The sequence below is a fragment of the Citrobacter sp. wls710 genome, assembly GCF_005281115.1.
Classification (GTDB): domain Bacteria; phylum Pseudomonadota; class Gammaproteobacteria; order Enterobacterales; family Enterobacteriaceae; genus Citrobacter; species Citrobacter werkmanii.
This window is the reverse complement of the sequence record NZ_SZXD01000007.1, coordinates 1-115,343: the sequence shown is the minus strand read 5'-3', so window position 1 is coordinate 115,343 and position 115,343 is coordinate 1. Positions and strand designations below refer to the sequence as shown.

Genomic DNA, 115,343 nt, shown 5'->3' with positions numbered 1-115,343 from the left:
GCCATCCAGTGGTTGTCATCTTTGAGATCTTTGCGGTGCAGGTCGGCAAAGAAAGTACGGCCTTTATGGTTAGCGGCTTTGGCTTCCGGGGTAGCGAAACGCCCATCGCACTCTTCTTGATCGACAACGCGCTCCAGCCACGCATCGTCCATCGACGTTTTGGCGCAGAACACCACAACGTGGGATGCATCCAGCATTTTACGCTCGTTGAATACAAAGCCACCGGCTGCGGATTTCGCCACGCGCGCTTTACCTTCGTCAGTGCTGGCAACGATAAAGTGCCACGGCTGAGAGTTGGTGCTGGACGGACTAAACTGCAGCAGCGTTTTTAATTTTTCGGCCTGCTCAGCGGTCAGTTTTTTATTCGGATCGAATGCCTTAGTGGAGTAACGTTTTAAGGCGACAGAAACAATATCCATAACTACTCCTGGTGATTTTCCTACCCTGCGGGTGCGTTTTGTTCCAGCAGGGTACAGGGTTAGCAGAAAAAAGATAAGACAGAAAAATGCAAAAACACTTATCGACGTTAACGATAAATCAGACAGGGCGCAGGTGCTTTTGCTCTCGTTTGGGTAGGCCATCCACTACCTGGTGCCATGAGTCATTCACCAGGTCCGTCAGCAATGACTCGGTAATGTCGTCGCCTGGATAGACTGAGATCCAGTGCTTTTTATTCATGTGATAACCGGGTTCAATGCTGGGGTAGATCTGTTGATTTAACAATGATTTTTGCGGATCGGATTTCAGGTTAACCAGCGGGCGTCCGTGATGTTCAAACACCAGCATGAAAATCTTACCACCGACCTTGAACACGTCGTATTCCGGGCCAAAAGGCCAGCAGTGCTCGGTGAAAGGCAGTTCTAGCGCAAGGCGCTTTGCGCAGTCATGCAGTGTCTTTCCGTCCATTATTTTTCCTCGCGAGTCAGGGCGCGCCACATGGCTTCAAACCCCAGCGAAATGTATTCAGCTGCGCGGGCAGGATTGCGGGCAGCGAATTCCATGGTTGTTTCTGCAAGTGTTAAAAAAAGCCCGTCGCCAAAGGCGCGATACTCGTCCGACATAAATTCAGGTCGCACGGAGCGATGGCAAAGATCGCGCAGTTCCGGGAACATATCGTCAGCCTTCTGTTCTGTTTCTTTACTGATTTTCTCGCTGACGGCCAACTGGCGAATGGTGCGATGTCCGCAGGTATGATTCAGACCCCAGCTAATGTAGCTATTCCAGATGTAGTGAGTCATGGTTTTGGCATCGGTCACTGAGCGATCCAGATTTGCCATCATTGACTGGCAGAGATCGTGTTTTAAAAAGAGGTAAAGTTCGTTGATCAAATCATCTTTGGTCGCGAAATAGCGAAACAACGTTCCCTCCGCAACCCCTGCATTGCGCGCGATTACGGCGGTAGAGGCCGCAATACCTGATTGTGCAAATGCTGTGGTTGCAGCTTCCAGTAATGCCAATTTTTTGTCTTCACTCTTCGGACGAGCCACTACACTTTACCCTTAAGTCTGTAAAAAACATGATTGAATCACGGCCTTTGCAGCACCGCAACGGCGAATGTCAAAGATTGAAAATCATCTTGACGGCGAACTTTCGATTTCTATAATGAGTGCTTACTCACTCATAATCAAGGGTCAGTCGCGCAAACCAGCGGAAAGGAGGCGCGTTTAAGGTCAGGATATGAAGCGTCTCACAGTTTGTGTGGTTGTTATTATGCTTATTGCCGCTGCTACAAGTTTACCGTTTGTACTCAATGCCGGATTTGGCCAGGCGCCGCAAGGGGCACAACTGAGTCAGGTTGAACAGTCGCCACACTATCGTGATGGACAGTTTCATAACCAGCTGCCGACACCGGGCTATACCGGTAACAAAGGTATGCTGGCGGCCTGGTGGGAGTTTCTGGTCGCTAAGCGTGAAAATGCGCGGCCAGCACAGCCGTTACCGTTGGTGGCGAGCGATCTCGCCGGGTTACCGCCGCAGCAGGATACTCTGGTCTGGCTGGGTCACTCTTCATGGTATTTGCAACTGGCGGGTCAACGCATCCTGATTGATCCGGTGTTCAGCAACTATGCCGCGCCGTTTTCATTTCTAAATAAAGCCTTTGCCGGGGATTATCCGTGGACCGCACAGACAATGCCGGAGATCGATCTGCTTATCATCTCGCACGATCACTATGACCATCTGGATCTCGCCACCATCAAGGCGTTAATGCCAAAGATTAAGCGGGTGATTACGCCGCTGGGGGTGGGGTCGCATCTGCGTTATTGGGGAATGCGCAGCGAAATAATCGACGAACGTGACTGGAATCAGTCCGTCAGAGTGACGGACTCACTGATTGTGCATGTTCTGCCAGCCCGCCATTTTTCGGGACGAGGCATTAAGCGTAATCAGACGCTATGGGCCAGCTTTATGTTTGAAACGCCGGAACAGAACATTTATTACAGCGGTGATTCCGGCTATGGACCGCATTTTAAAGCCATTGGCGAGCAGTTTGGCTCGGTTGATTTGGCGATTATGGAGAACGGTCAGTATGACCTGGACTGGAAGTTTATTCACATGATGCCGGAAGAGACGGCTCAGGCCGCGGCGGATCTGCATGCGAAAGCCGTTTTGCCTGGGCACGCAGGTCGTTTTGTTCTGGCGAAACATACCTGGGATGATCCGTACAAACGACTGGCGCTTGCAAGCCGCCAACAAGATTACCGACTGCTGACGCCGATGCTGGGTGAACCGGTCATACTGTCCGAACCGGACCAAACATTTGCGGCCTGGTGGCAGCAGGCGAATCAATGAACACAGGGGAGAGCATGATGACGATTTCTGCTCAGGTAATTGATACGATTGTTGAATGGATTGATGATAATTTGAATCAACCATTGCGCATTGATGATGTTGCCCGCCATGCGGGTTATTCAAAATGGCACCTACAGCGTCTTTTTATGCAGTACAAAGGCGAGAGCTTGGGGCGTTACATCCGCGAGCGTAAACTGCTGCTGGCGGCGCGCGATCTACGCGATACCGATCAGAAAGTGTACGACATCTGTTTGAAGTACGGATTTGATTCGCAGCAGACCTTTACGCGTATTTTTACCCGTACGTTTAGTCAACCGCCTGGCGCTTATCGCAAAGAAAATCATAGCCGAACGCATTAACGGCACCGGGTTCTCGCAGGTTTAATCCGCCAGCGAGAACCAGCGCCGCCAGATGTAGCGCAGCACAAAATACTCAATCACCCCCAGTAGTAAAAACCACAGGCAAAACAGCAACGTGTAAAACTGGTTGAGGTCCATCAGATGAAAAGTGGCAACCAGTTTTTGCGCCAGCACCAGGCCCAGTGAAGGGGCAGGCAAGAGCAGGCAGGACAGAAAAGCCAGCAGCAGGATCCCTGCGGCGGTCATCAGCGATTCAAGCGGGTGTCTCATGGTATTGTTAAACTTGAGTTAAAATACCATTGTCCGGGATCTCAGCGGGCAACGCAAATCCCACGCCTAAAGCCCTGCCCAAATCTCACAGTGTTTTTTCACCAGACCACTCAACGATCCGCCTTCCGCCACGAAATCACGCATATTCTGTGCTTCATCATGACCATTTTTAACCTGTAGGCGTAAGGCTTCAATCGCGCTGGTCGCACCCACTTTGTCCGCAGAGGCGGCGACATTCTCCAGCAGCCGTAGCGTGTCATCCGCCAGGCGATGTCCATCGCCCGTATTCACGTCGGTGACGATTCCCGCCATACCAAAACGGCAGGCCTGAAAACGGTTGAATTTATACAGTAAATAATCCTGCTCCTGGTGTTTGAATGGACGTTTGGTGAGTAACCAGTGGGCGGTGGACTGAATCAGTCCCGCCATATTGACCGCGTGTTTAAGGGTCAACGGAGTGTCCATTACCCGAACCTCAACCGTACCGAAGTGCGGGCTGGGGCGGATATCCCAGTGCAAATCTTTAATGCTATCAATCATGCTGGTGTAAGCCAGGCGACGAAATAGTCCCGTAAATTCCGGCCAGTTATTCACCCATGGCATCGGACCGTTATCGGGAAATCCGGAGAATATATTCAGGCGCGAGCAGGCAAATTGCGTGTCGGATGTTTGCATATAAGGTGAGGCGGCAGAGAGCGCAATAAAATGAGGAACAAATCGCGACAGCCCGTGCAGGAGGTAAATGGCATCATCACCGTTGGCGCAGCCAACATGGACGTGTTGACCGAAAACGGTCGCCTGCTGAATAAGATAACCAAAATTTTCCAGATTACGTCGATAGCGTTCGTCATCGCAGACTTCCTGACGTTGCCATTTTTGAAATGGGTGCGTACCACCGCCGCAGATGGCGAGGTGATGATCTGCCGCAACCCGCATGATTACCTGCTGCATGGCCGACAATTCAGCATCAGCCTGGTCGATATTGCGACAAACTCCGGTTGCCATCTCCAGCATACTTTCGGTGATGTCGTGCTTCACTTCCCCGGCGGTAAGCTGCGGCTTAATGGCGTCAATCAGCCGGGAAGAATCCTGGCTCAGGTCGTAACCTGGGGGATTAACCACCTGCATTTCCAGTTCAATGCCTAACGTAAAAGGGTCGGAAACATGAAAATCGGGTAGTGACATAGGGTTCTCTTCAGCGTTGATTTTGATTAAGTATAGAAGGGCTGCTGGTTTTCTGTTCGGCGTAAGAAATCATCGCATGACGCTTTGAAGGCGAAATGGCAGGTGCTATAACTATTTTTTGCTTCGCAACAGGGGTTGAGTCGTGCCGGAAATAAATCTGTATGGACAGACAGTCGGCGATGTTGTTCCGGACTGGAAAGGTGCCGCCGTGCTGCCACGGGAAGAGCTTGTTGGGCAGTACTGCCGTTTGGTTCCTCTGGATGCTGACAGCCATGCCGCCGACCTGTTTGATGCCTATGCGCAGGCACCCGACGATCGCGACTGGACCTGGCTTGCAAGCTCTCGCCCAACGAGCGTTGAAGCCGCGGCTTGCTGGATCACGGCAAAATCCACTGACGCCTCTCTGGTTCCTTATGCGGTAATTGAACAGTATTCCGGGCGTGCCGTTGGCCTGGTGTGTTTTATGGCGATCGAGCGGGAGCATGGCTCGGTCGAAATTGGTCATGTGACCTGGTCGCCGCGCATGAAAAATACGGTACTCGGCACCGAAAGCGTCTGGCTGCTGCTGCGTCAGGCGTTTGCGTTAGGGTACCGTCGTGTGGAGTGGAAATGCGATTCGTTGAATACGGCGTCGCGACGGGCGGCAGAGCGTCTTGGATTTATCTTTGAAGGGCGTTTTCGCCAGAAGATTGTGCGTAAGGGGCGCAACCGCGACAGCGACTGGTTATCAATAATTGATAGCGAATGGCCGCAGCGCGATGCCGCATTGCAGCGCTGGCTGGCTGCCGACAACTTTGATGAACATGGGCGGCAACGCAGGTCGATGGCAGAGTGCTTTTCCTGTCAGGTCGTCAACGCTGAGACAGTGCAGATGCAACAGCAAGATTATCAACAACGCTGGCAACAGGAACACGGTCCGGTGGCGCAAACACCGCCCGCGCCGCTGGCTGATTTTCTCGCCGCGCAACCCCATAATCCCAATCCCGTCTACGACACGCTCAGCTCTCGAGCAGGATTAGCGGCGCTGACAAAAGCGAATGTATCCGCCCTGGAGCCGATGGCGGCGATTATCAATACTGAAGTGGATACCGGGGAGCGTCGCATTCCGGTACGGATTTATCGCCCGACATTTACCACAGAGCCGAAGGTGGTGGTGTTTATCCATGGCGGCGGACATCTGAGTGGTTCGGTGGAGGTGTACGACCCTATCGCCCGACATCTGGCGATGGCGACAAAAAATACCGTTGTTGCGGTTGATTATCGACGTGCGCCAGAAAATCCTTACCCGGCGGGTCTTTGCGATGCTAAAGCCGCGATAGAACACGTCTGGTCGCTGCTCGAAAGTCAGCATATTCCTTATACTCGCCAACTTACGCTTATTGGTGACAGCGGCGGCGGTGCATTTAGCGCGACGCTGGCCGCTGCTTTATCCCGCGAGCTGCCGGGATTTATTCATCGCCTGGTGCTGATTTATCCGAGCCTGGATTACACCCTGAACTGGCCGTCGGTACAGGAGAATGGTTCAGGAAAGCTGCTGGATGAAAGCAAAATACGCTGGTATTTTCAGCAATATTTCCGCAATGGAGAAGATCGTAAACAGGCGTCTCCGCTTTATCTGCCGCTGAGCCAGAATTTTCCATCTACCCTGGTATTCAGTGGTGGGCTGGATCCGTTACGGGATGAGGGTTTTGCATTTGTCGCCAGATTGCAGGCGGAGGGGATATCCGTTCAGCATGTGCACTTTCCTGGGATGACGCACGCATATTTGATGCTGGAGGATAAAGTTCCGCAGGAGGCGCAGGCTACGTATCAGGCGATTGGTGAGTTTGTTAAAAAATAACGTCGCACAGCGTAATGACCTGGCGATCGCGCTGAAACCAGCGAACGTTAATTTCCTGCCCGGCGAGGCTTTGCGAAAATAAGGGCTGGATTCGCAAGGTTATCTGGGTTGGGGTGAGGGCGGTAACTTTAGCGCTGGCGAACCCCGGTAACGCCGTAGTGTGTTCCGAAAACGTTTTATACAGGCTCTCCTTTGCGCTGAACGCCAGGGTTAAGGCGAGTGGAAAGGGCAGGTTGGCGTGAAGCATAATCTGTCGTTCGTGGTTATCGACAATGCTGTCAGCCAGCTCAACGGCGGTTGGTGGTGGAAAAATAGTTTCGATGTCCACTCCAACGGGACGCGTCGACACCACCGCCAGCGCAGTTGATGCGCTATGGCTGATGCTGCCAAACAGATTTTGCGGCCATAACGGTTGGCGTTGTGCGCCGATGCCGGGTACGGTTTTGAGGCCAAATTCGCGCAGAGCGTATACTGCAGCGATCCGCCCTGCTAAGTGTTCAGCGTTACGCTTACGTCCACTGGACAGGAGCTGAGCGTGGTGGGGGAGCCAGAGCAGCTCCTGCTCATGGAAGCTGGCGGGATCAAACTCGACAATATGCAGCGTGTGGTCTGCGAAAGTGAGCGGTGTGTGCGTGGTGTTCATGCTAGCGATGATTTCCCTCTCCCCACAGGCGAGGAGAGGGATAAACGTTATCAGAAGTGCGTGTTCACGCTCATGAACCACGTCCGGCCCGGTTCGTTATAGGTGTATGCGCCTGCGCCCGCCATATAGTCGCCAGTTTTGATATCACTGGTGGTTTGGGCATTACCTTCACGCCACAGACGTTTGTCGAAGACGTTATCCACGCCGCCGGTCAGGCTGACGTTTTTCGTCACATCCCAGGTCGCGCTCAGACCGACGATGCTGTACGGGCTGACTTCACTCGCCGAACTGCCGGTAACCGGTTTGCCCTGGTAATCATATTTTTTCGGCTGCTGTTTGCCGTACCAGGTAAAGGTTGATTGCAGTGACAAATCTTCGCGTGCCTGCCAGCTCAGCGTTGAGTTCAGCGTGTACTCAGGAATAATCGACAGGCGTTCGCCGGTCTCTTTATTCTTACTTTGCAGCATGTAAGTGATGTTGTTGGTCCAGGTAACGGTTTCGCTAACCGGCACGTTCAACGTCCCTTCCAGACCCTCAACCACCGCTTTAGGCACATTTTCCCACTGATAGATATCGGTGTAGGTTGTTGTTTCTTTGCCCGTAGTCGGGTTTTTCTGGGTAATTGACGTTCTGCTTAGCGGTGCGGTTCCCGCTTCGATCTTGTTGCGGTAATCGTTACGGAACCAGGTAACGCCTGCAAGCCAGCCGTCGCGTTTGAACTCCAGACCAATCTCTTTGTTGATGCTGGTTTCAGCTTTCAGGTCATCGTTACCCATCATATAGCAGCCAATACCGGTGGCAGAACCGGTGGCGTAGCAACCCTGGCCTTTGCTGTACAGAATATAATTCGGGTTAGTCTGGTACAGGCTAGGTGCTTTATAGGCGCGCGCGATGCCCATTTTCAGCGTAAAGTCGTCGCCCAGCCCCTGAGACAGGTTCAGCGACGGGCTCCAGTTATCGCCCACAATGCTGTGGTGATCGAAACGCAGACCCGGCGTCAGCATGGTGCTGTCGGTCAGTTCCATGTTGTTTTCAGCAAACAGAGAGAAAATTTCAGCTTGTGAATACGGGCTACGATCTGTACTGCTGGCACCAGGTATGTTCCCCCCCATAAACGTCTGGGTATTGGAACTCATGTCTTTCATACGCTGCTGATTCCACTCGGTACCCAGCGTCAGGTTCTGATTAACCAACAGGTCGAATGGAATGCTAATTTCGCTGTGTAGAGTGACATCCGCCAGGTCAGTGTCAGTAAAATGATTACTGTTAAATAATCCTTCAAGACCTCCAGCCAGACCTTCACCTAAGCGAGAGTTGCGGGTGTGTTCGTACTGCGCCCAGTTGCTGGTGGTAATGCCGCTGTCCCAACCGCCGTTCCACGTCAGCGCATAGTTCTGGCGGTACATACGGTTAGTTTCTTTACCGTAGTATTTTTTTACCAGCCCATTGGTTTTGTTATCGTTGTTGGTGTTCTGAGTGTCGCCAGCATACAGATTGCCCTGGCGGCTGTAGCCTGCTTCAAACTCCAGCGATTGCATCGGAGCAAAATCCCAACGCAGCTGGCCGTTGATATCTTTGTTTTTTACCCCTTCACGACCGGCTGGCATCGTATCGGCGTATGACCCTGTACGAGCCGACTGGTGACCGTCGTTGATGTCCCATGCGTCGGCCTGAGTTTTATCGAGATTACCGTACAGACGGAAGCTGAAATCCCCGCCCAATGGGCCGTTCAGGCTAAAGTTGGTACGTTTGGTCGAGCCTTCGTCTTTGTGTTCCGGGGCATTGAAATAGGTATCCCACGAACCGTGCCATTCATTGCTGCCTTTTTTGGTGATGATATTCACCACGCCGCCCGCAGCACCATTGCCGTAACGTGCGGCGGCAGGACCACGCAGCACTTCAATACGCTCGATCATCTCCGGTGGCACCCAGGCTGTATCGCCGCGGGTATCACGCTCGCCGCGCCAGCCCTGACGCACGGAGTTACGGCTGGTCACCGGTTTACCGTCGATCAGAATCAGGGTGTTTTCTGGACCCATACCACGAATATCAATCTGACGGTTGTTACCGCGCTGTCCGCTGGTTGAGTTACCAGTCAGGTTAACGCCAGGCATGGTACGGATGATTTCCGCCACATCGCGGGCGGGAGGATTTTTACGGATTTCATCCGCGGTGATGGTTGAAACACCCGGCGCCTGCAGGTTCTGCTGAGCGGCGGTAACGACGATGGTGTCTTCATGAGAGACAGCGGCGTTTTCAGTTTGATCTTCTGCCATTGCTGGCAGTGCTACCCCGTAAATCCCTAAATTGACCAATAAGGCCAGTGAATGAATCTTGTTGTTCATTGTATGTCCTGCTGTTCTTTTAGCCACGAGAACCCATGTGCCGTGGTGCGGCATTTGGTCTGATGTCGCCCGCATCCGCGTAAACCCTCCATTCCAGAAAAAGTACGCAGCGCCAGGTCGGTTTATAAGTGGTGAAAAACTGTGCGCGCTTCCCACAGCGCGACAATACGCTATTGCAAATGCAAATAGTTATCAATAATATTATCAATATATTTCACGCTGAATCATAAAAATTCACAATAAACATGGGGTTATGGCGGTGACGACGTTAAAGACGGGAAGCGAAGCGTGGTGGCAGTCGAAAAAAGGCCCGGAGTGGGAGCGTGAAGAGAACGGAAATTATCGGGTAACCTTCTGGTGGCGTGACCCGCAGGGAACGGAAAAAGAGTCAGCCATTCGTCGTGTGTGGGTCTATATCACCGGCGTCACCGACCACCATCAAAATGTCCCCCCTCAGTCGATGCAACGTATTAGCGGTACGAATGTTTGGTGCTGGAGTGTTTCCCTCAGCGCCCACTGGCGCGGTAGCTACTGTTTCATTCCCACCGCTCGGGACGATATTTTTTCCGCGCTGACGGCGGGTGAAGCGCCTGACCGAACTGTGTTGCGTGAAGGCTGGCGACAATTGTTACCGCAGGCGATTGCCGATCCTCTTAATCCTCAGAGCTGGCGGGGAGGTCGTGGCCATGCGGTGTCTGCGCTGGAAATGCCAGACGCTCCCGTACAGCCTGGATGGGATCAGCCTGAAGATCCCGATTGCCCCGCAGTTTGCCTGCAATGGCACAGCACCAGGCTTGGGAATACGCGTCGCGTATGGGTATTTACCACCGGCGACGCCCGACCAGAAGCGCGTCCGCTGGCTATCCTGCTGGACGGTCAGTTTTGGGCACAAAGTATGCCGGTCTGGCCTGCACTGGCTGCGCTCACGCACCGCGGAGAACTCCCACCCGCCGTATATCTTCTGATTGACGCGATCGACACATCTCATCGTAGTCGCGAACTGCCGTGTAACGCCGATTTTTGGTTGGCGGTACAGCAGGAGCTATTGCCGCTGGTAAAGACGACCACTGCGTTCAGTGACGATCCGCAGCGCACGGTGGTCGCCGGACAAAGTTTTGGCGGGTTGTCTGCGCTGTATGCGGGACTGAACTGGCCCGCGCGCTTCGGCTGTGTGCTTAGCCAGTCCGGTTCTTACTGGTGGCCGCATCGCGGCGGTCATCAGGATGGGGCGATTGTTGAGCAACTGAAGAGCGGCCAGGTCAGCGTGCAGGGACTGCGTATCGTTCTGGAGGCCGGGATCCGCGAGCCGATAATTTTTCGTGTCAATCAGGCGCTATATGCCCAATTACCCTCTGCACCACAATCTATTTTCTGGCGTCAGGTTGATGGCGGACACGATGCGCTTTGCTGGCGCGGCGGCCTGATGCAAGGGCTAATGACGCTCTGGCAGCCGCTTTCCGAGACGATTTAACCGGACGATGTTCCACGACAGGAGTTGAGTATGGAATTCAGTAACCCCTTCGATAATCCGCAGGGCCAGTTTTACATTCTGCAAAACCCACAGCGTCAGTTTAGCCTCTGGCCGCAGCAGTGCTCCCTTCCTGCTGGCTGGCAAGTCGCGTGCGAACCGCAATCGCCGGAAGCCTGCCAGCAATGGCTGGACGCAAACTGGACCACCCTGACGCCAGCAAACTACGTTGATGTGCAGGAGGCTCCATGACTCAGCGTTTACCGTTAGTCGCGGCTCAGCCGGGGATCTGGATGGCGGAAAAACTCTCCACCTTGCCCTCGGCATGGAGCGTTGCGCACTATGTAGAATTAACCGGTGAACTGAACGCGCCGTTGCTGGCAAAGGCAATCGTTGCCGGTCTGGATCAGGCTGATACCCTGCGGATGCGGTTTAGCGAAGATAACGGCGAGGTCTGGCAATGGGTCGATCCTACGCTCACTTTTGCGCAACCTGAAATTCTCGATCTACGTGAAAATGCCAACCCACATGAAGCAGCCCGCGCATTGATGCAGGCTGATCTGCAACAGGACTTACGCGCTGATGGCGGTAAACCGTTGGTTTTCCATCAGCTCATTCAGGTGGGAGATAAACGATGGTACTGGTATCAGCGTTATCATCATCTGCTGGTTGATGGCTTCAGTTTCCCGGCCATTACCCGCCAGATAGCCGCCATTTACCGCGCATGGCAGTGTGGACAATCCACGCCAGACTCGCCTTTTACGCCATTCGCCGAGGTCGTGGAAGAGTACCAACAGTATCGTCAAAGCGATGCCTGGCAACGTGATGGTGCTTACTGGACCGAGCAACGCAAGCAACTACCGCCCCCGGCCTCGTTGTCGGACAAACCGTTGCCGGGTCGTTCGGCCAGTGCCGATATTATTCGTCTGAAGCTCACCGCGCCAGAAGGAGCGTTCCGTCAGCTTGCGGCACGGATGCCTGACGTTCAGCGAGCAGATCTTGCCCTGGCGCTGGTGGCGTTGTGGCTGGGGCGTTTATGCAGCCGAATGGATTATGCCGCCGGGTTTATTTTTATGCGGCGTATGGGATCGGCGGCGCTCACGTCCACCGGACCGGTTTTAAACGTTTTGCCCTTTGGTGTGAGGTTGGATGCGGCAGAAAACTTGCCTGCGCTGGCACAGCGGTTGGCAGGGCAGTTGAAGAAAATGCGGCGACATCAGCGTTATGACGCTGAACAAATTGTGCGCGATAGCGGGCGCGCAGCTGGTGCCGAGCCGCTGTTCGGCCCGGTGCTGAACGTGAAAATATTCGATTATCAGCTGAATATTCCGGGCGTTCAGGCGCAGACCCATACCCTGGCGACAGGCCCGGTCAACGATCTTGAGCTGGCGCTATTCCCGGATGAAAACGGTGGGCTAAGTATTGAAATCCTCGCCAATAAACAGCGTTACGATGCCGCGACGCTGGCGCAACACGCATCGCGTTTAACCGCGCTTATCGAACAGTTTGCCGACAATCCGGCGCTACGCTGTGGTGAGGCCGGGATGCTGTTGCCAGCGGAGTATGAGCGGCTGGCGAAGATTAACGACACGACGGTGGAGATCCCGTCCACTACGCTGAGCGCGCTGGTGGCACAGCAGGCCGATAAAACGCCGGATGCCCTGGCGCTGGCCGATGCTCGCTATCAGTTAAGCTATCGCGAAATGCGCCAGCAGGTTGTGGCGCTGGCGCAGCTACTGCGTGCGCGTGGCGTACAGCCAGGTGACAGCGTTGCGGTAGCATTACCGCGTTCCGTGTTCCTGACGCTGGCGCTGCACGGTATTGTTGAAGCCGGCGCCGCCTGGCTACCATTGGATACCGGATACCCGGACGATCGCCTGCGGATGATGCTCGAAGACGCGAAGCCGAAATTGTTGATCGCAACCGATGAACAACTGGCGCGCTTTGGCGATATCCCAGGACTGGAAAGTCTGTGCTACAACGCGCCGCTGCCTGTGGGTGATACCGCGCCGTTGGCCCTCTCTCAACCTAATCATACGGCCTATATTATTTTTACTTCCGGTTCTACCGGCAGACCAAAAGGGGTGATGGTCGGGCAAACGGCCATCGTTAACCGTTTGCTGTGGATGCAAAATCACTATCCGCTGACGGCAGAGGATGTGGTGGCGCAAAAAACGCCGTGCAGTTTTGATGTCTCGGTGTGGGAATTTTTCTGGCCGTTTATTGCCGGCGCAAAATTGGTGATGGCGGAACCTGAGGCACACCGCGACCCGCTGGCGATGCAGCAATTCTTCGCCCAATACGGGGTGACGACCACTCACTTTGTCCCTTCCATGCTGGCTGCTTTTATTGCGTCATTGACGCCGGAAACTGCGCAGGAAAGTTGTGCCTCGCTGAAGCGGGTATTCTGCAGTGGCGAAGCCTTGCCTGCAGATTTATGTCGTGAGTGGGAACAGTTGACCCATGCGCCATTGCACAATTTATACGGGCCAACCGAAGCGGCGGTCGATGTGAGCTGGTATCCGGCCTGGGGGGAAGCGCTCGCCGCCGTAACCGGCAACAGCGTGCCGATTGGTTATCCGGTATGGAACACCGGTTTGCGGATCCTTGATGCCATGATGCGTCCGGTGCCCTTCGGCGTAGCGGGCGATCTATACCTGACGGGGATCCAACTGGCGCAGGGCTATCTGGGACGAGCGGATCTGACGGCAAGCCGCTTTATCGCCGATCCGTTTAATGCCGGTGAACGCATGTACCGTACCGGGGATGTGGCCCGCTGGCTGGAAAATGGCGCGGTGGAATATCTCGGGCGCAGCGATGACCAGCTTAAAATTCGCGGACAGCGTATTGAACTGGGGGAAATTGATCGGGTGATGCAGCAACTGCCCGATGTCGAGCATGCTGTTGCCCATGCCTGCGTATTTAATCAGGCAGCGGCGACCGGCGGCGATGCGCGTCAACTGGTGGGGTATGTGGTGTCGCAATCGGGTTTACCGCTGGACACATCTGGATTGCGGGAGAGTCTGCGCGAAAAACTGCCAGCGCATATGGTGCCGACGGTATTGTTGCAACTGGCGGAGCTGCCGCTCAGCGCGAACGGTAAATTGGATCGTAAAGCGCTACCGATGCCTCAGCTAACGTCGCGTACAACGGGACGTGCGCCGCGCCCAGGGATCGAAACCACCATTGCGCACTCTTTTGCAGCCTTGCTGGATTGTGAGGTCAATGATGTGGAGGCAGATTTCTTTGCGCTGGGCGGACATTCTCTGCTGGCGATGAAGCTGGCGGCACAATTGAGTTGCCTGTTTGAACGACAGGTGACGCCAGGTCAGATTATGGTGGCTTCTACTGTTGAACAACTCAGCGCATTGCTGGAGAGTCAGGATGATGAACAGTCGCAGCGTCTGGGATTTGAGACGCTGCTGCCGCTGCGTGAAAGTCACGGCCCAACGCTGTTTTGCTTCCATCCGGCGTCGGGTTTTGCCTGGCAGTTTAGCGTGCTGTCGCGTTACCTCAGTCCACAGTGGTCGATTATAGGCATTCAGTCACCGCGACCGGATGGACCCATGCAAACGGCGGAAAACCTCGATGCGGTATGTGACCATCATCTGGCAACGCTGCTTAACCAGCAGCCTCACGGTCCATACTATTTATTAGGTTACTCACTGGGAGGCACTTTGGCGCAGGGGATTGCCGCACGTTTACTCGCTCGGGGTGAGAAAGTTGCCTTTCTGGGGCTGCTGGATACCTGGCCGCCGGAAACGCAAAATTGGCAGGAAAAAGAGGCCAATGGGTTGGATCCTGCCGTACTGGCGGAGATCGAGCGTGAACGTGAAGCGTTTCTGGCCGCACAGCAGGGCAATGCGTCTGACGCGTTATTCAACGCTATCGAAGGTAATTATGCCGATGCGGTTCGCCTGTTAACCACAGCCCACAGCGTACCTTTTGCGGGCCACGCTACGTTGTTTGTTGCTGAACGCACATTGCCGCAGGACGTTAGCCCTGAACGTAGCTGGTCACCATGGATATCCAGTCTGGATGTTTATCGTCAGGACTGCGCGCATGTCGACATCATTTCTCCCACCGCCTTTGAGACGATAGGGCCTGTAATTAATGTGCTGATTAATCAATCTGTGTAACAAAGTCACTTTTGCTATTGCGGCGATCGAACAACTCCATAATGCAGTGTCATGTTGTGGGGTTGTTACTTTACTGTGTGATGGGGTGGTGAGGAGAGTGGATAAATTCCGAATATGATTTTTGGTAGGGGCTGATGCGTAAAGAAAGTTTCGGATAATTCTGACTAGCTGGTAGACTTCTCCCACGGGAGTGTTTTTCTTTTGGGAAAGTTTTCAGGTCACGCAACATGTCATCATTAAATATTAAGCAAGACAACGTTTCGGAATTTACTGCCTATCCTCAGCCTGCGGTAAACGCCAACGAAATAGATTTGGTTAACCTGATCGAAATCTTATGGCGCGCCAGGACGAAAATTGTGGCTACCGTTTTCGCCTTTGCCTGCGTGGGTATCCTGGTCTCTTTCCTGCTGCCGCAAAAATGGACCAGTCAGGCCATCGTGACCCCAGCAGAACCGGTTCAGTGGCAGAACCTCGAGAATACGTTGACCAAATTGCGCGTACTGGATATGGATATTGGCGTTAGCCGTGGGGATGTGTTTAACCTGTTTATCAAAAAATTCCAGTCGCCTTCATTGTTAGAAGATTATCTGCGTTCTTCACCCTATGTGATGGATCAATTGAAAGGCGCTGATATTGACGAAATGGACCTGCACCGCGCAATCGTCAGGCTTAGTGAAAAAATGACCGCGGTTGACAGCAATGCCGGTAAGAAGAATGAGACCTCGCTGTATACCGCGTGGACTCTGAGCTTTACCGCCCCTCAGGCCGAAGAAGCCCAGTCTGTGCTACAGGGATATATCCGCTATATTTCTGATATTGTAGTGAAAGAAACGCTGGAAGATATTCGCAATAAACTGTTCATCAAAACCAGTTATGAGAAAGAAAGACTGGCGATGGATCGCGTCAGGCTCAAAAACCAGATGGAAGCAAATATCCAGCGGCTCAACTACTCCCTGGAAATTGCGAATGCCGCCGGGATTAAAAAGCCGGTCTACAGTAATGGCCAGGCGGTGAAAGATGATCCTGATTTCTCTATTTCACTGGGCGCTGATGGTATCTCGCGTAAATTAGAAATTGAAAAATCAGTAACAGATGTTGCGGAGATTAACGGAGAATTACGTAACCGCCAATATCACGTTGATCAGCTGTTAGCGATGAATGTGAGTGACGTAAAATTTACGCCGTTTAAATATCAGCTTTCACCTTCGCTGCCGGTGAAAAAAGATGGTCCGGCTAAATCGATGATCGTTATTCTGGCGGCGTTACTGGGTGGTATGGTGGCCTGTGGCGGCGTTCTGCTGAACTACGCCATGGTGTCGCGTAAGCAAAAAATGGCGTTTATCGATCAGCAACTGGTGTGATTAATAGCCGTATGGCGGCAGGCAGTCGCCATACGTTAAATCTCGCTATTTGTTGCGCCCTAGTGGCACCACTAACGGCGTGCCGGCAACTGGATCGTCGATAATCATACAGCGTAATCCATAGATTTTTTCGATAAGCTCCGCAGTAACAATTTCCTTCGGCGCACCCTCGGCAATAATTTTTCCGTCACGCAGCGCAATCAGATGCGTGGCGTAGCGACAGGCCTGATTGAGGTCGTGCAGAACGGCGGCCAGCGTATAACCCTTCTCCCGGTTGAGTTCACTGAGCAGCTCCAGCAGATCAATCTGATGGCTGATATCCAGCCAGGTGGTGGGTTCATCGAGCAACATAATCGATGTTTCCTGCGCCAGCACCATTGCAATCCATGCGCGCTGACGTTGTCCGCCGGAAAGAGTATCTACACTTTGCGCCGCCAGATGCGCGATCCCTGTGGCCTGCATCGCTGTGTTTACCGCGATTTCATCTTCTTGCCGCCAGCGGGTAAACAGCGGCTGATGTGGGTAACGCCCGCGAGCAACCAGCTCCTGTACAGTAATATCACCCGGCGTGGTGGCGTTTTGCGCCAGCAAACCTATTCTGCGTGCGACCTCTTTGCTGGCATAGTGCTGAATATGCTCACCGTCGAGCCAAACCTTGCCGTGTGCGGGTGTCATCAGACGACTCAGTGTACGTAGTAGCGTTGATTTCCCGCAGCCGTTTGGCCCAATGATCGCGGTAAAGTGACCGTCGGGAATCGACACATTGAGGTTTTCCGCTACGGTAAACTTGCCATAACCCAGCGTTAACTGGTCGCCGCGCAAACGGGCAACTGATTCGATCATTTTTTGCGGGACTCCTGAATTAACAAGACGATAAGATAAATACCGCCGAGGCTTACGGTGACAACGCCCACCGGAAGCTGATAAGGCATAAACAGCTGTTGGGCGCATAAATCCGCCATCAGCAGCAGCAATGCGCCGCACAGCGCTGACAGGGTTAATCCCCAGCGGGATGTGCCGCTAAGTCGACGCGCAATATGCGGGGCGACGAGAGCAATAAAGGAAATTGGACCTGCCAGCGCGGTGGCGGCGGCGGTCAGTACCACGGCGACCAGCATCATCATCAGACGCGAACGCTCAACGCTGACGCCAAGCGCACAGGCGCTGTCATCACCCATTTCCAGTAAACGCATCCGGCGCACCAGCAGTGTGGCGCACACCAGCATCACAATAATCAGCGGGGCAGAAGGCCAGGTCTTGGCCCAGGTCAGGCCATTGAGCGATCCGGCGTTCCACAGTCCGGCTGTTAACGCGGTTTCTAATGATGCTTTCAGCAGCAGCCAGGTGTTGAACGCCACCAGCATAGCGCGTATGCCAATACCAATAATAATTAGCCGGAAGGTGTCGATACCATTACGCCAGGCGAGCGCCCAGACTACCAGTGAAGTCAGGATCCCACCCAGCATAGCCGCCAGTGCGATAGCGGTGAGATGCTGGCCGAACAGCACCATTGCCACCAGTACACCGCTCCAGGCACCGGTATTGAAACCCATCACATCCGGGCTGCCCAGCGGGTTGCGCATCAGCGACTGAAATATTGCGCCGCTCACGCCCAGTGCCGCGCCAATCAATAGCGCCATGAGCACGCGTGGCAAACGCCATTCGGTGACCACCAGCGTAATACTGCGCGGCGCATCGCCGAACAGAGCGGCAATAATTTGCTGAGTTTCCAGCGTAACGACGCCGCTACGCAGGCTCCACAATCCAACGACGAGACACCCTACAACCAGCAGCAGGCTGCTGATGATCAGACGGCGGGAGAGGTGCATCATGCGCCACCCCCGCGCGATTTACGGCGTACTAAAAAGATAAGCACCGGCGCGCCGATAAATGCGCTGACCACCGAGACACGCAGCTCGCCGGGGACAATCACACGACCGATAATATCGGCAATTAACAGCAGAGAGGGGGTTGCCAGCAGAGTGACGGGCAATGACCAGCGGTGATCGGCGCCTACCAGCCAGCGCGCCATATGCGGCATCATCAGGCCGATAAAGGCGATAGGACCAACAATCGCGGTCGCGCTGCCGCACAGGACAGTGATCGCCAGCAGGCCGATAAACTGCGTACGAGCGACTTTACTGCCAAGCGCGGTTGCGGTGTCACTGCCGAGACTCAGGCTATTCAGGGCACGGCTGAGGAACAATGCGACAGCCGCGGCAATCAATACCGGCACCAGTACTACCTTCAGCGTTTGCAGGCTGCGGATATCGAGGGAACCGGCCTGCCAGAAACGCAACTGATCGTAGACGTCCGGGTTGAGTAGGGCGATGCCGGTGGATAGCCCCTCGAGCACTGCACCCAGCGCAACGCCCGCCAGCGTCAGTCGTACCGGGCTGAGTTGCCCACCGCCCTGGCTACCGGTAAACGCCACAATCAGCGAGGCGGCCAGCGCCCCGGCAAAAGCCATCAGCAATTGTTCCTGTGGCGAAGAGAAACCGAATAGCGACGCGCCCAGCACGATGGCGAAGCTGGCGCCAGAGTTAACGCCAAGGATCCCCGGATCGGCGAGCGGGTTACGCGTGAGCGTTTGCATTAATGCGCCCGCCAGACCCAACGCGCCGCCGGCGAGCAGTCCTGCCAGCGTGCGTGGCAGTCGCGCGTCCAGCACGATGGTGCAATCCGCGCTTTGGCAACTGCCGGAGAGTGCGTCCAGCACCACGGAGGCAGGTAGCGATTTTGCGCCAATAACCAGACTTAATACCGTGGTGAGAACAAGTAATAACAATAGTCCGGGCACGGCGAAGGCGCGTGTCGCGGAAACAGAGCATGACATATCAACTTCCCTGATAATGATAGTAATTATCGTTATCGATCTTATTTGGATATGTTAGCATGTGCAGCCATCGAATGGATATTGAAAAAGTACCTGGTAAGGCTCTGTAATGAATCGACAATCCTGGCTGCTTAATCTCAGCCTGTTAAAGACCCACCCTGCATTTCGCGCCGTCTTCCTCGCTCGTTTTATTTCCATTGTCTCTTTGGGGCTGCTCGGTGTGGCGGTTCCGGTACAGATCCAGATGATGACCCAATCGACCTGGCAAGTCGGTTTGTCGGTGACGTTGACTGGCAGCGCGATGTTTATTGGCCTGATGGTTGGCGGCGTACTGGCCGACCGCTATGAGCGTAAAAAAGTGATCCTGTTGGCGCGTGGAACCTGTGGCGTCGGCTTTATTGGTTTGTGTCTGAATGCGCTGCTACCCGAACCGTCGTTACTGGCGATTTATCTGCTTGGCTTATGGGACGGTTTCTTTGCCTCGCTGGGCGTGACGGCTTTGCTGGCAGCAACGCCGGCGTTGGTCGGGCGGGAAAACCTGATGCAGGCCGGGGCGATTACCATGCTGACGGTGCGTTTGGGTTCGGTCATTTCGCCGATGCTTGGCGGAGTGCTGCTGGCGACCGGCGGCGTGGCCTGGAACTACGGGCTGGCGGCGGCAGGCACGTTCATAACCTTACTGCCTCTATTGAGCCTTCCCACGTTACCTCCACCGCCGCAGCCGCGCGAGCATCCGCTGAAATCGCTGCTGGCAGCATTTCGCTTTTTGCTCGTCAGTCCGCTGATTGGCGGCATTGCGTTGCTCGGAGGCTTGTTGACCATGGCGAGCGCCGTGCGCGTGCTGTATCCGGCGTTAGCGATTAACTGGCAGATGTCGAGCGCGCAAATAGGTTTGCTGTATGCGGCCATTCCTCTTGGCGCGGCGGTGGGTGCATTGACCAGCGGACAGCTAGCGCACAGCGTTCGTCCGGGACTGATCATGCTGGGTTCTACCGTGGCTTCGTTCCTGGCTATCGGCCTGTTTGGCTTGATGCCGGTCTGGGAGCTTGGGGTAGTCTGCCTGGCGCTGTTCGGTTGGTTAAGTGCGGTTAGTTCTTTGTTGCAGTACACCCTGTTACAGACGCAAACGCCAGAAGCGATGCTCGGGCGAATTAACGGTTTGTGGACGGCGCAGAACGTCACCGGGGATGCGATTGGCGCGGCGCTGTTAGGCGGTTTGGGGGCGATGATGACGCCCGTCGCCTCGGCAAGCGTGAGTGGATTTGGGCTGGTGATTGTTGGTCTGCTACTGCTGCTGTTGCTGGGGGAACTACGTCGATTCCGGCAAATGCCAGTTAATGCCTGACGGGCCGGATAGGGCGTTAGCCGCATCCGGCGCTGGCTTTTAAAAGAGAGCCGACAGACGTTGCAACAGCAGCGTCGCGCTGTAGTAGTCGAGACGGAAGGTTTCCGTGCCCAGAGCGTAAACACGTTTATTTTGCACGGCTGGCAGATGCGCCAGAAGCGGATTGGCATATATGGCGTCGGCATCTTTGCTGTCGCCAGCAAACAGGAACAGCGCTTCGCCGTTCAGGCCTGCCGCCAGATTTTCACCGCCAAGCTGGATAATATCGTGGCGTTTTCCCTGGCTTTGGCTGGTGTGCAAACCGGCAGGCAGCGGTGCCAGCGTGAAACCTAACTGTTCCATCAGCTTGCCCTGCGCCGACTCAGGCGTCCAAAGATTGGCACTGTGCGCCGCAGCGGTATAGACCAGCGCGCTGACCGGCTGTGGTGGCAGGGTGATACGTTGCTTAACCGCTTGCAGTTGCTTATCAAATTCGGCAATACGCGCTGCTGCCTGTTGTTCCTGACCGGTAATTTCACCCAGTTGCGTCAGCAGCGACTGCCAGCTTTTGTCGTCGTAGTTGATGATAAGCGTGGGCGCGATGGTGGACAACTGATCGTATAGCGCGAGGGCGGAGTCGCCGCCGGTGGCGCTGATTAGAATCAGATCCGGCATTTGTGCCGCTACGGCTTCAGCACTTGGTTCGCCAATGTACAGACGGCTGAGTTTGCGTTCCCTGGCCACGTCGCTCCATTGACGTAAAAAGCCCTGCGCATCGCCAATGCGGTTGTTCGGCGTGGTGGCGCCGCTGGCTATGACAGGGGCATCAATCGCCAGCAGCGAGCCGGTGAGGGTTACGCTGGTGGAGACAATGCGCTGCGGCTTATGCTCCAGCGTATGCGTGCCACGGCTGTCGGTGATCTGACGCGGCCAGTCGGCGGCGTGACCTAAAGAAACTCCTGAAATAAACACACCAGTCAGTAAAAGCACGGTGCGACAAAAAGAGGGGAGACTCACGAATCAGCTTCCTGTTATCAGTATGGTTAATGCTTCTCATTTTCATTGTTAGCGAGCAAGGATGCAAGCCAAAGTCGCACATTGTGCTGCCACAAGAGTTGACATACAGCCGCTTTGCTTTTAGGTTAGCGACCGAAAATATAAATGATAATCATTATTAGAGCCTTTATCATTTTTGGAGGATGATATGGATATGTCACTGGCCGAGGAAAAAACGCAGACTATGCCGACGCTCGCTCCCGACAGTTTTTTCTTTATGTCGCCGTATCGTAGTTTTAAGACGTCAGGATGCTTCGCCCGCTATGCGGAACCGGCAATTGATGGCGATTCGCCAGACAGCCCTTTCCAACACAAAATGCACGCACTGTTTGCTGATGCCAAATCGCAGGGCATCGCTAACCCCATCATGGTCGGGGCAATTCCTTTCGATACCCGCCAGCCATCATCGCTGTTTATTCCCCAATCGTGGCAGAGCTTCTCTCGCACGGCAAAGCAGCAATCATCACGTTACTTTAACCGGCATCAGTCATTAAACGTCGTTGAGCGTAAATCGATTCCGGAACAGGACTTTTTTGAAGAGATGGTTGCCCGGGCGGCGGCGCTGACGGCAACCCCGGAAGTCGACAAAGTGGTGTTGTCACGCCTGATCGATATCACCACCGATGCCAATATTGACAGTGGGGCGTTACTTGAACGCCTGGTGGCGCAAAATCCGGCGAGTTACAACTTCCATGTCCCTATTGAAGACGGTGGCGTATTGATTGGCGCCAGCCCGGAACTGCTGTTACGCAAAGAGGGCGATCGTTTTAGCTCGCTGCCGCTGGCCGGTTCGGCGCGTCGTCAGCCTGATGATGTGCTGGATCGCGAAGCAGGGATCCGCCTGCTGGCGTCTGAGAAGGACCGCCATGAGCACGACCTGGTGACGCAGGCGATGAAAACGGTATTGCGCGATCGCAGCAGTGAACTGCAACTGCCTTCCTCTCCGCAACTGGTCACTACGCCTACGCTCTGGCATCTCGGTACGCCGTTTGAAGGTAAAGCCAACGCAGAGGAAAACGCGCTGACGCTGGCGTGCCTGTTGCATCCGACGCCTGCGCTGAGCGGTTTCCCGCATCAGGTTGCGCGCAAGCTGATCGCCGAGCTGGAGCCGTTCGATCGCGAACTGTTCGGCGGCATTGTCGGCTGGTGTGATGCCGAAGGCAACGGCGAATGGGTGGTGACGATCCGCTGCGCGAAGCTGCTGCGTAATCAGGTTCGTTTCTTTGCTGGCGCCGGAATTGTGCCTGCGTCTTCTCCGGTTGCGGAATGGCGTGAAACGGGAGCCAAGCTTTCCACCATGCTGAATGTTTTTGGACTGCATTAAGGAGTCATGATGAGTATTCCTTTCACCCGTTGGCCGGAGGAGTTTGCCCGCCGCTATCGTGAAAAAGGTTACTGGCAGGATTTGCCGCTGACCGACATTCTGACCCGTCATGCCGACAGCGACCATACGGCGATTATTGATGGTGAACGCCATTTGAGCTATCGCCAGCTGAATCAGGCCGCTGAGAATCTTGCCTGCAGCCTGCGTCGTCAGGGAATCAAACCCGGCGAAACCGCATTGGTACAACTGGGCAATGTGGCTGAGCTGTACATCACCTTCTTTGCGTTACTCAAGCTGGGTGTCGCTCCGGTGCTGGCCCTGTTCAGCCATCAGCGTAACGAACTCAACGCCTATGCCAAACAGATTGAACCGGCGCTGCTGATTGCCGATCGCCAGCATGCGCTGTTTAGCGGGGAAGATTTTCTCAATACCTTTGTGGCTGAACACAATTCAGTGCGCGTGGTGCAACTGCGCAATGATGAAGGCGAACATAACCTGCAAAAGGCGATAGACCAGCCTACGGCTGATTTTACCGCGACGCCATCGCCTGCTGATGAAGTGGCGTACTTCCAGCTTTCCGGCGGTACCACCGGCACGCCAAAGCTTATTCCTCGTACTCATAACGATTACTACTACAGCGTGCGACGCAGTAATGAGATCTGCCGCTTTACCGGGGAAACGCGCTATCTGTGCGCGATCCCGGCGGCGCATAACTACGCCATGAGTTCGCCTGGCGCGCTGGGCGTGTTCCTGGCTGGCGGCACGGTGGTTCTCGCGGCTGACCCGAGCGCAACCCTGTGTTTCCCACTGATTGAACAGCATCAGGTTAACGTCACGGCGCTGGTGCCGCCGGCGGTGAGTCTGTGGCTGCAGGCGATTGCGGAGTGGGGGAGCAATGCGCAATTGGCTTCGCTGACGCTGCTGCAGGTTGGTGGGGCACGCCTTTCTGCCTCGCTTGCGGCGCGTATTCCAGCGGAGATTGGCTGCCAGTTGCAGCAGGTCTTTGGCATGGCGGAAGGGCTGGTGAACTACACCCGTCTGGACGACAGCCCTGAGCGCATCATCAACACCCAGGGCCGTCCGATGTGTCCGGATGATGAAGTCTGGGTTGCAGACGCTGACGGCAACCCCTTAGCCCAGGGAGAAACCGGACGTCTGATGACGCGTGGTCCGTACACCTTCCGCGGTTATTTCAAAAGCCCGGAGCACAACGCCAGCGCTTTTGACGCCAACGGTTTTTACTGCTCCGGCGATCTGATCGCTATCGATCAGGATGGCTATATCACCGTACAAGGACGTGAAAAGGATCAAATCAACCGGGGTGGCGAGAAGATCGCAGCAGAAGAAATTGAAAATCTGCTGTTACGCCACCCATTGGTGATCCATGCGGCCCTGGTCAGTATGGATGACGAACTGATGGGCGAGAAAAGCTGTGCCTGGCTGGTGGTGAAAGAGCCGCTGCGCGCGGTGCAGGTGCGCCGTTTCCTGCGCGACCAGGGCGTGGCGGAATTCAAATTACCTGACCGCGTGGAGTGCGTTGAGTCACTCCCGCTGACCCCGGTCGGTAAAGTGGATAAAAAACAATTACGTCAGTGGCTGGCATCACGTTCACTGGCCTGAAGGAGAAATAGAAATGGCAATTCCTAAACTGCAGGCTTATGCGCTACCAACGGCGCTCGATGTTCCGGTGAACAAAGTCGACTGGGCATTTGACCCTGAACGCGCTGCGCTGCTGATCCACGACATGCAGGATTATTTTATCGGCTTTTGGGGCGATAACTGCCCGATGATGGAGCAGGTCATCGCGAACATCGCCGCGCTGCGCCAGTACTGCAAAGAGCATAACATTCCGGTGTATTACACCGCTCAGCCGAAAGAACAGAGTGATGAAGATCGCGCTCTGCTGAATGATATGTGGGGACCGGGCCTGACGCGTTCCCCGGAACAACAAAAGATCGTTGAGGCGCTGGCGCCGGATGAAGCGGATACTATTCTGGTGAAATGGCGTTATAGCGCATTTCATCGCTCTCCGCTGGAGCAGATGCTCAAGGAAACCGGACGTAATCAACTGATTATTACCGGTGTGTATGCTCATATTGGCTGCATGACCACTGCGACGGACGCTTTTATGCGCGATATCAAGCCGTTTATGGTCGCCGATGCGCTGGCGGATTTTAGTCGCGATGAACACCTGATGTCGCTGAAATACGTGGCGGGACGCTCCGGTCGGGTGGTAATGACCCAGGAGCTTTTGCCGACGCCGGTTCCGGCGAGTAAAGAGGCGCTGCGTAGCATCATTTTGCCGCTGCTTGATGAGTCCGAGGAGCCAATGGATGACGAAAACCTGATCGACTACGGGCTGGATTCCGTGCGCATGATGGCGCTGGCGGCACGCTGGCGTAAAGTTCATGGCGATATTGATTTCGTGATGCTGGCGAAAAATCCGACCATAGACGCCTGGTGGAAGCTGCTCTCCCGCGAGGTGAACTGATGGCCGGATTTGAGTTTGCAGGGAAAACCGTCTGGGTAACCGGCGCGGGAAAAGGCATTGGTTACACTACGGCACTGGCATTTGTGAAAGCAGGCGCGCAGGTGACTGGCTTTGATCGCGAATTTCCTCAGGATAACTACCCGTTTGCGACCGAAGTGCTGGATGTGGCCGATGCCGGGCAGGTGGCTGAGGTGTGCCAGCGCGTCCTTAAAGCGTGCGAGCGGCTGGATGTGTTGGTCAATGCCGCCGGTATTCTGCGCATGGGGGCCACTGACGCTCTGAGCGTTGAAGAGTGGCAGCAGACGTTTGCCGTTAACGTTGGCGGCGCGTTCAATCTGTTTCAGCAGACGATGGCGCAGTTTCGTCGTCAGCAGGGCGGGGCGATCGTGACCGTGGCGTCGGATGCGGCGCACACGCCGCGTATCGGCATGAGCGCTTATGGAGCGTCAAAAGCTGCGCTAAAAAGCCTGACGCTCACCGTCGGGCTGGAACTGGCGGGCAGCGGTGTGCGCTGTAATGTGGTTTCGCCAGGCTCGACCGATACTGACATGCAGCGCACGTTATGGGTCAGCGATGACGCGGAACAGCAGCGTATTCGCGGGTTTGGCGAGCAGTTTAAGCTTGGTATCCCGTTGGGGAAAATCGCCCGTCCACAGGAGATCGCCAACACCATTTTATTCCTCGCCTCCGACCTTGCCAGCCATATTACGCTACAGGATATCGTGGTGGATGGCGGCTCAACGCTGGGAGCATGATGATGATCTGGAAACGCCATCTCACGCTGGATGAATTAAATGCTACCAGCTGCAACACCATGGTCGCGCACTTAGGCATCCTTTATACCCGGCTGGGCGATGATGTGCTGGAGGCCGAAATGCCGGTTGATACCCGCACGCATCAGCCGTTTGGTTTGCTGCACGGAGGCGCGTCGGCGGCACTGGCCGAAACGTTGGGTTCAATGGCGGGTTATCTGATGACCCGCGACGGGCAGTGTGTGGTCGGTACAGAACTGAACGCCACGCACCATCGGGCGGTTTCACAGGGCAAAGTGCGCGGTGTTTGCCAGCCACTGCATCTTGGACGGCAGAACCAAAGCTGGGAAATCGTTATCTTTGATGAGCAAGGACGGCGCTGTTGTACCTGCCGATTAGGTACTGCGGTGATGGGGTGAAGTCGCCCGGCAAAGTAAAATGAAATTGCAGGGTTAACAGGTAAATGAAGTGATCTAGTTAACACTGCAATGTAAAAATTCAGTGATACTTCGGGTTTGCATGGTTGTCATGTTGTTAAATTCAGAAAAGATGTTATAGAAACAAAATGTAACATCTCTCTGACCTGGACAACGGATAATCAATATGAATAAATCAGGGAAGTACCTCGTCTGGACAGTGCTCTCCGTTATGGGAGCATTTGCCCTCGGCTATATCGCATTAAACCGTGGTGAACAGATCAACGCGTTGTGGATAGTCGTGGCGTCGGTCTGTGTCTACCTTATCGCTTACCGTTTCTATGGCCTGTACATTGCGAAAAATGTGCTGGCGCTGGACCCAACGCGTATGACGCCAGCCGTGCGCCATAACGACGGTCTGGATTATGTTCCTACCGATAAAAAAGTGCTGTTCGGTCACCATTTTGCGGCGATTGCCGGGGCGGGTCCGTTAGTCGGACCGGTGCTGGCGGCACAAATGGGTTATTTGCCGGGGATGATCTGGCTGCTTGCCGGGGTGGTACTTGCGGGGGCAGTGCAGGACTTCATGGTACTGTTTGTTTCTACCCGTCGCGATGGTCGTTCCCTTGGCGAACTGGTGAAAGAAGAAATGGGCCCAACGGCGGGCGTTATTGCGCTGGTAGCCTGTTTTATGATCATGGTGATTATCCTCGCGGTACTGGCGATGATCGTCGTGAAAGCGCTGACCCACAGCCCGTGGGGAACCTACACCGTCGCGTTTACCATTCCGCTGGCGATCTTTATGGGGATCTACCTGCGTTATTTGCGTCCGGGCCGCATTGGCGAAGTGTCGGTCATCGGTCTGGTATTCCTGGTGTTTGCCATTATTTCCGGCGGTTGGGTGGCCGAAAGTCCGACCTGGGCACCGTATTTTGACTTTACCGGCGTACAACTGACGTGGATGCTGGTGGGTTACGGCTTTGTCGCTGCCGTGCTGCCAGTATGGCTGTTGCTGGCCCCGCGTGATTATCTCTCTACCTTCCTGAAGATCGGCACCATTGTTGGTCTGGCGGTGGGTATTCTGATCATGCGTCCGACGCTGACCATGCCTGCGCTGACCAAGTTTGTTGACGGTACTGGCCCGGTCTGGACCGGTAACCTGTTCCCGTTCCTGTTTATTACCATTGCCTGTGGTGCGGTATCTGGCTTCCACGCGCTGATCTCTTCCGGTACCACGCCGAAGATGCTGGCGAACGAAGGGCAGGCCTGTTTTATCGGCTATGGCGGAATGTTAATGGAATCCTTTGTCGCCATTATGGCGCTGGTTTCCGCGTGCATCATCGATCCGGGCGTGTACTTCGCGATGAACAGCCCGATGGCGGTGTTGGCTCCGGCGGGTACGGCGGATGTCGTTGCTTCTGCGGCGCAGGTGGTCAGCAGTTGGGGCTTTGCTATTACCCCAGACACCTTGCATCAAATCGCCAATGAAGTCGGCGAACAATCCATCATTTCCCGCGCAGGCGGTGCGCCGACGCTGGCCGTTGGGATGGCGTATATTCTGCATGGTGCGCTGGGCGGCATGATGGATGTGGCGTTCTGGTATCACTTCGCCATTCTATTTGAAGCCCTGTTTATTCTGACGGCGGTTGACGCCGGTACACGCGCCGCACGCTTTATGCTGCAGGATCTGTTGGGCGTGGTATCACCGAGCCTGAAACGTACCGATTCACTGCCTGCGAACCTGCTGGCTACAGCGCTGTGCGTACTGGCCTGGGGTTATTTCTTACACCAGGGCGTGGTGGATCCGCTGGGCGGTATCAACACCCTATGGCCGCTGTTTGGTATCGCCAACCAGATGTTGGCCGGTATGGCATTGATGCTCTGTGCGGTGGTGCTGTTCAAGATGAAACGTCAGCGCTACGCATGGGTGGCGCTGGTGCCAACGGCCTGGCTGCTGATTTGTACTCTGACTGCGGGCTGGCAGAAAGCGTTTAGCCCGGATGCGAAAATTGGCTTCCTGGCTATCGCCAACAAGTTCCAGGCGATGATCGACAGCGGTAATATTCCGGCGCAATACACCCAGTCGCAGCTGACGCAACTGGTGTTTAACAACCGTCTGGATGCGGGTCTTACCATCTTCTTCATGGTGGTCGTCGTGGTGCTGGGTCTGTTCTCGATTAAAACTGCGCTGGCAGCACTGAAAGAGGACAAACCGACGTCGAAAGAAACGCCGTACGAACCGATGCCGGAGAATGTCGAAGAGATCGTGGCGCAGGCGAAAGGCGCGCACTAATATTCTCTTCACCAACAAGCCCTCTCCTGAGCGGGGAGGGCATTTGTACGCCAGGGAATCACTATGTTTGAAACACTCGCTAAAGCCGGGAAGTATTTAGGGCAAACCGCCCGCTTGATGATCGGTGTGCCGGATTATGACAACTATGTTGAGCATATGCGCGTCACGCATCCGGAACAGACGCCAATGACCTACGAAGAGTTTTTCCGCGAGCGGCAGGATGCGCGCTATGGGGGGAAAGGCGGCGCGAAGTGCTGTTAATTTTTTGCCGGATGAGCTTACGCTTATCCGGCCTACAACTCCTCGAATTATTGTGAGCATTTGCCGTTATAATTAGTCGTCGTTGACCTGATAAGGCGAAGCCGTCATCAGGCAACCTGTACGATAGTCACACCGTCAACGATTCTACTTTCTCAAATGCTGCGCGCAGGGTATCTGGCGTTAACGTTACCGGCAGCGCATGAATAGATTCCACCGGGCGCAGGGTATGCGCAATCACCTTATCGATCTCAGCGCGATTTGCGATATCCACGTCTAACTGGGCCAGCCTGGTGGGGAGATTGAACCGCTGATAAGCGGTGACAAGTTGCGCCAGAACATCATCTTGCCCAAGTAATGCGCTCTGCACCAGAATGCCATACGCCACTTTGGTGCCATGGAGAAACTTCTCCGTTTGCGGGAGGACGGTCAGACCGTTATGGATCGAATGTGCCGCCGCCACACGGGTGTAGCGCTCGCCCAGACCACCAACCATGCCGCCGCCGGCTATAATCGCATCCACCACGTCGCAAAACGCCTGGGTTAGTTCACCACGCTGCTTATCTGCCAGTGCCTGCTCGCTGCTTTCCAGCAGGACGTCGCGGATGGCCAGCGCGCCGTTGATGCCCAGACGTACGGTCAAAGGTAACGTTTCTGGCTGCGGAGCCAGCACCACTGCCTCATACCATTTCGCCAGCGTATCGCCAATACCGGCCAGTAAATACTCTTCAGGCGCGTTGAGTATGATTCGTGGCTCAACCAGCACCAAAAAATTGGCATCGTCGAATATTTCGAAATGCAGCGCCTGACCGGCATCGTTGTACCAGACGGAAAGCGGCGTCCAGGCCGCGCAGGTGGCGGCAATGGTCGGGATCGCCACGAAAGGTAAATCAAGGCGGCGAGCCAGCGCTTTAGCCGTATCGAGCAGTGTACCGCCGCCCACGCCAATCACGATGCTGCGATCATCTCCCGATTCTTTTGCCAGTTGAGCAACATCGGTTTCGCTGCAATGTCCCGTAAACAGTAGGTGCTTAGCCTCGGCAAGATGAAAAGCCTCTGGCAGATAAGGGCGCGCCGCATCGATGGCGCGCTCACCGTAAACCCAGACAGCGCGTGAGAGTTGGTCGGTTGTGAAAAAATCGTTGAGTCTCGACAAACTGCCGGGATGGGAAAAATAGTTGGCCGGGCCGGTGACGACGCGAATCTCGGTATTACTCATGTTGTGTTGTCCTTTTGGATGTCCTGTCCTGGCAGGTTATATTTATATAGACGTCTGAACGTCTTGATTGCCAAATACTAGCATCGTGCTATAGTGGCTTCAACAACAACATCATTCGCTGGGATAACAATAATGAGTAATAACCCGCTGATTGTGCAAAGTAAACTGCCTAATCTGGGCACCACAATCTTCACGCAGATGAGCGCGCTGGCGCAGCAGCATCAGGCCATTAACCTCTCGCAGGGATTTCCTGATTTTGACGGTCCACACTTCTTGCAGGAACGTCTGGCATATCATGTTGCGCATGGCGCTAACCAGTATGCGCCGATGACGGGCGTGCAGCCGCTGCGCGAAGCCATTGCCGATAAAACAGCGGAGTTGTACGGCTATAAGCCCGACGCGACAAGTGAGATCAGCGTCACGGCTGGGGCCACAGAAGCATTGTATGCAGCTATTACGGCGCTGGTGCGGCCTGGTGATGAAGTGATCTGTTTTGATCCGAGCTACGACAGCTATGCGCCTGCGGTGGCGTTATCCGGCGGCGTGGTGAAACGTATTGCGCTGCAACCGCCGTTATTTCGTGTGGACTGGCAGGAATTTGCCACGTTACTCAGCGAGCGTACCCGGTTAGTGATCCTCAATACACCGCATAACCCATCTGCGACCGTCTGGCAGCGCACTGATTTTGATGCGTTATGGCAGGCGATTAAAGAGCGTGAGATTTTTGTTATCAGCGACGAAGTTTATGAGCATATCTGCTTTGCCGCTCATGGACATGCGAGCGTGCTGGCTCATCCGCAGCTACGGGAACGCGCTGTTGCCGTTTCATCATTCGGTAAAACGTATCATATGACCGGCTGGAAAGTTGGCTATTGCGTTGCACCCGCCGCCATTAGCGCCGAGCTACGCAAAATCCATCAGTACCTGACGTTCTCAGTCAACACGCCGGCTCAGCTGGCGCTGGCGGATATGCTGCGGGAGGACCCAATACACTACCGCGAGCTGCCCACGTTTTATCAGAAAAAGCGTGATGTACTGGTGAATGCGTTACGCGACAGTCGACTGGAAATTCTGCCGTGTGAGGGGACGTACTTTCTGCTGGTCGATTACAGTGCGGTCTCAACGCTTAATGACGTTGAGTTTTGTCAGTGGTTAACTAAAGAAGTGGGCGTTGCGGCGATACCGCTGTCGGTGTTCTGCGCCGATCCTTTCCCGCATAAGCTGATCCGCCTATGTTTTGCCAAGCAAGAATCGACGCTGTTAGCAGCCGCAGAGCGTCTGGTTTCGCTGTAATTATTTCACTGTCCAGGCTTTGGAAAACCGACGGTCGGCAAATAATTCCTGCAGGCCGTTGATTTGTTTCAGTCGCAATACTTCGTCGTTATCCATGCCGAGTTCTTTAGCGATTTTTTCTTCACTCCAGCCCAGTTGCGATAATTCACGTACGATTTCCGACATGGCGTGGATTTGGTGGCGTCCGCGAGCGCGGTTGTGGCGGATTGTCGCCGCCATACGCTCATGACGATTGCGTTGCAGGCAGGTGACGGGCAGATAGCCTTTTAAGCGCGGTTTTAGCGATGCTTTATTTTTACCTAATTCATGGCGATGAAAACCGTCTACTATCTCATATTCTTCCCTAAATGATTCAACGACGACAATCGGCTGCGTGAAGCCATCCGCTTCAATAGATTTCAGCAGCAATTTTTTCTCTGGCGGAGCAACATTGTTCGGGTTGTAGTCGTTGGGATAAATATGGTCGCTTTTAACCCATAGCACGCAGTCTACCGGCTCTTCACGAAAAGGGCTGACGCTATGGATAGCTTTCCGGAATTCATTGATCGCTTCAATACGCTCTTCTTCAGACAGCGCAGAAAGAAAGTCCGTGAGTTCCTGAGTTAGTCGTTGCTGCATAAGATCCCCCATTCCTGGCGTTTGGTTTTCATTCGTTCAGTGTATCGCTGGTAGTTTTTCGTTTTTGTGGGACTGAACGAAAGTGCTCGACACCAGTAATCATTATTCAGGAGTACTTTGCAGATCCTTCTCCATGAGGGGATATCCCTGGAACCAATATCACTTTCCTGACTTTCCGGGATATTGTCCATACCTTTTTTCTTATACCACTGTATATAGACGGCGATTTTGTTGCGGTAATGCTCTGCGGTCTGTTCTGGCATGCTATTCAATAGCAGCATGGCGTACTCTTGCCAGCTTAAATGTTCAGGCTTGAGTATTTTCCTATGGCCATAAAAATGGTTGTCATGACCGGCGTAAATACCTCCGCTTTTAACACCGCTGACGCGGGCGCACATAGCCGCCCATCGCTGAGGCTCAATAACATGGTACAGCCACAGCCCCTGGCGTTGTTCAGGTCCAAAGGGTTCGCAAATACGCATATATCTTGTCGGGACCCCGGCCTGGTACATCAGATTATACAGGGGGTTACACGGCAATTTTGACTGCGCAAACCATGTCCAGATATCGGCTGTTTTCCAGTCATATAGCGGATAAATATACCAGGTGTGTCCACCAGGCGCAGCAGTCGTCCACGGCTTGTCATCGGCAAAACGTTGCTTGCGCGAATTAGCGATGGCCACAAAGCGATTATAGGACTCGTCCGCGCGAATGCCGACCATCATCGCGGCTGGTCGTTTATCTGAATACCAATCAGCGAACTCGCGAACAAATTGTTCAAACGTCATGCCGGGCTGGTAAAAAGAGAAATAATCAGGATCGGTTATGGCATCTTCCGGAGGCTGGCGAACCCACGGCGTTCCCGGTTCCCAACACTGCCATTCAGGTTGATATTGTGAAAGTGAGTTTTGTGTGGTCAGAGGTAACGCGACCCAATAAAAGCGTTCGATGACATCGGAATAACGTTCGCGAAGCGCCTGTACATAGTCGATAGTGCAGGAAAACTGGGCTTCCCAGTCGATAAATAACACGTCGAATTTTTTACCCGTCTGGCGGGCGCTTATGGCTGTCAGATGTAACATCAACCCTGAATCTTTCCCTCCAGAGAAAGAAACGCAAATACGTGGCAGAGCCTCAAGCGTCCAGGCAATACGTTCCTGCGCGGCTTCGAGAACGTTTTGATTCAGTGGTATTTTATAAACAGACATATCAAGTCCATATCCAGATTTTATTATTTACAGATATAATAAATGCTTGCAATAAGATATGCCAATTTCTCAAAGATGCAATGTTTTAATGTATTCATGATTTAAATGACTGTTTGTTAAGTTATACATATAACAGATTTGTCATGAAGGCTTTTTTTAATTTTATGGGCTAATCCTTTTAATATAATCAGCAAAAGACTGGTTGTTAAGCGAGGAACGATTGTACATTAAAAAAAGTTTAACCGGTGGTAATTTAAAATTAATGCTGATTTCTTTCAGGTTAAGTGCAGCGGCATTTTGCTCATAAATGATTGTAGGAATGATGCCAATAAGATCTGTGCTGGCAATAATATTAGTAATGGAAGTCAGTGAGTCACTGCTAAAACCAATTTTACGTTCTGGAAAAAGATCATTCGTTACAAACTGTTGCTCGTGGATACCGGGTTGCGTTGTGCTAAGCAATGTAAATTGCTCCCGCATGATTTCTTCGAGCGTGCTATGTGCAGACATTCTTGGATGACTACCACTGCATACCAAAGTGCATTCAATCTTTTTAAATAAGTTACATACAATAGAGCGGTTATGCACGGGAACCGTAGTTATCACCATATCTGCCTTCCGATACGCCAGTATATTCTCTGCGGTTTCTGCTGACATTAATATATCGTGGTGTTCAACTTCGATATCTGGATTTTTTCTTAGGGCATTGATTAATTCCGTTACCCCCAGTGTGGTGGTGATTTGTGGACTGTAGATAATGAATTTTTTTTTCAGACTGGAGTCATGCATAATATTAATGGTTTGCTCCAGCATATTCAGATTTTGCTCAAGATGATGATGAAGATTGACCCCCGTCACCGTAGGCGTAATGCCTTTACCGGATCGAATAAATAGGGGGTCGTTAAACTGTGTGCGTAGTCGTTGTAATGACTGGCTAACCGCTGATGGCGTGATATACAATGTTTCGGCAGCTTTGCTTATACTTAAATGTTGGTATATACATTCAAAAATGACCAGTAGATTCAGGTCAAACTTTTTGAGGTCATAGAGATTAGCCATCGTTATCTTCCTGTAAAGTTCTGTCAGGTGTAATTTGCATTAAGAATGTTATAAGTAAAATTATTCTATGAGTTTATGTTTGAATACTTAAAGTATGATGTACTGAAGCTAAAATAGCACAACAAGATTATTTTTTACGAGTAAAAAAATCAGTGATGATGAGTGATTGAGATGAGAACGATAACAATCACTCATTTTGTTACCTTTATTTATTTCCCATGATAATGTTTAATTTTTCCTTATCGGGTAACCCGACTTCCTGTTGTAACGTATTGTCTTTACTCATGTAGTAGATGGCTGGCGTCACGTTTGCGCCCAAATCATCCATCAACTTTTGGTTGATATTGAGTATCTTCATCTGCTCGGGCGGGAGAGAGGCCGGAATTTCCAGCTTCATTTTGCCGCCAGAAGCTTCATAGTCATGCCAGGTTTTGGCCGGATCTTTTGCCGACAAGATTGCGACAGCTGTTGCCGGGCTTTCGGGTTTGATTACGCCCACTAACAGCGTACGCAGCTGAACTTTACCGGAATCGATCCATGGACGCGCCTGCTGCCAAAACTGCTTGCAATAAGGGCAGAAGGGATCGGCGAACACGTAGACAATTACCGGAGCCTCTTTATTTCCATCCAGAATCCACGAGGCTTTTTCCATTCGCTGCCACATCTCGCGCCCTGCTGGGGCATAGATCTCTTTTTCTATCAGCGTATTACTAAGATTTTCTCCTTTTTCGTTATACATATAACCGGAGATGGCATGTTTGCCGTCAGGAGTGACATAAATGGTTACTCCCATATCCTGGTATTTACCAAGATAACCTTTCATTCCACCTGGCGCGTCGAAGGGCTTCACGATGGTAATACCCTGTTTCTCAATGGCTTTAACAGGGGTAGGTAGCTCTTCGGCATGGACAATAGCGGGAAGCAAGGATAAGAGTAAGGTACGTTTAAACATTGATTTTCCTTATAAAATCAGAAGGAAAGGGGACTGAATTGCAAAACCTATCACAGCCATAGGTAAGATCGACAGTCTGTCGATTGCCCTTTCTTTAGTTGGGTGATGTAATCCCAATCGCTGTTACGACCTTTGTTAAGGTAATGTAGAGCGCAACACATAGCCAGCTCTGCTGGTACTGACGTTACCTGCGGGTAGCTCGGGTAATGAGGCTCCCTGCATAGGGGGCCTTTTTTACTTTTGTCTTTTAGGTTCGATTGAGTAAGTTGTTAGTTAACGCTTATTGATTTGATAAAGGAAACGCATTAGCCCTTTGAAGAGATTTTCGTTAACTTATCTCTCAACGAAAACACGGAGGAAGTACAGATGTCTTTGATTAATACCAAAATTAAACCTTTCAAAAACCAGGCGTTCAAAAACGGTGAGTTCATCGAAGTAACCGAGAAAGATACCGAAGGTCGCTGGAGCGTCTTCTTCTTCTACCCGGCTGACTTCACCTTCGTTTGCCCGACCGAACTGGGCGACGTTGCAGACCATTATGAAGAACTGCAGAAACTGGGCGTAGACGTTTACTCTGTTTCTACCGATACCCACTTTACGCACAAAGCATGGCACAGCAGCTCTGACACCATCGCAAAAATCAAATATGCGATGATCGGCGACCCGACTGGCGCCCTGACCCGTAACTTCGACAACATGCGTGAAGATGAAGGTCTTGCTGACCGCGCAACCTTTGTTGTTGACCCGCAGGGTATCATCCAGGCAATCGAAGTTACCGCTGAAGGTATCGGTCGTGATGCTTCTGACCTGCTGCGCAAAATTAAAGCCGCACAGTATGTTGCATCCCACCCAGGCGAAGTTTGCCCGGCTAAATGGAAAGAAGGTGAAGCGACTCTGGCTCCATCTTTAGACCTGGTTGGTAAAATCTAAAATTCGCTACGCCTTTCGCGCTACAGGTGCGTTGGCTACGCTTAATCACCCCGGTCACTTACTTATGTAAGTTCCCGGGGATTCATAAGCTTGCCGCCTGCCTGTAACGCGAAATTCTTGCGAATTAATCCTTAAGCGGGTGCGTCGTGCCCGTTTTATTCCAACACCATGATGCAAACGTATTCAGACTGTCTGAACGAGGCCGCTTGCATGATGATGTTTTCAGAGAGGGAAGAAGAATGCTCGACACAAATATGAAAACCCAGCTCAGGGCTTACCTTGAGAAACTGACCAAACCTGTTGAGCTGATTGCTACGCTGGATGACAGCGCTAAATCGGCAGAAATCAAGGAACTGCTGACTGAAATTGCTGAACTGTCAGAGAAAGTCACCTTTAAAGAAGACAATACTCTGCCGGTACGTAAGCCATCGTTCCTGATTACTAATCCTGGCTCTCATCAGGGGCCGCGCTTTGCGGGTTCTCCGCTGGGCCATGAGTTTACCTCGCTGGTGCTTGCGCTGTTGTGGACGGGCGGTCACCCGTCAAAAGAGGCGCAGGCGTTGCTGGAGCAGATCCGCGATCTCGACGGCGATTTTGAGTTTGAAACCTATTATTCACTCTCCTGCCATAACTGTCCGGACGTGGTGCAGGCGCTGAACCTGATGTCGGTACTGAACCCACGCATCAAGCATACGGCGATTGATGGCGGTACTTTCCAGAACGAAATCACCGATCGCAACGTGATGGGCGTTCCGGCGGTATTTATGAACGGTAAAGAGTTCGGCCAGGGCCGCATGACGCTGACTGAGATCGTGGCGAAAGTGGATACCGGCGCAGAGAAACGTGCGGCTGAAGAGTTGAACACGCGTGATGCCTATGACGTACTGATTGTTGGTTCCGGTCCTGCGGGAGCTGCTGCTGCGGTGTACTCTGCACGTAAAGGTATCCGCACCGGTCTGATGGGCGAACGTTTTGGCGGTCAGGTCCTGGATACCGTTGATATTGAAAACTATATCTCGGTGCCAAAAACCGAAGGCCAGAAACTGGCGGGCGCGCTGAAAGCACACGTCGATGACTATGATGTTGATGTTATCGATAGCCAAAGCGCCAGCAAATTGATTCCTGCGGCGCAGGAAGGTGGTCTGCATCAGATTGAAACAGCATCCGGCGCGGTGCTGAAAGCGCGCAGCATTATCATCGCGACCGGCGCGAAGTGGCGCAACATGAACGTTCCGGGTGAAGATCAGTATCGCACTAAAGGCGTAACCTATTGCCCGCACTGTGATGGCCCGCTGTTTAAAGGCAAGCGTGTGGCGGTGATTGGCGGCGGTAACTCCGGTGTTGAAGCCGCTATCGACCTGGCGGGCATCGTTGAACATGTGACGCTGCTGGAGTTTGCTCCTGAAATGAAGGCCGATCAGGTACTGCAGAATAAACTACGCAGTCTGAAAAATGTCGACATCATTTTGAATGCGCAAACGACAGAAGTAAAAGGCGATGGCAGCAAAGTGACTGGTCTTGAGTATCGTGACCGCGTAAGCGGAGATATTCACAGTGTGGAGCTGGCAGGTATCTTTGTACAGATTGGTCTGCTGCCGAACACCAACTGGCTGGAAGGCGCCGTTGAACGCAACCGCATGGGTGAAATTATCATCGATGCGAAGTGCGAAACCAGCGTGAAAGGTGTTTTCGCTGCGGGTGACTGCACAACCGTACCGTATAAGCAGATCATCATCGCGACAGGCGAAGGCGCGAAAGCCTCGTTAAGCTCTTTTGATTATCTGATTCGCACAACAGTAGCATAAAAAAGTAAGACTCACCTGCATGCCAAAACCGCCAGTCATCCGCTGGCGGTTTTTTATTTCCGCGCTTTCAGATTGTCAATTCTTGAAACAATAAACTGTATTAAATATTCATTTAATTAGCCTGATCATTAGTTTCATCAAAAAAAGAATAGGCATTTTCTTTATTATATTAACCTGCACTATGTTTTCATTTCTTGTGTGAATAAATGGTTGGTTAATTCATGGGTGAAATATATGAAACCCTGACGATCTTTGAATCGACAGGGTTATTGTTGCGTGATTTTTTTATTTCTTCTGATAGTAATACGCTGAAAAAAGCTTATTCCGCGCTGGATACAAATGCCTCGACGTTGACAGAGCACGAGTGGCTGCAAGCAGAGTATGACTTCAATGCACTCTTTATCGGGCCGCAGGCGCTCAAGGCCGCACCGTTTGCTTCAGTTTATCTCGAAGAAGATGCTCTTGTTATGGGTCAATCAACCCTGAGTATTCGGGAATTCATGGCAAATATCGGCCTATCTATAAATCACGTGAATAATATTCCTGATGATCATATTTCATATGTATTGGAGTTGGCCGTTTTATTATCGGTAAACGCCCGGGCATCAGCAGAATATCAGACTGTCCTCACTCGATATGTAAATGAGTATATAGTGGTTTGGGTTCCCGATTTTATAGAAAAAATAAAGATAAATGCACAGACCGCCACGTTGAGAACCGTAGCGGGAAAATTGTCTTCTTGGCTTGATGAATTAAACACGAGAGTATCATATGAGCAATGAACCGGGAGTTCTGAACAGACGTTCATTTTTGAAAGGGTTGATTGCCTTTGGCACGGTGGCTGCCCTACCAGGGGGACTGCTGACTTCACGTTGCGCATTAGCGCAACCGCCCATTCCTTTTAACCCGAAAACCTACAAAATTTATCGCAACGCCTGTCCGCGTAACTGCTATGACACCTGTAGCCTGAAAACATGGGTGAAGGACGATGTCATCACCTTTGTGGAAGGCGCGCCTGAGTCAACGTTTACGCATGGAGCACCCTGTGTTAAAGGGTTGAGCTACCCGCGTCGGGTATACAGCCCGGATCGCATTAAATATCCAATGGTTCAGGATGTTCGCGGTAGCGGTAACTGGCGTCGTATTTCCTGGGACGAAGCAATGCAGCGCATTGCGACCAAGATGCTGGAGATCAAAAAGAAAGATGGTTCAATGCTGGGCCTGGCGATGACCAAATATTCCGGCAAATTCGGGGTATTGAACTATGCGGTTGAAGGGATGATGTCTTCGCTGGGTTACACCACCCGTTTTGCCGGAACGCCTTGTTGGCCTGCCGGTATCGATGCCCAGAACTACGATATGGGCGAAATGTGGTGTAACGACCCGGAAGATTTTGTGAAAGCAAAATACATCATCATCTGGGGTGCTAATCCGGCATGGTGCTCAATGCACACCATGAAGTATATCTACCAGGCGCGGGAGAAAGGGGCGAAAGTGGTCGTTATCGATCCGCTGTTAACGCAGACCGCCGCAAAAGCCGATCTTTATTTACGCGTTCGTCCAGGTTCTGATGGTGCGCTGGCGCTGGGTATGGCACGCCATTTGGTGGATAAAGGCCTGGTGGACCAGGATTTCGTCAACAACTATTCTCATGGTTACCCGGAATTCGAAGCCTATCTGCGCAACAGTGTGACCGTTGAGTGGGCGGCTGAAATCTGTGGTTTGTCTGCGGATGTCATTCGTCAATTGGCGGAAGAATTTACGGCGGTTAATCCTGCTACCGTGTGGATTGGTTATGGCATGCAGCGCCATGTTAATGGTGGCGCGAATGTTCGTGCCATTGATGCTTTCGTCGCCATGACGGGTAATATCGGTATTGAAGGCGGCGGCGCTCGTTATGGGCATCTGCATACCTGGGGCTTTAACTACAATGCCATGCTGCAAAAGCCACCGGTAGGCTCCATCGGTATGCCTGGAGCAGCGGGTACAACCAGTGAGTTCGGTTCTGCTGGGGCAGTGGCGCAATATTCCGATCGTTCTCTTAATATCAACCAGACCGCCAAAGGAATTCTGGAAGCCAACGAACCGCCTGTTCGTATGCTTTGGGTTGCCTGTAAGAACCCATTTGCTCAGGATTTTGATCGCAGCAAGATGGAAAAGGCGTTTGAAAAACTGGAAATGGTGGTGTGCGCCGATCAGTTCTTTAATGAAACCGTCCAGCACGCCGATATCGTCTTACCGGTCACTACGGCCTTTGAAGAGTGGAATGTTGATGCCTCCTACTGGCATTACTGGCTCTCTATCAACCAACCGGCCATTAAGCCGATGTATGAGGCGAAATGCGATCTGGAGATTGCCGTTTTACTCTCCCGGACGATAAATAAGCTGGAGCCAGGTTCTTGTACATTCCCGCAGGAGTTCGATCATAAGCGCTGGCTGGACCAGGAATTTAACGACGGGATGGGCAAAATGTTTGGCATCTCCTCCTGGGATGATTTGCTGGATGGCCCGAAAAAAGCCATTTTGCCGAGCTCTGCGGCCTGGTATGACCGTAAATTTAAAACCCCCTCTGGAAAGTTTGAATTCAAATCTGAGCTATGTGAGAAAAATGGCCATACGGCGCTGCCGGAATATAAATCGGAGGCGAAAAGTACACTGCCATTCCACCTGTTTACACCGCATGTGCAGTTCGGTATCCATTCCCAATTTATCAACCTTGACTGGATGCAGGTCTTCTATCCGGAGCCGTTTGTCTATATGCATCCGATTTCTGCAGAAAAAAGAGGCATTGCCGAAAACGACCTGGTGAAAGTGTTTAACACCGTAGGTGAAGTAGAACTGCGTGCGAAGGTGACCGCTAACGTTCCGGAAGATTTCCTGGTGATGTACGAGGCGTGGTTTCCGAAACGGAAATACAACGTACAAAACGTGGTGGCGGATACCCCGGCCGATATGGGGCTGATGAAAACCGGTGCACCGGGTGCGGCGATCCACAGTCAGTTTGCGGATATCATTTTGGTAAGTAAAGGAGCAGCGGCATGAGACGCGCGTTTTTAGTCAATAGCGATAAATGCATCGGTTGCCGTGGCTGCGCGATGGCGTGTAAGAGTTTTAACCAGTTGGAGCCTGAACGTTTCTGGCGCTACGTCTATCCGCTGGATAAAGAAATTTATCCGCATGAAGAGCGGGCGTTCTACTCGCTGGCTTGCAATCACTGTGAAAACCCAGCCTGCCTGGCGGCTTGCCCGGTCGAGGCTTACACCAAACGTGAGGATGGTGTTGTGGTGCATAACCCGGAACGTTGTATTGGATGCAAAAACTGTATCCGTAATTGCCCATACGGAGCGCCGCGTTTCAATGAAGAGACGAAAAAGGCGGAAAAATGCAGCATGTGCTACGAACGCCTTGACGTTGGTATGCAACCGGCATGTGTAAATGCTTGTCCGGTGGGGGCGCTGACGCTAATCGATCTGGATGCCGACCCGATACCCAACAATGCCGTCCAGTATCCGCCGGGGTTCCCACGCATGCCGCAGCTTAATCCGGGCACGCGTTTTATCCTGGCGCGTCAACCGAAGCAGCCGGAGGTCAAGTAATGGAAAAGTATGAACTTCCTCTGGTCATTTTTACCGTACTGAGTCAGATGTCGGTTGGGATCACGCTGATTTTGACGCTACGCAAGCTGCAAGGAAAACTGGAAAGCAAACGCTTGTACTGGCTGGTTACCGGTCTGGTTCTGGCGGCTGCGTCCGTGGCAGCGATCCTGCACCTTGCGCATCCGGACCGTGCCTACAACGCCCTGATAAACCTGCAGCACGCCTGGCTAAGCCGTGAAATTCTTGGCGCAACCTTATATGGCGCGGCGGTGGGCGTGACGTTCCTGGCAAAAGGGCACAAGGTTCCGGCTGTTCTGGCGTCTGTCCTTGGGATTGCGCTGGTGGCGGTACAGGGTATGACCTATGCCGCACCGGCGATGGTGGCGATCGCCAACGGTCTGACGATGCTGCTGTTCTTCATCACCGTGTGGGTTATGGGTTGTGCGGCGATTCCGCTGCTTAATCTCGCACCTGCCATTGCCGCATTACGCCAGGGAATTGTTGTTTGTATGGCGGTCATGATCGCAGCCCCAATTATCTGGTTAAGCGGCGGGACCATTATGCAGATGACCGCGCATGCCTGGCTGACCTCGCCGCTTTATCTGGCGAGCCTGGTTTGTCTGGCGCTGGCCTTTGTGTTGAGTCGTCAGGGCGAACGTCGGGCAAAAGCGTTGTTTGTTCTGCTGTTTGTTGGCGTAATCCTCAGTCGTCTGACATTCTTTGGCGATACGGTCAGCACCATCGTGAATATCGGTCATTTGTATTGATTGCACGGTAATAAAAACCCCCTGTCAGATGTTAACCTGGCAGGGGGTTTTTACAGCAAATCAGACGTTATTAACGAACAACCAATACCGGCAGAGTAGCATGGCGGACAACGCTGGAGGCATTTGATCCGAGCAGGTGGGTACTGATGGACGGGTTACGCGACCCAATGACCACCACATCTGCATTCAACTCTTCACCCAACTCGTTGACCACGTCACGGACGCTGCCAAAGCGCACGTGTTGTTTAATGCGGGAGGGATCGATGCTGAAGTGACCGACCATTGTTTGCAGACGCGTTTCCGCTTCGTGCTGCAGATGCTCTTCAAAACGACGAACGTCTGCCGCAAAGCGGTGCAGGCTTAAGCTCGCTGAGCCTGGCAGCACATGCAGCAGATGGATAACGCCGTTTTCCTGTGCCAGGAATTCTGCATGGCGAATAGCCTTGTCACTCAGTTCCATTTCGAATACATCAACAGGCATTATGATTGTGTTGTACATAAACATTCTCCTTGTCATTACATGAACACATAACAGCATAGTATTAAAAATGATTCTGTCAGTCACGGCACAGATTTATGTTTTGCGAACAGGAAATAACGCGAGGGTAGGGAGATGAGGAGTAACCGGAAAGAGGATGCAGATGCATCCCCTGCAAGATAAAGCGAATAGCTTTGATAAGACAGAGTTAGCGCAGGTAGTCGCCCGCAGCTTCTGGTTGGTACTCAAGTTCGATGACTTCGAGGTGTGTTGAGGTACCGCCCGGCAGTTCCCAGTGAATGGTGTCGCCAACGCGAAGACCCAGAAGTGCCGCGCCAACAGGCGCCATGACGGAAAGCTGCGTGCTGCTGTCAGTCATGTTGGCCGGATACACCAGGGTACGCACACGGACTTCGCCATCACTCAGATTGCGGAATTTCACGCGGCTGTTCATGGTCACGACATCGTGCGGCATGGTTTCTGGAGAACACATTTGCGCGCGATCCAGTTCAGCGTTCAGGGCGTCGGCAATCGGTAAACCAGCAAACGCAGGTTGCTCCAACAGGCGGTCAATGCGTTCCGCATCGAGGTCGTTAATGATGATAGTTGGTCTGGACATTTATTACTCCATGTCGTCGATACTGCGGGTGCGCAGGTAAATAATCCCAAAAGAAAACCCTCACCGTCAGGCGGCAAGGGTTTAGCTTTTATGATGATACTGAGACTTACCCGATGTTTGAAGTGATTTAGTTCACATTCAGGTAAATCATCAATATTGTCGCGTATGCTGTGATTTTAGCCGAAAAACGTGATCGTTCTCCAATTTGCATTATGCTTTTTAAGCGCTCGTTGCGGGTGCGTCAATACAACTCAGTGTTCCGCTACAGGAGATCTCATGAGCCAGTACGACAAACTTACCTTAAAAGACGGCAGCTATTTGCATTTTAAAGACTGGGGAAGTGGACAGCCCATCGTGTTCAGCCATGGTTGGCCGCTGACGGCAGATGCGTTTGAGGATCAGATGCTGTTTCTTGGGTCGAAAGGATTTCGTGTGATCGCCCATGACAGGCGCGGACATGGCCGCTCGGCCCAACCGTGGGATGGCCACAATATGGATCAGTATGCTGACGATCTGGCTGAACTTACCGCGCATCTCAATCTTAAAGATGCCGTGCACGTTGGGCACTCTACCGGCGGGGGGGAAGTGGCGCGTTACATTGGTCGCCATGGGACGCAGCGGGTGGCAAAAGCGGTGTTAATTGGCGCGGTGACGCCCATCATGATCAAGACCGACTTTAACCCGAATGGCGTGCCGAAAGAGGTGTTTGATGGCATCCGGGAAGGGGTAGTGAACGATCGCGCCGCCTTCTTCTATGAACTGACCGCGGCATTCTATGGTTATAACCGTCCGGGCGCGAAAGAGTCGAAAGCTGTCCGGGAAAGTTTTGTTGAACAGGGCTTACAAGGGTCTATCAAAGCGTTGTACGACTGCATTCATGCGTTTTCAGAAACAGACCTGCGTGGCGACCTCGAAAAAATGACCATCCCGACGCTGGTGATCCACGGCGATGACGATCAGATTGTCCCGTTTGAAACCTGCGGCAAGGTCGCGGCAGAAATATTGCCGGACGCGCAGTTGAAGGTGTATGCCGGTGGTTCTCACGGCATTTGCACCACCCATAAACAGCAGATCAATGGCGATCTGCTTAACTTTATTCAGTCGTAATCTTTAACGGATTGTTCTACGCTGATCCTCTTTTTCCAGGGAGATGAGCGAAGCATAATTCGTGCTTAGCTGACGTTAACGACACCAGAGAAGGCTATGTATTTCTATCAACCATCACAGGGGCACGGCTTACCGCACGACCCGCTAAATGCCATCATTGGACCGCGCCCCATTGGTTGGATTGCATCGCGTGATAGCAACGGGCGACATAATCTGGCGCCGTACAGTTTCTTTAACTGCTTTAACTACCATCCGCCGATTATTGGTTTTGCCAGCAGCGGCTGGAAAGATAGCGTGCAGAATATTGTCGAAACCGGTGAGTTTGTCTGGAACCTGACCACCCTTGAACTGGCTGGCGCGATGAATGAAACGTCTGCCAGCTTGCCGCACGGCGAGGACGAGTTTTTTGCCGCTGGGCTGAGTAAAGCCGACAGCCGGATTGTCGGCGTGCCGCGCGTGGCGCAAAGCCCGGTTAATTTTGAGTGCCGCTTATCGCAAAGCCTACAACTGACTACCGCTGATGGCTCACCGGTTGATACCTGGCTGGTATTGGGGGAAGTGGTAGGCATTCACATAGACGAAACGCTCCTGGAAGACGGCATCTATCAGACGGCGAAAGCGAAACCGGTACTGCGTGCTGGTGGGCCAACGGCGTATTATTCGATCAGTGAAACACACCGCTTTGATTTAGTTCGCCCGGACGCCCGAGCAAAACGCTAACCATGCAGACCGACGCCAGGCTGCGGCGTCGGTCGCTATTTTCAATATCCTGCCTTGTCGATAATAAACTGTTTACCGCAGTTACCCGGATGCGGCTGCGGTAAGAATGACTGCGCAGATAGCGGTTGATTGATGGTGTCGGCTTTCAGGGATAGCTGGATCTCTGTGAGATAAGCCGGATTGCCGTGGCAGCTTAGCTTCACGGCTTTGATGTTCTCTTTGCCCCAGCTTTTGGCGATAGCGGCGTCAAATGCGTTGCGGCTGACGGTTTTACCGTAGTTATCCGCGAGGAACTTGCCCGCTTCACTGTTCTTAACCTCATTATTCAGCCGCACCATCGTGCCAAAGTATACGTCGGGATCAAAACCAAAACAGGCGCCGTGTTTGGCATACTCGTAGCGTTCCAGGCAGGATGTTCCGCCAGCCCCGGGCATCACCGCGCTCAGTTTCGCCGCACTCTCGAGTGACAGGCCGGTTTCAGGTGCTGCGCATTTACGGCTGGCACGCGCTTCAGGCAGGTTAGGAATGGGTCGCGTTGCGCAGCCAAAACGCATCCAGCGGCGGTTATCTACTCCGCGAGCGGCGATCGATTTTGGCAGGCTGGGCCACAGGCCGTGAACGGTCAGGAAATCAGCTTTGTCCGCGCTCTCTTTTTGCAGACGACATTCGTCAGGCTCCTGACGATTACGCTCGTGTTGGCTTTGACAGAAACCGGTTTGCCAGGAAAGGGCCAGCACGTAGCGGTCAAAATCAGCGTACTGTTTTGCCTGAAGTTCATCGGCCTGAGCCGCAGAAACCGGGAGCAGAAGTGCTGCCAGTAAAGAAGAATAACGCCACGTTGATGTCATGATGATTTCGGATACTTATATAAATTCTGAATATCATCTATTTAATCATAAAAAATGCCAGTCAGGTTTAGCTGACTGGCATCATTTTCATCAGGCGTGAGCAGGAATGATTAGCTCCACATTGCCAGAATCGGCCAACCGACCAGCAGAAGCATAGCGATGTAGATAACGCCGAAGATAGCTCCCAGACGCCAGTAGTCTTTGGACTTCACATAACCACAACCGTAGATGATAACGCCAGGGCCTGTTGCATACGGAGTCAGGCAGCCCATGATACCGATGGACAGCACCAGCAGGATACACAGATGTTCCATTGGAACGCCTGGGATACCTTTACCGACCGCCAGAATAACCGGCAGCATGGTGGCGGTGTGTGCGGAAAGGCTGGCAAACAGGTAGTGAGCAAAGTAGAACACCAGCACTAGCACGATCACGGTCGCGTTAGGCGAGAAACCTTCCAGGTGCGTGCTCATGGTGTTAGCGAACCAGTCGATGAAGCCTGAACGGGTCAAACCATTTGCCATAACAACCAGCGTGGCGAGGTTAACCAGGGTGTTCCATGCGCTGTTATAGCGGGTAATATCTTTCCACGGTACAACGTGCAGCGCCAGCATCAGGGAAACGGCCAGCAGACCCACCGCGGTGGCATCAATCAGTTTACCCCCGAAGACCCACAGACCCAGGCTGAGCAGAACCAGACCGATCAGGGTTAGTTCTTTACGCGTCAGTTTACCCATGGTTTTCAGTTCTTCACCGGCCCATGCGGCAACTTCAGCACTGTGAGTGACTTCTGGTTTGTACAGAACGTAGGACAGCCACGGCGCAACGATCAGCAAAATAATACCGACCGGCAGGAAGCTGAGGAACCATTGCAGCCAACTGATTTGAATGCCAGCAATTTTGTTGACGAATTCCAGACCCAGTACGTTCGGCGCCGCGCCGGTCACGAACATAGAGGAGCTCAGGCTGGTACTGATGACCATCATCCACATCAGATATCCGCCGATACGGCGCGCGGAAGGATCGTTCGGGAATGATTTAAACAGCGGCGGCAGGTTTTTGATAACCGGGAATACGGTACCACCGGTACGCGCGGTGTTGGACGGTGTAAACGGCGCCAGCAGGATGTCGATAATAACAATCGCATAGCCCAGCGTCAGGGTACGTTTACCCATGAATTTCACCATGAACAGCGCGATACGACGACCCAGGCCGGTAACTTCATAACCCAGTGCGAAAATAAACGCGCCAAACACCAGCCACACGGTGGTGCTGGAGAAGCCCGCCAGACCCCACTTCAGCGCTTGCTTACCCGCTTTGAATGCCGGGTCGGCCAGCTCGGAAGCGTCAAACAGCAGATAGTTACTGCCGATAACGCAGATCGTCACGGCGATAAAGCTGATTGCCGTTGCCGGAATTGGCTCCAGAATCATCCCGACAATCATGGCCACGAACACGGCAAAATAGTGCCATGCCTGTGGGGGCATGCCATCAGGGACGGGGATAAGAAACATGACGCCCATGACTACCAATGGGGCCAGTAACTTCCAAATTTTATCTTTTGCTAAAGACATGTGTGTGATTCTCCGGAAAGGATCTTTAATTGTGATAATGATGAACTTGTGAAATCTGAGCTAAGAACCATGTGACGATCAGCAGATCGGCGCAGCCTCCAGGACTGAGGTTGCGTTCAATGCACTGTTGGTCGAACTGGCGTAGGTATTCGAGATCGGCAGGGGTACGAATCCCGCCTTGTTGCAACAACGTGGAGGCCTGCTGCTGTAACCAGCGCAAACCTTCTGCGCCACCACGGGAAGCCACGTTGGTGTCGCCGTTGATAGACATCAGCAGCAGTAACGTATCGAGTAACGCCAGTTCAGGATCGCGGCCCTCAGCCAGCAGCGCACGGTAGTGCGGCAGAGCATGCTGAATGACGAGGGGATATCCTGCTTCTGCTTCGCCGCGTGCGCCGGTTAATCCCAGTTGCTGATAAAGACGTTGGCCGGCCGTGAGTTGTTGGTTGTTCTGGCGCAGTTCGCGCTCGGTCAGGCCACGGCAAAATGTTGCTGCCGTAGAGCAAAGGGTTTCAGCGGTAACGCTCAGGCGGAGCTGGAGCAGGCGGCCAATGGCGGCGCACAGCAATCCCAGCGAGAAGATGCTGCCTTTATGGGTGTTCACTCCGGCAGTGGCGCGAAACATGTCGGCTTCGCAGGCCATGCCCAGAGGACGCAGTCCTTGCAGGACATCTTCCGGCGACTGCTGTGCGCTAAATGCGCCGTATTCGATAAAACGCGGCAGCCATGTCTGAATCGCTTCAGCACTGCGATAAAAATCTTCCAGCGCCATATCTTTATGCGCGCCGTTATTAATACGATCCACCAGACCCGGTTTGGGCGACAGGTTGACTTCCGTCAGCATGGAGCGCCACGCCAGCGTGGCGTAAGCGTCAGGCAGATCCAGAGGAAGGACTGCGTTATGAGTTGATGTTGCGGGAATCGGCATCATGCAGCAGTGCCTCCATCTGAGTGAGTAAGTCGGAAAGCGCGTGAGTTTTACCCCGCGCGCATTCGGCAGCGCTTTGCTCGCACAGCAGACAGCGGCGGGCAGGGAGCGCGAAATGACGCCGGGACAGAATTTCCCCTTCAGGGTTCAGGACGTCGATGTCCCATAACCGTCCCAGCGGATGTGAATGCTCAAGTCCGATAGTAGCGAGCTTGAGGTCCTGGGCCGGAGCCTCAATGGCCAGCAGGCCTTCCGGTCCGCTGGCAGAGACCAGCGCAGTTTGCTCCCTGACAATCCAGGCGTTTTTTTTCGCCAGCGCGAGCAGGGCGGTGACGCCGTGATTAAAGATGCGACGGGTTAATTCGCTGTCTTTAATCGGACCTGGCGCGACCACGGTAAACGAGACCAGTGGCGCGTGATGACGCGTGAGCCAGGCATGCTGCCTTGCTTGTCTCTCATCGCGGCTGGCGAGCAGCTCGGGGATGGAAACCGCGTGGCAGGTGGCGTGTTCAGGGAGCAGGTGCATGGTTTATTCCTTCACCTGATGCACAACGTCAATTACCGAACCATCGCGGTAGCGCACAACGGCAATTACGCGATCGGTAAATTCGATGGCGCGCGGTTGACCAGTTAGCTGCTGGGCACGTTCGCGCAGCCATTCAATCGACACCACTTTCATGCCAGCTTCTTGCAGGCGTTCCGCCAGTTCAGGGCGAGCAGGGTTGACGGCGATACCGTGGTCGGTAACCAGAATGTCAACGCTGGAACCTGGGGTTACGCAGGTCAGCACGTTATCTACCAATGTCGGGATGCGTCCACGAACCAGCGGTGCGACGATGATAGAAAGCGCTGCGGCTACAGCCGTATCGCAGTGACCACCGGAAGCGCCACGCAGTACGCCGTCGGAGCCGGTCAGTACGTTAACGTTGAAGCTGGTATCTACTTCTAATGCGCTCAGTACCACAACGTCCAGACGGTCAACGGATGCGCCTTTCGAGCCCCAGTTAGCGTACTGGTTAGCGCTGATCTCAATGTGATTTGGATTGCGGGCCAGAGATTTCGCGGCGGCACTGTCGAAGCTTTGTACATCCAGCAGTTTGCGGATTAAGCCTTTTTCATGCAGATCAACGATGGTGGCGGTGATGCCGCCCAGCGCGAAATCGGCATGGATGTCACGGCTACGCATTTTGTCTTCCAGGAAACGGGTAACGGCCAGAGACGCGCCGCCGGTTCCTGTCTGCAATGAGAAGCCTTCATTGAAGTAACCGGAGTTAGCAATGACGTCTGCCGCGCTGCGGGCGATCAACAATTCACGCGGATTGGTGGTCATACGGGTCGCGTCCGCACCAATTTTGTCCGCATCGCCGACCTGGTCGATCTGGACGATCAGATCCACTTGATCCTGGGTAATGCTGGCCGGGTTATGCGGATAGGTCAGCAGCTGTTCTGTCAGCAGGACAACTTGTCTGGCGTTTTCAGCATCGACGCGGGCATAGCCCAGTGAACCGCAGCACGCTTTACCGGTATAACCGTTAGCGTTACCAAACTGGTCGCAGGACGGTACGCCGAGGAATGCGACATCAATGTTGATCTCGCCACTTTGCACCAGGTGTACACGACCGCCGTGGGAGTGGATTTGCACTGGCTCAGCCAGCAGACCACGAGAAATCTCTTCTGCCAGCGGGCCACGCAGCCCGGAGGTATAAATTCGGCTGACCACGCCCTGACGGATGTGCTCAACCAGCGGCGCGTGGCAGTCGCTCAGTGAGCTTGAGGCCAGCGTCAGATTTTTAAAGCCCATGCTGGCGATGGCGTCCATCACCAGGTTAATCGTCAGATCGCCACCGCGAAATGCGTGGTGGAAAGAGATGGTCATACCATCCTGTAAACCTGAACGACGAATAGCGTCTTCCAGATTAGCGCACAGCTTTTTGTCGCGCGGTTTTTGCGCCTGCAATTCTGCTTTTGCGGTGCTCTGATAAGCGGAAAGCTCGCTTTCTGCATGACGGCTCCAGGTCGCCACGCGATCCTGGCGTTGAGACTGTTCGATTTTCTGCGTCATTTTTTTGCCTTATTCTTCGCGAATGCCGGAAAGTTCTGCCCGGGAGATAACCAGAAGGGCGCGCTCGATAACCGGGCTGTCGACCATCTTGCCGTTCAGGGAAACCACGCCACGACCTTCGCGGGCGGCAGCTTCAGCGGCTTCCACCACCAGACGGGCGTGAGCCAGCTCTTTGCTCGTCGGGGCATAGAGGTTATGCAGAAGTTCAATCTGGCGAGGGTTGATCAGCGACTTGCCGTCAAAACCCAGCTGCTTGATGTGTGAGGCTTCGTGCAGGAAACCTGCTTCGTTGTTGGCATCGGAATAGACGGTATCGAACGCCTGAATACCGGCAGAGCGCGCAGCCTGCAAAATAGAGCAGCGGGCAAACAGCAGTTCAGTGCCTTCCGGGGAACGTTCAGTACGCAGGTTACGCACATAATCTTCTGCACCCAGTGCAATGCCGATCAGGCGTTCTGAAGCGTGGGCGATTTCTACCGCGCGGGTAATGCCTAACGGCGACTCGATGGCGGCTAACAGGCCGGTGCTGCCGGGCTCACGTCCGCAGGCGTTTTCGATGCGCAGGATTTCGTTTTCAATGTCGATGACATCCTGTGCGGTATCGGTTTTCGGTAAACGCACGATGTCAGCGCCGCCGCGCACAACGGCTTCGAGGTCGTTGATGCCCCATTCGGAGTCGAGGGCGTTCACGCGCACGATGGTTTCAACGTCGTGATACAGCGGATGCTGCAGCGCGTGGTACACCATGCGGCGAGCGGTATCTTTTTCACGCAGCGCGACGGAGTCTTCCAGGTCGAACATCAGCGCATCAGCCGGGTAGATAAACGAGTTGCTGACCATGGCGGCATTGGCGCCCGGTACGAACAACATGCTACGGCGGGTACGGGTTTTACGTTGTTGTAAAGGTTCGGCAATCACTGGCAATCCTCCCATGGCAGTGCCGGAATACCGCCAGCGCGGGCCAGTAGTGCTTCCAGTCGCGCACGTAAAATGCAGTCCAGTGCGCCTTTATCATCAACATTTAATTGCACGCCGCGTACGTTGTAGCGGGACAGTACGTCCAGAATGGTGGCCCGAATGGCATCACCGAACTGCTTTTCGACGCTACTGTTAACCTGCAGGTCAATATCCTGCGAATCGAGTGGGGCGATGCGGATCATCACATCACCGGACTCGAGTGTGCCTGCGACGGCTGCCTGGTTTATTTTCATTTTTCACCTGTTGCTAATGCGGGGGTATTTTGGCGGACTGCCGCACCCGATGAGGCTCGTTCAACCATGCTTTGCAGATAGCGCAGCGTGGCGTCAGGAACCAGGGATGCGATAGCCGTGAGATCTTTTTTAACCAGCAGCTTGCGCACCCAGGAGGCGGAAATCGGCATCTCCTGGAAGCACAGCCGCTCAATTTCCACCAGTTCAATCGGTGGGGCGGGAAGCGTTGGGGTCTCCAGCCAGTAACGCATATCGTTGTTATACTGGGAGGTGACGGTGCAATACGGCTCGGTACCCACGAAACGGTGCGTAACGCCGAGAGCCGGGGCCAGGTACTGGCGGAAGATTTTCAGGTCTATTTCGGTGTAGCAGTGGTTAATAACGCTCTGCTCTTTGATGAAGTAGCACGGGAACGTGGCGCGGGAAATGATGTATTCCGAACCGCGATGCACGGTTAAACGCGGAATGTCTTTTGTCCCTTTGAGTACCAGATCCAGTCGGTCTTCATACGGAAAACGCGAGGTATCTTCTTTCACCAAAAACAGATGCAGCCAGTCACATTGCGCGGCCGCCTGTTGGATCAGAAAACGATGACCGTTGGTGAAGGGGTTGGCGTTCATGACGATACAGCCAATTTTTTTCCCTTCATGACGCTGTTTTGCCAGCGATTCGGCGTAGCGTTTCAGCCGTGTGGTGCTGTTTTCCATCAATACCATAATGCCGGGCACGCTGGTGAGCGTGGAAAAGCCACACTGTTTAAACAGCGATTCGTACTCGGTTTTGGTATAGATGAAGAGGTGCGTACAGTGGCGCTCATAGGCGAGGTTGATGAGTTCTGTCGCCAGCGTCAGCGCCAGGCCTTCACCGCGCACGGACTCACAAATCGCGACGCACTTAATGATATTTCCGGCGATACCGCCACAGGCAATCAGGCGATCGTCACGGGTGACGGTGATAAATACTTCGACGGTGGTATCAACGCTCAGATCGTTCTCTTTCAGAAATTGCGCGATAGCCGCCATCTTTTTATTTTCTGAGCGTTTAACTTGCGTGAATATATTATTACCGAACATAGTAAATAGAGCCCCGATGCTATATTTGTTACTGGGTTTCTGTTTTTGTTGCTCTGATTAGCAACCTGATAACGTTTCGTTTGCAATTGAAGGGAATGGTTTTTTATTACGGAGTATTTCTTTTTTTCCCTGCTGCATACATCGTAAGGAGTATTTTGGAGGTAATTTTTGATTTATTTCACAATAAGTTAGAAGGTTTTAATGTGTTTTATGGTTTTAAGTTTTTTAATTAATTTAACTCGGAAATAGCGCGCGGTTTTAATTTGTTTAATTGATTTAAGGTGGGGAATCTGCAACGATCCTGTTTTATACCGTGACTTTTAAATAAAACATTTTTATTACAACTACAATAGAAAATAAGTTTCGGTAACGTCGGTGAGGAAAAATTATGGCAGAGCAGAAAAATAAAACACGGTTTCCTTTTTTTCGCAGTCTGGCGTTTCCGTTACGCATCTTTCTGCTCATTCTGGTCGTTTCTGTTCTTATTATCGCAGCGTTAGCACAATACTTTACCGCCAGTTTTGAAGATTATCTGACGACACACGTCCGTGATATGGCAATGAACCAGGCCAAAATCATCGCCTCTAATGACAGCATCATCGCGGCGGTGAAGCATCGTGATTACAAGCGCCTGGCGACTATTGCCGACAAACTACAGAGTGGGACTGATTTCGACTATGTCGTTATTGGAGATACGCACTCCATTCGTCTTTATCATCCGAACCCGGAAAAAATTGGTTATCCGATGCAGTTCACCAAGCCTGGCGCGCTGGAAAAAGGTGAGAGCTACTTTATTACCGGTAAAGGATCTATTGGGATGGCAATGCGCGCCAAAACTCCTATCTTTGATGACGATGGCAAAATCATTGGCGTGGTCTCAATTGGCTATCTGATCAGTAAAATTGACAGCTGGCGATCGGATTTCTTACTGCCAATGGCTGGGGTATTTATCCTGTTGTTGTTGGTACTTATGCTGCTCTCCTGGTTTTTTGCTGCCCATATTCGTCGGCAGATGTTAGGGATGGAACCTAAACAAATCGCGCGGGTGGTGCGTCAGCAGGAAGCGCTGTTCAGCTCGGTGTATGAAGGGTTGATTGCCGTTGATCCTGACGGATATATCACCGCGATTAACCGCAGTGCGAGGAAAATGCTGGGGCTGTCATCGCCGGGTCGAAAGTGGCTGGGCAAACCGGTAAATGAAGTCGTTCAGCCAGCGGACTTTTTCACCCAGCAGATTGCGGAACAACGCCAGGATGCGATGGTTAATTTTAATGGGTTGAGCGTTATCGCCAACCGTGAGGCGATTCGCTCCGGTGACGAACTGCTCGGCGCCATTATCAGTTTTCGTAGTAAAGATGAAATTGCTACCCTTAATGCACAATTAACGCAAATCAAACAGTATGTTGAGAGCCTGAGAACGCTGCGTCATGAGCACCTGAACTGGATGTCGACCATTAATGGCCTGCTGCAAATGAAAGAGTATGACCGGGTGCTGGCTATGGTTCAGGGAGAGTCACAGGCACAGCAGCAACTGATTGACAGCCTGCGCGGCGCCTTTGCCGATCGTCAGGTGGCGGGATTGTTATTTGGTAAGGTACAACGTGCGCGGGAACTGGGTCTTACGATGGCCATTGTTCCTGGCAGCCAACTGCACCAACTGCCTGAAGGGTTGGATAGCACAGAGTTTGCAGCAATTGTTGGCAATCTGCTTGATAATGCATTTGAAGCGAGTTTACGCACCCAGCAAGGCAACAAAGTCGTCGAACTCTATTTGAGCGACGAAGGGGATGATGTGGTCATCGAAGTTGCCGATCAGGGATGCGGTGTGCCGGAAGCATTGCGTGAAAAAATATTTGAACAGGGTGTAAGCACCCGTACCGATGAACCAGGCGAACATGGCATCGGTTTGTATCTGATTGCAAGTTATGTGAGGCGCTGTAACGGGGTGATTACGCTCGAAGATAACTCCCCTTGCGGCACCTTATTTTCTTTATTTCTTCCGAAAGTGAAAAAAAATAATGACGGAACCATTAACGCTACTGATCGTTGAGGATGAAACGCTACTGGCGGAAATGCATGCTGAATATATCCGCCATATACCCGGCTTCAGCCAGATATGGCTGGCGGGTAATCTTGCGCAGGCAAGAATGATGATTGAGCGTTTTAAGCCCGGTTTGATTCTTCTTGATAACTATTTACCGGACGGTAAGGGTATTACTTTGTTGCATGAGTTGACCCAGGCGCGCTATCCGGGCGGTGTGGTCTTTACCACGGCGGCCAGCGATATGGAAACGGTCTCCGAGGCCGTGCGCAGCGGCGCGTTTGATTATCTGGTCAAACCTATCGCTTACGAGCGATTGGGGCAGACGCTTACGCGGTATCAACAGCGCAGACGCATGCTGGCAGGCAATGACAGCGCCAGTCAAAAGCAGATTGATGAAATGTTTAACGCCTACGCGCGCGGCGAGCCGAAAGGCGATTTGCCGACCGGGATTGATGCGTTAACGCTGAATGCGGTGCTGAAGCTATTTGCCGATCCGACGGTACATCATACTGCGGAAACGATCGCCCAGGCGCTCACCATCAGTCGTACGACCTCCAGACGCTATCTGGAGTACTGTGCCAGCCGCCATTTGATTATCGCGGAGATTATTCACGGGAAGGTAGGCAGGCCGCAGCGTATTTATCACGGCGGCTAAATGCTGATTTCTTAAGTAGGCCGGATAAGATGCTTTAGCATCGCCATCCGGCAACGGGGTTGAAATGCCGGATGCGGCGTAAATGCCTTATCCGGCCTACATTTCGCTGAAAGTCAGCCGCCAACAACGGCTGAAGAAGAGCCTGGTACCATCACTTCGGTGGCGATAATCACCACCAGCAGTCCGACCAGTACCGGAACCGAGGTACGTTTCACCACTTCGAACGGAGAAATCTTCGCCATCCCTGCGACAGCCACAACCACGCCGGAGACCGGGGAAATTGTGCGCCCAAGGTTAGAAGCCTGAAGCATCGGGATAACAAGATAAGCCGGGTTAATGCCGGAAGAATGTGCCAGCTTAGGGATCATCTCAACGAAAGCATAGAACGGGGCGTTACCGGAGCCTGTAGTCATTGCCGCCAGCATCGTCAGGATCACCAGCACCATCATCAGAATAATGCTTGCTGAGCCAAACGAGGTGGCGATAGAAATCAGGCTTTGAATAAAGCCGATGGTGCTCAGCCCCTGGGCAAAAACACCCGCTGCAACGAGCAGCATTACTACGTTGGCAAAGGCATCCGCCATGCCACGGTAAGCGACTTCCAGACCTGAAAACACCTTTTGAGTGTTGAATCCACGAACAAATTCCAGAACGGCGGCGATGAGCATGCACAGTACCAGAATCGTAATGATGTGCAGCTGTGGACCCCATTTACCATCAAAAATCAGGACGCCTACGATCGGTGTAAACGGCAGGATGGCGTAAAAAGACGGCGCGGTAGTGGTGATTTCTGCCACGTCTAACATTTCGTGAGAAATGTTCTCTTTTTTATCCAGGTAGCGCTGCCAGAAAAAGTGTGCGATCGCCATAGCAATGATGGCGGCAATGGAAATTGGCAGCGTGGTTTTAAACGCGAAATCAATCAACGGCATTTCTGCGGCTTTTGCCGCCAGCACTACATCACCGGATGTCGGTGAAAGAATGATTGCAGCGGGGGAGGCACATATGGCCGCCGCGGCGCCACGGCTGATCCCAACGTTTACCATGATCGGGAACAGCGTTGCCATCAGCAATACGCCCAGGCCGGTAGCTGACGAGACTGCCAGCGACATCAGACAGGCGACAAAATAGGCGGCAATCATCAACAGATAAGGTGAGTTGATATATTGCAGCGGTTTGGAGGCCAGCTTAACTACCATATCGTTCGCGCCAATATGCGTCATGTAGGCGGCAAAACCACACAGCATCATAATCATCATGCCGAGATCGCCACCGCGGCTCATCAGCAAAATTTTAATGTATTCAACAATGTCTGTAGCAGTATAGCCTGTCGTTGCTGCGCTGGAAGGCAGAACTTTATGTCCCATCACCGCACTGATAATCAGCAAAACCAGACCGCCAACAAACAGTACGCCAGTGGCGGAATAACCTTTGATGATGTAGCGCGCCACACCCACAATAACCACAACCCCAATAAGGAGTTCAATAAATGTCAACATTGTTTCCCCTGTCGCATTGCTGCCCAGAAAGTAAAAAAACTAAAAAAAGTAAAAAGTGGTGACAGAATGTGCCTAATAAACCGATAACTATTGCTGATTGAAATCAATAAAAATACGGATTCAACCGATGGCCAGACTGTTTTTTCAACATCGTGGTTTAAAAAAGAATCTCCCCGGCAAAAACTGTGAAACGCATTGCTGTTGTGTGTATTTTGATATTAAAATGTTAAATTGTTGTTTCTTTATTTGCTTGTCACGTTTGAAAAGAACAATTTAATAGCAATTAAGAGAAACTTATTCCTGTAATAAAGCCCAGTAAATAGAGGGGAATCATCTTATAAGCATTATCCAAAGAATATTCTGATTTTTTACTTGCGCATTTTTGTTAAGTTAACATTAAGGTTGAGTTTGCTACAATTGCTAATAACTCCCAGGATGGTAATTAAGTTGTGATTGTCGCTAAACGATATTTTCTCATTTTTTCATTTCTTTTTATTCAGTTAGCTTTCATTCCCCAGGGGGCTGCTGAAGATAAAGGCTGGTTTGCCACGTTTAAAGATAATGTCAGTGAAACCTGGCAGCAGCCGGAACATTATGATCTGTATGTACCGGCTATTACCTGGCATGCCCGTTTTGCTTACGATAAAGAAAAAACGGATCGCTACAACGAGCGACCTTGGGGGGCAGGATTTGGCCAATCCCGCTGGGATGATAAAGGAAACTGGCACGGGCTTTATATTATGGCCTTTAAGGATTCCTACAATAAATGGGAACCGATTGGCGGCTACGGCTGGGAGAAAACATGGCGTCCGCTGCCTGATGAAAACTTCCATACCGGCCTTGGCTTTACTGCTGGCTTTACCGCGCGCGATAACTGGAACTACATACCCGTGCCGGTGCTGTTACCGCTGGCGTCAATTGGTTATGGTCCGGCAACGTTCCAGATGACCTACATTCCAGGAACCTATAACAATGGTAACGTCTACTTTGCGTGGTTACGCTTCCAGTTTTGATAGGCTACCTGTAGTGTCAGTCAGGTATTAAAAATCATTAAAAAACAGATAGATGGAAACTCTCACTGAAAAATAACGCGACATTTATCACTTTTTGATAAAGTTCGACTGGACAAAGCGCACCACAATTGTTGTACTGATACCCGACACAGCATTTGTGTCTATTTTTCATGTAAAGGTAATTTTGATGTCTAAGATTAAAGGTAACGTTAAGTGGTTTAATGAGTCCAAAGGATTCGGTTTCATTACTCCGGAAGATGGCAGCAAAGACGTGTTCGTACACTTCTCTGCAATCCAGACCAATGGTTTTAAAACTCTGGCTGAAGGTCAGCGCGTAGAGTTCGAAATCACTAACGGTGCCAAAGGCCCTTCTGCTGCAAACGTAATCGCTCTGTAAGCATACGACAGCAAGCATTCAAAACCCGCTTAATTGCGGGTTTTTTTCGCTCTAATGTGCCGGAGAGGCAGAAACCAGCCAGAATGCCAGAGCGGTCATCGCAAATGATCCCAGTAGATTAACCAGCACATTCACCATAGCCCAGCCAAAGCGTCCTTCCTGAAGTAAAAATACGACCTCTGCCGAGAAGGTGGAGAACGTTGTCAGCCCGCCGCAAAAGCCGGTAGTAATCAGAACCTTCCACATTGGATCGATGTTTGTCATACGATTAAACCACGCCAGACCCATACCAATGATAAACGCGCCAAGTAAGTTTGCCGCCAGTGTACCGAATGGAATAGCCTGATGCAGTGGGTTGAAGCGCATGCTCAACATCCATCTTGCTACGCTACCTGTACCACCACCGATAAAAACCGCTAAAAGAAGTTGTAACACAGCTAAATCCTGCTATTTGATTGTATATAGGGTGAGTGTAACGCTGAATAATCGTTGTTGGCGAGCCTGACAAACTTTTCTGGAGGGAATATGTTCGTTGCAGCAGGGCAGTTTGCCGTGGGACCTTCGTGGGAAAAGAATGCAGAAACCTGCGCCTTATTGATGTCCCAGGCCGCAGGAGAGGGAGTATCGTTGTTGGTATTACCGGAGGCGTTGCTGGCCCGTAACGATATTGACCCTGACCTGTCAGTAAAGTCAGCACAATTGCTGGAGGGTGGGTTCCTAACGCGTTTACTCCAGGAAAGCGCGCAAAATGAGATGACGACAATCCTGACGATTCATGTTCCTTCTGTGCCAGGCCGGGCATTTAACATGTTGGTGGCGTTACGAGGAGGCCGGGTGGTTGCCCATTATGCAAAATTGCATCTTTACGACGCGTTCGCGATTCAGGAGTCGCGGAATGTCGATGCCGGAGACGCCATAGCGCCGCTGCTGGACGTAGACGGATTAAAGGTAGGGTTGATGACCTGCTATGACCTGCGTTTCCCTGAGCTGGCGTTAGCGCACGCTCTGCAGGGGGCAGACATCCTCGCTTTACCTGCCGCCTGGGTGCGGGGAGCACTAAAAGAGCATCACTGGGCAACATTGTTGGCGGCAAGAGCCCTGGATGCCACTTGCTATGTTATTGCGGCTGGAGAATGTGGTAATAAGAACATTGGTCAAAGCCGGGTCATCGACCCCTTTGGCGTGACCATTGCCGCAGCGGCAGAAACGCCGGCGCTGATTATGGCCGAGGTTTCAGCAGAGCGGGTGAAGCAGGTCAGGACCCAACTTCCGGTATTAAGTAACCGACGCTTTGCGCCACCGCAATTATTATGACGTTTTTTTAAACAAGGCTTGATTCACCTTGTTACAGATTGCTATTGTGTGCGCGCGTCGAAAGGCCGTTAATATTCTCAGGTTAATATGGCGCTTTATGCAGCCTGGTTTAAGTTAAGAAGGTATCTATGGGTGAGATTAGTATTACCAAACTGCTGGTGGTTGCCGCACTGGTCGTTCTGCTGTTTGGTACCAAGAAGTTACGTACACTGGGTGGAGACCTGGGAACGGCAATTAAGGGCTTTAAGAAAGCGATGAACGACGATAATGCCGATGCCAGAAAAGAGGCTGATGGTAGCGTTCAGGCGGAAAAGCTCTCTCATAAAGAGTAATGTCAGGAGCATGATGCTCTTACTGTGTGCTCTGTATGAAAAAAACCGGCAATTTGCCGGTTTTTTTATTGCTGAAATGTAAGTGAGTATTACACGATTACTTCACTTCCAGCCCTTTGGCCTGCATGTCAGCGTGGTATGAAGAACGAACGAATGGGCCGCAGGCTGCATGGGTAAAGCCCATCGCCATGGCTTCGGCTTTCATCTCGTCGAACTCATCCGGGCTGACGTAGCGTTGCACTGGCAGGTGATGGCGGCTCGGCTGTAAATACTGCCCCAGCGTCAGCATGGTCACGCCATGGCTGCGCAGATCGCGCATGACTTCAATGATTTCGGCATTGGTTTCACCCAGACCTACCATCAGACCCGATTTAGTCGGGATCTCCGGGTGCGCTTCTTTGAAACGCGCCAGAAGCTTCAGCGACCAGTTGTAGTCAGCTCCCGGACGTACGTTACGGTAAATACGCGGTACGTTTTCGAGGTTGTGGTTAAATACGTCCGGCGGTGTGGCCGTGAGAATATCCAGCGCGCGATCCATACGACCACGGAAGTCAGGCACCAGAGTTTCGATCTTAATCGACGGACTTTTCTCGCGAATAGCAGTGATACAGTCAGCAAAGTGCTGAGCACCGCCGTCACGTAGATCGTCACGGTCAACGGAGGTAATGACGACATAGCGCAGCGCCATGTCCGCAATGGTCTGAGCCAGTTTCAACGGCTCGTTGGCATCAGGCGCAACCGGACGGCCATGGGCAACGTCACAGAATGGGCAACGGCGAGTACAGATTGCGCCGAGGATCATAAAGGTTGCGGTTCCGTGATTGAAACATTCAGCCAGGTTAGGGCAGGAAGCTTCTTCGCAGACAGAGTGCAGGCCGTTTTTGCGCATTGCCGCTTTGATGCCCTGGATGCGAGTGGAGTCCGCTGGCAGTTTTATTTTCATCCATTCCGGTTTACGCAGCAGGGCTTCACGCTCTGTTGCCACATTTTTAACCGGGATAAGAGCCATCTTATCGGCATCGCGGTATTTAACACCGCGTTCCATCACAATGGGTTTACTCATAGCTTGCGTGTTCCAGTTGCGAATTACGAAGGAAAGCGTTTCAATTCAAGGGAATGTTGCATTTATCAACTAATTTTGAATTAGTGATACGCAGTATATCATTGAAACGGGCCAGAAAGCAGCCTGACAGGCTGGCAAAATGTAAAATAGTTGTTGTTTTGTGCCATTTGCCACAACATATGCCGTGGCAAAGTATGACCGCATTTTTAGTCCGCAACGTATTCGTGCGGTGGGTTACCCAACAGCGCCAGAATGTTGGCCAGCAGGCGTGGGCGAATGCTCTCAGTGGTGGCCGCGCTATCCCATTGCGATACTTTTGCCATTTCCATTCCGGCATAACCACAAGGATTGATACGCAGGAAAGGCGACAGGTCCATATCCACGTTGAGCGCTAAGCCGTGAAATGAACATCCCTTACGAATACGTAACCCTAATGAGCAGATTTTCTTCTCACCGACATAAACGCCAGGCGCGTCGGCTCGCGGGTGGGCGTCGATGCCAATTTCCGCAAGGGTATTGACGACAGTTTGCTCCAGCAGCGTAACCAGCTCGCGAACACCCAGTTTGCGGCGTTTCAGGTTCAACAGCACATACATGACCTGTTGGCCCGGTCCGTGGTAGGTCACCTGACCACCACGATCGCTCTGAATCACCGGAATATCTCCCGGCATCAGTACGTGCTCGGCTTTACCTGCCTGACCCTGAGTAAAGACAGGATAATGCTCTACCAGCCAGATTTCATCATGACTGTTTTCATCGCGGGTATCGGTAAATTCGTGCATGGCCAGAGAGACTGGCTCGTAAGGTTGAAGACCGAGCTGGCGGACCAGAATTTTATCCTGATACAAAACGGCATCTCCGTAGATACTCACACAGAGTAGAGAATGTTAAAGAGGGGAAAAGTATATCACAGGAGGAAGAGGTTACCCGAGCGGGGATGCAGCGGGTAACCGACAGGTTTTACAGCACCATGCGTACGATATCGATATTACCTAATTCTTCGTACAGCGTTTCAACCTGCTCAATGTGTGTAGCAGTGATGGTGATAGAGACCGAGTGGTAGTTGCCTTTGCTGCTCGGTTTTACCGTCGGAGAGTAATCACCTGGCGCATGGCGCTGTACCACTTCAACCACCTGATCAACCAGCTCAGGCAACGCCTGCCCCATTACTTTGTAAGTAAATGGAGTAGGGAATTCAAGCAGTTCGTTAAGTTTGGTTTTCATGTCAGCTCCGGCGTTACATCAAAAAATAATAACTCCCACAGCGCGTGGGAGTTATCTGGATACCTAGTATATGGGGACGTAAATCACACTTTCAAGTGTTCGATTTTTAGCCAAACCAGTGGTGGAACATTAATTTAATGTAATCAATGATTTTCCCAAAGAAGTTGCCTTCCGGGATTTCCGGCAGCACGACCAGTGGGCGCTGCTCGATGGTTTTGCCATCAAGCTGGAAGTTGATAGTACCGACAACCTGGTTTTTCTGCAGCGGCGCGTGCAGTTCAGTGGTGTTCAGCACATAACTTGCTTTCAGATCTTTCATACGGCCGCGAGGAATGGTCAGGTAGACATCCTTATCGACACCTAACGATGCGCGATCGGTGTTACCAAACCAGGCGGGTTCTGAGGCAAATTCTTTACCCACTTTCAGCGGGTTGACGGTTTCGAAGAAACGGAAGCCCCAGGTCAGCAGTTTTTTGCTTTCGGTTTCGCGACCTTTATAGGTGCGACCACCCATTACGGCGGAGATCAGACGCATCTGGCCTTCGGTTGCGGATGCAACAAGGTTATAGCCAGCTTTATCGGTGTGACCGGTTTTGATACCGTCGACATTCAGGCTGTTATCCCACAGCAGACCGTTACGGTTTAACTGACGAATGCCGTTAAAGGTGAACTCTTTTTCTTTATAGATAGAGTATTCATTAGGCACATCGCGAATCAGCGCCTGACCAATCATCGCCATATCGCGGGCTGAACTGTACTGACCGTCAGCATCAAGACCATGAACGGTCTGGAAGTGGGTGTTTTTCAGACCCAGCGCGTTCACATAGCTGTTCATCAGGCCGACGAAAGCGTCCTGGCTACCGGCAGCGAAGTCAGCCATCGCCACACATGCGTCGTTCCCGGACTGCAGGTTAATACCACGGATCAACTGAGAGACAGGAACCTGCATGCCTGGCTTGAGGAACATCAGCGATGAACCTTTAAAGACCGGGTTACCCGTAGCCCATGCGTCATTGCCGACGGTGACCAGATCGGTTTCTTTGAACTTCCCGGCTTTCATCGCCTGGCCGATGACGTAGCTGGTCATCATTTTGGTCAGGCTGGCGGGGTCGCGGCGAGTGTCAGCATTCTGTTCTGCCAGAACTTTACCTGAATTGTAATCAATCAGGATATACGACTCCGCATCGATCTGCGGAACGCCGGGGATCATGGTTTTAATATTCAGGTCATCGGCATGGGCAGCAGAGAGAGTAGCTGCGCAGAGAGCCGCGGTGAGCGCCATACGCTGCACGAAACGAGCGGAAAAAGTGGTCTTCATGGTCTGAACTACGACGTCCGTGATGAAATTAAAAAAAGTGCCCTACTATAGCAAATGCATAACGGGCAGGCATCTGACTTTCCGCGTGACTTTGTTAATGTCATTTACGGAAATTGACAATTCAGATACCCGGTTTACGTTATTACATGCCGGTGATGAAGGACTGTAATTGTGCCTCGGATTGAAGACGCTGCTGCAATGAGGAGGCTTCAGTTTTGCTGGCGAATGGCCCCATCTGAATACGCCATACCGCGCCGTTTTGCACTACCCGTCCTGGGACGCCAAACTGCTGACTTAAGCGCTTTTGATACTGCTGAGCTCGGGTTTGATCGCTAACGGCACCGACCTGAACGACATAGCGTCCGTTGGTCGCAGCGGCTGGCGCGGCAACGGTCGCTGGCGCGGTTACCGGGGCAGTTGATGCCGCGGGAGTGGTGGTTACAGGCTGTGGCGCAGGCGTGGGTTCACTGCCTTCAAGCACACCAGCTGCAAGCGTTGTCGGCGCGCCGAGGAAACCACTGCTGTTGACTGGCGCACCGCTGGCATCCTCGCTTTTCAGCGTGGAATTGCTGATAGGACGGATGTCATTTTGCGGCTGGCCCGCATCCGGTGCGGAAGACATAGTGCCACCACCGCTTAAATCAGGGCGAGCGGGCAGGGCATAGGTTTGTTTCGCCACGGTCGTACAGGCCATACCCGGTCCGGATAATGAACCATCCTGAGCGACGATGATCGGGTCGATACGCACTTTGGTGTTGTTAGACGTGTTCAGTCGATCGGCGGCGGCACGTGAAAGTGAAATTACACGATCGTTGCCATAAGGGCCGCGATCGTTAATGCGCACGACGATCATCCTGCCGTTTGCCAGGTTGGTGATTCTGGCATAGCTTGGGATCGGCAGCGTCGGGTGCGCAGCGGTCAACTGCATTGGGTCAAACGCTTCACCAGACGCGGTTAAATTGCTTCCAGGCTCCGCATCATAAATAGCGGCAAGCCCGGCCTGGCTAAAGCGGGAGGGATCCTGGACTATTTTGTAGCTCTTACCATCACGCTGGTAGTCCTGATTCGCCGTTGGGTTCAGGGGTTCAAAGCGCGGATCGGCCCCGCTGATTTCAACAATCGGACCATTACACACCGCAGGCTGCGGCGCGACAGCAACCTGTTGCTGACCATCATCATTCGAACACGCCGCGAGCATTCCTGCTGCGATGCAGATACCAAGCCACTGCTTACGCATTGCGTACCCCTTACACGCTTTTCGACAACATTTTTCTATGGGTGTGGATCGACATAACAATCCCGAACCCGGCCATCAGCACGATCAGTGCCGAGCCTCCGTAACTGACCAATGGGAGTGGAACCCCAACCACAGGGAGAATACCGCTCACCATACCAATATTTACGAAGACATAAACGAATAATATCAACATTAAACCACCCGCCATGACGCGGCCAAAGGTGGTTTGTGCGCGAGCCGCGATCCACAACCCGCGCATAATCAGCAAAATGTACAGCGTCAGCAAAATCAAGATTCCCACCAGACCCAGCTCTTCCGCTAAGACGGCGAAGATAAAGTCAGTGTGGCGTTCGGGTAAAAACTCAAGCTGCGACTGCGTACCGTGCAGCCAGCCTTTACCGCGTAATCCGCCGGAACCAATAGCAATTTTAGACTGAATAATGTGATAGCCCGCGCCCAGCGGATCAGTTTCAGGGTCGAGTAACATCATGACGCGCTGACGCTGGTAGTCATGCATCAGGAAGAACCACAGTATCGGAATAAACGCGGCGACCAAAACGACTGCCACACCGATTAAGCGCCAGCTCAAACCAGAAAGGAACAGGACAAACAGGCCAGAAAGGGCAACCAGAATTGAGGTGCCGAGGTCAGGCTGAGCGGCAACCAGCAGCGTGGGCATAAAAATCAGCACCAGCGCAATCGCGGTATTTTTTAGCGATGGCGGGCAGACGTCGCGGTTGATGAAGCGTGCGACCATCAGCGGCACGGCAATCTTGGCGATTTCAGAAGGTTGAAAGCGCACGATCCCCAAATCCAGCCAGCGCTGGGCGCCTTTGGAAATAGCGCCGAAGGCGTCAACCGCCACCAACAGAATGATGCAGAAGATATAGAGATAGGGCGCCCAACCTTCATAAACCCTGGGCGGAATTTGCGCCATCACCACCATGATGACCAGGCCCATCGCGATCTGGCCGACCTTACGCTCCATCATGCCAATATCCTGGCCGCTGGCGCTCCAGATGACCAGCGAGCTGTAGACCAGCAGAGCCAGCAAAATAAGCAACATTGTGGGATCGATGTGGATTTTGTCCCAAAATGTTTTTTTGTTCGGATTATCCGTCACGATTATTGGTCCTCAGCTGCTGCAACCGCTGGGTTTTCCGCAGGCAGATTGGTGTTGTTGTCGCCCAACATAATGTGGTCAAGGATCTGGCGCATAATCGTCCCTACAGCCGGACCCGCACCGCCGTTTTCAAGGATCATGGCGACAGCGACCTGGGGGTTATCGTAAGGTGCGAAGGCCGTCATTAACTTGTGGTCACGTAAACGTTCGGCGATTTTATGCGCGTTATAGGTTTCATTAGCTTTCAGGCCAAAGACCTGTGCGGTACCGGATTTCGCCGCAATTTTGTATGGCGCGCCAGCGAAATATTTATGTGCAGTCCCGTTAGGGCGGTTAGCGACGCCGTACATACCGTCTTTGGCGATTTCCCAGTAACCGGAATGAATATCGCCAACGGGCGGTTCGTGCGGCTGCACCCATGGGACTTGCTTGCCGTTTTCTGCCGTGCTCATCAGTAGATGCGGGACTTTTACCAAACCGTCGTTGATAAGGATCATCAGCGCTTTACTCATCTGGATAGGGGTTGCCGTCCAGTAACCCTGACCGATGCCGACCGGAATGGTATCACCCTGGTACCATGGCTTTTTAAACCGTTTTTGCTTCCATTCTCGGGTTGGCATGTTTCCGGAACGTTCTTCGGCAAGATCGATGCCCGTATATTGACCGTAGCCAAACTTGCTCATCCACTCGGAAAGCCGGTCTATCCCCATATCATAGGCGATTTGATAGAAAAACGTATCCGCGGACTCTTCCAGAGAGCGGGTGATGTTCAGGTGGCCGTGACCCCACTTTTTCCAGTCGCGGTAACGTTTCTCTGAGCCGGGTAACTGCCACCAGCCCGGATCGAACAGACCGGTATTGCGAGTGATGACGCCTGCGCTTAACGCAGAAACCGCAACGTAAGGCTTAACCGTCGACGCTGGAGGATAAACGCCTTGCGTGGCGCGGTTAACCAATGGGGTATTCGGGTCATTGAGCAACCCGGAGTAATCTTTACTGGAGATGCCATCCACAAACAGGTTGGGGTCGTAGCTTGGCATGGAGACCAGCGCCAGAACGCCACCGGTACGCGGGTCGGTGACCACCACGGCGGCGCGGCTCCCCGCCAACAGCGTTTCAATATACTGCTGGAGCTTCAAATCCAGCGTGAGATAAATATCATGCCCGGCCTGCGGCGCGACCTCTTTAAGCTGACGAATGACACGACCGCGGTTGTTGACTTCAACTTCTTCATAGCCGGTCTGTCCATGCAGCACGTCTTCATAATAGCGTTCAATACCGAGCTTACCGATATCGTGCGTCGCCGCGTAGTTAGCCAGTTTGCCGTCTTTGTCCAGGCGGTCCACGTCTTTATCGTTGATCTTCGATACGTAGCCAATCACGTGGGTCAGGGCGGAACCGTAAGGGTAGTAGCGGCGTTTATAGCCTTTGACTTCAACGCCAGGAAAGCGATATTGATTAACGGCAAACCGTGCGACCTGAACTTCCGTCAGGTTGGTTTTTACCGGAATAGAGGTGAAGCGGTGTGAACGGGCGCGCTCTTTTTTAAACGCGGCAATATCGTCGTCCGTCAGATCTACGACGTTGCGCAGCGCGTCGAGCGTATCCTGAATGTTGTCTACCTTCTCCGGCATCATTTCAATCTGATAAATGGTGCGGTTAAGGGCAAGCGGAATTCCGTTGCGGTCATAAATAATGCCGCGACTGGGAGGAATAGGTACCAGTTTAATGCGGTTCTCGTTCGAACGTGTCTGATAATCAGTAAAACGAACGATTTGCAGATTATACAGGTTGGCGATCAGCACGCCGGTCAGCAGCAAAATCCCCAAAAAAGCGACCAGCGCCCGGCGCACAAACAGCGCGGACTCAGCCGAATAGTCGCGAAAAGAATTCTGTAGTTTCATCCGCTGCTTAATCTACTCAAGAATCAATGATCACTCACGGTGATAAGGATGGTTGGTGGTAATGCTCCACGCCCTGTACAGACTCTCCGCTACCAGAACCCGAACAAGAGGGTGAGGAAGGGTTAACGCAGAGAGTGACCAGCTTTGTTCCGCCGCTGCTTTACAAGCGGGAGACAGACCTTCCGGCCCGCCGATCAGCAGACTGACGTCGCGGCCGTCCAGTTTCCAGCGCTCCAGTTCGGTCGCCAGCTGCGGCGTGTCCCAGGGTTTGCCCGGAATATCAAGGGTGACGATGCGGTTCTTGCCTGCGGCGGCCAGCATCTGCTCACCCTCTTTATCGAGAATGCGTTTAATGTCCGCGTTCTTGCCGCGTTTTCCTGCCGGGATTTCGATCAGCTCAAAGGGCATATCTTTCGGAAACCGACGCAGATACTCGGTAAATCCGGTTTGTACCCAGTCAGGCATTTTCGTACCCACAGCGACAAGTTGCAGCTTCACGCATTAACTCCAGAGTTTTTCCAGTTCATACAGGCGACGGCTTTCTTCCTGCATCACGTGGACAATCACATCGCCGAGGTCAACGACGATCCAGTCAGCGACGTTCTCGCCCTCCACGCCGAGCGGCAGCAGGCCGGCAGTGCGGGACTCCTGAACAACGTGATCTGCGATGGACATAACGTGACGGCTGGACGTGCCAGTGCAGATAATCATGCAATCAGTGATGCTGGATTTGCCCTGAACGTCTAAGGCGATGATGTCTTGACCTTTCAGGTCATCAATTTTGTCGATTACAAAATCCTGGAGTGCTTTACCCTGCAAGTGTTCCCCCTGGGTGAAAAGAGTTAAAAACGTCTGTTAGTATACCTGAACCAGAGGCGATATCGGGACAAATGTCTCCGAAAGCGCTTTTGAAGTGCGCTATCATCCCACCCCACGCCACAGAATGCATCGCCATTTTTGTAAAACAATTTCTGCAAAGCTCTGAAAGGCGGGAAAAGTCAGGTTGCGGAGGATAACAGCCTGTCAGGGGGTGTCAATGGGAGAGAGGGCCTTCGGCAGAAAAAACCGCGCATTCACTCCCCGTCATGCCATACGGCTCGGCTGTTAAGCACTTTCAGTACCGCGAAATCGTCACATAAATCTATCGCGCTCCAGCAGCCTTGTTCGACGCGGAAATGCCACATTGCCGCAGCCGGCATGGACAGCAGGCGCGCAATCAAAACGCTCAGCACGCCCTGATGACTCACCACCAGCAGATTTTGACTCGCTTTATAATCGGCAAGCTGGGCAATGAAGCGTTCAACCCGCTGAGAAAATGCCTGAAAGCCTTCGCCATTTGTTGGCGTTGCGTTCTGCCAGTCGTTACACCATAAGGCGTAATTTTCAGCGTCTTCACGTGCTAAATCGCGATGGTGGCGCATTTCCCAGTCACCAAAAAACATCTCATTCAGCTCAGGCATAATACGTACCGGGAGGTCGCGATCGCCTAAGATCAACCGGGTTGTATGGCGGGCGCGTTCGAGTTCGCTGCAAAGCACGTTGTCAACGGGAAGATTATGTAACAACTTGCCCACTGTTTGCGCCTGTGCGATCCCTCGCTCCGTTAGCGCAGTGGGAGCGTGGCCGCTGTATAATCCGGCGACATTGGCGTCGGTTTCGCCATGCCGTACTAACCAGAGTCTCATGTTTTCCTCGTGAAGCTATTCGCACAAAATATGATGTTTGCCCTGATTGCGCAGAGTTTTTTCACTAAAATACCCTTTTTTACATGGAGCGGCACGATGTCTTTATTGAAGAGCGCGCATGGTGGTAATACCCGAGAAGCCGCCGAATTGTTGGGTATCTCGCCTGAACAATTGCTGGATTTTAGCGCGAATATTAACCCGCTGGGTATGCCAGCAAGTTTAAAACGCGCGATTATCGACAATCTGGACAGCGCGGAGCGTTACCCGGATGTCGATTACGATCAACTGCATACGGCACTGGCGGATCATCATCAGATTCCGGCCTCGTGGATCCTGGCCGGAAACGGTGAGACCGAGTCTATTTTTACCCTGGTGCATGGCCTCAAGCCAGGCCATGCGATGATCGTCACGCCCGGGTTTGCGGAATATCGTCGGGCGTTGCAATGGGGGGGGTGTACGATTCATGAATTTGCGCTGCGTGAAGAGGATGGTTGGCAGCTTACCGAGGCCATCCTCGATGCGTTAACCCCAGAACTGGACTGCCTGTTTCTCTGTACACCTAACAATCCCACCGGATTACTGCCCGATAACCACCTGCTACACGAGATTGCTACCCGTTGTGAGCTGCTTGGGATCACTCTGATCCTTGATGAAGCATTTATTGATTTTATTGCCGGTGAACCGGGGTTTATCCCGCTGCTGCACGGGAATCCACATATTTGGGTGCTGCGCTCGCTGACTAAATTCTATGCGATACCGGGATTGCGTCTGGGGTATCTGGTCAACAGTAACGAACACGCCGTTGCACAGATGCGTAGCCAACAAATGCCGTGGTCAATTAATGCGTTTGCTGCCCTTGCAGGCGAGATTATTTTACCCGATAGCGCCTATCAGCAGGCGACGTGGAAATGGCTGGAGCAAGAGGGGGCGCGGTTTGATCAACAGTTGCAAGCACTGTCCGGCCTGACGGTGTATCCCGGCCGGGCAAATTATCGTTTATTACGCTGCGATCGGGCGAATGTTGATTTGCAACGCGCCATGCTCGAACAATATGTTTTGATCCGCAGTTGCGCCAACTATCCAGGGCTGGATACGCGCTATTACCGGGTGGCAGTTCGCAGCATGGAAGAGAATAACCGACTGCTGGCGGCATTACGCAAGGCGCTTAGCGGTACAGCCCTTGTTGATTGATATAGTCAAGCACAGCGCCTGGCAGTAAGTCGTCGCACGGCTCGCCTTTTTCCAGGCGTTCGCGGATCAGCGTGGCGGAGATATTAAACCACGGCGTTTCGGCCAGGTAAATTTTCCCGCAGGGCAGGTTGTGCAGGTCTTCCGGCGAATGGGTCAGATGATCCTCCAGCCACTGCTGGTGCTTTTCCTGCGCCATTTCGAGTGGATAGCCCGGGCGTCGGCACACAATAAGATGCGTGTTACCCAAAATCGTGTGGTAGTCATGCCAGGACGGAAAGGTTAGCAGCGAGTCCTGACCAATAATAAACGCTAACGGCACGTCCGGACCTTGCTCTTCGCGCCACTCTTGTAGCGTTTGTGCGGTGTAGGAGGCGGTATCGCGTTTCAGTTCGCGTTCATCCAGAGAAAACAGCGGCTTATCAGCAATGGCCAGTTCAACCATACGCTTACGTTGTTCGCCGGATGCTTCGGGTTGCGCGCGATGTGGCGGCACGTTATTGGGCATGATGATGACCCGGGAAAGGCCAATCAGATTCGCCAGAATTTCAACCGGTTTAAGATGACCATAATGCACCGGATCAAAGGTGCCGCCGAACAGAGCCTGCAATGATTTCATATCAACCATCAATAAAAACATCGGCCAGCGATTTATGGCAGAGCAAAAGGGAAAGTCCCTCAAGTTCTGCCCACACTGACTGACCATAGTCTTGTTTAAGCGTAATTTCCGTACGTGTTAACAGCGTCACCGCCTGACGCAGCTGTGCCGGATTTAGCCGGTTAAGCGCATCTCCCATCATGCCACGGCGATTTTGCCACACACGATGTTTATCAAACAACGTGCGTAAGGGCGTATGGGCCGACTGCCGTTTCAGGTTGACCAGCAGCAGCAATTCGCGCTGTATCGTACGCAGTAAAATAACCGGCTCGCTGCCTTCAAGGCGTAACTGTTGCAGGATGTGCAGAGCGCGCTTGCTTTTGCCCATCAGCAACGCATCCACCCAGTGGAATGGCGTAAAGTGCGCAGCATCGTTAACGGCTTTCTCCACGCGAGGCAGCGTGAGTTTGCCATCAGGCCACAGTAATGCTAACCGCTCAAGTGCTTGCGCCAGAGCTAACAGGTTACCTTCATAGCAATAGCACAATAGCTGATTGGCTGCGTCATCCAGTTGCAGGTTGTTAAGTTTCGCTCTCGCGGCAACCCAGCGCGGTAGTTGTGCTTGCTCCGGTGTCTGGCAGCTAACCTGAACCGCGTTATTCGCCAGCCCGGTATACCATGCGCCGTTTTCCTGTGCCTTAGTCAGTTTGTTGCCGCGAACAATCAGCAGCAGATCGTCATGAAGCAGAGTGACCAGCGACGCGAGTTGTTCGTTAATGGCGGCATTGGGGCCATTTTCAGGCAACTGCAAAAGCAGCGTTTGACGACTGGCAAACAGGCTCATCGCCTGGCAGAGTGAAAATATTTCTCCCCAGTCGGTGCTGGTGTCCAGAGTAAAAGCGTGGTGTTCTTCGAATCCTTGCGTTGCGGCAGCCAGACGGATGGCATCCTGGCTTTCCTGCAATAAAAGGGGATCGTTGCCCAGTAGTAAATACGCCGCGCGCAGCCCTTCATTGAGCTGTGCGCGGAGTTGTTCAGGGTACAACTTGAGCATCAGTTACCCAGCGTGGTGGAAACACGTGCTGGAGATGACGCAGGCGCTGCGGCTGGCGTCGCTGCTGGCTCGGCATCCGCACTGGAGGACCGAGTGTCGGCCAGATGTACGCTTGGCAGCTTACGAATCAACTGTTCTGCCGCTTTGTCGTACATCTCTTTGATGATCATGTCCTGCTCGTTATCCTTCGCCAGCGCAGCCTGAGAGTTATCAAAGAACGAACGATAAACTTTGGTGCTGATGGGGTAGATATCGTGTCCTGGAATCAGCACGGTAGCACTTACGGACATCACCATCTGGTACTCAGCCGTTTGACCGTTCTGGAATACCGACGCGGTATCCTTTGAGATACTCACTGCTCCCAGTCGTAAGGACGTCACATCTTTACGCATTGAACCGTCTTCAAGCAGCGTAACGCCGTTCAGACGCAACTGATTACGAACCGCGCGGCTTAACGGGCCGTTCGGATCGCCAGAGTTCAGGATCATGGTTTTCATTGAGGGTGGAACCTGCGTAGTACTACGCAGATGCCAACCGCACCCGGCGGTGACCAGCACCGCCAGAGATAACAACAATGTTGTCAGAAGTCGCACGCTTCCTCCCGCGCTTAGCCAACGACCAGATTGAGGAGTTTACCCGGTACATAAATCACTTTACGTACGGTAACGCCATCAAGATATTTTGCCACCAGGTGTTCCTGGCCAGCACGTTCACGAACCTGTTCTTCGGTGGCGTTTACCGGAACGGTGATTTTGCCACGTACTTTACCGTTAACCTGAACGACAACCAGCGTTGAGTCTTCAACCATAGCGCTTTCGTCAGCTACTGGCCACGGTGCGTTATCGATATCGCCTTCGCCTTTCAGCGCCTGCCACAGGGTGAAACAAACGTGTGGGGTGAACGGGTTAAGCATACGCACAACAGCCAGCAACGCTTCCTGCATCAGGGCGCGGTCCTGCTCGTCTTCCTGTGGCGCTTTCGCCAGCTTGTTCATCAGCTCCATAATCGCCGCAATTGCGGTGTTAAAGGTCTGACGACGACCGATATCATCGGTGACTTTAGCGATAGTTTTGTGCACGTCGCGACGCAGCGCTTTTTGATCTTCGCTCAGAGCATCAACGTTCAGGGCAGCGACATCCCCTTTGGAAGTATGTTCGTAAACCAGTTTCCAGACACGTTTCAGGAAGCGGTTAGCCCCTTCAACGCCGGATTCCTGCCATTCCAGGGTCATGTCAGCCGGAGAGGCGAACATCATAAACAAACGCACGGTGTCTGCGCCGTAACGCTCAACCATCACCTGCGGGTCGATGCCGTTGTTTTTGGACTTGGACATCTTGCTCATGCCGGTATACACCAGTTCATGACCTTCGGCGTCCTTCGCCTTCACAATACGACCTTTTTCGTCGCGTTCAACGATGGCATCAACCGGAGAAACCCAGTTACGCTCGCCGTTGGCGCCGACGTAGTAGAACGCATCTGCCAGCACCATGCCCTGACACAGCAGCTGTTTAGCCGGCTCGTCAGAGTTGACCATGCCCGCGTCGCGCATCAGTTTGTGGAAGAAGCGGAAGTAGAGCAGGTGCATGATGGCGTGTTCGATACCGCCAATGTAGATATCCACCGGCAGCCAGTAGTTTGCGGCTTCTGGATCCAGCATGCCTTCGTTGTACTGCGGGCAGGTATAACGCGCGTAGTACCAGGAGGATTCCATAAAGGTATCGAAGGTGTCGGTCTCACGCAGCGCAGGCATGCCGTTAATGGTGGTTTTCGCCCACTCAGGATCGGCTTTGATCGGGCTGGTGATGCCGTCCATGACCACGTCTTCCGGCAGAATAACCGGCAGTTGATCTTCTGGTGTTGGCAGCACGGTACCGTCTTCCAGCGTCACCATCGGAATCGGCGCGCCCCAGTAACGCTGACGGGAAACGCCCCAGTCGCGCAGACGATAGTTAACTTTACGCTCACCCACGCCTTTAGCGACCAGCTTGTCAGCAATGGCGTTGAAGGCAGCTTCGAAGTCGAGGCCGTCAAACTCACCGGAGTTAAACAGTACGCCTTTTTCAGTCAGTGCCTGTTCCGACAGATCCGGCTCTGCACCTTCGGCGGTCAGAATGACCGGCTTGATGGTCAGGCCATATTTGGTGGCAAATTCGTAGTCGCGCTGATCGTGACCCGGAACGGCCATCACGGCGCCTGTACCATATTCCATCAGGACAAAGTTTGCCGCCCAAACCGGGATCTCTTCGCCAGTCAGCGGGTGAACCGCTTTAAAGCCAGTGTCGACGCCTTTCTTCTCCATGGTCGCCATTTCGGCTTCAGCAACCTTGGTGTTGCGGCATTCGTCAATGAAGGCGGCCAGTTCAGGGTTGTTCGCGGCGGCTTTCTGCGCCAGCGGGTGACCAGCGGCAACGGCCAGGTAGGTCGCACCCATAAAGGTATCTGGGCGGGTGGTATAGACGGTCAGCGTGTTGTCGTAACCGTTCACGTCGAAGGTGATTTCCACACCTTCCGAACGACCGATCCAGTTGCGCTGCATGGTCTTAACGGTGTCCGGCCAGTGATCCAGGTTATCCAGATCGCGCAGCAGTTCGTCAGCGTAAGCGGTGATTTTAATGAACCACTGCGGGATCTCTTTACGCTCAACTTTGGTATCGCAACGCCAGCAGCAGCCGTCGATAACCTGCTCGTTGGCGAGAACGGTCTGATCGTTCGGGCACCAGTTGACCGCAGAGGTTTTCTTGTACACCAAGCCTTTTTTGTACAGCTCGGTGAAGAATTTCTGTTCCCAACGGTAGTATTCCGGGGTGCAGGTCGCCAGCTCGCGGCTCCAGTCATAACCAAAGCCCAGCATTTTGAGTTGGTTTTTCATGTAGGCGATGTTGTCGTACGTCCACGGTGCCGGTGCGGTGTTGTTTTTAACCGCAGCGCCTTCCGCAGGCAGACCGAACGCATCCCAGCCAATAGGCTGCAGTACGTTTTTGCCCAGCATACGCTGGTAGCGGGCGATCACGTCACCGATGGTGTAGTTACGTACGTGGCCCATGTGTAGTCGACCAGAAGGATAGGGAAGCATAGACAGGCAGTAATACTTCTCTTTGCTCTCGTCTTCGGTCACTTCAAATGTGCGCTTCTCATCCCAGTGAAGCTGTACTTTGGATTCTATCTCTTCCGGGCGGTATTGCTCTTGCATGGCAGCCAGTGGTCCTGTTTTCAATACAGCTACAAACGTAGCTCTAGATGTGGTGTTTCAGATCCGCATAGCATAGCCCAAACGCCCGCGCCAAAACAGCCTTTCGCGCATTCAGCGTTGAATTCCCGCAAGGATAATTCTTGCACGAATTTACACACTCTGTGGACAGTCTTGCAAAGCGTAGCGTAAATAACGTCTATTATTATAGACAGTTAACGACCCAGGAGGTGAAGTGATGAACAAGGTTGCTCAATATTACCGCGAACTGGTGGCTTCACTGAGCGAACGCCTGCGTAACGGCGAACGCGATATTGATGCGTTGGTGGAGCAGGCGCGTCAGCGAGTTATGCAGACCGGGGAGTTAACGCGAACCGAGGTGGAAGAGGTCACCCGGGCCGTCAGACGTGACCTGGAAGAGTTTGCGTTGAGTTATGAAGAGAGTCTCGATGAGGAGACTGACAGCGTCTTTATGCGGGTTATCAAAGAGAGTATCTGGCAAGAACTGGCTGATATTACCGATAAAACGCAGCTCGAATGGCGCGAAGTCTTTCAGGATCTCAGCCATCATGGGGTTTATCACAGCGGCGAGGTGGTCGGCCTGGGCAATCTGGTCTGCGAGAAGTGCCACTTCCATTTAGCGGTATACACCCCGGATGTGCTGCCGCTGTGCCCGAAATGCGGGCACGATCAGTTCCAGCGCAGGCCGTTTGAGCCTTAATGATTAGACGTGCCAAACGTCATTTGTAGGCCTGATAAGATGTGTCAGCATCGCCATCAGGCAATATGCCGGATGGTGGCGCAAGCGCCTTATCCGGCCTACATTTTTACGCGTAATATCTTAAACGTTCTGCCAGCAGATCGACAAACCCCTGGCGATCCACGTCCACCATCACGGTGGCGTTTGGCTTATTGCCGCTCAGGAAGTAATAATCCACCACAGTCATCCCCTGGGTGTATTTGCCCTGGGTTTCCACGCCGACCCAGCGCTCAACGGTGGTAAACAGTTCAGGTTTCAGCAGCCAGGCAATGGTACATGGGTCGTGCAGCGGCGCGCCGATGAATCCCCATTTTTCGTCTTTATGATATTCAAAGAAAAAGTCGAGTAGTTCTGCCACGATCGTCGAAACAGGGTTGCCGATAGCGCGGAATCGCTCGGTATCTTCACGATGTATTTGCGCTTTATGCGTGACGTCCAGCCCGGCCATTACCACTGGGATACCTGACTGGAATACGATCTCAGCGGCTTCAGGATCAACATAGATATTGAATTCCGCCGCGGGCGTCCAGTTCCCGAGGCCCATCGCACCACCCATAATCACGATACGGGCGATTTTGGCGTGCAATTCCGGGTGGCTGTTCAAAAGCAATGCGACGTTAGTTTGCGGCCCGGTGGAGACAATGGTCACCGGTTCCGGGCTGTCCCGCAGGGTTTTTGCCATCAGTTCCACGGCGGTACAGTCCAGAGGAGCGAAAGCGGGTTCCGGCAATGCCGGGCCATCCAGCCCACTCTCACCGTGGACGTTATCGGCAATAATCAGATCGCGCATCAGCGGTTTTACGGCTCCGCCGGCTACGGGGATATCCGTACGGTTGAGTAACGTTAACATGCGTAATACGTTACGCAGCGTTTTGTCGGGTGTCTGGTTGCCGGCAGAAGAGGTGATTGCTTTCACATTCAGTTCAGGTGAGGCGAGGGCGAGAACAATTGCGATAGCGTCGTCATGACCTGGATCGCAATCAAACAGAATAGGAAGTGCCATTGTTGCTCCTTGTAAGTGGGACTTTGTGACAAGGGTAACGCTGGGCTGTACCTGTTTCGAGAAGTGAAGAGATAAAGCGTGAGGTGGCGCGCACATAGCGGTGCGCGCCAGCAAGATTAGTGCAGGATTTTCGCGAGGAAGTCTTTGGCGCGGTCCGATTTCGGATTGGCGAAGAACTCTTCTTTCGGTGAGTCTTCAACAATTTTCCCTTCATCCATGAAGATCACCCGGTTCGCCACTTTCCGCGCAAAGCCCATTTCGTGGGTCACCACCATCATGGTCATTCCTTCATTGGCCAGTTCAACCATGACGTCCAGTACTTCGTTGATCATTTCAGGATCAAGCGCAGATGTCGGTTCGTCAAACAGCATGGCGATAGGATCCATGCACAGTGCCCGGGCGATGGCGACACGCTGTTGCTGTCCCCCGGAGAGCTGAGCCGGAAACTTCTCGGCATGGGCCGCCAGACCGACACGCTCCAGCAGCTTCTGCGCTTTTGCGCGGGCAGGCGCTTTATCGCGTTTCAGCACTTTGACCTGGGCCAGAGTCAGGTTTTCAATGATCGACAGATGTGGAAATAGTTCAAAGTGCTGGAACACCATGCCCACACGGGAACGCAGTTTGGCCAGATCGGTTTTTTTGTCGTTCACCACGGTACCATCAACCGTGATGATGCCCTGTTGTACCGGCTCCAGACCGTTTACCGTTTTGATAAGCGTGGATTTACCGGAACCTGAAGGGCCGCAGACCACGACCACTTCACCTTTTTTCACTTCCGTAGAGCAGTCGGTCAGCACCTGAAAGTGACCATACCATTTAGAAACATTTTTCAGGGTAATCATTAAACTGTCCTTTTCTTCAAATAGCTGACCAACAACGATGCGCTCAGACTGAATACAAAATAAACGGCGCCAGCAAACAGGATCATTTCAACCTGCGTGCCGTCACGCTCGCCAATGGTGGAGGCGGTACGGAAGAAGTCTGCCAGACTTAATACATAGACCAGCGAGGTATCCTGGAAGAGTACGATACCCTGGGTAAGCAGCAGCGGCACCATCGCGCGGAAGGCCTGCGGCAGAATAATGAGCTTCATCGACTGCCAGTGGGTCATCCCCAGCGCCAGCGCGGCGCTGGACTGCCCGCGAGAAATACTCTGGATCCCAGCCCGGATAATCTCTGAGTAGTACGCGGCTTCAAACATCGAAAACGCGACCATCGCCGAGATCAGGCGAATATCGGTTTTTGGCGACAGACCCAATACGTTTTGCAGGAAGCCAGGCACAATCAGGTAGAACCACAGCAGTACCATCACCAGTGGAATAGAACGGAATACGTTGACGTAGCCTTTCGCAAACCAGGCTATCGGCGCGAAGCTGGACAGACGCATGACGGCCAGGATAGTTCCCCATACGATACCAATGACGACCGCCGTGACAGTGATTTTCAGCGTGATGATCAGCCCGTCCAGCAGGTACGGCAGGGAAGGGACAATAGAACTCCAGTCAAATTCGTACATTATTTGCCTCCCATATTGCCCGGCAGGCGGATCTTGCGTTCGACGAGATTCATCACCAGCATGATGACTGCGTTAATCAGCACGTAGGCCAGGGTAATAGCCGTAAACGATTCCCAAGCGTGGGCGGAGTAATCCAGCAGCTTACCTGCCTGAGCAGCCATATCGACCAGGCCGATGGTGGAGGCGATCGCGGAGTTCTTCACCAGGTTCATCATCTCTGAGGTCATTGGCGGAACAATCACGCGGTAAGCGTTTGGCAGCAGAACATAACGATAAGCCTGAGGCAACGTCAGCCCCATTGCCAGAGCTGCGTTTTTCTGCCCACGAGGCAGAGACTGAATAGCAGCGCGAACCTGCTCGCAGACGCGCGCGGCGGTAAACAGCCCCAGACAAAGCATGGATGAAAGGAAGAACTGAATATTGGGATCCAGTTCCGACTTGAACCACATACCAATGTTTTCCGGTAACAGTTCAGGAATGACCAGATACCAGGTGAAAAATTGGACAATGAGCGGAACGTTACGAAACAGCTCAACGTACAGGGTGCCGATCCCGGCGAGGAAGCGGTTGGGGACTGTGCGTAAAATGCCGAATAAAGAACCGATGAGGAAAGCGATAATCCAGGCCGTAATGGATAACGCGACCGTGACCTGGAAACCACTCCAGAGCCAGCCGAGATAGGTGGTGTTGCCGAACGGGGCTTGTTGTAAAAAAATGCCCCAGTTCCAGTCTATAGACATAAATCTACTCCAGAAAAAAAAGGGTAGCAGCGCTACCCTCGAAGATTGTTATTCGGCGTTTTGCGGTTTTCAGGCCTGATGGGGAACGACCATCAGGCTTATAGTCTGTCCGTGCCGGGTAACAATCGAGAGGGAGGGGAAGCCTCCCATTTATTTTAGTTAGTTAAGCGCTTTATCATTCGGTTCTTTGAACAGGGCTTTCATCTCGTCTGACAGTTCGAAATTCATGTTCAGGTTCTTCGGTGGAATTGGGTTTTTAAACCACTTATCAAACCATTTTTCCGCTTCGCCTGAGGTCTGCGCCTTGGCGATAGTGTCGTCCATCAGCTTTTTGAACTCAGGGTCATCTTTGCGCAGCATGCAGCCGTAGGCTTCCTGAGACTGTGGCTTGCCGACGATCTCCCAGTTGTCTGGTTTCTTCGCCTTCGCGCGTTCGCCAGCCAGCAGGGCGTCATCCATCATAAAGGCAACGGCGCGGCCGCTTTCCAGAGTACGGAAAGAGTCACCATGGTCCTTCGCGCTGATGATGCGCATATCCATTTTTTGTTCTTCGTTCAGCTTGTGCAGCAGCACTTCCGAGGTGGTACCCGAAGTCACGACCACGGCCTTGCCTTTCAGGTCAGCGAAATCTTTAACATCACCGCCTTTTTTCGCCAGCAGACGGGTGCCAACAACGAAAATAGTGTCAGAGAATGCCGCTTGTTTTTGACGCTCGACGTTATTGGTGGTGGAGCCACATTCAAAGTCGAAGGTACCGTTTTGCAGCAGCGGGATACGGTTCTGTGAGGTGATCGGGATCAGTTTTACCTGTAGGTCAGGCTTGTTGAGTTTTTTCTTCACGGCTTCAACGATGGCGTTGGAGTAATCCTGTGAATAACCGACCACTTTTTGCTGATTATCGTAGTAAGAAAACGGTACCGATGATTCACGGTGGCCGACAACGATAACGCCATTTTTGGCGATCTTGTCCAGCGTGCTGCCTGCCGCTGGTGCTGCGTCTTCTGCGTGCGCCAGACCGGCGGACATTCCCATGACCAGCATGGCAGTGGCGAGCTTACGTAATTGCATATCCAACTCCTTTATCGTCTGCGCCAGGGACGCATTGATACCCATTGTGATGTTGTTATTGTTTGCTACTTAAGCGTGCAGTCTTGTATATGTTTGTTAACATTTAGTTTGGATGAATGTAAAGAATTTGCTGTGTTATTGTTTATTTTTGCGAAGTGCGCCGCACCATTTGGGGGCAAAAATATCTTGTTGCACTTTTCAGGTGCTACCAAAGCTCAACTTTGGTGCGACCAGGTTGCACATTCAGCCAAAACGGCGTTTGCCTTGTATAACAAAGCAATAGGCGTGCCAGAATGGGCAAGATAGGGAGTTTTGTCGGCCGGATAAACAAATCGTTATCCGGCCCGAGGAAGGAAGGTTATTTACGACGCTGGCGCAGGCTCATTATCAGCGCGCCAAAGCCAAACAGCGCGGTAAGCAGCCATAGCGGCCAGTTACCGGTCCGGGCATACGGGGTTAAGCCCGTGGTTGGCGTCACGCTGGTGGTCAGAACCTGGCGGGTAAACTGCGGGATCATCGCCTGAATCTCACCCTGTGGACCAATCACCGCCGTAATACCGTTGTTGGTGCTACGCAGCAGCGGGCGCGCCAGTTCCAGGGAACGCATACGCGCCATCTGGAAGTGCTGCCACGGGCCGATAGACTTACCAAACCACGCATCGTTAGAGATGGTGAGCAGATAGTCCGTATCCGGGCGGAAGTTATCACGAACCTGTTCGCCAAGAATGATTTCGTAGCAGATAGCTGCGGTCAGCTTAAAGCCATGCGCATGCAGCTGTGGCTGCACATACGGTCCGCGGCTGAACGACGACATAGGCAGGTCAAAGAACGGCGCTAACGGGCGCAGGATCGATTCCAGCGGGACAAACTCGCCAAACGGTACCAGATGGTTTTTGTTGTAGCGGTTGCTGGAGTCGTAGCTGTACGGACTGTCTTTACCCAACGTGATGATGGTGTTGTAGGTGTCGTAACGGTTCTGCTTATTCAGCCGCGCGTCTACGATACCGGTAATCAACGTGCTGTTTTTCGATTTCAGCAGGTCATCCATCATGCTCAAAAAACGCTGCTGGTTAATTTCCAGGTCCGGGATAGCGGACTCCGGCCAGATGATCAGCTGTGATTTGCCCATTTCAGGCTGGGTGGCGTCGAGATAAATTTTCAGCGTATTAAGTAGCTGACCCTCATCCCATTTGAGTGACTGTGGAATGTCACCTTGTACCATCGAAACCTGAGTCGTTTTTTCCGGCTCAAGCGTATACCACTGGATGTAGCGCAGCGGGAAGGGCAGAGCGAAAAGCACCACGCCTGCAACCAGCGGTTTCCAGTTACGCTGTACGATAGCCAGCGCCAGCAGGCCGCTGACCATCATCAGCAGGAAGTTAATCGCTTCAACGCCCATCACCGGCGCCAGCCCTTTTAGCGGGCCGTCAATCTGGCTGTAGCCGAACTGCAGCCACGGAAAGCCGGTCAGCACCCAGCCCCGCAGGAACTCGGTTATCTGCCAGACAACCGGCGCGGCAATGGCGACGCGTAGCCAGGTTGTTTTCGGCCACAGGCGTGACAACACGCCAGCAAACAGACCGGTATAGAGTGAAAGGTAGGCGGCAAGCAGTACCACAAGGAAAACGTTAACCGGACCTGGCATACCGCCAAACTGCGCGATGCTGACGTAGACCCAGTTAATGCCGGAACCAAACAACCCCAGGCCCCAGAAGTAGCCGATAGCGGCGGACTGAAGTGGACGGCGGTTGAGGGTGAGAGCCTGCAGGCCCATCAGCGATACGATCGCCGCAGGCCAGATGTCATACGGAGAGAAAGCCAGCGTCCCGCAGGCACCGAATAATAACGCCAGCAGCAGGCGAATGCGCTGGCGTTCAATTAGTGAGGCAAATGCCATGTAGTCTAAGATCCAGTTTCGGGTTTATTCGTCCAGTTTGGGCTGGGGTGAGTCGTCCGGAATTCTGACATGAACCTGAATAATACGACGGCTGTCGGCCATTGCCACTTTGAACTGGTAACCATCAATGTCGATAGTCTCCCCACGAGCGGGCAGATGACCAAAGGCCTGCATGACCAGACCGCCAATGGTATCGACTTCTTCGTCGCTAAAGTGGGTGCCAAAAGCTTCGTTGAAGTCCTCAATTGGCGCCAGAGCGCGAATGGTCCAGGTGTGGCGACTGAGCTGACGGAAGTCGATATCATCTTCTTCGTCGTACTCATCTTCGATTTCACCAACGATCAGTTCAAGGATGTCCTCAATGGTCACCAGACCAGAGACACCGCCGAACTCGTCGATGACGATAGCCATATGATAACGCTGGGAGCGGAACTCTTTCAGCATGCGGTCAACGCGCTTGCTTTCCGGTACGACAACCGCCTGGCGTAACACTTTCTCCATGCTGAAAGCTTCGGCATCGCTGCGCATAAACGGCAGCAGATCTTTGGCCATCAGAATCCCTTCAATGTGATCTTTGTCTTCGCTGATCACCGGGAAACGCGAGTGGGCTGACTCGATAATGACATCGAGGCATTCATCAAGGGTCTGGTTGCGTTTCAGGGTAATCATTTGCGAGCGGGGGATCATGATGTCGCGAACACGCTGGTCCGCAATGTCCATCACCCCTTCGAGCATATCACGCGTATCTTCATCGATAAGGTCGTTCTGCCCGGAATCACGGATCAGCTCCAACAGTTCGTCGCGGTTTTTGGGTTCACCGTGGAAAAGTTGGCTCAGTAACAGGGAAAAAAATCCCTTTTTGCTGGTTAACGTGTCACTACTGTGTGAATTGTCGTCGCTCATGGCGTCGTATGGGTTCTCATGTTAGTTAATAGGTCGCTCAATGCGCGTAAACTCAGCGCATGGCTTCATGGGAAGCCCGGGCAGATGCCCGACGGCTTATTCCTTCTCGGCAATGTACGGATCCTCATAGCCCAGAGCAAGCATAATCTCTGTTTCGAGGGATTCCATTTCTTCCGCTTCATCATCTTCGATATGGTCGTAGCCGAGTAAATGCAGGCTACCGTGCACCACCATGTGCGCCCAGTGGGCTTCAAGCGGCTTACCTTGCTCCTGAGCTTCTTTCTCAACCACCTGACGGCAGATGATCAGATCGCCCAGCAGCGGCATCTCAATGCCCGGCGGAGCTTCAAACGGGAAAGAGAGCACGTTGGTTGATTTATCTTTTCCGCGATAGGTCAGGTTCAGCTCGTGGCTTTCCGCGTCATCGACCAGGCGAATCGTCACTTCAGACTCTTCCTGAAACTGCGGAATTACCGCATCCAGCCAGCCCTGAAACTGACTTTCTGTGGGTAAACCGGTTTCGTCTTCACATGCCAGCTGTAAATCGAGAATAACCTGACTCATTTTTGCTCCTGCTCCTGAGCTTCGCGCTTGCGTTCCGCTGCCAGCTCGGCTTTACGTTTCTGTTCTGCTTCTTCCCAGGCTTCATACGCCGTGACGATACGGGCAACCACCGGGTGGCGAACCACGTCTTCGCTATGGAAGAAATTAAAACTAATCTCGTCGACTTCGGCCAGCACTTCAATGGCATGACGCAGACCTGACTTGGTGCTACGCGGCAGGTCAATCTGAGTGATATCGCCGGTGATGACCGCTTTGGAGTTAAAGCCGATACGGGTCAGGAACATTTTCATCTGTTCGATGGTGGTGTTCTGGCTTTCATCAAGAATGATGAACGCATCGTTCAAGGTACGACCGCGCATATAGGCCAACGGCGCCACCTCAATGACGTTACGCTCGATCAGTTTTTCGACCTTCTCAAAACCGAGCATTTCGAATAGCGCGTCATACAGCGGACGTAAATACGGATCGACTTTCTGACTCAGATCGCCTGGCAGGAAGCCCAGTTTTTCACCCGCTTCCACTGCCGGACGGGTCAGCAGAATTCGACGGACCTCCTGGCGCTCAAGTGCATCGACCGCGGCGGCAACCGCAAGATACGTTTTACCCGTACCCGCAGGGCCAACGCCGAAGGTGATGTCGTGATCGAGGATGTTGGCGATGTACTGCGCCTGGTTTGGCGTACGCGGTTTAATCACTCCGCGTTTGGTTTTGATATTCACCGCTTTGCCAAATTCCGGCACGCTGTCCGCGCTTTGCTCAAGCACTCGCGCTTCTTTAATCGCCAGATGAATTTGCTCAGGTTCAATGTCCTGGGTCTGACCGCGCATTGGGGCAGTATCGACATACAGGCTGCGTAAAATATCAGCCGCAGCGGTGACGCAAATTGGGCGACCGGTCAGCTTAAAGTGGTTATCCCGACGGTTAATTTCGATGCCGAGGCGACGTTCCAGCTGTTTGATGTTGTCATCAAATGGACCGCAAAGGCTCAACAGGCGGGCGTTGTCTGCGGGTTCAAGGGTGATTTCGCGAGTGTCTATGTTCAAACTGTTCCTCTTTAGCATGTCTCGCCGGACGCTGAACATTTACCGGCATCTAAGGAAATTATTCACGCCATAGGGAAAAGGCGCAAGCATTGCAATAAATATGGGGATTGCGGGAGGAAATACAAGGCCCGCCAGAGCTGACGGGCCAGAAGATTAAGGCTGGTAAATACCTACACCCAGATCATTTTCTTTGCGGGTACGCGCAATGACCGACTCAGGGGATTCTGCGATGCGCAGACCCATTTCGTCTTCGGTGCGAACCACTATACCGCGCAGGGAGTTTGTCCAGACATCGGTAATTTCAACATCCACAAACTTACCGACCATTTCCGGTGTGCCTTCAAAGTTCACCACGCGGTTGTTTTCGGTACGGCCTGACAACTCCATGATGCTTTTGCGCGACGTACCTTCAACCAGAATGCGCTGGATTGTGCCGACCATACGACGGCTCCACGCCATGGCCTGCTGGTTGATACGCTCCTGCAGGATATACAGACGCTGTTTTTTCTCTTCTTCCGGTACGTCGTCAACCATATCGGCGGCCGGGGTGCCAGGACGCGCAGAGAAGATAAAGCTGTAGCTCATGTCAAAATTCACGTCTGCAATCAGCTTCATGGTCTGCTCGAAATCCTGTGTGGTTTCGCCAGGGAAGCCAACGATGAAATCCGAGCTAATCTGAATGTCCGGACGCGCTGCGCGCAGTTTGCGGATAATCGCTTTGTATTCCAGCGCGGTATGGGTGCGCCCCATCAGATTCAGTACGCGATCTGAACCGCTCTGTACCGGCAGGTGCAGGAAGCTCACCAGCTCCGGCGTGTCGCGATAAACTTCAACGATATCATCGGTGAATTCGATCGGATGGCTGGTGGTGAAGCGGATGCGGTCAATGCCGTCGATCGCCGCCACCAGACGCAGCAGGTCAGCAAAGGATCCTGTTGTGCCGTCATAGTTCTCACCGCGCCAGGCGTTGACGTTTTGCCCCAGCAGGTTCACTTCACGCACGCCTTGCGCCGCAAGCTGAGCGATTTCGAACAGGATGTCATCCGCCGGGCGGCTGACTTCCTCACCGCGAGTGTAGGGCACCACGCAGTAGGTACAATATTTATTACAGCCTTCCATGATGGACACAAACGCGCTTGGACCTTCAGCACGCGGTTCCGGCAGGCGGTCAAACTTTTCGATCTCCGGGAAACTGATATCAACTACCGGGCTACGGCTAGTGCTTCCACGTACTTTGTTGATCATTTCCGGCAGGCGATGCAGAGTCTGCGGCCCAAAAATAATATCGACGTAGTGGGCGCGCTGGCGAATATGATCGCCTTCTTGTGACGCGACACAGCCACCGACACCGATGATCAGATTGGGGTTTTTCTCTTTTAACAGCTTCCAGCGGCCCAACTGATGGAAAACTTTTTCCTGAGCCTTCTCACGGATTGAGCAGGTATTCAGCAGCAGCACATCCGCTTCTTCCGCCACGTCGGTCAGTTGATACCCATGAGTGGCATCCAGCAGATCGGCCATCTTCGATGAATCGTATTCGTTCATCTGACAGCCCCAGGTTTTAATATGGAGTTTTTTGGTCATCGACTTGCTCTTGCGAAATTGTGGCTGAAATGCAGGGCGCATAGTGTACTGCTTTGGCGCGGTTGTGACCAGTATGACGGATGTCAGCCTCAAGGGGTAAAAAATCCTGTAAACTTACACAATACATGTAACAGGATGATTGACCACATGACAAATCAACCAACGGAAATTGCCATTGTCGGCGGGGGGATGGTCGGCGGCGCGCTGGCGCTTGGACTGGCGCAGCATGGATTTACGGTAACGGTCATTGAACACGCCGTTCCCGCGCCGTTTGTGGCTGATGGACAGCCCGATGTCAGAATTTCCGCCATTAGCTCCGCCTCGGTGTCGTTGCTGAAAGGACTGGGGGTCTGGGATACGGTTCAGGGTATGCGCAGTCATCCTTACCGTCGTCTGGAAACGTGGGAATGGGAAAATGCCCATGTCATGTTTGATGCCGCTGAGCTTAAGTTACCTTTACTGGGTTATATGGTGGAAAACACGGTTCTGCAACAGGCACTCTGGCAGGCGCTGGAAGCTCACCCGAAAGTCACGCTGCGCGTACCGGCGTCATTGATCTCTCTGCATCAACATAACGATCGGCATGAGCTTGAACTGACTGGTGGTGAGAAAATCAGCGCGAAGCTGGTGATCGGCGCGGATGGCGCAAATTCTCAGGTGCGGAAAATGGCCGGGATTGGTATTCATGCCTGGCAGTACGCGCAGTCCTGCATGTTGATCACCGTACAATGCGATAACGCGCCCGGCGATAGCACCTGGCAACAATTCACGCCTGACGGTCCACGCGCGTTTTTGCCGCTGTTTGATAACTGGGCCTCGCTGGTGTGGTATGACTCACCAGCGCGTATCCGCCAGTTGCAAGGTCTGAATATGTCGCAACTGCAGGCGGAGATCGCCAAACACTTCCCGTCACGACTCGGCAACGTTACGCCTGTGGCGGCGGGGGCATTCCCGCTTACGCGTCGTCACGCGCTGCAATATGTCCAGCCAGGGCTGGCGTTGGTGGGGGATGCCGCGCATACCATTCATCCGCTGGCAGGGCAGGGAGTAAATCTCGGGTTCCGTGATGTGGATGCGCTGATTGACGTGCTGGTTAATGCGCGCAGCTACGGTGAATCCTGGGCCAGCCAGCCGGTGCTGAAGCGCTATCAGAACCGTCGTATGACTGATAATTTCATTATGCAGAGCGGGATGGATCTGTTCTACGCCGGATTCAGCAACAATCTACAGCCACTGCGTATCATGCGTAATCTCGGATTAATGGCCGCAGAGCGCGCAGGCGTACTGAAGCGTCAGGCGTTGAAGTATGCGTTAGGATTGTAATTCAGGCAGGCCTACGGGGAAAATACGTAGGCCTGATAAGCGGAGCGCCATCAGGCGATAAATGCAGAAAAGCAAAAAGCTCGCAGAAGCGAGCTTTTTTAATATGGCTGGGGTACGAGGATTCGAACCTCGGAATGCTGGTATCAGAAACCAGAGCCTTACCGCTTGGCGATACCCCAACGGGCGCATCCACAATGTGGACGACTTTTGAAATTGGCTGGGGTACGAGGATTCGAACCTCGGAATGCTGGTATCAGAAACCAGAGCCTTACCGCTTGGCGATACCCCAACGGGCGCATCCACAATGTGGACGACTTTTGAAATTGGCTGGGGTACGAGGATTCGAACCTCGGAATGCTGGTATCAGAAACCAGAGCCTTACCGCTTGGCGATACCCCAACGGGCGCATCCACAATGTGGACGACTTTTGAAATTGGCTGGGGTACGAGGATTCGAACCTCGGAATGCCGGAATCAGAATCCGGTGCCTTACCGCTTGGCGATACCCCAACAATATTTTGGCGTTACCGAACGAGTCGATACGTTCTTAATATGGTGGCTACGACGGGATTCGAACCTGTGACCCCATCATTATGAGTGATGTGCTCTAACCAGCTGAGCTACGTAGCCATATATTACTTATTCTTCGATGGCTGGGGTACCTGGATTCGAACCAGGGAATGCCGGTATCAAAAACCGGTGCCTTACCGCTTGGCGATACCCCAATAACCGTTGCGGTGAACCGCTATATCGAAGAAAAAAATGGCTGGGGTACCTGGATTCGAACCAGGGAATGCCGGTATCAAAAACCGGTGCCTTACCGCTTGGCGATACCCCATCCGTGCAACGCTTACGGGTGAATGGTGCGGGAGGCGAGACTTGAACTCGCACACCTTGCGGCGCCAGAACCTAAATCTGGTGCGTCTACCAATTTCGCCACTCCCGCAAAAAAGATGGTGGCTACGACGGGATTCGAACCTGTGACCCCATCATTATGAGTGATGTGCTCTAACCAGCTGAGCTACGTAGCCATCTTTTTTTCGCGTAACCTTATCGGCGTTGCGGGGCGCATTATGCGTATTGAGCCTTGAAGCGTCAACCCCTTTTTCATTGAAAATAGCTGGAATGTGACTGTTTGGTTAGGTTGCGAACAGCATGGCGCAATATTCGGCAATTATTAGTTATTAATTGTTTTTTTGCACAGAAAACAGACATAAAAAAAGAGCCCCGCAGGGCCCTTTTCTAAGGATTAACTTATTTATAAGCGGACTGATGTACGCCAACTGCACGGCCAGAGGGATCGTTCATGGTTTTAAACGCTTCATCCCATTCAATCGCTTTGGCAGAAGAACAGGCTACTGATGGCCCGCCAGGCACACATTCCGCCGCGCTGGCAACCGGGAACAATTCTTCAAAAATCTCACGGTACAAATACGCTTCTTTAGATGATGGCGTGTTGTAAGGGAAACGGAAGCTGGCGGTTTCCAGTTGCTGGTCAGAAACTTGCTCAGCAGCCACCTCTTTCAAGGTATCAATCCAGCTGTAACCGACACCATCAGAGAACTGCTCTTTCTGACGCCATGCGACGCTGGCAGGCAGGTAAGATTCAAAACATTCGCGCAGCACATGTTTTTCCATTTTGCCGTTGCCGCACATTTTATCCTGCGGGTTGATGCGCATCGCCACATCAAGGAATTTCTTATCCAGGAAGGGCACGCGAGCTTCCACACCCCAGGCAGACATCGCTTTGTTGGCGCGGGCGCAGTCGAACATATGTAGCGCCTGCAGCTTACGCACGGTTTCTTCATGCAGCTCTTTCGCGTCTGGCGCTTTGTGGAAATAGAGATAGCCGCCGAATACTTCGTCAGAGCCTTCACCCGACAGCACCATTTTAATGCCCATCGCTTTAATTTTACGCGACATTAAGTACATTGGCGTCGAGGCGCGGATCGTTGTGACATCGTAAGTTTCGATGTGATAAATCACGTCGCGGATAGCATCCAGACCTTCCTGCACGGTGAAGTGGATCTCATGGTGCACGGTACCCAGATGGTTCGCGACCTCTTGCGCGGCTTTCAGATCCGGTGCGCCTTCCAGTCCGACGGCGAAGGAGTGCAACTGTGGCCACCAGGCTTCGCTACGTTCCTGATCTTCAACACGGCGCGCCGCGTATTTTTTCGTAATCGCGGAAATGACGGATGAATCCAGACCACCGGACAGCAGCACACCATAAGGAACATCTGACATCAGGTGGCTTTTCACTGCATCTTCCAGCGCCTGACGCAGCTCGTTTTTATCGGTCACGTTGTCTTTGACCGCATCGTATTCAAACCAGTCGCGCTGATAGTACTGACGAATTTCGCCGTCCTTACTCCACAAATAGCTACCGGCCGGGAATTCTTTGATCGTGCGGCATACCGGAACCAGGGCTTTCATTTCAGACGCGACGTAGAAGTTACCGTGTTCGTCGTAACCCATATACAGTGGGATGATCCCGATATGATCGCGACCAATCAGGTAAGCGTCCTGTTCGCTGTCGTACAGGGCAAAAGCAAACATGCCTTGCAGGTCATCCAGGAACTCTGGGCCTTTTTCCTGATACAGCGCGAGGATAACTTCGCAGTCTGAACCCGTCTGGAACTGATAGCGATCGCCATATTCCGCTCGCAGCGCCTGATGGTTATAAATTTCACCGTTAACAGCCAGGATATGCGTTTTTTTCACGTTATACAGCGGCTGAGCGCCGGCATTGACGTCGACGATGGACAGACGTTCGTGCGCCAGAATGGCGTTATCACTGGCGTAAATACCTGACCAATCCGGGCCGCGATGGCGCATCAGACGAGACAATTCCAGGGCTTTTTTACGCAGTTCAACTGCGTCAGTTTTAATATCGAATACGCCAAAAATAGAACACATAACCTTCTCCGTTAACCTGTTGCGTAATGCTTTTTATGTTTGCTTGATAAAGAAAATGCCGCAAAGCGGGAGAGGGCGCAAGCGAATTACGGTGCGGAAAATAAAAAACGCAATGGTCATTGCTGATTGATGAAAAAAGATTATGTAATGAGCGCTATTATTAATGAATCAACAGTTAAGTGGTGATTTTATTGAATGGATGTATTTTTCAGGCCGGATAACTTGCAGATGTTGTTATCCGGCTAAAGAGATTAAATGACGTCTATTTCAGCAACGGACGGGTAAATCCAGCTCGGTCTGAACGGCATGCTGTCGATGTCGTCAAGCGTTGAGACGCCAGACAATACCAGAATGGTTTCCAGACCGGCCTGGAATCCTGCCAGAATATCGGTACGCAGGTTATCGCCAACAATAACGGTCTCTTCCGAGTGCGCCTGCATTTTGTTGAGCGCCGCGCGAATAATCCACGGGCTGGGTTTGCCGACATAAAACGGCTTACGACCAGAGATTTTCTCGATACCGGCGCAGAGCGCCCCGCAGGCGGGATAAAAGCCGCGGCCGTGAGTATCCGGGTTTGTGGCGATGAAACGCGCGCCGTTAGCGACAAAATATGCTGCTTTATGCATCATGTCCCAGTTGTAGGAGCGCGTTTCGCCAACAATCACAAAATCGGGGTTCACGTCGGTAATGGTAAATCCGGCTTTATATAGCTCATGAATTAATGCGCCTTCACCTACCACGTAGGCCTTTTTCCCTTCCTGGCGACGAAGAAAATCAGCGGTAGCCATGGCGGAAGTATAAAAGACACTATCGGGGACATTCACACCCGCGGTGGCGAAGCGGTTTGCCAGATCTTGCCCGGTCTGTGAAGGATAGTTAGTCAGCAGAACTAACGGCAGGCCTTTTTCCAGGATCCCGGTCAGAAATTCTGCCGCACCCGGTACGGCAACATTGTCGTGCATCAGCACGCCGTCGATATCACAAATTACATTCTTTATGGTCATGAACAACCCAGGGAATTCGTTATGAGTCTGAAAATAATCCACTACTATATGAGAGCATTAGTTTTCCAGCAAACGTTGCAGCAATGTCCCGTTGAGCATCGCACGCTTCACCAGCGCAAAGGCACCAATGGCGGAACGGTGATCCAGTGTGGAACGAACCACCGGTAAATTATGGCGAAACGCTTTCAACGCCTGCGTGTTGATACAGCTTTCTATTGCAGGCAACAGCACTTTATCCGCCTCAGTAATTTCGCCTGCAATGACGATTTTTTGCGGGTTAAACAGGTTGATGGCGATGGCAATGGTTTTACCCAAGTGGCGACCAACATGTTCAATAACTTCTGCCGCCAGGTTATCGCCCTTATTCGCCGCCTTACAGATAGCTTTAATGCTGCAATCATCCAGCGTGAGTCGGCTGGGATAACCCTGTTTCAGTAAGTTTTGCACGCGGTGTTCGATAGACGCATTGGCGGCAATGGTTTCCAGACAGCCGAAGTTACCGCAGTGACAGCGCTCACCCAGTGGCTCTACCTGAATGTGACCAATCTCGCCCACGTTGCCATTGCGACCGATAAAAATTCGGCCATTGGAAATAATTCCTGCCCCGGTTCCGCGATGAACACGCACTAAAATGGAGTCTTCGCAATCCTGGCTTGCCCCAAAATAGTGCTCAGCCAGCGCCAGGCTGCGGATATCGTGACCGACAAAGCAGGTAACCTTGAAGCGTTTTTCGAGCGCTTCGACCAGCCCCCAGTTTTCGACCTGAATGTGTGGCATATAGCGAATGACGCCGCTTTCAGGATCAACCAGACCGGGCAGGATGACGGAAATCGCAATCAGCTCGCGGATTTTCCGCTGGCAGCTGTCAATAAAAGTGGCAATGGTATTGAGTAGCGCATACTCCAGCGTTTCCTGGGTGCGCTCCGGGAGAGGGTAATGCTCTTCGGCGACCACTTTACTGCTCATATCATAGAGCGTGAGCGTTGTGTCGTGACGGCCCAGACGTACGCCAATGGCGTGGAAGTTGCGGGTTTCGGTGACGATAGAGATAGCGCGGCGGCCTCCGGTGGAGGCCTGCTGATCGACTTCTTTGATCAGCCCGCGTTCGATCAACTGACGCGTAATTTTGGTTACGCTGGCGGGGGCAAGCTGGCTTTGCTCGGCAATCTGAATGCGCGAGATTGGCCCATGCTGGTCAATCAGGCGATAAACCGCCGCGCTGTTAAGCTGTTTTACGAGATCAACATTACCTATTTGAGCTTGTCCGCCTGGTGTCATTCTTTCTCTTACTCAGTAACGACCTCGTTGCCATTAACGATGGTCTTGATGATTTTAAAGTCGTGCGTGAACGCAGTCAGGTTGGCTACTTTGCCTGGCGCGATGCTGCCGAGTCGTTTGTCGACGCCAATGGCGCGAGCAGGGTAGAGCGTTGCCATGCGTAACACTTCGTCGAGAGCGATATTCGCATGTTCGACCAGATTGCGTACGCCTTCAATCATGGTTAATGATGAACCGCTCAATGTCCCGTTCTCATCAACGCACAATCCATTCCGGTAGTATATTGTTTTACCAGCGAAAATGAACTGTTCAATATTTGCACCTGCCGGCGCGGTCGCGTCGGTAACCAGGCACAGCTTGTCGCCTTTCAGGCGCTTGGCATTACGGATATTGACGTAGTCAACATGCAGACCATCAGCGATGATACCGCAATAAATATCGGCTTCATCAAGAATAGCGCCCGCCAGGCCAGGTTCACGGCCCGTTATATAAGGCATGGCGTTAAACAGATGCGTTGCGAAGCTAATCCCTGCGCGGAAGCCGATTTTGGCCTCTTTTACCGTCGCATTTGAGTGACCGGCGGAAACCACAATACCTGCATTTACCAGTTTGGTGATGACCTCTACAGGGACCATTTCTGGTGCCAGCGTGACTTTGGTTATCACGTCAGCATTATCGCACAGGAAATCAACCAACGCAGCGTCCGGTTGACGGACAAATCCCGGATTATGGGTGCCTTTTTTCACCAGATTCAGCCACGGACCTTCCAGATGAAGCCCTAATGCCTGATTCGGGTGCTTCGCCAGGTATTCACGCATGACGCGAACGCCTTGTTTCATCAGGTCGTCGCTGGTGGTGATAAGCGTAGGCAGATAGTTGGTGCAGCCTGATTTTTCATTGGCTTTCTGCATGATTTCCAGTGTTTCAACGGTCACGGCTTCTGCCGTATCGTTAAACTGTACGCCGCCGCAGCCGTTTAGCTGTACATCGATAAAACCGGGGGAAATAATGGCCCCATTCAGTGAGCGCTGTTCAATTCCTGACGGTAACTCAGCCAGTGGGCAAACGCTGTCAATCAGGCCATTGGCGACAACAATCGCATGGTCATCAAGAATTTCGTGACCGGTAAAAATCCGGCCCTGGGTTAAAGCATACATTCCGACCCCCGATTTCAAAAAATGCCGCCCTGCAACTTATCGACAGGGCGGAGACATCAATTACAGACCTTTAATATTTTCCGCTTCTAACTCGTTAAAGTATTTCAGCGTTTTCACTTTCAGTTCCATGGTGGAAGGCTCATCGCATACCACAACGGCTTTTGGATGCAGCTGCAGACAGCTGATGGTCCACATGTGGTTAACGTTCCCTTCAACGGCGGCTTGCAGCGCCTGCGCTTTTTGATGACCCAGTACCAGGATCATCACCTCTTCGGCATCCAACAGGGTGCCCACGCCCACGGTCAGGGCATATTTAGGCACCTGGCTTACGTCGCCGTCAAAGAAGCGTGAGTTAGCAACACGCGTGTCGTGAGTCAGCGTTTTGATGCGGGTACGGGAAGCCAAAGAAGAAGCTGGCTCGTTGAATGCGATGTGACCATCGTTGCCTACACCGCCCATAAACAGGTGGATTTTACCGTAAGAACGGATTTTTTCTTCATACTGACGGCATTCTGCATCAATATCCGGCGCGTTACCATTGAGGAGGTTGATGTTTTCTGCTGGAATATCAACGTGATCAAAGAAGTTACGATGCATGAAGCTGTGATAGCTTTCCGGATGTTCTTTCGGCAGGCCAACATATTCGTCCATATTGAAAGTAACTACATGCTTGAAGCTCACCTGGCCCGCTTTGTGCATTTCAACCAATGCTTTATAAGCTGTCAGCGGGGTACCGCCCGTCGGCAGGCCCAGAACGAACGGACGATCTGCCGTTGGTTTGAACGCGTTAATACGGTTAACGATATGGCGAGCAGCCCATTTGCCGACTTGTTCAGCGGTATTCAGGGGGATCAGTCTCATTCTTCACCTCAAAAGTAAATGTAAGCAATTGGCGGATTGAGTCTCTGTGCAGTATTAAGCGTAACCTGGTTTTGCATCGGTAAGGATCAATCCGTTTCGATTTTTTGAATGATAAAATAAGTTTTCGTAGTTAGCCAGTAGAAGGGAGGGTTAATAACGATATTTGGTGACTGGAATCACAAAAAACACGCGTTTAATTTGCGATACGAATTAAATTTTCACACACTCTGAATGTAGATGAATGGTTAATATCGTTGATCCAGAATCTTGCTGTCAGGAATGGTCGCACAATAAAAATATGGCTTCAAAGAAGCCTAATCGGGGTCTCGTAGGGGGAATAAAATGAATATTTTAGGTTTTTTCCAGCGGCTGGGTAGGGCGTTACAGCTCCCCATCGCTGTGCTGCCAGTCGCGGCACTGTTGCTGCGATTCGGCCAACCAGATTTACTAAACGTACCTTTCATCGCGCAAGCGGGCGGGGCTATCTTTGATAACCTGGCGCTGATTTTCGCTATCGGTGTGGCTTCCAGCTGGTCAAAAGACAGCGCGGGTGCGGCAGCGCTGGCGGGTGCGGTTGGTTATTTCATATTGACCAAAGCAATGGTTACCATTAACCCTGCCATCAACATGGGTGTGCTGGCGGGTATCATCACCGGTCTGGTCGGCGGTGCGGTGTATAACCGTTGGTCTGGTATCAAACTACCTGACTTCCTGAGCTTCTTTGGCGGCAAACGCTTCGTGCCGATCGCCACTGGCTTCTTCTGTCTGGTGCTGGCTGCTATCTTCGGCTACGTGTGGCCGCCGGTGCAGAACGCCATCCATGCGGGTGGTGAGTGGATCGTAGGCGCTGGCGCGCTGGGTTCCGGTATCTTTGGTTTCATCAACCGTCTGCTGATCCCAACCGGTCTGCATCAGGTTCTGAACACCATTGCCTGGTTCCAGATTGGCGAATTTACTAACGCTGCAGGTACCGTATTCCACGGTGATATCAACCGCTTCTACGCGGGTGACGGCACTGCGGGTATGTTCATGTCTGGTTTCTTCCCGATCATGATGTTTGGTCTGCCGGGTGCGGCGCTGGCGATGTACTTCGCGGCTCCGAAAGCGCGTCGTCCGATGGTTGGCGGCATGCTGCTGTCCGTTGCGATCACCGCGTTCCTGACCGGTGTTACTGAGCCGCTGGAATTCCTGTTCATGTTCCTGGCACCACTGCTGTATCTCCTGCACGCACTGTTAACCGGCATCAGCCTGTTCGTTGCGACGCTGCTGGGGATCCACGCGGGCTTCTCCTTCTCCGCAGGTGCTATCGACTACGTGTTGATGTACAACCTGCCGGCAGCAAGTAAGAACGTCTGGATGCTGGTTGCGATGGGTCTGGTCTTCTTCGTTATCTACTTTGTGTTGTTCAGCGCGGTTATTCGTATGTTTAACCTGAAAACGCCGGGCCGCGAAGATAAAGAAGACGATATCGTTACAGAAGAAGCGAACAGCAACACTGAAGAAGGTCTGGCTCAACTGGCAACCAACTACATTGCTGCGGTTGGCGGTACCGATAACCTGAAAGCGATTGACGCCTGTATCACCCGTCTGCGTCTGACCGTGGCCGACTCTGGTCGCGTAAACGATGCGATGTGTAAACGTTTAGGTGCATCTGGTGTCGTTAAGCTGAATAAGCAAACCATCCAGGTCATCGTAGGTGCGAAAGCGGAATCCATTGGCGACGAAATGAAGAAAGTTGTGGCGCGTGGCCCGGTTGCGGCAGCGTCTGCTGAAAGTGCGCCAGCAGCAGCGGCCCCGGTTGCAAAACCGCAGGCTGTCGCGAACGCAGTCACCGTTGAAGCGCTGGTTTCTCCGATTACCGGTGACGTCGTTGCGCTGGAGCAGGTTCCTGATGAAGCCTTCGCCAGCAAAGCAGTAGGCGACGGCGTGGCGGTGAAACCAACGGATAAAATCGTGGTTGCTCCGGCTGCGGGCACCATCGTGAAAATCTTCAACACCAACCATGCGTTCTGTCTGGAAACTGTTAAAGGCGCGGAAATCGTCGTCCATATGGGTATCGATACCGTAGCGCTGGAAGGTAAAGGCTTTAAGCGCCTGGTTGAAGAAGGTGCGGAAGTGACTGCAGGTCAACCGATTCTGGAAATGGATCTGGATTTCCTGAACGCCAATGCACGTTCCATGATTAGCCCGGTTGTGTGCAGCAACAGCGATGACTTCGGCGCTCTGGTCATTAAAGCCGAAGGTCATGTGGTTGCCGGTCAGACACCACTGTATGAGATTAAAGGTAAGTAACTGCTCCTGAGTAAAGTGAGTTAAATGCCTTAAGCGGCGGGGGATATTCCTCCGCCGCTTTTTTTTGCAGCAAATACCCTCATATATCCTGTTGAAACACCTTTTTTGTGCAACTAATAGTTGTCTCCTGACGTCGCTTATAAGATCATGTTCCGTTATACGTTGTTTACGCTTTGAGGAATCCACGATGAGTGAGGCTGAAGCCCGCCCGAGTAACTTTATTCGTCAGATCATCGATGAAGATCTGGCCAGTGGTAAGCACACCACGATCCATACCCGTTTTCCGCCGGAGCCAAATGGCTATCTGCACATTGGCCACGCGAAATCCATTTGTCTGAACTTTGGCATTGCGCAAGATTACCAGGGCCAGTGCAACCTGCGTTTTGATGATACGAACCCGGTTAAAGAAGATATCGAGTACGTTGAGTCGATTAAAAACGACGTTGAATGGTTAGGTTTCCACTGGACTGGTGACATTCGCTACTCGTCGGACTACTTCGATCAGCTTCACGCCTATGCGGTAGAACTTATCAATAAAGGTCTGGCGTACGTTGACGAACTGTCAGCAGACGAAATCCGCGAATACCGCGGTACGCTGACTCAGCCGGGTAAAAACAGCCCATTCCGCGATCGCAGCGTCGAAGAGAACCTCGCGTTGTTCGAAAAAATGCGTACCGGAGGCTTTGAAGAAGGTAAAGCCTGCCTGCGCGCGAAAATCGACATGGCATCGCCGTTTATCGTGATGCGCGATCCGGTGCTGTACCGTATTAAGTTCGCTGAACACCACCAGACCGGCAACAAGTGGTGCATCTACCCGATGTACGACTTTACCCACTGCATCAGCGATGCGCTGGAAGGCATCACGCATTCACTGTGTACGCTGGAGTTCCAGGATAACCGCCGTCTGTACGACTGGGTGCTGGACAACATCACCATCCCGGTTCACCCGCGCCAGTACGAATTCTCGCGCCTGAATCTGGAATATACCGTGATGTCCAAGCGCAAGCTGAACCTGCTGGTTACCGACAAGCACGTTGAGGGCTGGGACGATCCGCGTATGCCAACGATTTCTGGTCTGCGTCGTCGCGGTTATACCGCTGCTGCTATCCGTGAATTCTGCAAACGCATTGGCGTGACCAAGCAGGACAACACCATTGAGATCGCCTCGCTGGAATCCTGCATTCGTGAAGATCTGAATGAAAACGCGCCGCGCGCGATGGCGGTTATCGATCCGGTGAAACTGGTTATCGAAAACTACCCGCAGGGCGAGAGCGAACTGGTTACCATGCCTAACCATCCGAATAAACCGGAAATGGGCAGCCGTGAAGTGCCGTTTAGCGGTGAAATCTGGATCGATCGCGCTGATTTCCGCGAAGAAGCGAACAAGCAGTACAAGCGTCTGGTGATGGGTAAAGAAGTACGTCTGCGTAATGCTTACGTGATCAAGGCCGAGCGTGTAGAGAAAGATGCGCAAGGGAATATCACCACCATTTTCTGCACCTACGATGTCGACACTCTGAGCAAAGATCCGGCCGATGGTCGTAAAGTAAAAGGTGTTATTCACTGGGTCAGCGCGGCTCATGCGTTGCCGATTGAAATCCGCCTGTACGATCGTCTGTTTAGCGTACCGAACCCTGGTGCGGCAGAGGACTTCCTGTCCGTGATTAACCCGGAATCACTGGTGATTAAACACGGCTATGGCGAGCCATCACTGCAGGCCGCGGTTGCAGGCAAAGCGTTCCAGTTTGAACGCGAAGGCTATTTCTGCCTCGACAGCCGTTACGCTACGGCTGATAAGCTGGTGTTTAACCGCACCGTTGGTCTGCGTGATACGTGGGCTAAAGCGGGCGAATAAGCCGCAACACATCTTGTCTAAACGCCGCATCATGCGGCGTTTTTTTATGCCAAAAAAACGTGTGGCAGGCTCCGTTTGCGGAGCGAATTAATTACATGTCTGTAATAATAAAATGGCTGAATGCTTTTACGTTTAAATAACTTACCTCAATATGAGATTGGCTGAAACCGATTTCATCCTCATGGAAAACAAGCGATTTTTTCATTTTTTCAACGCTTTTTTATCTCTCGATGAAAATGTAACAGAAAGCAATGAAATATGTGCGGTTGCTCATACTATTACATACTCGTTACAGAAAGAGATTGATAATTCGCGTCGCGAAAAATAGTCTATTCATTGTAGTCACTGAGGTTTTCTTGGCGCTACTTTTTTAATTTTTGTTTTTTCGCTGACCGCTTTTATCGGCAGCATTTTTATGTCAAAGAGGATTAACATATGCGTACGTTTAGTGGCAAACGTAGTACGCTGGCGCTGGCTATCGCCGGTATCACAGCAATGTCGGGTTTCGTTGTCGCTCCCCAGGCTCACGCCGAAGGTTTCATTGATGACTCCACTTTAACCGGCGGCATCTATTACTGGCAGCGTGAACGTGACCGTAAAGATGTCACCGATCATGACAAATACAAAACCAACCTTTCTCACTCGACCTGGAACGCTAACCTCGACTTCCAGTCCGGTTATGCGGCCGATATGTTTGGTATTGATATCGCAGCATTCACCGCGATTGAAATGAACGAAAGTAGCGAAAGCGGCCATCCAAACGAAATCGCATTCTCTTCAAAAAATAAAGGCTACGACGAAGATTACTCCGGCGATAAGAGCGGAATTAGCCTGTATAAAGCAGCAGCCAAATTTAAATACGGCCCAACCTGGGCGCGCGCCGGTTACATTCAACCAACCGGACAGACGCTATTGGCTCCGCACTGGAGCTTTATGCCTGGTACCTATCAGGGTGCCGAAGCTGGTGCCAACTTCGACTATGGTGATGCTGGCGCACTGAGCTTCTCCTATATGTGGGCCAACGAATATAAAGCGCCGTGGCACACCGAAGTCGATAAATTTTATCAGGCCGATAAAAAGACCAGCGTAGATTACCTGCACTCAATCGGCGCGAAATATGACTTCAAAAATAACCTGTTGCTGGAAGCGGCATTTGGTCAGTCCGAAGGCTACGTCGATCAATACTTCGCGAAAGCCAGCTACAAATTCGATTTAGGCGGTAACCCGTTTACCACCAGCTATCAGTTCTATGGCGCGCGCGACAAAGTTGATGATCGCACCGTGAACGATATTTATGACGGTACGGCCTGGTTGCAGGCGTTGACCTTCGGCTACAAAGTGGCGGAAGTGGTTGACCTGCGCCTGGAAGGGACCTGGGTTAAAGCGGACGGGCAGCAGGGTTACTTCCTGCAGCGTATGACCCCGACCTACGCCTCATCCAACGGTCGCTTGGATATCTGGTGGGACAACCGTTCTGACTTCAACGCCAACGGCGAAAAGGCTGTCTTCTTCGGTGCAATGTATGACCTGAAGAACTGGAACCTGCCGGGTTGGGCAGTCGGTGCGTCCTACGTTTACGCCTGGGATGCCAAGCCATCTACCTGGCAGCTCAACCCGGATGCGTACTACGACAAAAACCGGACTATCGAAGAGTCTTCTTACAGCCTGGATGCGGTCTATACCCTGCAGGACGGTCGTGCGAAAGGCACTATGTTTAAACTGCACTTCACCCAGTACGACAACCATTCAGACATTCCGAGCTGGGGCGGTGGTTACGGCAACATCTTCCAGGATGAACGCGACGTGAAGTTCATAGTTATTGCTCCGTTCACCATCTTCTAATGCCAACAGCGGCAGACCAGACGTCTGCCGCTCCGTTGAGGAAAGTGCTATGAAAAAACTGATACTCATCGCCATTATGGCATCAGGGCTGGTGGCTTGTGCGCAATCCCCTTCGCCGAAAGAAGACAGTCGCCTGAAAGAAGCCTACAGCGCGTGTATTAACACCGCGCAAGGATCGCCGGAGAAAATTGAAGCCTGCCAAAGCGTGCTGAATGTGTTGAAGAAAGAAAAGCAGCACCAGCAGTTTGCTAATGAAGAAAGCGTACGCGTACTGGATTATCAGCAGTGTATCCAGGCCACGCGCACGGGTAACGATCAGTCCGTTAATGCTGATTGCGACAAGGTCTGGCAGGAAATACGTAGCAAGAATGCTGCGCAGTAATTCGAGAAAAGAAAATGACAACGGGCGGAGAGTTTTCCGCCCGTTTGCTTTTCAGAGCTTATGTTCCACTGGTTGATAGCCCCGACTCAGTCGGACAAACAGCATTGCCGTGGCGGCGAGTCCACAAAGCGCTGCGCACATCAGCCACCATCCCGGTGAGCTTTTATCCCCGGTTAGCTGGACCAGCGCCGTGGATATGACTGGTGTAAGGCCGCCAAAAATCGCCGTGGCAAGACTAAAGGCCAGTGAAAAGCCCACCGTACGGACATAGACAGGCATCACCTCGGTGAGTGCCGCGACCATTGCCCCGTTGTACATGCCAAAAAAGAACGAGAACCAAAGCAGGACCAGCGTCATGCGCATGAAGTCTGGCGCGGCGGTGAGCCAGTGCATTACCGGCCAGGTGGTAAGCAGTGCGAGTACAGTAATCCCCATCAATACCGGACGACGACCAATTCGGTCAGATATCGCTCCGCCAATCGGCAGCCAAATAAAGTTAGAAATACCGACCAGCATGGTGACTACCAGGCTATCGCGCGCGCTCAGGTGGAGTACGGCCCTGCCGTAGGTTGGGGTGTAGACGGTAATAAAGTAAAACGTCGTGGTGGTCATCGCTACCAGCAGCGTACCCGCAGCGATCAGACGCCAGTTTTTGATGATAGTGGTGAAAATTTCCCTGGTGTCGGGACGGTGCGTACGTTGTAAAAATGCGTCTGTCTCCTGAAGCGAACGGCGCAGGACGAAGATCAACGGAATAATCATGCAACCAATAAAGAACGGAATGCGCCAGCCCCATTCAGAGATCTCATCGTGCCCCAGTGTGGCATTCAGAGCGTAGCCAATCAGCGCCGCCACCACAATGGCGACCTGTTGGCTGGCGGACTGCCAACTGGTGTAGAAACCTTTATTACCAGGCGTGGCGATTTCAGAGAGATAAACCGAAACGCCTCCCAGCTCTACGCCCGCAGAGAAGCCTTGCAATAATCGACCGACTAATACCAGCACAGGGGCCAGCAGGCCAATGCTTTGATAACCGGGAACCAGGGCAATCAGCAGGGTACCGCAGCCCATGATCGCCAGCGTCACCATCAGTCCTTTACGGCGACCAATTCTGTCGATGTAAGCACCCAGCACGATTGCGCCAACGGGCCGCATTAAAAAACCCGAACCGAAAACCGCAAAGGTCAACATGAGCCCGGCAAATTCACTCTCCGCGGGGAAGAACGTCTTTGCGATATAGGTGGCGTAAAACCCGAACAGAAAAAAGTCGAACTGTTCGAGAAAATTACCGCTGGTTACCCGCAGTATTGCGCCGAAAGTTCCAGCGCGCGATGGTTGTTGTGTCATTAGGGTTGCTCCACTGTCTTATCATAATATTTATAGAGGTAAGAGTTTGCGGGTTAGTCGCCTGTGACCCCCGCTTGTTTGCCGCGCCGTTTCTCAATCGCCCACTTGAGTAAGGCTGCGCAGCGGTAAAATCCGTGGGCAAATTTTCCGTAAGGAATGGTCAGAAAAAGCGCCATGACCACGCCGAGATGAATGGCCAGTAAAATAGCCATCCATGAAGTGTCCCTTCCCGCCAGCAGCGCCAGACCAGTCAAACTGGTCAGCAGCAGCAGCAAAATAAAACCGCGATCCATCGGTTTTTGCCGGGCGTCGCCATGCAGCGGTGAACGCTTAAGATTCAGCCATAGCAAGCCCGCCGGGCCGACAACCAGACCAATGCCGCCCAACGTGCCCAGCATCACCGGCACGCTGAAGAACGGGTAGGGCGCTTCTATACCTGCAAAGTAGTGATAGCCCGTTGCCACCACGGTGGCGGCAAAGCAGAGCATAAAACCGTAGAAGGTAAAGTGGTGGAAACGGCGGCGCATCAGGGTGAAAGCATCATCCGCTTCGTTACAACCTTTGCCGTGGCCACCATCGAGATATTTCAGCGTCAGCGCATCGTGTGAGGCTTCAGCAATCTCGGCGGAACGCGGCATACCCGGAGAGATCTCGCGCCAGAAGCGGATCACGCCGGCCATCAACAAACCGATCGCCAGAATAAACACCGAACCAAACATCCAGGCCAGCAGGTTATGCGGGAAAATTTGATAGAAATCCCCGGCCAGCGGAGGATGGAATAGTGAGCCTTTCAAACCTATAGCGAGGAGTAAAAACAGGATCAGACCGAAAACCAGCGCCAGCGTCACGGTGACGCCTGCGCGACGATAAAGCGCGCCAAAGGCGGCGGGTTGCGCGTAATGCTGATAGGTTTCGAGCCGGACTTCCGCCATCGCCTTCGGTACGTTGATGGCAAATTCATGAGGCGGGGCATACTGACATGCGTGCAGGCAAGCGCCGCAGTTATGGCACAAGTTTGCCAGGTAATTGATATCCGCTTTACCGAATTCCAGACGCTGCGTCATGGCCGGGAATACGGCGCAAAAGCCTTCACAATAGCGACAGGCATTGCACACTTGCATCACACGTTCAACTTCAGCTTCCGGTTCGGTGATAATTTGCGCTTCGATGATCAGTTTCTCAAGCTGCTTCATGACGAGTCTCCTTACGTGCGGCTAGCGCGGCTTCTTTTCCGGCAATGCGGCCAAAGGTCGTGCCGATCGACATCCCCACGCCTGCGGTGTAGCCCTTACCCAAAACGTTGCCCGCCATCATCTCTCCGGCGACGAACAGGTTGCGGCTTGGAAGCCCGGCAAAATGCACAGCGGCGCGTTCGTTCACTTTTAACCCAAGATAAGTGAAGGTGATCCCTGGCCGCAGGGCATAGCCGTAGTATGGCGGCTGGTCCAGCGGTCGCGCCCAGTGCGTTTTCGCGGGTAGCAAATCTTTGGTGGTACAGTTATCCAGAACGGTATGGTCGAACTGGCCGGGCTGGCAGGCGTTGTTGTACTCCGTCACGGTGTGGGTAAAGCGTTCGGCATCCAGTCCTAACTGAAGGGCCAGTTCTGCCAACGTATTGGCCTGCGCGCCGGGAAAGACCGGAGGCATAAAGTGGCCGATAGCTTTACTGTCGATGATGGAGTAACCAATCTGCCCTGGCTGTTGAGCGACCAGACGTCCCCAGATGGCGTAGCGTTTCGGCCAGAAATCTTCGCCTTCATCATAAAAACGATCTGCGTCACGGTTTACCATTATGCCCAGCGAGACGCAGTCCACGCGGGTGCAAATTCCGCCATCATATAATGGTGCTCTGGCATCAATAGCCACGCAGTGTGACTGGGAGGGATCGCCGATAATGTCGGCTCCGGCATCCATCATAAATTTGAGCAGTACGCCCTGGTTAAAGCGCGTGCCGCGAATCAGGAAGTTATCCGCAGGCCATTCGCCGCGCTCGTTCTCTCCCCACGCTTCTCGCAGCCATTCGCGGTTTGACTCAAACCCGCCAGCGGCAAGCACGCAGGACTTAGCGGTGATGCGCTCTTCGCCTGCCAGCGCCGCCACGAACTCGCCATTACGCAGTTCAAGCGCCTGAACGGGGGTGTTATAGCGAATTTGAACGCCCAGCTTTTCTGCGCTGCGATAATAGGCATTCACCAGGGCCTTTCCACCGCCCATAAAAAAGGCATTGGTTCGCGCCACGTGTAAAGCGCCGGAGAGAGGAGGTTGAAAGTTAACGCCGTGCTGACGCATCCAGTCACGGCATTGTGAAGAGGTACGGATCACCAGACGCGCCAGCGCTTCGTTGGTATTCCCTTCCGTGACGCGCCACAGATCCTGCCAGAATTCTTCTTCAGGATAGCTTTCCACCAGCACATCCTGCGGCGCGTCATGCATACAACGTAAATTACGTGTGTGTTGGGAGTTTCCTCCGCGCCATTCCCGGGGAGCCGCTTCGAGCAGGAGTACCGAAGCTCCTTGCTCCCGGGCGGTCAAGGCAGCACACAACGCGGCATTGCCACCGCCAATCACCAGAACATCAACCATCGTATACTCCATTACCATTTAACTATTTGTTAAATTTGTAATTGAAATGTATACGTACAGGCTGTGTGGGCGCTATGACGTGACGCTAAACAGTGCTTTAGTTATTGTAAAGCGTAGCGCCAGGCCAGCTTCCGGCTTCCACCAGTTGATGCATAACTTTTGTCAGCACCACACGGGCGGCGAGGCCTGCCGGGGTAAGTTCATCGTCAGAGAGGCTGACCAGAAAGTTAGGGCGGCTAAGTACCGGATTATGGACGCCGATCACTCTTAGAGTGTCTTTATCGAGATGGGAGATCGCCGCGCCTGGCTGAAGAGTGGCGCCAATGCCACTGCGTACGGCGCGCATCAGTAACGCCAGACCATCAATTTCAGTAGCGATCTCAATATTTAGCGCGTGTTCCTGGCAGATGGCATCCAGCCTGCCGCGCAGACCGTGTCCCGGGCTTGGCATGATCAATGGAATATTTGCCAGTTGGGCAGGCGCAATATTGTCGTCGACAATATCAGCCAATAGGGCATGGGTCCCAATCAAAAACAGCCGTTCTTCAAGAATCGGTCTGGCGCTCCAGCGCAGGATCTTTTCTTTTTGAAACACGATAGCCAGATCAATCTGGCGGGTATTAATCATTCGTTCCAGGTTGCCAGAGAGACTTTCCACCACGTGCAGGCGAACATCAGCATAGCTTTCCCGCATGGCGTGAATAAAAGGCATGCCGAGAACGGAAGCGGTACTGGGAGCCATACCGACGCTGACATGCCCGGAAAGTCGGGCCTCGCGAGCGGCGAGGATTGCATCGTCTGCATGCCGGAGCGCCAGCTGCGCCTGGGAGTAAAAAGCCAGTCCGGCGCTGGTGGGTGTCACACCTCGCGAGGTGCGTTGTAGCAGGCGAATAGCAAGTTCGTTTTCGAGCCGCGTCATTTGCTGACTGAGCGCCGAAACGCCGATATTAAGATCGAGCGCTGCGCTACCCATGCTGCCGGTTTCTACAATGCGAACAAAATAGCGTAGCTGGCGAAGTTCCATTTCAACTCTCCGGAAGGGCAATTGATTTTTACATTAAAGCAACATTGACGGAGAAGGAAGAGGGTGCTGGTCAAATTCAGCCCATAAAAAAAGCCAACCGGAAGGTTGGCTTTTCAGAAAGCGTCACATTATTTGCCGTCGTGCGCATGCTCATCTTCGCGGCAATCGCCTTCGGCGCAGTGGCCGTAAAGATAGAGGCTATGGTTGGTTAAGCGAATACCATGTTTAGCCGCAATCTCACGCTGGCGCGCTTCAATGGAATCATCGCTGAACTCGACCACTTTGCCGCAGTCGAGGCAAATGAGGTGATCGTGGTGATGCTGTTGAGTCAGTTCGAAGACGGATTTACCACCTTCAAAATTATGGCGGGTCACGATACCGGCATCATCAAACTGGTTCAGCACACGATACACGGTCGCCAGACCAATTTCTTCACCCATATCGATCAGGCGCTTGTATAAGTCTTCCGCACTGACGTGATGGTTATCCGGTTCCTGAAGAACTTCCAGAATTTTTAAACGAGGAAGCGTTACTTTCAGGCCAGCCTTCTTTAATGCGGTATTGTTGTCAGTCATGCGGAATCTGTCCTGTAGCTAAACGATTCACTTCATTAACAGAAGTGACAGAAATTGCACTTGAGAAATTGCATATCATTATAGAACTGCCATGGTTAAATGAAAACTGCAAGTCTCTGGCATATATTGTTAATCAAAACGTGGTATCGCCGACAAACACACTGTGCAACACCCGATTGGCATCCAGCCATTGTACAGGGTCAGACGAAAAAGTTACAAATTTGTAGCAATTATTTTGATTGGTTTTATCTATTGATGCGGCGCAGATGATGATCTACACCGCGTGAAATCAGGCATTGATGATTTCGTCGAGGTGCAGTTCTTCTGAGATCTGCTTAACCCATTTTTCTACGCGTTCTGCGGTCAGCTCCGGCTGGCGATCCTCATCAATAGCCAGACCAACAAAGTGGTTGTCATCAGCCAGACCTTTGGACGCTTCAAAGTGATAACCCGCCGTTGGCCAGTGACCGACGATGGTGGCGCCGCGTGGCTCAATGATGTCGCGAATGGTGCCTAACGCATCGCAGAAGTATTCTGCGTAATCTTCCTGGTCGCCACAGCCAAACAGTGCGACCAGTTTGCCGTTAAAATCAATGTCTTCGAGGGTAGGGAAGAAATCGTCCCAGTCACACTGCGCTTCACCGTAGTACCAGGTTGGAATGCCGAGCAGCAGAATGTCATACCCTTCCAGGTCTTCTTTGCTGCTTTTTGCAATGTCATGTACATCGGCAACGTCTTTACCAAGCTGTTTTTGAATCATTTTTGCGATGTTTTCGGTATTACCGGTGTCGCTGCCGAAAAAGATGCCAGTGATTGCCATGAGTAAAATAACCTCTTGAAACTTATTGAAATGGTGGTGGCGCATTGCCCACGGATAAGGGCAATCATAGCAGAACAGTCAGGCATGCGGAAACAGCAAACACGCGGGACTGCACTCTGTGCTACACGATTTATGATTTAGAGCAGAAATTCAGACTATGCCTGACCGCGCAATGCGGTGAGTTGGGTCATCAGCATCTCTTCGATGAGTTCACTGCGACTCATGTTACGCGCCTCGGCCAGCTCGTTTAACGCGTCAACGGCATCAGCGTTCAGTTTCAGTTCGACACGCTTAAGCCCGCGAACTTTGTCACGTTTAAGCTGATTACGTTTATTTACACGTAACTGTTCATCACGCGAGAGCGGATTAGTTTTGGGTCGTCCCGGGCGACGCTCCTGCGCGAACAGATCTAATGTCGTACGGTCCGTTTGTTCTTTGGCCATGATCTTGGTGACTTCGGGGAAACAATCAGCCAGGCGTCTGCCCGGATGGATAGCGCGCCATAATACATCAGCAGGGGAGGCACGCCAACGCCCACGCGCGTAATCGTGCACGGACGCTGAGTTTTTAATCAGTTAGCCTGCTCGTTCAGATAACGACGAATGGCCCGCAGCACTGCTTCAGGTTTTTCCGCATGTACCCAATGCCCCGCGCCCGCAATTACGTGCGCCCGAGCCTGCGGGAATTGTGCCAGCAGCTGCCCGCGATACGCTTCGGTGACATAAGGGGAGTTACCGCCAGGGATAAACAATGCCGGGTGCTCCCACGCCGGGACGGTTTCCCAACCAACGATATGGGGATATTGATCCCACAATACGGGAACGTTAAAGCGCCACTCGCCGTCAACAAAGGATTTCAGCAGAAACTGGATAACACCTTCCTCTTGCAGATACTGGCGCATGACGCTTGCCGCCTGCTGGCGTGAGGACGCTTGTGCATCGGTTACGGCATTGATTGCCGCAAAAATCTCATCGTGACGGCGCACATGATAGTCAACTGGCGCAATATCAATAGCCACCAGTCGATCGATACGGTCAGGGGCCAACGCGCTTAACGCCATGACGGCTTTCCCCCCCATCGAGTGACCAATAAAGATCGCTTTTTCGATCTGTTGATCGTCCAGCGTATCCACCAGGTCTTGCGCCATGGCCGCATAATTCATCTCAGGCGATCGGGGCGAGAGGCCATGATTTCGCATATCAACCTGGATGATATCGTGATCGGCCACCAGATCGCGCGCCAGGATCCCCAGGTTATCCAGACTACCAAACAGGCCGTGAACCAGGACGATGGGAGAATTATTGTGCAGGTTTTGCGCAGATTGCGCTCGGATATTCAATTTCATGGCAAAGTTCTTTTTTTCACACTCACGGGTTAGGGTATCATGTTGACCATTCTGCCACAGGGCTGCAACAACTACGGTTACTCCGAGTTTTATCAGCCACCAGGCTTGACGCTATCCGCTGTTGGGATTTGCCTTTACACTACGCGTGTTAACCCAACAACTTGTATTCAGCTAAACACTGCACTGGATTAAGATGAAAACGATTGAAGTTGATGATGAACTCTATAGCTATATTGCCAGCCACACCAAGCATATCGGCGAGAGCGCATCCGACATTTTACGGCGTATGTTGAAATTTTCCGCCGCATCACAGCCTGTCACTCCGGTAGTAAAAGAAGTCCGCGCTGTGCAACCTGTCGTGGAAGCCAAGCCGGTTAACCCCGTAAAAGATAAAGTGCGCGCGATGCGTGAACTGCTGTTGTCCGATGAATATGCGGAACAGAAGAAAGCAGTAAATCGCTTTATGCTGGTGCTGTCTACACTCTATTCTCTGGATCAAAACGCGTTCGCCGAAGCAACGGATTCGTTGCATGGCCGTACGCGCGTTTATTTTGCAGCAGATGAACAGACGCTGCTGAAAAATGGTAATCAAACCAAACCGAAACACGTGTCAGGCACGCCGTACTGGGTGATCACCAATACCAACACCGGCCGTAAATGCAGCATGGTGGAGCACATCATGCAGTCAATGCAATTCCCTGCGGAATTGATTGAAAAGGTTTGCGGAACAATTTAATCCTTGCATTAGAAGGACCAGGCAATGGCAATCCACAACCGTGCAGGTCAACCTGCGCAACAGAGTGATTTGATTAACGTCGCCCAACTGACGGCACAGTACTATGTACTGAAACCAACGGCAGGGAACGCTGAGCACGCCGTCAAGTTCGGTACGTCCGGGCATCGCGGCAGTGCAGGTCGTCATAGTTTTAACGAGCCGCATATTCTGGCTATCGCCCAGGCGATTGCTGAAGAACGTGCGAAAAACGGGATTACTGGCCCGTGCTATGTGGGCAAGGATACCCACGCGCTGTCTGAACCGGCTTTTATCTCTGTGCTGGAAGTGCTGGCGGCGAATGGTGTTGACGTCATCGTGCAGGAAAACAACGGCTTTACGCCAACCCCTGCCGTGTCGAATGCCATCCTGGTCCACAACAAAAAAGGCGGCCCGCTGGCTGACGGCATTGTGATCACGCCGTCCCACAACCCGCCGGAAGACGGCGGCATTAAATACAACCCGCCAAACGGTGGTCCGGCAGATACCAACGTCACCAAAGTGGTGGAAGACAGGGCTAACGCGTTGCTGGCTGACGGTCTGCAAGGCGTGAAGCGTATGTCGCTGGACGCCGCGCTGGCATCGGGTCATGTGAAAGAGCAGGACCTGGTTCAGCCGTTTGTTGAAGGGCTGGCAGATATCGTCGACATGGCGGCGATCCAGAAAGCGGGTCTGACGCTGGGTGTCGATCCGTTGGGCGGTTCCGGTATCGAATACTGGAAGCGTATTGCGAAGCACTACAACCTGAACCTGACTATCGTTAACGACCACGTTGATCAGACTTTCCGCTTTATGCATCTCGATAAAGACGGCGCAATCCGTATGGACTGCTCCTCCGAATGCGCGATGGCGGGTCTGCTGGCGCTGCGTGACAAGTTCGATCTGGCCTTTGCCAACGATCCGGACTATGACCGTCACGGTATCGTCACTCCGGCGGGGCTGATGAACCCGAACCACTACCTGGCGGTGGCGATCAACTATCTGTTCCAGCATCGTCCGCAATGGGGCAAAGATGTTGCCGTCGGTAAGACGCTGGTTTCCTCGGCGATGATTGACCGCGTGGTCAACGATCTGGGCCGTAAGCTGGTGGAAGTGCCGGTCGGTTTTAAATGGTTTGTTGACGGTCTGTTCGACGGCAGCTTTGGCTTTGGTGGTGAAGAGAGTGCGGGCGCATCTTTCCTGCGTTTCGACGGTACACCGTGGTCGACCGACAAAGATGGCATCATCATGTGCCTGCTGGCGGCAGAAATTACCGCTGTGACCGGTAAGAATCCGCAAGAACACTACAACGAACTGGCTGCTCGCTTCGGCGCGCCGAGCTACAACCGTTTGCAGGCGAGCGCGACCTCCGCACAGAAAGCGGCGCTGTCTAAGCTGTCTCCGGAAATGGTAAGTGCCAGCACGCTGGCGGGCGATCCTATCACCGCACGTCTGACGGCGGCACCGGGCAACGGTGCTTCTATCGGTGGTCTGAAAGTGATGACTGACAACGGCTGGTTTGCCGCGCGTCCGTCAGGTACGGAAGACGCTTATAAAATCTACTGCGAGAGCTTCCTGGGTGAGGAACACCGCAAGCAGATCGAAAAAGAAGCTGTTGAGATCGTCAGTGAAGTGTTGAAAAACGCGTAAACCCCTGGCCGGATAAGACGTAAGCGTCGTGATCCGGTATGAATGATGAAAAGCCGGATCGCGCATAAGCTGATCCGGCTTTTTTTATTCAGTTGACCCGTCCCAGGCTTAAATCCGGATAACGTGATGATTGAATTCAAACACACCTAACAAGATCATCATTATCATTGAAAATAGCTGTCGCTAAGCAGGTAGAATAATAAACAGGCCCAGCAGTGATATGGCATCAGGGACGCCACACCATTTATTATTTGCTGCGCAAAAATGGAGGCTTGACTGGACTATCGGACCTCCTGGGTTGGTATAGAGGAAACTGTTAGCGGCTTGGACAACGAGTCCGCAGATAATTGAGCGAAAAAATCAATGAATTCGAAGAACACTTTTAGCGTGCGAACCAATTAGGCGTTATCCTTGGTTCTTAATTTTCGTGGGCTGTTATGAGTATATTTATATATATGTCAGCCAATATTGACTGAACTGTTACCGATTATTACACCACCACAGTCAACCGCATCCCCCGTTCTGGCGGCAGGCAAACCATCGATAAAGACACTTTCTGATCCGCCTGCTATTTTTCGGGGGTGAGGTGGGTGTTTGGGTTTAGCGTGTGGTGTTAGCGGATCCCCCTGGCGAGCTGCTGGTAAGCCGTCAATAAATACAGTTGATGAACCTGCGATGATGACAGTTTCGTAATAACCGTCATGCTGAGTACCTTTATCGCTGAGCTTGGCTGCAGTGGGCATGTTTTTCTCCAGGTTGTAATATAATCGTCATAAAAAAACAAATGCTTTATTTGTAGATGTCGACAGATTTGATAGAAATCATGAGGTGTTCTCATTGCTGTAAAAAATATCTTTATTTAATCCTTATAATATAATGATTTAACTTTTTTTCCATCTATCTTTATATGAACTTGATTGGACTTAACCATGAGGATATTATTACTATTGATTCCCTTAAAATTAAATCTATCCATAAATTTTATTAACTGGTTACTTTCCGAGATATAATTATTTTTTATCGGTGGTAAATGTGGTGGTATATGATATTGATGTGGGTTATTTCCATCCCCAATCAAAGATAAAATTTTTTCATTTATATTTTGTTCAATAAACCATTCTTGTTTTACGAAGGTGAAATCAGTAGTTCTGATGCTGTAGATTTTAATATTAGGCATAAAATAATAATATTCGTTAAGCTTTATTTGAAAATGTACTTCACTATGCGGAGAAAGTTTATACCAGTCATCTTTTTCAAAAGAACTACGATAATCGCAAATGCTTCCTAAATAATCTAATGAAATATTAGCCGTGGATATAAAGAAAAGCATCCTACATAGTTTTATATCAGATGCGATTTCTTTATTTTCTGTTGGTATATAAGGTAGAGATGTTGTCCGAATAAAATATGGGTGAGATTTTTCATTCTTAAAGGAAAGTGTTGCAAGTATATTATTGTTATTATTATTTACCGATAATGAGAGATATAAACCGTTTAACGCTTGCTCATTAGTGTTAGCAACTTCAAATGATTTAAAACGCACTATAGGATAATTTGGTAAGTACCATTGCTTGGGATGTAGTTGAGCTTTTTCATATTCATATCCATTCCACCCTCTCATTCCATATCCGTATTTGATAATGGATAATTCATTTGCTGATAACCAGTTTGGTATAACTAATATCATTAATAATATTTTTTGAAGTTAAGTTTATTTAAATAAATGAAACGCTTCATTTTATTAAGGTTCTTATATTTTTGATTTAAAGAGTTAATCTGCGAAGGATAATGAAAAATAATTCCTCACTCGTTTTTAATTTCTATTTCAAAGTATCTTTCAATATTGTAAGCATTGTCAAAAACAAGATCGAATTTATTTTCAGTAATTAATTTATTAGCTCCTTTCACATGCCCATTGTAGTCATCATTATCTTCTTGATAGGGCGATTGCTTATTTCCTTCAGAGTCATAATCTGATGTCCCCATTCCTCCACCATTAGGGTCTGTAAAAAATTTGGGTATATGGCTTAATTCGTGGCAAAGTGTAGACACCCGAGAGTCATGGCCGGTAAGTTTTGAGCATATGCGTTTCTTTTCATTACTGTCTTTTTTTCTCCGTCCCACAAAATTTATACCAATTTCAACCTTATAGTCCTTCTGTGGCTCCCCTGGTACTTTAGCACTAACTTCACGTGGTTCATTAATTTTGTTAATAAAACTTTTAATGGTCATTGTACTTTTCACATACCTAATTCGCCTAATACAATCTTCCATCACACCCTTTGCGCTTATTTTAACAAGATGTTGCTCTCCTCTTACAGGCATATTTATATGAACAAATTCATCACCACATATACCAAATATCGTTTGGAATTCGTTCTTTTCTTTGTCTTCCCAAGTTTTAAGATCTTTCTCTCTTTGATTTAATACCTTATCCAGAGCCTCTAATGTTTCTGTTATCATTGCATCAAAATCATTTATTTTACATTGTTTAAAAACTATCATTTCTTTTGACGGTTTACCGTGTGTTTTATCACTCATTCTTCTTCTCCCCAACATGTATCAAAATCAGGATTGATAAGTTTTATTGCAATTTCTTCATCGTTATCTTGGGTAAATATTTCGGTATACCCATTCTGATCTGTCTCTCCATATATTTGAGTTCCATCTACAAAATATGCGATATAACGTATGTTTGAATATGGTTCTTGTTTTTTATCAAAAAAATGAAATTGAAGATGATATTTTTCAGAATCCTGATTCGTCAGTTGTAATGGCCGAATGGCATCACCCGGACTCCCCCCACTGTTAAGATTAATTTTCGATCCCCCGATATCCACACCTCCTGCGTGTATCACCACAAATGAGCCGCCCACCTTCAGACTGATCTTACTGTCACTCTGGAGGACAATATCGCCCTCAACGCGGATCCCCTGCGCTCCGGCTACCTTCTGCGCCATATCGCCTTTCACTTCCAGGCTGTGCTTACCCCCGACCAGGCTGATATGGTCTTTTGTGGTGCGGTGCTCCTGCTTCCCTTCAACGCTCACGCTTCTGTTGCGCACAACGCTCAGCGACGTGTCATGACCAATGCGCACGGTGCGATCGTTTGTGACTTCCTGCGTATGATCGTGCTGCACCGTGATGCGCTGATCGTTCCCGACCGTGACATGCCGGTCATGCGCCACGGTGGTTTTCTGATCGTG

Annotated in this window: 109 protein-coding genes, 9 tRNA genes and 1 pseudogene (1 of these 119 running past the window's edge); 40 read left to right on the top strand and 79 right to left on the bottom strand. The window is 52.2% G+C overall.

The genetic code is table 11. The features are described from left to right. The 3 genes from nfsB to FDX14_RS02750 all read right to left on the bottom strand — a co-directional run. Positions 1-419 carry the 5' portion of an oxygen-insensitive NAD(P)H nitroreductase gene (gene nfsB, locus FDX14_RS02760; RefSeq protein ID WP_061381625.1) on the bottom strand. The gene continues 235 nt to the left of window position 1, outside the view, so the window shows 419 of its 654 coding nt (coding positions 1-419); its start codon is at positions 417-419; its stop codon lies beyond the left edge, outside the window. Between the two features lie 118 nt (positions 420-537). Beyond that, positions 538-906, bottom strand: coding sequence for an MmcQ/YjbR family DNA-binding protein (locus FDX14_RS02755; protein WP_061381626.1), 369 nt, complete (start codon positions 904-906; stop codon positions 538-540). Further along, on the bottom strand, positions 906-1,487 hold the full coding sequence (locus FDX14_RS02750; RefSeq protein WP_061381627.1) for a TetR/AcrR family transcriptional regulator: 582 nt from the start codon (positions 1,485-1,487) through the stop codon (positions 906-908). Before FDX14_RS02750 ends, FDX14_RS02755 begins: the two co-directional genes overlap by 1 nt. 190 nt (positions 1,488-1,677) lie before the next feature. Here FDX14_RS02750 and FDX14_RS02745 point away from each other — a divergent pair, with 190 nt between their 5' ends. Together FDX14_RS02745 and FDX14_RS02740 are read left to right on the top strand one after the other, a co-directional pair. Further along, a complete protein-coding gene (locus FDX14_RS02745; RefSeq protein ID WP_042309889.1) occupies positions 1,678-2,790 on the top strand; it encodes an MBL fold metallo-hydrolase in 1,113 nt (370 codons plus the stop codon). A 17-nt stretch (positions 2,791-2,807) separates the two neighbouring features. Then, complete coding sequence (locus FDX14_RS02740) at positions 2,808-3,149, top strand: RamA family antibiotic efflux transcriptional regulator (protein WP_042310172.1); 342 nt, start codon at positions 2,808-2,810, stop codon at positions 3,147-3,149. Between the two features lie 21 nt (positions 3,150-3,170). Here the strand turns inward: FDX14_RS02740 and FDX14_RS02735 are convergent, their stop codons facing one another. Together FDX14_RS02735 and FDX14_RS02730 are read right to left on the bottom strand one after the other, a co-directional pair. Beyond that, positions 3,171-3,419, bottom strand: coding sequence for a DUF1158 domain-containing protein (locus FDX14_RS02735; RefSeq protein WP_079225076.1), 249 nt, complete (start codon positions 3,417-3,419; stop codon positions 3,171-3,173). A gap of 66 nt (positions 3,420-3,485) precedes the next feature. Then, positions 3,486-4,604, bottom strand: coding sequence for a YbdK family carboxylate-amine ligase (locus FDX14_RS02730; protein WP_061381629.1), 1,119 nt, complete (start codon positions 4,602-4,604; stop codon positions 3,486-3,488). A gap of 142 nt (positions 4,605-4,746) precedes the next feature. Here FDX14_RS02730 and FDX14_RS25370 point away from each other — a divergent pair. Then, positions 4,747-5,436, top strand: a pseudogene (locus tag FDX14_RS25370) (GNAT family N-acetyltransferase); the annotation flags it as partial. Next, the gene (locus FDX14_RS25365; RefSeq protein WP_320204175.1) at positions 5,428-6,444 is read left to right on the top strand and encodes an alpha/beta hydrolase; all 1,017 of its coding nucleotides are present in this window, start codon (positions 5,428-5,430) and stop codon (positions 6,442-6,444) included. The pseudogene FDX14_RS25370 and the gene FDX14_RS25365, both read left to right, overlap by 9 nt. On the opposite strand, the gene entD is transcribed toward FDX14_RS25365, so the two are convergent. Continuing rightward, a complete protein-coding gene (gene entD / locus FDX14_RS02720) occupies positions 6,434-7,087 on the bottom strand; it encodes an enterobactin synthase subunit EntD (protein ID WP_079225069.1) in 654 nt (217 codons plus the stop codon). The two genes, FDX14_RS25365 and entD, sit on opposite strands and share 11 nt — an antisense overlap. 50 nt (positions 7,088-7,137) lie before the next feature. After that, the gene (locus tag FDX14_RS02715) at positions 7,138-9,432 is read right to left on the bottom strand and encodes a TonB-dependent siderophore receptor (RefSeq protein WP_042309884.1); all 2,295 of its coding nucleotides are present in this window, start codon (positions 9,430-9,432) and stop codon (positions 7,138-7,140) included. A gap of 253 nt (positions 9,433-9,685) precedes the next feature. On the opposite strand from FDX14_RS02715, the gene fes reads away from it, so the two are divergent. The 4 genes from fes to wzz(fepE) all read left to right on the top strand — a co-directional run bounded on the left by fes (position 9,686) and on the right by wzz(fepE) (position 16,400). Further along, on the top strand, positions 9,686-10,903 hold the full coding sequence (fes, locus tag FDX14_RS02710) for an enterochelin esterase (RefSeq protein ID WP_137348958.1): 1,218 nt from the start codon (positions 9,686-9,688) through the stop codon (positions 10,901-10,903). Positions 10,904-10,933: 30 nt separating this feature from the next. Next, positions 10,934-11,152, top strand: coding sequence for an MbtH family protein (locus FDX14_RS02705; RefSeq protein WP_079225062.1), 219 nt, complete (start codon positions 10,934-10,936; stop codon positions 11,150-11,152). Then, positions 11,149-15,039 carry an enterobactin non-ribosomal peptide synthetase EntF gene (gene entF / locus FDX14_RS02700; RefSeq protein WP_137348957.1) on the top strand — a complete coding sequence of 1,297 codons (3,891 nt, stop codon included), beginning with the start codon at positions 11,149-11,151 and terminating at the stop codon, positions 15,037-15,039. The genes FDX14_RS02705 and entF overlap by 4 nt, the downstream gene beginning before the upstream one ends. A gap of 227 nt (positions 15,040-15,266) precedes the next feature. Beyond that, positions 15,267-16,400 carry an LPS O-antigen length regulator Wzz(fepE) gene (gene wzz(fepE), locus FDX14_RS02695; RefSeq protein WP_137348956.1) on the top strand — a complete coding sequence of 378 codons (1,134 nt, stop codon included), beginning with the start codon at positions 15,267-15,269 and terminating at the stop codon, positions 16,398-16,400. Positions 16,401-16,445: 45 nt separating this feature from the next. On the opposite strand, the gene fepC is transcribed toward wzz(fepE), so the two are convergent. The 3 genes from fepC to fepD are packed head-to-tail and all read right to left on the bottom strand — an operon-like array spanning position 16,446 to position 19,236. Further along, a complete protein-coding gene (fepC, locus tag FDX14_RS02690; RefSeq protein WP_137348955.1) occupies positions 16,446-17,243 on the bottom strand; it encodes an iron-enterobactin ABC transporter ATP-binding protein in 798 nt (265 codons plus the stop codon). Beyond that, complete coding sequence (fepG, locus tag FDX14_RS02685) at positions 17,240-18,232, bottom strand: iron-enterobactin ABC transporter permease (protein WP_061381634.1); 993 nt, start codon at positions 18,230-18,232, stop codon at positions 17,240-17,242. Before fepG ends, fepC begins: the two co-directional genes overlap by 4 nt. After that, positions 18,229-19,236, bottom strand: a complete 1,008-nt coding sequence (fepD, locus tag FDX14_RS02680) for a Fe(3+)-siderophore ABC transporter permease (RefSeq protein ID WP_061381635.1) — start codon at positions 19,234-19,236, stop codon at positions 18,229-18,231. The genes fepG and fepD overlap by 4 nt, the downstream gene beginning before the upstream one ends. Before the next feature lie 109 nt (positions 19,237-19,345). Between fepD and entS the strand changes: the two genes are divergently transcribed. Further along, a complete protein-coding gene (entS, locus tag FDX14_RS02675; protein WP_137348954.1) occupies positions 19,346-20,581 on the top strand; it encodes an enterobactin transporter EntS in 1,236 nt (411 codons plus the stop codon). 39 nt (positions 20,582-20,620) lie between these two features. On the opposite strand, the gene fepB is transcribed toward entS, so the two are convergent. Next, positions 20,621-21,577 carry a Fe2+-enterobactin ABC transporter substrate-binding protein gene (gene fepB, locus FDX14_RS02670; RefSeq protein WP_061381637.1) on the bottom strand — a complete coding sequence of 319 codons (957 nt, stop codon included), beginning with the start codon at positions 21,575-21,577 and terminating at the stop codon, positions 20,621-20,623. Positions 21,578-21,764: 187 nt separating this feature from the next. Between fepB and entC the strand changes: the two genes are divergently transcribed. The 7 genes from entC (at position 21,765) to FDX14_RS02635 (ending at position 29,153) form a co-directional block, all read left to right on the top strand. Then, positions 21,765-22,940: an isochorismate synthase EntC gene (gene entC / locus FDX14_RS02665; RefSeq protein WP_137348953.1), complete on the top strand. Its 1,176-nt coding sequence runs from the start codon at positions 21,765-21,767 to the stop codon at positions 22,938-22,940. A 9-nt stretch (positions 22,941-22,949) separates the two neighbouring features. Further along, entirely contained in the window at positions 22,950-24,560 is a 1,611-nt protein-coding gene (gene entE, locus FDX14_RS02660) for a (2,3-dihydroxybenzoyl)adenylate synthase EntE (RefSeq protein WP_137349023.1), read from the top strand. Positions 24,561-24,573: 13 nt separating this feature from the next. After that, positions 24,574-25,431: an isochorismatase gene (locus tag FDX14_RS02655; protein WP_042309864.1), complete on the top strand. Its 858-nt coding sequence runs from the start codon at positions 24,574-24,576 to the stop codon at positions 25,429-25,431. Beyond that, positions 25,431-26,186, top strand: a complete 756-nt coding sequence (gene entA / locus FDX14_RS02650; RefSeq protein ID WP_137348952.1) for a 2,3-dihydro-2,3-dihydroxybenzoate dehydrogenase EntA — start codon at positions 25,431-25,433, stop codon at positions 26,184-26,186. The genes FDX14_RS02655 and entA overlap by 1 nt, the downstream gene beginning before the upstream one ends. 2 nt (positions 26,187-26,188) lie before the next feature. After that, the gene (entH, locus tag FDX14_RS02645) at positions 26,189-26,602 is read left to right on the top strand and encodes a proofreading thioesterase EntH (protein WP_137349022.1); all 414 of its coding nucleotides are present in this window, start codon (positions 26,189-26,191) and stop codon (positions 26,600-26,602) included. A 184-nt stretch (positions 26,603-26,786) separates the two neighbouring features. Continuing rightward, on the top strand, positions 26,787-28,892 hold the full coding sequence (gene cstA / locus FDX14_RS02640; protein WP_006685575.1) for a pyruvate/proton symporter CstA: 2,106 nt from the start codon (positions 26,787-26,789) through the stop codon (positions 28,890-28,892). Positions 28,893-28,955: 63 nt separating this feature from the next. Then, the gene (locus FDX14_RS02635; RefSeq protein WP_137348951.1) at positions 28,956-29,153 is read left to right on the top strand and encodes a YbdD/YjiX family protein; all 198 of its coding nucleotides are present in this window, start codon (positions 28,956-28,958) and stop codon (positions 29,151-29,153) included. A gap of 127 nt (positions 29,154-29,280) precedes the next feature. Here FDX14_RS02635 and FDX14_RS02630 read toward each other — a convergent pair whose 3' ends face one another. Further along, entirely contained in the window at positions 29,281-30,369 is a 1,089-nt protein-coding gene (locus FDX14_RS02630; RefSeq protein WP_137348950.1) for an oxidoreductase, read from the bottom strand. A 132-nt stretch (positions 30,370-30,501) separates the two neighbouring features. Here FDX14_RS02630 and FDX14_RS02625 point away from each other — a divergent pair, with 132 nt between their 5' ends. Beyond that, a complete protein-coding gene (locus FDX14_RS02625; RefSeq protein WP_042309858.1) occupies positions 30,502-31,662 on the top strand; it encodes a pyridoxal phosphate-dependent aminotransferase in 1,161 nt (386 codons plus the stop codon). Here FDX14_RS02625 and FDX14_RS02620 read toward each other — a convergent pair whose 3' ends face one another. The 4 genes from FDX14_RS02620 to dsbG all read right to left on the bottom strand — a co-directional run bounded on the left by FDX14_RS02620 (position 31,663) and on the right by dsbG (position 35,499). Then, positions 31,663-32,280 (bottom strand): IbrB-like domain-containing protein, encoded by a 618-nt coding sequence (locus FDX14_RS02620; protein ID WP_042309856.1) that lies wholly within the window; start codon positions 32,278-32,280, stop codon positions 31,663-31,665. Beyond that, positions 32,265-33,488, bottom strand: a complete 1,224-nt coding sequence (locus FDX14_RS02615) for a phosphoadenosine phosphosulfate reductase (protein ID WP_042309854.1) — start codon at positions 33,486-33,488, stop codon at positions 32,265-32,267. The genes FDX14_RS02620 and FDX14_RS02615 overlap by 16 nt, the downstream gene beginning before the upstream one ends. A 162-nt stretch (positions 33,489-33,650) precedes the next feature. Continuing rightward, positions 33,651-34,547 (bottom strand): DNA-binding transcriptional repressor CitR, encoded by an 897-nt coding sequence (gene citR, locus FDX14_RS02610; RefSeq protein ID WP_042309852.1) that lies wholly within the window; start codon positions 34,545-34,547, stop codon positions 33,651-33,653. 205 nt (positions 34,548-34,752) lie between these two features. Further along, positions 34,753-35,499, bottom strand: coding sequence for a thiol:disulfide interchange protein DsbG (gene dsbG / locus FDX14_RS02605; RefSeq protein ID WP_137348949.1), 747 nt, complete (start codon positions 35,497-35,499; stop codon positions 34,753-34,755). Positions 35,500-35,865: 366 nt separating this feature from the next. Between dsbG and ahpC the strand changes: the two genes are divergently transcribed. From ahpC to FDX14_RS02575, 6 genes are all read left to right on the top strand, one after another. Beyond that, positions 35,866-36,429, top strand: a complete 564-nt coding sequence (gene ahpC, locus FDX14_RS02600) for an alkyl hydroperoxide reductase subunit C (protein WP_004859485.1) — start codon at positions 35,866-35,868, stop codon at positions 36,427-36,429. A gap of 239 nt (positions 36,430-36,668) precedes the next feature. After that, positions 36,669-38,234 carry an alkyl hydroperoxide reductase subunit F gene (gene ahpF / locus FDX14_RS02595; RefSeq protein WP_042309848.1) on the top strand — a complete coding sequence of 522 codons (1,566 nt, stop codon included), beginning with the start codon at positions 36,669-36,671 and terminating at the stop codon, positions 38,232-38,234. Positions 38,235-38,455: 221 nt separating this feature from the next. Next, complete coding sequence (locus FDX14_RS02590; protein WP_061381645.1) at positions 38,456-39,016, top strand: TorD/DmsD family molecular chaperone; 561 nt, start codon at positions 38,456-38,458, stop codon at positions 39,014-39,016. Next, complete coding sequence (locus tag FDX14_RS02585; RefSeq protein WP_137348948.1) at positions 39,006-41,276, top strand: molybdopterin-dependent oxidoreductase; 2,271 nt, start codon at positions 39,006-39,008, stop codon at positions 41,274-41,276. Before FDX14_RS02590 ends, FDX14_RS02585 begins: the two co-directional genes overlap by 11 nt. Then, positions 41,273-41,830, top strand: coding sequence for a 4Fe-4S dicluster domain-containing protein (locus tag FDX14_RS02580; protein ID WP_042309843.1), 558 nt, complete (start codon positions 41,273-41,275; stop codon positions 41,828-41,830). Before FDX14_RS02585 ends, FDX14_RS02580 begins: the two co-directional genes overlap by 4 nt. Beyond that, on the top strand, positions 41,830-42,597 hold the full coding sequence (locus FDX14_RS02575) for a dimethyl sulfoxide reductase anchor subunit family protein (protein ID WP_061381647.1): 768 nt from the start codon (positions 41,830-41,832) through the stop codon (positions 42,595-42,597). Before FDX14_RS02580 ends, FDX14_RS02575 begins: the two co-directional genes overlap by 1 nt. 70 nt (positions 42,598-42,667) lie before the next feature. On the opposite strand, the gene uspG is transcribed toward FDX14_RS02575, so the two are convergent. Both uspG and rnk read right to left on the bottom strand, forming a co-directional pair. Beyond that, complete coding sequence (uspG, locus tag FDX14_RS02570; RefSeq protein ID WP_016152215.1) at positions 42,668-43,096, bottom strand: universal stress protein UspG; 429 nt, start codon at positions 43,094-43,096, stop codon at positions 42,668-42,670. A gap of 187 nt (positions 43,097-43,283) precedes the next feature. Continuing rightward, positions 43,284-43,694, bottom strand: coding sequence for a nucleoside diphosphate kinase regulator (gene rnk / locus FDX14_RS02565; protein WP_005120853.1), 411 nt, complete (start codon positions 43,692-43,694; stop codon positions 43,284-43,286). 276 nt (positions 43,695-43,970) lie between these two features. Between rnk and FDX14_RS02560 the strand changes: the two genes are divergently transcribed. Both FDX14_RS02560 and FDX14_RS02555 read left to right on the top strand, forming a co-directional pair. Beyond that, entirely contained in the window at positions 43,971-44,801 is an 831-nt protein-coding gene (locus FDX14_RS02560; protein WP_038638697.1) for an alpha/beta fold hydrolase, read from the top strand. A gap of 96 nt (positions 44,802-44,897) precedes the next feature. Then, complete coding sequence (locus FDX14_RS02555) at positions 44,898-45,521, top strand: flavin reductase family protein (protein WP_042309838.1); 624 nt, start codon at positions 44,898-44,900, stop codon at positions 45,519-45,521. Positions 45,522-45,562: 41 nt separating this feature from the next. On the opposite strand, the gene rna is transcribed toward FDX14_RS02555, so the two are convergent. From rna to citC, 8 genes are all read right to left on the bottom strand, one after another. Next, the gene (gene rna / locus FDX14_RS02550) at positions 45,563-46,369 is read right to left on the bottom strand and encodes a ribonuclease I (RefSeq protein WP_137348947.1); all 807 of its coding nucleotides are present in this window, start codon (positions 46,367-46,369) and stop codon (positions 45,563-45,565) included. Between the two features lie 110 nt (positions 46,370-46,479). Further along, on the bottom strand, positions 46,480-47,943 hold the full coding sequence (citT, locus tag FDX14_RS02545; RefSeq protein WP_038638704.1) for a citrate/succinate antiporter CitT: 1,464 nt from the start codon (positions 47,941-47,943) through the stop codon (positions 46,480-46,482). 25 nt (positions 47,944-47,968) lie between these two features. Next, a complete protein-coding gene (gene citG / locus FDX14_RS02540; RefSeq protein ID WP_137348946.1) occupies positions 47,969-48,874 on the bottom strand; it encodes a triphosphoribosyl-dephospho-CoA synthase CitG in 906 nt (301 codons plus the stop codon). Continuing rightward, entirely contained in the window at positions 48,843-49,397 is a 555-nt protein-coding gene (gene citX / locus FDX14_RS02535) for a citrate lyase holo-[acyl-carrier protein] synthase (protein ID WP_137348945.1), read from the bottom strand. The genes citG and citX overlap by 32 nt, the downstream gene beginning before the upstream one ends. Before the next feature lie 3 nt (positions 49,398-49,400). Further along, positions 49,401-50,933 (bottom strand): citrate lyase subunit alpha, encoded by a 1,533-nt coding sequence (gene citF, locus FDX14_RS02530; RefSeq protein WP_137348944.1) that lies wholly within the window; start codon positions 50,931-50,933, stop codon positions 49,401-49,403. A 9-nt stretch (positions 50,934-50,942) separates the two neighbouring features. Then, entirely contained in the window at positions 50,943-51,851 is a 909-nt protein-coding gene (locus tag FDX14_RS02525) for an aldolase/citrate lyase family protein (protein ID WP_137348943.1), read from the bottom strand. Continuing rightward, positions 51,848-52,144 carry a citrate lyase acyl carrier protein gene (citD, locus tag FDX14_RS02520; RefSeq protein ID WP_003831276.1) on the bottom strand — a complete coding sequence of 99 codons (297 nt, stop codon included), beginning with the start codon at positions 52,142-52,144 and terminating at the stop codon, positions 51,848-51,850. The genes FDX14_RS02525 and citD overlap by 4 nt, the downstream gene beginning before the upstream one ends. Continuing rightward, a complete protein-coding gene (gene citC / locus FDX14_RS02515; RefSeq protein WP_038638718.1) occupies positions 52,141-53,217 on the bottom strand; it encodes a [citrate (pro-3S)-lyase] ligase in 1,077 nt (358 codons plus the stop codon). The genes citD and citC overlap by 4 nt, the downstream gene beginning before the upstream one ends. A 388-nt stretch (positions 53,218-53,605) precedes the next feature. Between citC and dpiB the strand changes: the two genes are divergently transcribed. Continuing rightward, positions 53,606-55,267 (top strand): sensor histidine kinase DpiB, encoded by a 1,662-nt coding sequence (dpiB, locus tag FDX14_RS02510; protein ID WP_061381652.1) that lies wholly within the window; start codon positions 53,606-53,608, stop codon positions 55,265-55,267. After that, complete coding sequence (dpiA, locus tag FDX14_RS02505) at positions 55,236-55,916, top strand: two-component response regulator DpiA (RefSeq protein ID WP_003831279.1); 681 nt, start codon at positions 55,236-55,238, stop codon at positions 55,914-55,916. Before dpiB ends, dpiA begins: the two co-directional genes overlap by 32 nt. 113 nt (positions 55,917-56,029) lie before the next feature. Here the strand turns inward: dpiA and dcuC are convergent, their stop codons facing one another. After that, on the bottom strand, positions 56,030-57,415 hold the full coding sequence (gene dcuC, locus FDX14_RS02500) for an anaerobic C4-dicarboxylate transporter DcuC (protein WP_137348942.1): 1,386 nt from the start codon (positions 57,413-57,415) through the stop codon (positions 56,030-56,032). Between the two features lie 449 nt (positions 57,416-57,864). Here dcuC and pagP point away from each other — a divergent pair, with 449 nt between their 5' ends. Both pagP and cspE read left to right on the top strand, forming a co-directional pair. Then, positions 57,865-58,428, top strand: a complete 564-nt coding sequence (gene pagP, locus FDX14_RS02495; RefSeq protein ID WP_038638726.1) for a lipid IV(A) palmitoyltransferase PagP — start codon at positions 57,865-57,867, stop codon at positions 58,426-58,428. A gap of 187 nt (positions 58,429-58,615) precedes the next feature. Next, positions 58,616-58,825, top strand: a complete 210-nt coding sequence (gene cspE / locus FDX14_RS02490) for a transcription antiterminator/RNA stability regulator CspE (RefSeq protein ID WP_000034825.1) — start codon at positions 58,616-58,618, stop codon at positions 58,823-58,825. A 51-nt stretch (positions 58,826-58,876) separates the two neighbouring features. Here cspE and crcB read toward each other — a convergent pair whose 3' ends face one another. Continuing rightward, complete coding sequence (crcB, locus tag FDX14_RS02485) at positions 58,877-59,260, bottom strand: fluoride efflux transporter CrcB (RefSeq protein ID WP_003831281.1); 384 nt, start codon at positions 59,258-59,260, stop codon at positions 58,877-58,879. A gap of 90 nt (positions 59,261-59,350) precedes the next feature. On the opposite strand from crcB, the gene FDX14_RS02480 reads away from it, so the two are divergent. Further along, the gene (locus FDX14_RS02480) at positions 59,351-60,139 is read left to right on the top strand and encodes a deaminated glutathione amidase (protein WP_137348941.1); all 789 of its coding nucleotides are present in this window, start codon (positions 59,351-59,353) and stop codon (positions 60,137-60,139) included. 128 nt (positions 60,140-60,267) lie between these two features. Then, positions 60,268-60,471, top strand: coding sequence for a twin-arginine translocase subunit TatE (gene tatE / locus FDX14_RS02475; RefSeq protein WP_042309820.1), 204 nt, complete (start codon positions 60,268-60,270; stop codon positions 60,469-60,471). Between the two features lie 97 nt (positions 60,472-60,568). Here the strand turns inward: tatE and lipA are convergent, their stop codons facing one another. The 10 genes from lipA to FDX14_RS02425 form a co-directional block, all read right to left on the bottom strand. Next, entirely contained in the window at positions 60,569-61,534 is a 966-nt protein-coding gene (lipA, locus tag FDX14_RS02470) for a lipoyl synthase (RefSeq protein WP_042309819.1), read from the bottom strand. Positions 61,535-61,740: 206 nt separating this feature from the next. Next, positions 61,741-62,382 carry a lipoyl(octanoyl) transferase LipB gene (gene lipB, locus FDX14_RS02465; RefSeq protein ID WP_042309816.1) on the bottom strand — a complete coding sequence of 214 codons (642 nt, stop codon included), beginning with the start codon at positions 62,380-62,382 and terminating at the stop codon, positions 61,741-61,743. A gap of 112 nt (positions 62,383-62,494) precedes the next feature. Next, the gene (gene ybeD, locus FDX14_RS02460) at positions 62,495-62,758 is read right to left on the bottom strand and encodes a DUF493 family protein YbeD (RefSeq protein ID WP_003022706.1); all 264 of its coding nucleotides are present in this window, start codon (positions 62,756-62,758) and stop codon (positions 62,495-62,497) included. A gap of 106 nt (positions 62,759-62,864) precedes the next feature. After that, positions 62,865-64,076, bottom strand: a complete 1,212-nt coding sequence (dacA, locus tag FDX14_RS02455; RefSeq protein WP_137348940.1) for a D-alanyl-D-alanine carboxypeptidase DacA — start codon at positions 64,074-64,076, stop codon at positions 62,865-62,867. A 142-nt stretch (positions 64,077-64,218) separates the two neighbouring features. After that, positions 64,219-65,313 carry an endolytic peptidoglycan transglycosylase RlpA gene (gene rlpA / locus FDX14_RS02450; RefSeq protein WP_042309813.1) on the bottom strand — a complete coding sequence of 365 codons (1,095 nt, stop codon included), beginning with the start codon at positions 65,311-65,313 and terminating at the stop codon, positions 64,219-64,221. 10 nt (positions 65,314-65,323) lie between these two features. After that, entirely contained in the window at positions 65,324-66,436 is a 1,113-nt protein-coding gene (gene mrdB, locus FDX14_RS02445; protein WP_006685529.1) for a peptidoglycan glycosyltransferase MrdB, read from the bottom strand. Positions 66,437-66,438: 2 nt separating this feature from the next. Further along, the gene (gene mrdA / locus FDX14_RS02440; RefSeq protein WP_042309811.1) at positions 66,439-68,340 is read right to left on the bottom strand and encodes a peptidoglycan DD-transpeptidase MrdA; all 1,902 of its coding nucleotides are present in this window, start codon (positions 68,338-68,340) and stop codon (positions 66,439-66,441) included. A 30-nt stretch (positions 68,341-68,370) separates the two neighbouring features. Continuing rightward, on the bottom strand, positions 68,371-68,838 hold the full coding sequence (gene rlmH, locus FDX14_RS02435; RefSeq protein ID WP_003022725.1) for a 23S rRNA (pseudouridine(1915)-N(3))-methyltransferase RlmH: 468 nt from the start codon (positions 68,836-68,838) through the stop codon (positions 68,371-68,373). Positions 68,839-68,841: 3 nt separating this feature from the next. Next, positions 68,842-69,159 (bottom strand): ribosome silencing factor, encoded by a 318-nt coding sequence (gene rsfS, locus FDX14_RS02430; protein WP_003022728.1) that lies wholly within the window; start codon positions 69,157-69,159, stop codon positions 68,842-68,844. A gap of 254 nt (positions 69,160-69,413) precedes the next feature. Next, entirely contained in the window at positions 69,414-70,025 is a 612-nt protein-coding gene (locus FDX14_RS02425; protein ID WP_042309809.1) for an adenosylcobalamin/alpha-ribazole phosphatase, read from the bottom strand. Between the two features lie 96 nt (positions 70,026-70,121). Here FDX14_RS02425 and cobD point away from each other — a divergent pair, with 96 nt between their 5' ends. After that, positions 70,122-71,216: a threonine-phosphate decarboxylase CobD gene (cobD, locus tag FDX14_RS02420; RefSeq protein WP_137348939.1), complete on the top strand. Its 1,095-nt coding sequence runs from the start codon at positions 70,122-70,124 to the stop codon at positions 71,214-71,216. On the opposite strand, the gene nadD is transcribed toward cobD, so the two are convergent. Genes nadD through leuS form a run of 4 tightly spaced genes read right to left on the bottom strand, consistent with a single transcriptional unit; the run spans position 71,191 to position 76,055 of the window. Then, the gene (nadD, locus tag FDX14_RS02415; RefSeq protein WP_094301021.1) at positions 71,191-71,832 is read right to left on the bottom strand and encodes a nicotinate-nucleotide adenylyltransferase; all 642 of its coding nucleotides are present in this window, start codon (positions 71,830-71,832) and stop codon (positions 71,191-71,193) included. The genes cobD and nadD overlap by 26 nt on opposite strands. A 1-nt stretch (position 71,833) precedes the next feature. Further along, positions 71,834-72,865 carry a DNA polymerase III subunit delta gene (holA, locus tag FDX14_RS02410; protein WP_038638754.1) on the bottom strand — a complete coding sequence of 344 codons (1,032 nt, stop codon included), beginning with the start codon at positions 72,863-72,865 and terminating at the stop codon, positions 71,834-71,836. After that, positions 72,865-73,458 carry an LPS assembly lipoprotein LptE gene (gene lptE, locus FDX14_RS02405; protein ID WP_042309805.1) on the bottom strand — a complete coding sequence of 198 codons (594 nt, stop codon included), beginning with the start codon at positions 73,456-73,458 and terminating at the stop codon, positions 72,865-72,867. Before lptE ends, holA begins: the two co-directional genes overlap by 1 nt. Positions 73,459-73,472: 14 nt before the next feature. Further along, on the bottom strand, positions 73,473-76,055 hold the full coding sequence (gene leuS / locus FDX14_RS02400) for a leucine--tRNA ligase (RefSeq protein ID WP_094301018.1): 2,583 nt from the start codon (positions 76,053-76,055) through the stop codon (positions 73,473-73,475). Between the two features lie 235 nt (positions 76,056-76,290). Between leuS and FDX14_RS02395 the strand changes: the two genes are divergently transcribed. Continuing rightward, complete coding sequence (locus FDX14_RS02395; RefSeq protein WP_006685521.1) at positions 76,291-76,773, top strand: zinc ribbon-containing protein; 483 nt, start codon at positions 76,291-76,293, stop codon at positions 76,771-76,773. A gap of 106 nt (positions 76,774-76,879) precedes the next feature. On the opposite strand, the gene rihA is transcribed toward FDX14_RS02395, so the two are convergent. The 10 genes from rihA to miaB all read right to left on the bottom strand — a co-directional run bounded on the left by rihA (position 76,880) and on the right by miaB (position 87,130). Next, positions 76,880-77,815, bottom strand: coding sequence for a pyrimidine-specific ribonucleoside hydrolase RihA (gene rihA / locus FDX14_RS02390; RefSeq protein ID WP_042309801.1), 936 nt, complete (start codon positions 77,813-77,815; stop codon positions 76,880-76,882). Positions 77,816-77,931: 116 nt separating this feature from the next. Continuing rightward, on the bottom strand, positions 77,932-78,657 hold the full coding sequence (gltL, locus tag FDX14_RS02385) for a glutamate/aspartate ABC transporter ATP-binding protein GltL (protein ID WP_042309800.1): 726 nt from the start codon (positions 78,655-78,657) through the stop codon (positions 77,932-77,934). Further along, positions 78,657-79,331: a glutamate/aspartate ABC transporter permease GltK gene (gene gltK, locus FDX14_RS02380; RefSeq protein WP_003022757.1), complete on the bottom strand. Its 675-nt coding sequence runs from the start codon at positions 79,329-79,331 to the stop codon at positions 78,657-78,659. Before gltK ends, gltL begins: the two co-directional genes overlap by 1 nt. Continuing rightward, positions 79,331-80,071: a glutamate/aspartate ABC transporter permease GltJ gene (gltJ, locus tag FDX14_RS02375; protein ID WP_038638776.1), complete on the bottom strand. Its 741-nt coding sequence runs from the start codon at positions 80,069-80,071 to the stop codon at positions 79,331-79,333. The genes gltK and gltJ overlap by 1 nt, the downstream gene beginning before the upstream one ends. Positions 80,072-80,230: 159 nt before the next feature. Next, positions 80,231-81,139, bottom strand: a complete 909-nt coding sequence (gene gltI / locus FDX14_RS02370; protein ID WP_003022762.1) for a glutamate/aspartate ABC transporter substrate-binding protein GltI — start codon at positions 81,137-81,139, stop codon at positions 80,231-80,233. Positions 81,140-81,497: 358 nt separating this feature from the next. Then, positions 81,498-83,036 carry an apolipoprotein N-acyltransferase gene (lnt, locus tag FDX14_RS02365; protein ID WP_137348938.1) on the bottom strand — a complete coding sequence of 513 codons (1,539 nt, stop codon included), beginning with the start codon at positions 83,034-83,036 and terminating at the stop codon, positions 81,498-81,500. Between the two features lie 24 nt (positions 83,037-83,060). After that, positions 83,061-83,939: a CNNM family magnesium/cobalt transport protein CorC gene (gene corC, locus FDX14_RS02360; RefSeq protein ID WP_038638785.1), complete on the bottom strand. Its 879-nt coding sequence runs from the start codon at positions 83,937-83,939 to the stop codon at positions 83,061-83,063. 96 nt (positions 83,940-84,035) lie between these two features. Further along, positions 84,036-84,503: an rRNA maturation RNase YbeY gene (ybeY, locus tag FDX14_RS02355; protein WP_042309797.1), complete on the bottom strand. Its 468-nt coding sequence runs from the start codon at positions 84,501-84,503 to the stop codon at positions 84,036-84,038. Beyond that, entirely contained in the window at positions 84,500-85,546 is a 1,047-nt protein-coding gene (locus tag FDX14_RS02350) for a PhoH family protein (protein WP_042309794.1), read from the bottom strand. Before FDX14_RS02350 ends, ybeY begins: the two co-directional genes overlap by 4 nt. A gap of 153 nt (positions 85,547-85,699) precedes the next feature. Beyond that, positions 85,700-87,130, bottom strand: a complete 1,431-nt coding sequence (gene miaB, locus FDX14_RS02345; protein WP_137348937.1) for a tRNA (N6-isopentenyl adenosine(37)-C2)-methylthiotransferase MiaB — start codon at positions 87,128-87,130, stop codon at positions 85,700-85,702. 147 nt (positions 87,131-87,277) lie between these two features. Between miaB and ubiF the strand changes: the two genes are divergently transcribed. Beyond that, positions 87,278-88,453, top strand: a complete 1,176-nt coding sequence (ubiF, locus tag FDX14_RS02340) for a 3-demethoxyubiquinol 3-hydroxylase (protein WP_061381658.1) — start codon at positions 87,278-87,280, stop codon at positions 88,451-88,453. 104 nt (positions 88,454-88,557) lie between these two features. On the opposite strand, the gene FDX14_RS02335 is transcribed toward ubiF, so the two are convergent. The 14 genes from FDX14_RS02335 to nagB form a co-directional block, all read right to left on the bottom strand. After that, positions 88,558-88,632: transfer RNA gene (locus tag FDX14_RS02335), tRNA-Gln, on the bottom strand. A gap of 35 nt (positions 88,633-88,667) precedes the next feature. Then, positions 88,668-88,742: transfer RNA gene (locus FDX14_RS02330), tRNA-Gln, on the bottom strand. Between the two features lie 35 nt (positions 88,743-88,777). Then, positions 88,778-88,852, bottom strand: a tRNA-Gln gene (locus FDX14_RS02325). Between the two features lie 35 nt (positions 88,853-88,887). Beyond that, positions 88,888-88,962 (bottom strand) — tRNA-Gln (locus FDX14_RS02320). A 43-nt stretch (positions 88,963-89,005) separates the two neighbouring features. Continuing rightward, a tRNA-Met gene (locus FDX14_RS02315) sits at positions 89,006-89,082 on the bottom strand. Positions 89,083-89,102: 20 nt separating this feature from the next. Then, a tRNA-Gln gene (locus tag FDX14_RS02310) sits at positions 89,103-89,177 on the bottom strand. Between the two features lie 38 nt (positions 89,178-89,215). Beyond that, a tRNA-Gln gene (locus tag FDX14_RS02305) sits at positions 89,216-89,290 on the bottom strand. Positions 89,291-89,313: 23 nt separating this feature from the next. Continuing rightward, positions 89,314-89,398 (bottom strand) — tRNA-Leu (locus FDX14_RS02300). 8 nt (positions 89,399-89,406) lie between these two features. After that, positions 89,407-89,483, bottom strand: a tRNA-Met gene (locus tag FDX14_RS02295). Between the two features lie 223 nt (positions 89,484-89,706). Next, entirely contained in the window at positions 89,707-91,371 is a 1,665-nt protein-coding gene (asnB, locus tag FDX14_RS02290) for an asparagine synthase B (protein ID WP_003835552.1), read from the bottom strand. A 251-nt stretch (positions 91,372-91,622) separates the two neighbouring features. After that, positions 91,623-92,375, bottom strand: coding sequence for a ribonucleotide monophosphatase NagD (nagD, locus tag FDX14_RS02285; protein WP_038638796.1), 753 nt, complete (start codon positions 92,373-92,375; stop codon positions 91,623-91,625). A 57-nt stretch (positions 92,376-92,432) separates the two neighbouring features. Beyond that, positions 92,433-93,653, bottom strand: coding sequence for a DNA-binding transcriptional regulator NagC (gene nagC / locus FDX14_RS02280; protein WP_042309787.1), 1,221 nt, complete (start codon positions 93,651-93,653; stop codon positions 92,433-92,435). Between the two features lie 8 nt (positions 93,654-93,661). Further along, the gene (nagA, locus tag FDX14_RS02275) at positions 93,662-94,810 is read right to left on the bottom strand and encodes an N-acetylglucosamine-6-phosphate deacetylase (protein ID WP_042309784.1); all 1,149 of its coding nucleotides are present in this window, start codon (positions 94,808-94,810) and stop codon (positions 93,662-93,664) included. Positions 94,811-94,870: 60 nt separating this feature from the next. Further along, positions 94,871-95,671, bottom strand: coding sequence for a glucosamine-6-phosphate deaminase (gene nagB, locus FDX14_RS02270; protein WP_003022803.1), 801 nt, complete (start codon positions 95,669-95,671; stop codon positions 94,871-94,873). Between the two features lie 342 nt (positions 95,672-96,013). Here nagB and nagE point away from each other — a divergent pair, with 342 nt between their 5' ends. From nagE to FDX14_RS02245, 4 genes are all read left to right on the top strand, one after another. Then, positions 96,014-97,963 (top strand): PTS N-acetyl glucosamine transporter subunit IIABC, encoded by a 1,950-nt coding sequence (gene nagE / locus FDX14_RS02265; RefSeq protein WP_061381661.1) that lies wholly within the window; start codon positions 96,014-96,016, stop codon positions 97,961-97,963. Between the two features lie 187 nt (positions 97,964-98,150). Continuing rightward, positions 98,151-99,818, top strand: coding sequence for a glutamine--tRNA ligase (gene glnS / locus FDX14_RS02260; protein ID WP_137348936.1), 1,668 nt, complete (start codon positions 98,151-98,153; stop codon positions 99,816-99,818). A 435-nt stretch (positions 99,819-100,253) separates the two neighbouring features. Beyond that, the gene (chiP, locus tag FDX14_RS02250) at positions 100,254-101,660 is read left to right on the top strand and encodes a chitoporin ChiP (protein ID WP_038638807.1); all 1,407 of its coding nucleotides are present in this window, start codon (positions 100,254-100,256) and stop codon (positions 101,658-101,660) included. Positions 101,661-101,709: 49 nt separating this feature from the next. Next, on the top strand, positions 101,710-102,042 hold the full coding sequence (locus tag FDX14_RS02245; protein ID WP_038638809.1) for a ChiQ/YbfN family lipoprotein: 333 nt from the start codon (positions 101,710-101,712) through the stop codon (positions 102,040-102,042). Positions 102,043-102,093: 51 nt separating this feature from the next. Here FDX14_RS02245 and FDX14_RS02240 read toward each other — a convergent pair whose 3' ends face one another. The 9 genes from FDX14_RS02240 to ybfF form a co-directional block, all read right to left on the bottom strand. Next, positions 102,094-103,389, bottom strand: a complete 1,296-nt coding sequence (locus FDX14_RS02240) for an MFS transporter (RefSeq protein ID WP_038638812.1) — start codon at positions 103,387-103,389, stop codon at positions 102,094-102,096. A gap of 53 nt (positions 103,390-103,442) precedes the next feature. Then, entirely contained in the window at positions 103,443-104,582 is a 1,140-nt protein-coding gene (gene tcuB / locus FDX14_RS02235) for a tricarballylate utilization 4Fe-4S protein TcuB (RefSeq protein WP_042309776.1), read from the bottom strand. Further along, a complete protein-coding gene (gene tcuA, locus FDX14_RS02230) occupies positions 104,569-105,972 on the bottom strand; it encodes an FAD-dependent tricarballylate dehydrogenase TcuA (RefSeq protein WP_042309774.1) in 1,404 nt (467 codons plus the stop codon). Before tcuA ends, tcuB begins: the two co-directional genes overlap by 14 nt. A 97-nt stretch (positions 105,973-106,069) precedes the next feature. Further along, a complete protein-coding gene (tcuR, locus tag FDX14_RS02225; RefSeq protein ID WP_061381664.1) occupies positions 106,070-106,996 on the bottom strand; it encodes a tricarballylate utilization LysR family transcriptional regulator TcuR in 927 nt (308 codons plus the stop codon). 128 nt (positions 106,997-107,124) lie between these two features. Next, positions 107,125-107,571, bottom strand: coding sequence for a ferric iron uptake transcriptional regulator (fur, locus tag FDX14_RS02220; RefSeq protein WP_003022836.1), 447 nt, complete (start codon positions 107,569-107,571; stop codon positions 107,125-107,127). Next, complete coding sequence (locus FDX14_RS25700; RefSeq protein WP_137349021.1) at positions 107,564-107,650, bottom strand: ryhB-regulated fur leader peptide; 87 nt, start codon at positions 107,648-107,650, stop codon at positions 107,564-107,566. The genes fur and FDX14_RS25700 overlap by 8 nt, the downstream gene beginning before the upstream one ends. Positions 107,651-107,860: 210 nt before the next feature. Further along, complete coding sequence (fldA, locus tag FDX14_RS02210; RefSeq protein WP_054176141.1) at positions 107,861-108,391, bottom strand: flavodoxin FldA; 531 nt, start codon at positions 108,389-108,391, stop codon at positions 107,861-107,863. A 155-nt stretch (positions 108,392-108,546) separates the two neighbouring features. Next, positions 108,547-108,834, bottom strand: a complete 288-nt coding sequence (gene ybfE / locus FDX14_RS02205; protein WP_079226184.1) for a LexA regulated protein — start codon at positions 108,832-108,834, stop codon at positions 108,547-108,549. 128 nt (positions 108,835-108,962) lie between these two features. Continuing rightward, on the bottom strand, positions 108,963-109,736 hold the full coding sequence (ybfF, locus tag FDX14_RS02200; RefSeq protein ID WP_061381665.1) for an esterase: 774 nt from the start codon (positions 109,734-109,736) through the stop codon (positions 108,963-108,965). A 193-nt stretch (positions 109,737-109,929) separates the two neighbouring features. Between ybfF and seqA the strand changes: the two genes are divergently transcribed. Both seqA and pgm read left to right on the top strand, forming a co-directional pair. After that, positions 109,930-110,472, top strand: coding sequence for a replication initiation negative regulator SeqA (gene seqA, locus FDX14_RS02195; protein ID WP_137348935.1), 543 nt, complete (start codon positions 109,930-109,932; stop codon positions 110,470-110,472). Positions 110,473-110,496: 24 nt separating this feature from the next. Next, positions 110,497-112,137 (top strand): phosphoglucomutase (alpha-D-glucose-1,6-bisphosphate-dependent), encoded by a 1,641-nt coding sequence (gene pgm / locus FDX14_RS02190; RefSeq protein WP_016152262.1) that lies wholly within the window; start codon positions 110,497-110,499, stop codon positions 112,135-112,137. A 458-nt stretch (positions 112,138-112,595) separates the two neighbouring features. On the opposite strand, the gene FDX14_RS02185 is transcribed toward pgm, so the two are convergent. The 4 genes from FDX14_RS02185 to FDX14_RS25120 form a co-directional block, all read right to left on the bottom strand. Continuing rightward, entirely contained in the window at positions 112,596-112,880 is a 285-nt protein-coding gene (locus tag FDX14_RS02185; protein WP_137348934.1) for a type VI secretion system PAAR protein, read from the bottom strand. Positions 112,881-112,996: 116 nt separating this feature from the next. After that, positions 112,997-113,824 (bottom strand): hypothetical protein, encoded by an 828-nt coding sequence (locus tag FDX14_RS02180; protein WP_137348933.1) that lies wholly within the window; start codon positions 113,822-113,824, stop codon positions 112,997-112,999. A gap of 116 nt (positions 113,825-113,940) precedes the next feature. Continuing rightward, complete coding sequence (locus FDX14_RS02175; protein ID WP_137348932.1) at positions 113,941-114,678, bottom strand: M35 family metalloendopeptidase; 738 nt, start codon at positions 114,676-114,678, stop codon at positions 113,941-113,943. Further along, positions 114,675-115,343 (bottom strand): bacteriophage T4 gp5 trimerization domain-containing protein (locus FDX14_RS25120; protein ID WP_502704207.1); only part of this gene is annotated, 669 nt, incomplete at its 5' end. The genes FDX14_RS25120 and FDX14_RS02175, both read right to left, overlap by 4 nt.

Bases quoted from the DNA above. Each gene is read 5' to 3' on its own strand.
- FDX14_RS02480 (WP_137348941.1), top strand. From the start codon at position 59,351: ATGTTCGTTGCAGCAGGGCAGTTTGCCGTGGGACCTTCGTGGGAAAAG.
- fur (WP_003022836.1), bottom strand. From the start codon at position 107,571: ATGACTGACAACAATACCGCATTAAAGAAGGCTGGCCTGAAAGTAACG.
- nagD (WP_038638796.1), bottom strand. From the start codon at position 92,375: ATGACCATAAAGAATGTAATTTGTGATATCGACGGCGTGCTGATGCAC.
- FDX14_RS02705 (WP_079225062.1), top strand. From the start codon at position 10,934: ATGGAATTCAGTAACCCCTTCGATAATCCGCAGGGCCAGTTTTACATT.
- FDX14_RS02630 (WP_137348950.1), bottom strand. From the start codon at position 30,369: ATGAGTAATACCGAGATTCGCGTCGTCACCGGCCCGGCCAACTATTTT.
- FDX14_RS02745 (WP_042309889.1), top strand. From the start codon at position 1,678: ATGAAGCGTCTCACAGTTTGTGTGGTTGTTATTATGCTTATTGCCGCT.
- ybfE (WP_079226184.1), bottom strand. From the start codon at position 108,834: ATGGCCAAAGAACAAACGGACCGTACGACATTAGATCTGTTCGCGCAG.
- dacA (WP_137348940.1), bottom strand. From the start codon at position 64,076: ATGAAGACCACTTTTTCCGCTCGTTTCGTGCAGCGTATGGCGCTCACC.
- rna (WP_137348947.1), bottom strand. From the start codon at position 46,369: ATGACATCAACGTGGCGTTATTCTTCTTTACTGGCAGCACTTCTGCTC.
- FDX14_RS02620 (WP_042309856.1), bottom strand. From the start codon at position 32,280: ATGCAGCAACGACTAACTCAGGAACTCACGGACTTTCTTTCTGCGCTG.
- holA (WP_038638754.1), bottom strand. From the start codon at position 72,865: ATGCTCAAGTTGTACCCTGAACAACTCCGCGCACAGCTCAATGAAGGG.
- FDX14_RS02395 (WP_006685521.1), top strand. From the start codon at position 76,291: ATGAACAAGGTTGCTCAATATTACCGCGAACTGGTGGCTTCACTGAGC.
- FDX14_RS02590 (WP_061381645.1), top strand. From the start codon at position 38,456: ATGGGTGAAATATATGAAACCCTGACGATCTTTGAATCGACAGGGTTA.
- uspG (WP_016152215.1), bottom strand. From the start codon at position 43,096: ATGTACAACACAATCATAATGCCTGTTGATGTATTCGAAATGGAACTG.
- citX (WP_137348945.1), bottom strand. From the start codon at position 49,397: ATGCACCTGCTCCCTGAACACGCCACCTGCCACGCGGTTTCCATCCCC.
- FDX14_RS02185 (WP_137348934.1), bottom strand. From the start codon at position 112,880: ATGCCCACTGCAGCCAAGCTCAGCGATAAAGGTACTCAGCATGACGGT.
- ahpC (WP_004859485.1), top strand. From the start codon at position 35,866: ATGTCTTTGATTAATACCAAAATTAAACCTTTCAAAAACCAGGCGTTC.
- FDX14_RS02245 (WP_038638809.1), top strand. From the start codon at position 101,710: ATGAAAAAACTGATACTCATCGCCATTATGGCATCAGGGCTGGTGGCT.
- mrdA (WP_042309811.1), bottom strand. From the start codon at position 68,340: ATGAAACTACAGAATTCTTTTCGCGACTATTCGGCTGAGTCCGCGCTG.
- asnB (WP_003835552.1), bottom strand. From the start codon at position 91,371: ATGTGTTCTATTTTTGGCGTATTCGATATTAAAACTGACGCAGTTGAA.
- citD (WP_003831276.1), bottom strand. From the start codon at position 52,144: ATGAAAATAAACCAGGCAGCCGTCGCAGGCACACTCGAGTCCGGTGAT.
- FDX14_RS02425 (WP_042309809.1), bottom strand. From the start codon at position 70,025: ATGAGACTCTGGTTAGTACGGCATGGCGAAACCGACGCCAATGTCGCC.
- gltJ (WP_038638776.1), bottom strand. From the start codon at position 80,071: ATGTCTATAGACTGGAACTGGGGCATTTTTTTACAACAAGCCCCGTTC.
- gltK (WP_003022757.1), bottom strand. From the start codon at position 79,331: ATGTACGAATTTGACTGGAGTTCTATTGTCCCTTCCCTGCCGTACCTG.
- FDX14_RS02180 (WP_137348933.1), bottom strand. From the start codon at position 113,824: ATGATATTAGTTATACCAAACTGGTTATCAGCAAATGAATTATCCATT.
- nagE (WP_061381661.1), top strand. From the start codon at position 96,014: ATGAATATTTTAGGTTTTTTCCAGCGGCTGGGTAGGGCGTTACAGCTC.
- ybeY (WP_042309797.1), bottom strand. From the start codon at position 84,503: ATGAGTCAGGTTATTCTCGATTTACAGCTGGCATGTGAAGACGAAACC.
- leuS (WP_094301018.1), bottom strand. From the start codon at position 76,055: ATGCAAGAGCAATACCGCCCGGAAGAGATAGAATCCAAAGTACAGCTT.
- gltI (WP_003022762.1), bottom strand. From the start codon at position 81,139: ATGCAATTACGTAAGCTCGCCACTGCCATGCTGGTCATGGGAATGTCC.
- ubiF (WP_061381658.1), top strand. From the start codon at position 87,278: ATGACAAATCAACCAACGGAAATTGCCATTGTCGGCGGGGGGATGGTC.
- FDX14_RS02175 (WP_137348932.1), bottom strand. From the start codon at position 114,678: ATGAGTGATAAAACACACGGTAAACCGTCAAAAGAAATGATAGTTTTT.
- entH (WP_137349022.1), top strand. From the start codon at position 26,189: ATGATCTGGAAACGCCATCTCACGCTGGATGAATTAAATGCTACCAGC.
- fepG (WP_061381634.1), bottom strand. From the start codon at position 18,232: ATGATGCACCTCTCCCGCCGTCTGATCATCAGCAGCCTGCTGCTGGTT.
- citT (WP_038638704.1), bottom strand. From the start codon at position 47,943: ATGTCTTTAGCAAAAGATAAAATTTGGAAGTTACTGGCCCCATTGGTA.
- citF (WP_137348944.1), bottom strand. From the start codon at position 50,933: ATGACGCAGAAAATCGAACAGTCTCAACGCCAGGATCGCGTGGCGACC.
- lnt (WP_137348938.1), bottom strand. From the start codon at position 83,036: ATGGCATTTGCCTCACTAATTGAACGCCAGCGCATTCGCCTGCTGCTG.
- glnS (WP_137348936.1), top strand. From the start codon at position 98,151: ATGAGTGAGGCTGAAGCCCGCCCGAGTAACTTTATTCGTCAGATCATC.
- entE (WP_137349023.1), top strand. From the start codon at position 22,950: ATGAGTATTCCTTTCACCCGTTGGCCGGAGGAGTTTGCCCGCCGCTAT.
- fepD (WP_061381635.1), bottom strand. From the start codon at position 19,236: ATGTCATGCTCTGTTTCCGCGACACGCGCCTTCGCCGTGCCCGGACTA.
- rnk (WP_005120853.1), bottom strand. From the start codon at position 43,694: ATGTCCAGACCAACTATCATCATTAACGACCTCGATGCGGAACGCATT.
- tcuA (WP_042309774.1), bottom strand. From the start codon at position 105,972: ATGGTTGATGTTCTGGTGATTGGCGGTGGCAATGCCGCGTTGTGTGCT.
- lipA (WP_042309819.1), bottom strand. From the start codon at position 61,534: ATGAGTAAACCCATTGTGATGGAACGCGGTGTTAAATACCGCGATGCC.
- FDX14_RS02635 (WP_137348951.1), top strand. From the start codon at position 28,956: ATGTTTGAAACACTCGCTAAAGCCGGGAAGTATTTAGGGCAAACCGCC.
- tcuB (WP_042309776.1), bottom strand. From the start codon at position 104,582: ATGAAGCAGCTTGAGAAACTGATCATCGAAGCGCAAATTATCACCGAA.
- FDX14_RS02735 (WP_079225076.1), bottom strand. From the start codon at position 3,419: ATGAGACACCCGCTTGAATCGCTGATGACCGCCGCAGGGATCCTGCTG.
- fepC (WP_137348955.1), bottom strand. From the start codon at position 17,243: ATGATCGAATCAGTTGCCCGTTTGCGCGGCGACCAGTTAACGCTGGGT.
- tatE (WP_042309820.1), top strand. From the start codon at position 60,268: ATGGGTGAGATTAGTATTACCAAACTGCTGGTGGTTGCCGCACTGGTC.
- FDX14_RS02580 (WP_042309843.1), top strand. From the start codon at position 41,273: ATGAGACGCGCGTTTTTAGTCAATAGCGATAAATGCATCGGTTGCCGT.
- nadD (WP_094301021.1), bottom strand. From the start codon at position 71,832: ATGAAATCATTGCAGGCTCTGTTCGGCGGCACCTTTGATCCGGTGCAT.
- FDX14_RS02755 (WP_061381626.1), bottom strand. From the start codon at position 906: ATGGACGGAAAGACACTGCATGACTGCGCAAAGCGCCTTGCGCTAGAA.
- ybeD (WP_003022706.1), bottom strand. From the start codon at position 62,758: ATGAAAACCAAACTTAACGAACTGCTTGAATTCCCTACTCCATTTACT.
- citR (WP_042309852.1), bottom strand. From the start codon at position 34,547: ATGGCTAATCTCTATGACCTCAAAAAGTTTGACCTGAATCTACTGGTC.
- seqA (WP_137348935.1), top strand. From the start codon at position 109,930: ATGAAAACGATTGAAGTTGATGATGAACTCTATAGCTATATTGCCAGC.
- ybfF (WP_061381665.1), bottom strand. From the start codon at position 109,736: ATGAAATTGAATATCCGAGCGCAATCTGCGCAAAACCTGCACAATAAT.
- nagC (WP_042309787.1), bottom strand. From the start codon at position 93,653: ATGACACCAGGCGGACAAGCTCAAATAGGTAATGTTGATCTCGTAAAA.
- FDX14_RS25700 (WP_137349021.1), bottom strand. From the start codon at position 107,650: ATGATATGCAATTTCTCAAGTGCAATTTCTGTCACTTCTGTTAATGAA.
- FDX14_RS02655 (WP_042309864.1), top strand. From the start codon at position 24,574: ATGGCAATTCCTAAACTGCAGGCTTATGCGCTACCAACGGCGCTCGAT.
- cstA (WP_006685575.1), top strand. From the start codon at position 26,787: ATGAATAAATCAGGGAAGTACCTCGTCTGGACAGTGCTCTCCGTTATG.
- FDX14_RS02575 (WP_061381647.1), top strand. From the start codon at position 41,830: ATGGAAAAGTATGAACTTCCTCTGGTCATTTTTACCGTACTGAGTCAG.
- entS (WP_137348954.1), top strand. From the start codon at position 19,346: ATGAATCGACAATCCTGGCTGCTTAATCTCAGCCTGTTAAAGACCCAC.
- chiP (WP_038638807.1), top strand. From the start codon at position 100,254: ATGCGTACGTTTAGTGGCAAACGTAGTACGCTGGCGCTGGCTATCGCC.
- dcuC (WP_137348942.1), bottom strand. From the start codon at position 57,415: ATGTTGACATTTATTGAACTCCTTATTGGGGTTGTGGTTATTGTGGGT.
- entA (WP_137348952.1), top strand. From the start codon at position 25,431: ATGGCCGGATTTGAGTTTGCAGGGAAAACCGTCTGGGTAACCGGCGCG.
- nagB (WP_003022803.1), bottom strand. From the start codon at position 95,671: ATGAGACTGATCCCCCTGAATACCGCTGAACAAGTCGGCAAATGGGCT.
- nagA (WP_042309784.1), bottom strand. From the start codon at position 94,810: ATGTATGCTTTAACCCAGGGCCGGATTTTTACCGGTCACGAAATTCTT.
- entC (WP_137348953.1), top strand. From the start codon at position 21,765: ATGGATATGTCACTGGCCGAGGAAAAAACGCAGACTATGCCGACGCTC.
- FDX14_RS02715 (WP_042309884.1), bottom strand. From the start codon at position 9,432: ATGAACAACAAGATTCATTCACTGGCCTTATTGGTCAATTTAGGGATT.
- FDX14_RS02740 (WP_042310172.1), top strand. From the start codon at position 2,808: ATGACGATTTCTGCTCAGGTAATTGATACGATTGTTGAATGGATTGAT.
- FDX14_RS02730 (WP_061381629.1), bottom strand. From the start codon at position 4,604: ATGTCACTACCCGATTTTCATGTTTCCGACCCTTTTACGTTAGGCATT.
- miaB (WP_137348937.1), bottom strand. From the start codon at position 87,130: ATGACCAAAAAACTCCATATTAAAACCTGGGGCTGTCAGATGAACGAA.
- fes (WP_137348958.1), top strand. From the start codon at position 9,686: ATGGCGGTGACGACGTTAAAGACGGGAAGCGAAGCGTGGTGGCAGTCG.
- FDX14_RS02555 (WP_042309838.1), top strand. From the start codon at position 44,898: ATGTATTTCTATCAACCATCACAGGGGCACGGCTTACCGCACGACCCG.
- ahpF (WP_042309848.1), top strand. From the start codon at position 36,669: ATGCTCGACACAAATATGAAAACCCAGCTCAGGGCTTACCTTGAGAAA.
- fldA (WP_054176141.1), bottom strand. From the start codon at position 108,391: ATGGCAATCACTGGCATCTTTTTCGGCAGCGACACCGGTAATACCGAA.
- cobD (WP_137348939.1), top strand. From the start codon at position 70,122: ATGTCTTTATTGAAGAGCGCGCATGGTGGTAATACCCGAGAAGCCGCC.
- citG (WP_137348946.1), bottom strand. From the start codon at position 48,874: ATGATGCCGATTCCCGCAACATCAACTCATAACGCAGTCCTTCCTCTG.
- dpiA (WP_003831279.1), top strand. From the start codon at position 55,236: ATGACGGAACCATTAACGCTACTGATCGTTGAGGATGAAACGCTACTG.
- corC (WP_038638785.1), bottom strand. From the start codon at position 83,939: ATGAGCGACGACAATTCACACAGTAGTGACACGTTAACCAGCAAAAAG.
- FDX14_RS02240 (WP_038638812.1), bottom strand. From the start codon at position 103,389: ATGACACAACAACCATCGCGCGCTGGAACTTTCGGCGCAATACTGCGG.
- gltL (WP_042309800.1), bottom strand. From the start codon at position 78,657: ATGATTACCCTGAAAAATGTTTCTAAATGGTATGGTCACTTTCAGGTG.
- FDX14_RS02615 (WP_042309854.1), bottom strand. From the start codon at position 33,488: ATGTCTGTTTATAAAATACCACTGAATCAAAACGTTCTCGAAGCCGCG.
- rihA (WP_042309801.1), bottom strand. From the start codon at position 77,815: ATGGCACTTCCTATTCTGTTTGATTGCGATCCAGGTCATGACGACGCT.
- pgm (WP_016152262.1), top strand. From the start codon at position 110,497: ATGGCAATCCACAACCGTGCAGGTCAACCTGCGCAACAGAGTGATTTG.
- entF (WP_137348957.1), top strand. From the start codon at position 11,149: ATGACTCAGCGTTTACCGTTAGTCGCGGCTCAGCCGGGGATCTGGATG.
- dpiB (WP_061381652.1), top strand. From the start codon at position 53,606: ATGGCAGAGCAGAAAAATAAAACACGGTTTCCTTTTTTTCGCAGTCTG.
- FDX14_RS25365 (WP_320204175.1), top strand. From the start codon at position 5,428: ATGGCAGAGTGCTTTTCCTGTCAGGTCGTCAACGCTGAGACAGTGCAG.
- cspE (WP_000034825.1), top strand. From the start codon at position 58,616: ATGTCTAAGATTAAAGGTAACGTTAAGTGGTTTAATGAGTCCAAAGGA.
- citC (WP_038638718.1), bottom strand. From the start codon at position 53,217: ATGTTCGGTAATAATATATTCACGCAAGTTAAACGCTCAGAAAATAAA.
- FDX14_RS02625 (WP_042309858.1), top strand. From the start codon at position 30,502: ATGAGTAATAACCCGCTGATTGTGCAAAGTAAACTGCCTAATCTGGGC.
- FDX14_RS02560 (WP_038638697.1), top strand. From the start codon at position 43,971: ATGAGCCAGTACGACAAACTTACCTTAAAAGACGGCAGCTATTTGCAT.
- FDX14_RS02585 (WP_137348948.1), top strand. From the start codon at position 39,006: ATGAGCAATGAACCGGGAGTTCTGAACAGACGTTCATTTTTGAAAGGG.
- tcuR (WP_061381664.1), bottom strand. From the start codon at position 106,996: ATGGAACTTCGCCAGCTACGCTATTTTGTTCGCATTGTAGAAACCGGC.
- entD (WP_079225069.1), bottom strand. From the start codon at position 7,087: ATGAACACCACGCACACACCGCTCACTTTCGCAGACCACACGCTGCAT.
- rlpA (WP_042309813.1), bottom strand. From the start codon at position 65,313: ATGCGTAAGCAGTGGCTTGGTATCTGCATCGCAGCAGGAATGCTCGCG.
- dsbG (WP_137348949.1), bottom strand. From the start codon at position 35,499: ATGTTTAAACGTACCTTACTCTTATCCTTGCTTCCCGCTATTGTCCAT.